Source organism: Saccharopolyspora sp. NPDC003752 (assembly GCF_053605825.1).
In genome coordinates this window covers 1-115,343 of the sequence record NZ_JBSGJZ010000011.1, presented here as the reverse complement: position 1 = coordinate 115,343, position 115,343 = coordinate 1, and the positions used below count along the sequence as shown (strand labels likewise).

Genomic DNA, 115,343 nt, shown 5'->3' with positions numbered 1-115,343 from the left:
GCCTCGGCACTAGCGCCCTGGCCGGCGAGGCCCGGCTGCTGGTACATCGGCTGCGGCGGCTGCATCGACGGCGGCACGACCTGGGTCGAGTCGGACGGTGGCTGCTGGCCCTGCGGCTGGACAGGCCTCACGACCTGCGTCGCGTCGCTGCCGGCCTGGTTGGGGTCCTGCGGGTCCATCCGGTTCGAGATGGGGTCCGAACCCTGCTGACCGCCGTCCGGCGGCTGCGGAGAGCTCATCGGGTTGTCCTACTCCCTCGGGGCGTAATGCGAAGTCTGGGGCATGCGATCACACACGCTAGCTGATCGACCTGCAGCGTAGTGCCGTTCCGTAACAAGTCGTCATCGGCCGGCGATGAATCCAAGCACATCCTGCCGGGTCACCACGCCCGCGGGCTTGCCGTCGATCAACACCATGGCCCCGTCGGCACCGGCCAGCGCGGACATCGCCGCGCTGATCTCCTCGCCCGCGCCGATCGTCGGCAGTGGCGGCGACATGTGCAGTTCCACCCGGTCCGCGAGGTTCGCGCGGCCGGCGAACAGCGCGTCGAGCAGGTCCCGCTCGTTGACCGCGCCGACCACCTCAGCGGCCATGATCGGCGGCTCCGCGCTGACCACGGGCATCTGCGACACGCCGAACTCGCGGAGGATCGCGACGGCGTCGGCCACGGTTTCGCTCGGGTGCACGTGCACCAGGTCCGGGATGGTGCCGTCCTTGCGGCGCAGCACGTCGCCGACCGAACCGCCGCCGTGGTCCGGCGAGAGGAACCCGTAGGACGCCATCCAGGAGTCGTTGAAGACCTTGGTCAGGTAGCCGCGGCCGCCGTCGGGCAGCAGCACGACGATCACGTCGTCCGGGCCGGTCGTCTCGGCGAGCTCCAGCGCCGCCGCGACCGCCATCCCGCAGGAACCGCCGACCAGCAGCGCCTCCTCGCGGGCCAGCCGGCGGGTCATCTCGAACGAGTCGGCGTCGGAGACCGCGATGATCCGGTCGCAGACGTCCCGGTCGTAGGTGGTGGGCCAGAAGTCCTCACCGACGCCTTCGACCAGGTAGGGCCGCCCGTTGCCGCCGGAGTAGACCGAGCCCTCCGGGTCGGCGCCGATGACCTGCACGCGACCGTCGGAGACCTTCTTCAGGTACGAGCCGGTGCCGGAGATGGTGCCGCCGGTGCCGATGCCCGCCACGAAGTGCGTCACCTTGCCGCCGGTCTGCTCCCAGATCTCCGGGCCGGTGGAGTGCACGTGCGACTCCGGGTTGGCCGGGTTGGCGTACTGGTTCGGCTTCCAGGCGCCGTCGATCTCCCGGACCAGGCGGTCGGAGACGTTGTAGTAGGAGTCCGGGTGCTCCGGCGGCACCGCCGTCGGGCACACCACGACCTCCGCGCCGTAGGCCTTGAGGACGTTGCGCTTGTCCTCGCTGACCTTGTCCGGGCAGACGAACACGCAGCGGTAGCCCTTGCGCTGGGCGACCATCGCCAGGCCCACGCCGGTGTTGCCGGAGGTGGGCTCCACGATCGTGCCGCCGGGGCGCAGTTCGCCGGATGCCTCGGCGGCCTCGATCATGCGCAGCGCGATGCGGTCCTTCACGCTGCCGCCGGGGTTCAGGTACTCGACCTTGGCCAGCACCGGGGTCTGCCCGCTGGCCACCGCGTTAAGCCGCACCAGGGGTGTGTTGCCCACCAGTTCGGTGACGTGCTCGACGTAGTCCACGTCCGGTCCTCGATCCTTCGTAACTGCTGCTCGCCGGGTGTGTGACGTCGAGCCTAATCGCCTGGTCACCGGCTAACTCAAGGGACCTGGAACGCGACACACCGTCAGGGAACGATTTCGGTCCGCGCCGCGTCTTGCCAGTGACGGGGGAATTCGCCGCGCGGACCAGCGGCGGTGTGGGTGACCATTTCCCACCCCCCGTTGGCGCGGCCGTGACCCGGCCGCAGGACTGGTGAGGGAGGGCCGAATGATCGCGGCGAAGGCATTCCGGCTCGCACTGCTGGCGGCGGGCACCGCCGGCGGACTTTCCGGCGCGGCGTACGGGCTGCTCAACGGGCAGGCCGGGTACGCGCGGCGGGTGATCGGCCCACCGGCCAACGATCCCCTGCGCGCCGACGGCATCCACCTGCCCAACGGCATCGGACCGGTGCCGCGCAGTGACCTCTCCGACGGCTCCGAGCCGCTGGAGTTCGCCGTGCTCGGCGACTCCGCCGCGGCGGGGCTCGGCGTCGACTTCCAGGCGGATCTGCCCGGGGTGCGGCTGGCCCGCGGCCTGGCCGAGGAGCTCGACCGGCCGGTCGCGCTGACCACGCGCGCGATCGTCGGCACCACGTCGCAGGAGCTGGCCGCGCAGGTGGACGCCGCGCTGCTGCGCCCGCCGAGGCTGGTCCTGATCATCATTGGTGCCAACGACGTCACCTCGAAGCTGCCGGTGTCGGCCTGCGCGGAGCTGCTCGGCGACGCGGTGCGGCGGCTGGTCGACGCGGAGGTCGCGGTCGTCGTCGGCACCTGCCCGGACCTGGGCGCGATCCGGCCGATCCCGCAGCCGCTGCGTTCCATCGCGCGGCGCTGGAGCCTCGCGCTCGGCCGCGCGCAGCGGCGCGTGGTGGAGGCGGCCGGTGGGCGCGCGGTGCCGCTGGCGGACCTGCTGTCGCCGGAGTTCCTGGCGCGGCCGGGCGAGTTCTTCAGCCCGGACCGGTTCCACCCCTCGGCGGCGGGCTACGAGGCGGCGGCGGCGATCCTGCTGCCCGCGATGTGCTCGGCGATCGGCGAGTGGCGGGGCGGCCCGCTGCCGCCCGCCCCGACCAGGTCGAAGGCGGCCGAGGCACGCCGCCCGACCAGCCGGATCGTGGCGCGGCTCAACCGCAGGCTGCACCGGCGCGGAACCTCCTGAGCTCACCCGAAGCGACGTACTGACCGGTCGGTTTGGGTCTTGCCCGGTGACCGTCATCACCGCGAAGATGGTCGTACCGGATCTAAAGTGACCGCTTGGTACGGCCATGTCGCCCCGAGGCGGTCGCACCGCGTTTCCGCGGCCGCGAACAAAGGAGTTCCCATGCCCGAAGCAGTCATCGTCGCCACCGCGCGCTCCCCCATCGGCCGAGCAGGCAAGGGCTCGCTGAAGGACCTCCGGCCCGACGACCTCACCGCGCAGATCATCCGCGCCGCGCTGGACAAGGTGCCCGAGCTGAACCCGGCCGACATCGACGACCTGATGCTGGGCTGCGGCCTGCCCGGCGGCGAGCAGGGCTACAACATGGCGCGCGTGGTCGCCGTGCTGCTCGGCCAGGACCAGCTGCCCGGCACCACCGTCACCCGCTACTGCTCGTCGAGCCTGCAGACGACCCGGATGGCGCTGCACGCGATCAAGGCCGGCGAAGGCGACGTGTTCATCAGCGCCGGCGTCGAGATGGTGTCCCGGTTCGCCAAGGGCAACTCCGACTCGCTGGAGGACACCAAGAACCCGCTGTTCGCCGAGGCCCAGGCGCGCACCCAGCAGACCGCCGAGCAGGGCGCGGACTCCTGGACCGACCCGCGCACCCTCGACGTGATCCCGGACGTCTACATCCCGATGGGGCAGACGGCCGAGAACCTCGCCCGGCTCAAGGGCATCAGCCGCGACGAGATGGACGACTTCGGCGTCCGCTCGCAGAACCTGGCCGAGAAGGCGATCGCCAACGGCTTCTGGAGCCGCGAGATCACCCCGGTCACCACCCCCGACGGCAAGGTCGTCGACGCCGACGACGGGCCGCGGGCCGGCGTGACCAAGGAAGGCGTCTCCGGGCTCAAGCCGGTGTTCCGCCCGGACGGCCGGATCACCGCGGCCAACTGCTGCCCGCTCAACGACGGCGCTGCCGCGCTGGTGATCATGAGCGACACGAAGGCCAAGCAGCTCGGCCTGACCCCGCTGGCGCGGGTCGTGTCGACCGGCGTCTCCGGCCTGTCGCCGGAGATCATGGGCCTCGGCCCGGTGGAGGCGTCCAAGCAGGCGCTCAAGCGCGCCGGGCTGGGCATCGGCGACATCGACCTGGTGGAGATCAACGAGGCGTTCGCCGCCCAGGTGATCCCGTCCTACCAGGACCTGGGCATCCCGCTGGAGAAGCTGAACGTCAACGGCGGCGCGATCGCGGTGGGCCACCCGTTCGGCATGACGGGCGCCCGGATCACGACGACGCTGATCAACTCCCTCCAGTGGCACGACAAGCAGTTCGGCCTGGAGACGATGTGCGTCGGCGGCGGCCAAGGCATGGCCATGGTCCTCGAACGCCTCAGCTGATTCCTTTTCGGTTCCAGGCTCGTTTTCCGTAGCGGTGCGAGTAGCGGAACCTCAGAGGCCTTCTCGACTCCGGGATCCCCGGCACACGTATGACCAATACGTCGTGGCGGGGCTGTCCTCGCGAGAAGGCCTCTGAGAACCCGCGGCGGTGCGAGTTGCGTAGGTGGGCTAAGCGGCTGCGCCGCTTGCGACAGCTTCGGCGGGCCTCGCCTTGAGCCTTGCGGTAGCGGTTCACCTCGGGAAGCGGCTTCGCCGCTTGCCTGACGCCAGCCAGGCCTCCTGCCAGGTCACCGCCGGTCTGCATCGTCGAAGCAGGCACCCGGATACGAAACGGGGCACCACCGTCCGTTGGACGATGGTGCCCCGTTTCAGGTCAGGGATCTGGGGGTCAGTCGCTGCTTTGGAAGTAGGAGAGCAGGCGGAGGATCTCCAGGTAGAGCCACACGAGGGTGGTCATCAGGCCGAAGGCGATGTACCAGGCGAACTTGGCGTCCACGCCGCCCTTGATCGCCTGGTCCGCGGCGTCGAAGTCGAGCAGGAAGCTGAACGCCGCGATGCCGATGCACAGCAGGCTGAACGCGATCGCGAGGCCGCCGCCGTCGCGCAGGCCCAGTCCGCCCGGGGTGAAGAAGCTGGCGATCATGTTGACCAGCATGAGCACCGCGACACCGGCGACAGCGCCGATGATCCACTTGGTCAGCTTCGGGGTGACGCGGATGGCGCCCGTCTTGTAGACCACCAGCATGGCCGCGAAGACACCGACGGTGCCCGCGATGGCCTGGATGATGATCCCCGGGTTGCCGACCGCCAGGGCGATCACGTAGCTGATGCCGCCGAGGAACACGCCCTCGACCGCCGAGTAGGCGATGACCAGCGCCGGGCTGACCTTCTTCTTGAAGATGATGACCAGCGAGATCACCAGGCCGATGATCGCGGCCGGCAGGGCCAGCGCGACGGCCGGCGGACCGACCAGGTAGGTCAGGGTGCCGGTGATCACCGCCAGGCCGAGCGTGATCGCGGTCTTGGTGACCACGTCGTCGATGGTCATCGGTCGCGCGGTCTGCGGCGGCGCAGCCGGCACCTGGCCGTAGGGCGCAGCAGGCTGCCCCTGGCCGTAGTTGAAGTTCGCGTAACCGCCGGTCGTCGGCAGGTTGCGGAACGCTGGGTTGCTCGATGTGCGCAACTCATCCTCCTGGGGCGTGCTTGCGCCGTCACTCGGAACAACGATCGGGGGCGTTGACCGGTTCCCGTTTCGGTAAAACCGACTTTACCGTTCGATCTCGCCGCTCCCCATCGAGGCGGGGCACTACTGGGTATCGATTTCGCGAACAGTAACGATCGCATCGAGTCGCCAACCGATCACCGGCGCTGCGACCGGTAGGCACCGAACGAGGCCGGGACACCTGCGGTACGGCCCAATGGGTGACCGAACCGAACGGTACGTGCGCGACCTTCGGCGGGCAGTAACCGGAAAGGTACACCTAATGACCTCTTGTGGACACGCTCCGTGATCGGAATCATCGCGTGAGGCGACCCGTGCTCCTGGTCGGGGTTCGCAGAACGAGCACGTGGCGCCTCTCACCTCCACCACCGGAACTGGAGCTGCATGCGCATGTTCAGGAAATGGCTCACGGCGGTGCTCGGCACCGCCGTGCTCGCGGGGGGCAGCTTGCTCGCCACCCCGGGCGCCGCTAGCGCCGACCCGCAGGAGGCGATCGGCCACGAGACCCGGCCCGGGCAGCCGTACCGGGGCAACCCGGAACCGGACCGCGACTGGCTGGGTTCCTACCTCGTCAACGGACAGCAGGTCTGGTGCGTGCAGTTCGCGCTGACCGCCCCGGACAGCGGCGAGGAGTACCAGCCGGGCGACGAGCTCAAGACCAAGTGGGGCACGAAGCTGCCGGACGACGTGGCGGCGAACATCTCGTACCTGCTGCTGCGCTACGGCAACACGCAGTCGCCGGACGAGGCCGCCGCGCTGGCGCACCTGCTGCACTCGTGGACCGCCGCGCCGCGCAGCCAGGCGGACCTCGACCCGGACAACGACTTCAAGCGCATCGGCTACGACGCCGACGCCCACTTCGCCAAGCTGCCGCAGGGCGCTCAGGCCGCGGTCGGGGAGCTCGAGGCGGAAGCCGCGGCGAACCGGGGCCCCTGGAAGGCCGAGCTCACCGCGCCCGAGGGTGAGCAGACCATCGGCCAGGCCGCGGACTGGACGCTCGTGGTGCGGCGCGCGGACGACAAGGGCGTCGGCGGCGTCCCGGTCGAGCTCGCGCTGACCGACGCGACGGTCGAGGGCCTGGCCGCCGACGGCACCGTCACCACGCCGGAGGACGGCAGCCCGCTGGCGCTGAAGGTCACGCCGACCGGCCCGAACCCGAAGATCACCGGCAAGCTGTCCGCCCCGGCCGAGCGGCCGTACGTGCGGCAGGCCGTCAACCAGCCCGACACGACCCAGCGCGTCGTGTCCACCGGCGGCGAGCAGGAGCTCTCCGTCGAGGCCACCGCGACCGCGGTGACCGCGCCCGGCGTGGTGCACGTCGGCAAGGTCGACGCGGAGAGCCAGGCGGGCATCGCGGGCGTCTCGCTGCGCGTGACCGCCGCGGACGGCTCGCCCGCGCTGCGCCAGGACGGCACCCCGCTGCTCGGCGAGGACGGGCAGCCCCTCGTGGTCGTCACCGGCGATGACGGCACCGTCACCGTGCCCGACCTGCGCACCCCGCAGGAGATCAAGCTCACCGAGGTCGCGCCCGCCAAGGGCTACGAGGAGGCGTTCGACGAGGCGAACCCGCCGTCGGTGTCCGGCACGGTCCAGCCCGGCGAGACGCTGGAGCTGAGCCTGGCCAACACGCCGAACACCCCGACCGTGCCGATCCACATCCCGGCCGGTGACCCGACCCCGGCGGACGGCGGGACCCCCGCCGGGCTGATCGGCGGTCTGGCGGGCCTGACCCTGGTCGCGGCCTTCGGCGCGATGGCGGTGCGCCGCCGGATCGGGGCGGGGCGGCAGCAGTGAGCAAGTCTCGACGTTCCCTGTTCGCGCTGGTGGCGGTCGGCGTCATCGGACTGGTCGCGGCGGTCGTCCTGATCGCCGGCGGCCTGTTCGGCGGCGATCAGCCGGCCGCCCTGACCGTCCCGGTCGCACCGGCCGAACCGACACCGCACGCCGCGGCGGTCGCCCCGCAGGCGCTGCCCGCCCAGCCGGTGCACGTGCCGGCCGGGCAGCCGCCGGGCACGATCCGGCTGCCGCAGGGCGGCACGGCGGAGCTCGTGCGCAAGGAGATCGACCGCTCGGGAACCCTGCCGGTGCCGGACGGCGTCGGCGAGGCGACCTGGTGGGGCGCCGGGCTGGACGCGCCGAAGGGCGCGACGGTGCTCGCCGGGCACGTCAACTGGAAGGGCACCGTCGGGCCGTTCGCCGAGCTGTGGGAATCGCGGACCGGCCAGCCGGTCACCGTCGTCGACGACGCCGGCCGGGAGTACCGGTACCGGGTGTCGGAGGTCGTCACGGTGGACAAGGACGAGCTGCCCGGCCGGGCCCGCGAGCTGTTCGGCCAGGGCGGCGCGCATCGCCTGGTGCTGGTGACCTGCGGCGGGCGCTACGTCGGCGGTGATCTCGGCTACGACGAGAACCGCATCGTCGTGGCCACCCCGGAGTAACCCGCCCGACCGCCTCCGGGCGGCCGGCGGACGTCCCGGAACAAGCGAAAGGGCCGGTGGATCTTCCTCCCCCGGCCCTTTCGCCACTTCCGAATCACGGAACCTTCGTTCCGTTCGCCGCAATTTCAATGGAAATCAGAGCTCTGATTTCCATTGAAATTGCGGACCTAACGCCTCTTCTTGCCCTTCTTGGCCGACGCGGCCTGCTTCCCCGGCCGGTTCTTCGGCTGGTTCTTCTTGCCGCCCGGCCGGTTGCCCGGCCGCTGGCCGTTGGCCCCGCCGGCCTGATTGCCGCCAGCAGGCTTCGCGCCTCCAGCGGTCGCGCCGCCCGTCGTCGCGGCGGCCGGCTCCGCGTCCGCTTCGCCGTTCTTGGCCTCGGCGCGCACCGGCTTCTGGCCCGGCTTCGGCCGCGGCGCCGCCTTCTTGGCCTCGATCTCCTTGGCCTTCTCGCGCTCCTGCTCGCGGTCGATCTTCTTGGTCAGGAAGTGCTGCTGACCCAGCGTCCAGACGTTGTTCGCCAGCCAGTACAGCAGCACCGCGATCGGCAGGAACCAACCGGAGATGATCGCGCCGATCGGCGCGATGTACATCATGAACTTGGCCATCATGGCCGACTGCGGGTTGGCCATCGCCGCGTCGGTCTGCTTCTTGACCGACAGCCGCATGGTGAAGAACGTGGCCACCGACGCGATGAGCATCAGCGGGATGCCGACGATCATCATGGACGTCCGGTCGGTGCCGAACAGCGCGAGTTCCGCTTCGGGCTGGGTGATCCAGTTGGACAGCTTGGCGCCGAAGATGTTGGCGTTGATGAACGACTCGACGCCCGCCCGGTCGAAGATGAAGTTGCTCTGCGCGGTCGGCGTGAAGTTCCGAAGCACGTGGAACAGGCTCAGGAACACCGGGATCTGCAGCAGCGCGGGCAGACAGCCGCCGAGCGGGTTCACCCCGTGCTCGGACTGCAGCTTCTGCATCTCCTGCGCCATGCGCTGGCGATCGCCCTTGTACTTCTCGCGCAACTTCTGGATCTGCGGCGCGAACTTCGCCATCTTGCGGCCCGCGCGCAACTGACTGATCGCCGGCTTCAGCAGCACCGTACGCAGCGAGAACACCAGGAAGAACACCGAAAGAGCCCAGGCGAACCCGTTGTCCGGCCCGAGCACGGCGCCGAAGATCTTGTGCCAGAACCACAAGATCGCCGACACCGGGTAGAGGATGAAGGAGAAAAAACTTTCCACTCAGCCACTCCTGGTCATGGCCCGGCTATCCGGCGCTACCGGGGCGTACGTGCGCAGCCGCACCCTTGCGAAATGCAGGAACAGCCAACCCAAGGGTGCCATGCCCGGGCATAACACGGCCGCCGCCCCCTGGAAATGTGGCGCGGCCCAAGTCGCCCGGCCCGCGGGACGGACCCCGTTTCAGCTGCTCACCCGGTCAGGTGACGAAGGCGACCGGCCGAGGATCCCGTCCGGTTCGAAGCGCCGCTTCAGCGCCGCCGGGAGTTCGCGCGCGCCCTCCGACACGTAGTGGCGGTACATATCCGCGTTCTTCGGCCCGATGCCGTGCTCGGCGCTGAAGGTGCCGCCGTGATCCCGCGCCGCCGTGTCGTAGGCGAGCCGGCGCACGTCACCGACCGGCACGGGCAGCGGCAGGATCAGGTGCAGCCCGCGGTCGCCGTAGTGGCCGAGCTCGATCGGCGTGATCTCCGGGTGCCTGGCGGCGAGCCGCGCGAGCACGTCGCGCCGGAACCCGGATGCGCTGGAGGAGATCCGCGCGGCGCTGCGGGAGGCCCAACTCGCGGCGTGACCGGCCTTGACGGGCCTGGCCACCCCTGCGCGCCTAGCGTGTTCGCCGGAGCGACGAGGACCGGGAGTCGACGATGGCGGACGCGGACAAGGGCGGCGAGAGCACGCTCACGGTGCTGGTGGCGCTGGGCATCAACCTGGCCATCGCGGCCATGAAGGCGTTCGCCGGCGTGATCACCGGGTCGGCGGCGATGCTCTCCGAGGCCGCGCACTCGGTGGCCGACACGTGCACCGAGGTGTTCCTGCTGACCGCGCTGCGGCGCTCCGGCAAGCCCGCCGACGCCCGCCATCCGTTCGGCTACGGCAAGGAGCGGTACTTCTGGTCGCTGATCGCCGCGATGAGCATCTTCGTCTCCGGCGCCGTCTTCGCCTTCATCGAGGGCTTCCGCACCGTGCTCGGCCCGCCGGAGGAGCAGACCCAGCCGCTGGTCGGGTACGTCGTGCTCGCGATCGCGTTCGTCCTGGAGGGCGTGTCCTGGCTGCGCGCGATGCGGCAGGTGCGGGCCGAGGCCGCCGAGAGCGGCGACAAGATCCTCCACCACCTGCGGATTTCCGACGACCCGACGGTCAAGACGGTGCTGTTGGAGGACAGCGCCGCGCTGGCCGGGCTGCTGCTCGCGTTCGCCGGGCTCGGGTTGCACCAGCTCACCGGGTCGAGCGCCTGGGACGGGCTCGCCTCGCTCGCGATCGGCGCGCTGCTGGCCGCGGTCGCCTACACCATGGCCCGCACCAACCTGGGGCTGCTGATCGGCCAGCAGGCCGACCGGCGGCTGCTGGCGGCCGTGCGGAACCGGCTCGCGGAGCAGCCCGAGGTGGACTTCGTCGTGGACGTGCTGTCCATGAACACCGGGACCGACCGGGTGCTGTTCTGCGCCCGCCTGGACTTCGCCGCGACGCTGGACTCCACCGAGCTGGAACGCGCGGTGGTGCGCATCGACTCGATGCTGCGCGCCGAATTCGCGGAACTGGACGAGGTGTTCCTGGAGCCGGTGCCGCGCAACGACCCGGAGCTGCGCGCCCGGGTCCTCGCCCGCTACGGCCACCCGCTCTAGAACCTGTTCCCAGACTCGCTCCGCGCGGCGGCGCGGGTGGCGGCCCCCCTGCGGGAATTGCGGTCGCCTTCTCGCTGTGGGATCCCCGACTCATGAATGCCGAGGCTCTCCAGCGTGGTCGTGAGCACTTTGGACTGCTATGGCACTCCAAAACACTCACGACCGGAGAACGCTCAGCGCTTCAGCGCGCGGGCGATGATCCGGCCCGCGAACAGGTAGATCAGCGCCGCGAGGCCGTAGTTCAGGATCAAGCCGATCGTCGCGTCATCCGGGGTGAACACGTCGCCGAGGCCGAACACGAAGAACTTCGCCGTGCCGTAGGTGAACGCGACGAAGTCGTTGTCCTGGTTGGCGCCGACGACCGAGAAGACGATGTGCAGCACGAACACCAGCGCGATCAGCGCCGTGAACACCTGGACCACGCGGCCGATCGCGTCGGCGCTGGGCCCCTGGAAGCGCGGCCCGCGGTCGCGGCGGTCGTCGTAGTCCCGGTCCCGGTCCCGGTGGCGGTCCGCGCGGGACTCCCGGTAGCGATCGCGCTCCGGCTCCCGGTACTGGTCGTCGCGGTAGTGATCCCGGTACGGGTCGTCGCGATAGCGATCGTCGTACTGGTCGTCCCGGTAGCGGTCCTGGTACGGGTCGCGGTAGCGGTCGTCGTACTGGTCGTCGCGATAGCGGTCCTGGTACGGCTCCGGGTCGCGGAGCGTGCCCTGGTCCCGGAACGGCTCGGGTTCCGGGGGCTCCATGCGCTGCTGGATGCGCGTCGCCGGGGGCTGGTTGGCGGGCGGCTGCTGGATGGGGTGCTGCCCGACCGGCGTCGACTGGCCCATCGGCACCGTCCCGGACGGCGCAGCACCCTGCGGACCGCCGGGCGGCGGCATCGGCGGGCCTCCCGGGGGCGGGCCCTGCGGCACCACCTGCGTCGGCTGGCCCCCTGGCGGTGGTCCCTGCGGCACCACCTGCGTCGGCTGGCCTGCCGGCGGCGGTCCGGGCGGCGGGCCTTGTTGCTGGCCGGGCGGCGGTCCGGGCTGACCTCCTGGCGGGCCTTGCACGCCACCCGGCTGACCGGGCGGTCCCGGCGGACCCTGGTGCGGTCCCGGCTGGGGCGGCATCGGCTGACCCGGCCCCTGCCGGGGCGGCCCGGGTTGGCCCGGCGGCATCTGGCCCGGCGGCATCTGACCCGGCGGCATCTGGCCTTGCGGCGGCTGGCCCGGTGGCTGCGGAGGCCGTGCCGGCGGCGGTCCGCCCTGCGGTGCTCCGGGTGGCGGCCCCGGCCGCTCGGAGGGTTGTCCGGGTCCCGGCCGCCCTGGATCACCGGCTCGGGGATCTGCGCGCTCATAGGCCATGGCCGCGCATTGTCCCGGTTGATCGCCCCGGTACGAAACCCCCCTCGCCGCGCGCGACCGATGAGACGCACCACAACACCCACCGGAAACGACCTCACCAGCGGGAATCACGCGCATCGCCCATGCTGCGGCTTTTCCTCGGGACGCGATAGGGGCTGCCGGGGACGTGGTCTTCGCGGTGCTTTCGCGCGAAAGCGGCGTTCCCACGCCTGGCGGATGACGGTTTCGCGCGAAAACGCCGACCTCGCCCGGAAGACTTCGCCACTTCCGGGGCAGCCTCCGCAGCCGCCCCGGCGGGCTCACCGACCCGTGCCTCCGGGTCCTGCGAGGTGGAACTCGAAGAGGCCGAGGATCTCGTGGTGGTTCAGGCCGTTTCCGCGGGCCGTCGCTTCGGACGCTGCTCGTTCGCCCAGCGCCGCGCCCAGTTCGCTCGCCAGGCGCGCGATGTCCGGGTTCAGCGCGTCCGGCGCTCCTCGCAGCGCTGCGGCCGCTCCGAGGAGTTCCGCTGCCGCCGCGAATTCCCCGGTTCGGGCCGGTAGTTCGGCGATCGCGCTGCCGATCGCCGCCACCAGGACCAGGTCCGATGTCTTCGACGCCGCCGCGAGCGCCGATCGCAGGTCGCGCCGGGCCTCGTCGCACGTGCCGCGGGCCAGGGCGAGGCGCGCCCGGGCCATTCCGTGCATCGAGCGGAAGACCGGGTCGACGTCTCGCCGCGGCCCGGCCGCCCACCACGCGAGGTCGTACTGCTCGTCCGCGGCCAGCAGGTCGCCGCCACCGCGCGCCAGGTCGCCGAGCTTCAGCCGAGCGAGGGCGAGGTGCTGGGCTGCCGGTTCGGACTCGACCACGCCGCGCAGTTCGGCTTCCGCGCGTTCGGCGTCCCCGGCGTGCGCGTACGCGGTCGCCAGCCAGATCCGCTGGTGGTGGTCGTTGCCGAGCTCGCGGGCCGGGGTCATCGAGCGCCGCAGGGCCGCGATCGCCGCGTCGGGATCGCCGAGCATCGTCCGCGTGATGCCGAGGTAGGTCAGCGAGCTGACCAACCCCCACCGCTCGCCCAGCTCCCGGAACCGCTCGGCGGCCGTGGCGAGGTCGTCGCAGGTCTTCGGCAGGGCACCGCGGTTGCCGTTCACCAGCGCCCGCACGAACGACAGCATCGCCCGCGCCAGCGGCGCCGGATGCGGCTGCCGCCGGTCGATCGCCGCCAGGGCCGCGTCGAAATCCCCGGTGAGCAGCGCGATGAGCGGCTCGACCACGGCTCCGGAAGGGTGCTCGCTGCCGGCGGCTTCGCGGCATCTGCCGATCGCCTCGGGGGCGACTTCGCCGGAGAGCACCGCGTTCAGCAGGTAGGCGGCCGTGGCGGGGACGCGGTTCGCCGCGGTGGCGTCGGCTGGGAGTTCCAGCGCCGTCCGCAGGAGCCGGGCCGCCTCGGCGTGATCGCCGTGCATGGTCAGGTAGTAGGCGAGCGCCGTCGCGAGCCGGATCGCCGTGTCCGCGTCGCCCGCGCCGCAGGCGAAGCGCAGCGCGACGCGGAAGTTGTCGCGGTCCGCGGCGAGCCGGGGCGCCCATTCCAGCTGTTCCGGTCCGCGCAGGTGCGGTGCGGCCTGCTCGGCGATCTCGCGGAAGTACCGCGCGTGGGCGGCCCGGACCTGGTCGGCGTCGGCCAGCTTCTCCAAGCCGTACTCGCGGATCGTGTCCGGCATCCGGTACCGGATCGACCGTCCATCGTGGACCGGATCGACGACCAGCAGCGACTTGTCCACCAGCGCGGACAGGACCACTGCGGCGGGCACGTCGGCGGGGCAGACGTGCCCGGCGGCTTCCGCGGTCATCGAACCGCCGAACACCGCCAGAGCTGCGACGACCGATCGTTCCGCCTCGTCGAGCAGGTCCCAGCTCCAGTCGACCACCGCGCGCAACGTGCGGTGCCGGGGCAGCGCGGCCCGGTTTCCCTGGGTGAGCAGCTGGAACCGGTCGTCGAGCAGCGCGAGGACGCGATCCGCCGGCAACGACCGGACCCGCGCGCCGGCGAGTTCGATGGCCAGCGGCAGGCCGTCCAAGCGCCGGCAGATCTCGGCGACCACGCCCGCGTTCCCGGCCGTCACCGCGAAATCCGGGTTCGCCGCCCTCGCCCGGTCCACGAACAGCCGTCCTGCGGGACTGGTCAGCACACCGGCGACGTCCGCGCCCGACGGCGCCAGGCCCAGCGGCGGCACCGGCACCAGCGCCTCGCCGAGCAGGCCCAGCGGCTCCCGGCTGGTGGCGAGCAACCGCAGGTCCGGGCAGCTGCCGAGCAGCCCGGCCGCGAGGGACGCGACCGCGTCCAGCTGGTGCTCGCAGTTGTCCAGCACCAGCACGGCCGGGGCCGGTGACAGCGCGTCGGCCAGCCGATCCAGCGCGTCCCGTCCGTGCGGCGCCGTCCTGGGCCCGAGAGCGTCGAGAACCGCCTGTGGAACGTCCGCCGGGTCGGAAACCGGTGCCAGTTCCGCGAACCAGACCGCCTGCTCACCAGAAAGGGCGGCGGCCGCGGTCGTCGCCAGCCGCGTCTTGCCCACGCCTCCCGGGCCGGTCAGCGTGACCAGCCGGTGCTCGGCCAGCCTCCGGTCGACCAGGGCCAGTTCGGCATCGCGCCCGACGAAGCTCGTCAGCGCGGCGCGCAGGTTGCCGCCGCGCGGCCGGGTGGTCGTTTCCTCGCGGAGCACGGCCAGATGCGCCTCGCGCAGCTCCGGCGATGGGTCGGCGCCGAGTTTTTCCGCCAGCGCCACGCGGAATTCCTCGTAGCTGCTCAGCGCTTCGGCCGTTCGCCCGGTCGATTGGAGCGCGCGCAGCAGCAGTGCCCGGGCACGCTCGCGGTCGGGATGCGCCGCGGTCAGGGCCTGCAATTCGGTCACCAGCTGCGGGGATTCGGCTCCGGTCTGCAGATCGACCTGCGCCCGGTCCTCGATCGCGGCGAGCCGCAGCTCGGCCAACCGCGCCCGCGCCGCCACGGCGAACGGCGCGTCCGGGACGTCCTCGAACGCGGCTCCGCGCCACAGCGCCAGCGCTTCGCGCAGCAACCGGCCCGCCTGCTCGATGTGCCCGTCGTGCAGAGCCCTGCGGCCATCGCGGGCGAGTTCCTCGAATTGCTCGCAGTCCACCGATTCCGCGTTCAGCCGGTATCCGCTGGACTCGCGCAGCACGGCGTCCGGCAGGAGCCGCCGCAGCCTCGACACCAGCGAGTGCAGCGCGTGCACGCGGTCGGCGGGCCCGTCGGCGCCTGGCCACAGGGCCTCGGTCAGCGTCTCCACCGAAACGGTGCGCCCGGAGTCCAGCGCGAGCCGACCGAGCAGCGTGCGCAGTCGAACGCCGCCCACGACGACCTTCTCGCCGCCGGCACCGATGTCCAGCGACCCGAGGACTCCTATCCGCATGCGCCCACCCTGCCAGGAAAGCGCGGAGCGGCGAATTCCGCCGCTCCGCGCGAATTCCGCTCAGCAGACCTTTCCGGTGGATCCGATGGTGGCCGAGTCGCCGCCGGTGGTGACGATCAGCCGGTATTCCGCGCGACTGCCGCACTCGAAGTTGAAGAGGGCGTTCTTCGAGCCGTCGGAGGTCTCCGCCTTCGTCCCCACACCGGTCCAGCCCGAACCGCTCTTGCGCTCCAGCTTCCCGGTGACCTTGCAGCCCGACTGGTTGGTCGTGGCGCTGGCGCGCAGGCCGAACCCGGTTTCGCCGAGGCTCTTCGAGTGGCCGGTGAGCTTGCAGGACGCGGCCGCCTCCGGACCGGCGGGCGCGGCCTGCGCGGGGACGCCGACGAGGGTCAGGGCCAACGCGGCGGCGCCGATCATCGACAGGGTTAAGCGCTTCATGGAACTACCACCTACACAACGATTCCCCTTGCCCGGTCAGCCGGAAACAGCGCGGCGAACCGGGCTGGGCGAAGAATTTCAACGGACTCCGGTCACGCTACGCGCGGCAGATCAACGACATCCGCAGAACGGCGCGGCCGGGAAATTCCCCACAGAACGAGCGGAAAAAGCAACCCCGCACCATTCCGGCGCGTCCCTGCATTCGCGTCCCGATCGCGGATCGGGAGGAAGCGGACAACCCGCCTGCTGCGAGCGGGCTGTGTGCGGTTTGCGAGCGCCGCACCGCAACCTCACCCCATGTCTGCGAAATCGATCAACGCGCGGCTCGCCACGGGCTTCGCGCTGCTGGCGACCGGAGTGCTCTCCGGGGCGTTCTTCTACGGCTGGGCCAACGTGACGCCGACGTTCTCGGCCGTGCCGCTGGACGTGCACCTCGCGTTCCGCACCGAGTTGATGAAGGTCAACGGCGTCGTCATGCAGCTCCTGATGGCGGCGGCGGTCGCGACCACCGGCTGGCTGGCCATCAGCGCCCGCGGCCGGGCGCGCACGCTGGCGATCGCCGCCACCGCCCTCGCGGTGGCCTCGTTCCTGGTGACCAGGTTCGGGAACGTGCCGATCAACCAGGAGATGAAGCGCTGGGCCGCCGGCGAGCTCGCCCCCGACCACCTGGACCGGCTCGCGGTCTGGGGCACGTTCAACGACATCCGGGTGACCACGGCGCTCACCGCCTTCGTCCTGGTGATCATCGCCGCGAACCTGGCCGGAGCCCGCCGGTGACGCGGGCCCAGGCGGTGGCGGCCTCACTGGACCCGGATGCACCGCTGGACGACCTGGAACCGCTGCGCGACGTGATCGGCGGCGCCCGCGTCGTGGGGATCGGCGAAAGCACCCACCACGCCGCGGAGTTCTACCGCATGCGGCACCGGCTGCTGCGCTTCCTCGTCGAGCGCTGCGGATTCACCGCCTACGTCTTCGAAGCCCCGTTCACCGAGGCGCACGTCATCGACGACTGGGTGCGGGGCGGTCCGGGCGACGTCGCGGCGGTCAGCACGGCGGGCACCGCGCTCGGCCTGGGCGACCACCCGGAGATGCACGCCCACCTGAGCTGGATGCGCCGGCACAACGAGCGCGCCGAGCAGCCGCTGCGCTTCGTCGGCGCCCTGCCGGTCTCCACCGGCTCGCCGCTCCCGGCGCTCACCGAGGTCGAACGGTTCCTGCGCCGAGCCGACCCGGACGCGTTGTCGCTGCTCACGCAGGCCATCGAGGTGGCGGAGCGGTTCGACGCCGACTCCCTGCGGGCTTTCCAGCGCTACGCCGAGCTCGACACCGCGGACCGCGACGCCGCGACTGCGGCGCTGAGCCGGCTGCTGGCGCGCATGGAGTGCATGGCCGCCCACCACCGCTCCGAGGGCCGCGGTCGCGAGCACGCCGCGGCGGTGCGGCACCTGCGCGGCGCCTGGCACCTGGACCACTTCCACCGGGATCTCAGCGGTACGGGCCTCGCCGTCGGCACGGCCGAACTCGACCGCTTCGCGGCCGAAACGGTCCTGGACGTGCTGGCCGCGGAACCCCGGATCCTCTTCGCCATGCACAACATGCACCTCCGGCGGACCCCGGTCGAGCACGAAGGCGCGTTCGGGCTGTTCCCGGCGGGCTACCACCTGGCCGAGGCGCTGGGCGACGACTACGTGGCGATCGCCGCGACGAGCATCGGCGGCCGAGCCGTGGACGGCGCGCTGACCCCGGATTGCCTGGAAACGCGGGAAGTTCCGCTGCCGCCGCTGGAACCGGACTGCATCGAAACGGCTTTCACCAGCGACGCACCGCTGACGATCGCGGCGCTCGACCCCGAGGACGACGCCTACCGGAGGATCCGGGCGGAGGGCGGCTTCATGACGGCCCCGATCTCCAGGGCCTTCAACGCGATCGCCTGCGTCCCCACCACGACCACTTAGGACGATTTCAGCGGTGTGCCGGTGGCTGCCCAGCTGGCGAGCAGTTGGAGCGCCTCCGCCGAAGGCGAGCCGGGTTCGGCGGTGTAGGCGCTGAGGGTGAGGCCCGCGTCGGCGGTGAACTGCATGGCTTCGAAGTTGAGGGTGAGGTCGCCGACGACGGGGTGGTGGAAGTGCTTGGTGCCGGTCCGGTGGAGGCGGACGTCGTGCGCGGCCCAGCGGGTGCGGAAGTCCTCGCTGCGGGTGCACAACTCGCCGATGAGGTCGGTGAGGCCGCGGTCGTGCGGGTTGTGGCCCGCTTCGGTGCGCAGGATGGCGACCGAGGTGTGGCAGGACTCGTCGTAGTCGGGGAAGAAGTCGCGGGCGGCGGGGTCGAGGAAGCCGAAGCGGGCGATGTTGGGCGGCGTGACCTCGCTGGTGCGGGTGGGGCTGTCGAAGACCGGCGAGTACAGCGCCCGCCCGAGCGCGTTGGCGCCGAGGATGTCCAGCCGGCCGTTGCGGACGAACGCGACGGTGTTGGTCATGCCGTCGATGATCTGCTGCACGACCGGGCGCACCCGCTGCGCAGGGCGCCGGCGCTGGCCGGTGTGGGGGCGGCCGGCGGCGTTCGCGGCGCGGGCGAGGTCGAACAGGTAGACGCGTTCGGCCTCGTCGAGCCGGAGGGCGCCGGCCACCGCGTCCAGGACGCTGTCGGAGACGCCGGCGAGCAGCGCGACCTCCTCGCGGCGCAGGCCGGGAACCCGGCGGTTGCCGCCGAAGTGGCTGAGCCCGGCCTGGTCCGGGGTGATCTTGGCCCGGCGGGTGACCAGGAAGTCGCGGGCCTCGGTGCTCTTGGCGCTCACGCCGTCCACGGTACGACGGGCCTCGGCGGCGAGGGGGGTTCTGCCGTGACCCGGAAAGACGCGCCCTCCCGCACGTGCGCAGACCGGGGTTTTCTCGTGATGTGACCGCCTCCGGCACGACGCGGCCGCCACGCTGCGCCACCGGAGTCGCGCCGGTCACCGAGGACAACGACCCGGATAGGACACGCATGACCGACCAGAACGCGCGGCGGGAGCCCTCCGCCGCGGAGAAGATGTTCGGCGACTTCGCGCCCGCGCTCGTGCACTTCACCGACGACGTGCTCTTCGGCGAGGTCTGGGAGCGCACCGAACTCACCCCGAAGGAACGCAGCCTGGTCACGGTCGCCGCCCTGGCGACCGCGGGTAACACCGACCAGCTCGTCTTCCACCTCGGCCTGGCCAGGGAGAACGGCAACACCGAAGCCGAGCTGATCGAGGCGCTCACCCACCTGGCCTTCTACGCGGGCTGGCCGCGCGCGATGGCGGCGATGGCCGTCGCCAAGAACGTCTTCGCGGCCTGATCCCCGCCGCCGATGGCGGGCCCGCACCGGGCCGCCGGCAATCCGGCACGACACGAGAAGGAGAGATCCGTGGAACTCATCCCCGTCAACGACACCGTCAAGGCCCCGGCGGCCGCGTTCACCGGCGACGTCCACGTGACGCCGCTCAAGAAGGCGGAGCCGCCGTCGCGGCTGGTCGCTGCCCTGGTCCGGTTCACCCCCGGCGCGCGCACCAACTGGCACTCCCACGCCGTCGGCCAGACCCTGCACGTCACCGAGGGCGTCGGCTTCGTCGTCAACCGCGACGGCAAGGTCATCCGCGTGCGGGCGGGCGACACCGTGTGGACCCCGCCCGGCGAGGAGCACTGGCACGGCGGCACCAACAGCACCTGCATGAGCCACATCGCGATGGTCGAGGGAACCGACGACGGAGACGGCACCACCTGGCTCGAACCGGTCACCGACGAGCAGTACACTGCCGCCCACAGGCCCTGACCAGGTCACAGGCAGGGAGAGTCACGTCAGGAAGGCTCTGTCTTCAGGGGGCTCAACGCACTCGCCCGCGTTCCCACCGCGACGGCAGGCGCAGGCTGGTGCACGCTGCACTAGGTGCGCAGTGCAGCAACCGATTCGACCAGGCCCAGGTCTTCGAGCCTGGCGAGGACGTCATGGACGGTGCGCGGTGGATTGGTGAGCGAGTCCGCGATGCGCTGGATGCAGCCGTACACGGTTGGCCGATCGAGGTAGATCTGGTCGAGGATGAAAGCGTCGGGGTGCCTCGTCTCGATGTCCCACTGGTCCAGAGCGTCTGCGGGAAAGTCCTTGAGATTGGCGGTGACGATCACCTGGGCACGGGCCTTGATGGCGGCGGCCAAGACGTGTCGATCATCGGGGTCGGGGAGTTTGACGGCGTCGATCAGCGGCTCGTAGCCCATGACCAGGCAGTCCCGAACGGCCCTGATCATCAGCTCGCGTGTGCGGTCCAGCTTGGCGGGGTCGAGATCGGGACGATTGGCTTTGATGTTCCCGAACGTCTCGTCGAGGATGCAGTGGGTCCACTTGGCCTGGACGAGGCCGACCTGCGCGACCCGGATCAGCAGGTCGCGCAGGACGTTGGGGTACAGGACGTTGGCGTCGTAGATGACGACGAAGGTCATCAAAGCCCCAGTTCTTGGGTGAGGTCGGTGAGCTCGTCGGCGGCTTCGCGGCGGCGCTGGTCGTCGCGCCGCATGTACTCCAGCAGGGATTCGACCTTGACCCGGCGATGGGTGCCGACCTTGCGGTGCTCGATCTCGCCCGCTTCCAGCAGGCCGATCAGGTACGGCCGGGAGACGTTGAGCAGGTCCGCGGCCTGTTGGGTAGTCAGGTCCGCGCCGGCAGGCACGACGGAGACCCCCTTGCCTGCCGCCATGTGCGCCAGGATCCGCGCGAGTAGTTCCACGGCACCACGGGGCACGACGAGCTGATCGCCGTCCTCGTCGTCGACCGCGAGTTGGACGCTCTGCTCGTGGTGGCGGCTGAGGTAGTCACGGATGTGTTGCAGCGCTTTGTCGGCCGTGGCCGCATCGGTCCGGCTGGGCTGGATCGGATCTAAAGCGAGCTGAGACATGGCGATCATCCTTCCGCTGCACTATCCGCAGTATCCGCAATAAACGAAGCAAACGCAACGGGACATGCGGCACGGGGCTTCAGCGGGTTTCGGTGACCTTGCGCAGCCCGGCCGGGCGGTCCGGGTCGTAGCCGCGCGCCGTGGCCAGCGCCCACGCGAGCCGCTGGAGCGGCAGCACCTCCAGGACCGGCGACAACTCCTCCGGCAGCTCCGGGATCCGCAGCTGCGCATCGTCGCCAGGGCCGATCCGCAGGACGTCCGCGCCCTGCCCGGTGAGCCTGGCCAGCGGTTCCGCCATCGCCGCGCCGCCCGGCCCGGTTCCGGTCACCGCCAGCACCGCCGTTTCCTGGCCCACCGCCGCGATCGGCCCGTGCAGCAGGTCCGCACCGCTGTAGGCGCGGGTGACCAGGTAGCTGGTCTCCGCCAGCTTCAACGCCGCTTCGTGCGCGGTGGCCAGCGAGTACCCGCGCGCGGTGGTGATCACCTGGTCCGCGAAGCGCAACCGGTGCGCGGCAGCGGCGACCCGCTCCTCATTGCCGTCCAAACAGGACTGTGCGAGCTCGCCGATGCGCTCGGCGGTCGCCCCGCCGCGGACCCCGGAGAACAGCAGGTGCAGTGCGAGGAGCGTCGCGGTGTAGGTCTTGGTCGCCGCGACCGCACGCTCCACCCCCGCCCCGATGTCCAGGGTGTGCTGCGCCGCAGCGCCGAGGGGCGAGTCCGGCGTGTTCGTCACCGCGACCGTGAACGCCCCGCGCTTGGCCGCCTGCTCGGTCACCTCCACGAGGTCCGGTGAACCGCCGCTCTGGCTGACCGCGACGAGCGCGACGTCCGTCAGGTCCGGCTCCGCCCCGTACAGCGTGGTCGTGGAGGGCGACACCAATCCAGCAGGCAGCCCGAGCAGCACCTCCGCGAGGTACTTGCCGTACAGCGCCGCGTTGTCACTGGAGCCGCGCGCGGCGAACAGCACGAACCGCGGGCGGCGGCGTTCGAGCCGCTCCGCCACCTCCCGGAACTCCCCCGCGCGCCCGGCCAGGTCGGCCAGCACCCGCGGTTGTTCGGCGATCTCCGCGGCCATCCAGGTGCCCGCTTCCGTCGTCATTCCGTTCCCTTCCCGAGGCCGGGGATCCCCAGCAGTCGTGCGGCGTTGCCGCCGAAGATCGCGTGCAGGTCCGCCTCCGGCATGCCCATCTCGTGGCACACCCGCAGCTGGTCGGCCAGGTACCGGTGGCAGTAGCCGCGCGGGAACCAGGAGGAGTCGCTGCCGAAGACGATGCGCTCCGGGCCGATCGTTTCGTAGCAGCGCCGGAACAGGTCCTCCAGCGTCAGCTTGTAGGGCATCCAGCGCACCCACTGGTTCGAGCCCGAGGTGTCCACCAGCACGTTCGGGCAGGCCCAGCACAGGAACAGGACCTGCTGCACGTGCTGCACGCCGAAGTGCGGGACCACGAACGGGATGCCCGGGAACCGCTTGGCGACCGGCTCCAGCCACGCGGGTTCGATGTGCGCGTTGTGCGCCACTCCCCCGCTGGAGCCGCAGTGTCCGAAGTGGATCAGCACGGGGATGCCGCGGTCGGCGGCCACCCGCCACACCGGGTCGGCGGCCGGGTCGTCGATGCGGTGCGGCAGCAGCGGGGCGAACAGCTTCAGCCCGCGCAGGCCGAACTCGTCGATCGCCCGCGCCAGGCGCTCGGCGGCGTCCGGGGCGGTGAGGTCGCGCAGGTTCGCCATCCCGGAGAACCGCTCCGGTGCGCGGGCGACGAGCTCGGCCACCCGCTCGTCGCCGCAGCCGGTGACGAACGCCGCGTGGGCGATCTCGTAGCGGTCGAGCTCGGCCAGCCACATGTCCGCCTCGGCCTGCCAGGTCCGCTCGGGATCCGGCTGCGGATCGGGGAAGTCCCAGGCCCGCCGCCAGCGCCGGGACTGCTCCGCCACCTGCTCGGCGCGGCGGCGCTGGGCCGCCTCGTCGTGGTCGGCGCAGCTAAACTGGCCGCCGGAGAGATCCCTGGTCGCCTCGTCGTGCTCGATCCGGAAGTGCAGGTGGAAGTCGACGATCGGGATCCCGCGCACTGTTCCGCCTCTCCGCGAATCACAGTGGTGGTCCCGTCCGGGAGTGATCTCGCGTTTCGCGGTTTCTTGTGGCTGGGTTGCGTCACGGTCCCCTGAGGTGCCGTTGAGCAGAACTGGGGCTGGCACAAGGCCGCTCATGTGATCACGTCCTCCAGTGCGAAGGCCCGGTCGTGCGAGGGCCTGCTGATCACGGTCGCGGCGACCCGGACGGCGTAGTCGGCGGCGTCGCCCGTGGACGCGCCGTCGGCGAGCCGGTGCAGCAGTCCGGCGTTGAACGCGTCGCCGGCGCCGGTGGAGTCCCGGACCTGCACCTCGGGCGCCGGATGAGTGCTGTGCGGAAGACCGGGCTGAGCGACGAGGGCGCCGCGTGCGCCGCGCTTGACCACGACGGTCGCCCCTGTCTCGTCGGCGATGCTGCGGGCCGCGACCTCGTCGTCGCACCGATCGCCGTGCAGGGCGTGCAGCTCGTCGTCGTTGGGCAGGAACACGTCGACCTCGCGCAGCAGCCGCAGCACCTCCGCGCGGGTTCCAGCGTCCCAGCCGGCCGGATCCCAACCGGTGTCCAGCGCGGTGCGCGCCCCGGCCTGCCGCGCCTGCGCCAGCAGGTCACGAGCGGGCTCGCCCTGCAGCGCCGGTAGCAGGAAATAGCCGGACAGCAACACGAACCGGGCCGCCAGCGCCGCTTCGGGCACGGCGGTCGCGTCCAGGTCGGCCATCGCCCCGAGCGCCGAGAGGAACGCGCGATCCCGGCCCGGTGCCTCGGCGGCGACGGTCACGCCGGTGTGCTCGCCGGGCACCTGGGCCAGCTCCAACCGCAGGCCGGGGATGTCCAGCTGGTCGGCGAGCAGCCGTGCGGTCCCGTCGTCGCCGACCCGCCCGGCCAGCACCGTCGGCCTGCCCAGCCGGGCCAGCACGATCGCGGTGTTCGCGGCCGAACCGCCTGGCCGCAGCACGATCGACGGCACGATCTGCTCGGTGCCCGGCGGCGGGAGCTCCGCCGCCCCGGCGACCAGGACGTCGAGGTTCACGTTGCCAACAACGGTGATTCGGTTGTCGGGAGCTGGATGGCTCACCCGCGGCCTCCGGCCAGCACGGCGTCCACGGCCGCGTCGAGCTTGCTCCCGGCCTCGCCCAGGGCAGCCCTGCGGTCGGCGAACGCGCTGGCCAGCACCCGGGCGCGGGCCAGGGCGAGCTCCGCCGTGCGGCGCACCGCCGCGGCGCCGGGGCCGCCGTCCTGGGGACGGTCGAGCACCTGCTGCGGGCGAAGCCCCGCGGCCAGCGCCGCCTCCACCACCGAATCGTCCACGGTGCCCAGTCCGGCTTCGGCGATCGCGGCGGCGACCACGGCGGCGGTCCACTCCGCCGGCGGCGCCTGCCGGACGAGCGCGCCGACCACGGAATGCGCGCCCCGCCAGGGGATTCCCGCGCCCGCCAGCGCTTCGGCGATCGCCGTGGTGGTCGCGCCGGTGGCCACGACGTCCTCCGGCGAAGGCGGGTTCTGCGGGCTCAGCTCCTCCAGCAGGCCGCGCATCAGCGTCAGGAACCGCACCGCGCGGTCACCGGCCCGCCAGAGGTGCTCCTGGACGTCCGTGGTGGCGTTGTTGGAGTCCTCGTACCAGGCTGCGCCGACGTTGTTCATCGTCGCGGCCAGGTCGGCCGCCGCCGCTCCGGCCATCGAGCACATGTGCTCCAGCACCACCGGGTTCTTCTTCTGCGGCATGATGCTGGAGCCCTGGCAGTACGAGTCCGGGGTGGCGATCCAGCCGTACGTCATCCAGTCCAGCATCGTGCGGGCCATCCGGGCGCCGGTGGCCAGGATGCGGGCCTGCACCGCCGCGGTGCGCATCAGGTGCTCGGCCCCGGCCACCGCCTCGTAGCTGGAGGTGAAGGTCTCCCGGAAGCCGAGCAGTTCGGCGAGCCGCGGCGGGGCGATGGGCAGGTCGGTGCCGGCGAACGCGCACGAACCGAGCGGGTTGACGTCGAGCTCGTCGTAGACCGACAGCAGCTCCTCGGCCTGGCTGAGCAGCGCCTCGGCGTAGCCGGCCAGCACGTGCCCGAGCGTGGTCGGCTGGGCGGGCCTGCGGTGGGTGAACCCGGTGATCAGGACGTCGGCATGGCGGTCCGCCTGGGCCGCGGCGGCCTCGGCGGCGGCGCATGCCTGGCGGGCCTGGTCCAGCACGTTCTCCCGCAGCACCATGCGGAACACGCCGGCGTCGAGGTCGTTGCGGGAGCGGGCCAGCTGCACGTCCAGCTCGGACGGCCGGATGCCGGCGGCCGCGGCGAGCCGCTGCTCGACGAGGTAGTAGACGTCCTCGACGCTGCCGTCGAAGGCGAACCGGTCGTCGTCGGCCGCGAGCAGCTCGCGCAGCCCGCCGAGCAGCTGCCGGGCCCGGGCGGCGGGCAGCAGGCCCTGCTCGGCGAGCATCACCACGTGCGCGAGGCTGGCGTGCAGCATCGGCCGGTACAGCTGCGGCGCGGACTTCTCGAAGGCCACCCGGAGGTGGTTCTGCCAGTAGTTGGACAGTTCCGGAGGCTTGGTCATGTGAACAGCTCTTTCCACCGTGGATTGTCGTGGACGTGGCGCTACGCGGCGGGGATCACCGTCGGCGAGCGCTTCTGGCGCGGGCCCTGGCCGAGGCGGTTCGACACCGCGAGGACGACCAGGATCAGCACGATCTGCAGCGCGCCGTAGGCGGCCGCCGTGCCGAACTCCGAGGAGTAGATGCGGTTGTAGATCTCCACCGACATCGGTGGCAGGCCGGGCGGGTAGATCACCACCGAGGCGACGTACTCGCCGACGCCGTCCACGAAGGCCAGCAGCGCGCCGGCGAGCACCCCGCGCAGCACCAGCGGCAGCGTGACCGTGCGCAGGACCCGCAGCGGACCGGCGCCGAGGTTGCGCGCCGCCTCCTCCAGCGACGGGTCGAGCTGCTCCAGGGAGGCGCTGGTCGAGCGGAACACCAGCGGCACGAACCGGACGAAGTAGGCGACCGGCAGGATCCACAGCGTCCCGACCAGCGTCAGGCCGAGGTTGCCGACGCCGGGTTCGTTGAACGCCGTCACCAGGTTCACGCCGATGACCGTGCCGGGCAGCGCCCACGGCAGCATGATGATCACGTCCAGCGCGCCGCGGCCCGGGCCCTTCCAGCGGGCGACGACCCACGAGGCCGCCGCGCCGATGACGATCGCGGCCAGGGTGGCCAGCAGCGCGGTCTGCACGCTCACCGAGATCGGCAGCAGGCTCTGCGGCTCGGCGAAGATCCGCAGGTAGTTGTCCAATGTGTACTCGGGCGGCAGCACCTGCGTCGTCCAGGCGCCGTCCACCGAGAACGACACGAGCACGATCACCAGCACCGGCGCCAGCAGCACCACCGTGAGCAGCAGGCTGCCCAGCGCGGCGGCGAACTTCGCGGCGGCGGAGCCCGGCGCGCGGCGCGCGCTCGGCGTGCCCTTCGACAGGCTGCGGTGCACGCGGCGGCCCTGGTACCAGCGCATGCTCAGCAGGAAGGCGATGGACACCATTGAGAGCGCCGTCGACTGGGTGGCCGCGAGCGCGGCGTTGCCCGAGGTGCGCGCAGACACGATCTCCATGGTCAGCGTCTGCACGTTGTAGAGCTGCGGCGCGGTGAACGACGCCATCGACATCATGAACGTCAGCAGCGCGCCGGAGACCAGCGCCGGGGTGAGCATCGGCAGCAGCACCGTCCGCCACACCCTCGCGCGACCGGCCCCGAGGTTGGTGGCGGCCTCCTCCAGCGAGCCGTCCAGCCCCGCCAGCGCGGCCGAAACCGACAGGTAGAAGTACGGGTACATGGTGAACGCGTGGACCAGGACGACGCCCGCCAGCCCGCTCACCGACGTGCTCGCGGGCGAGATGCCGAGCAGTGCGTACAGCGTCCGGGGCACGATCCCGGTCTCGCTGTAGAGGAGCACGAACGACACGGCGCCGATCAGCGGCGGCAAGGCCATCGGCAGCACTGCGAACACCGAAAGCGCCCGGCGGCCGGGGAAGTCGAAGCGGTGCAGCAGCACGGCCAGCAGCGTGCCGAGCACGCCGCAGAAGAAGACGGAGACGAGCGAACTCACCAGCGACAGCAGCAGCGCCTGGCCCGAAGACCCGCCGAACAGGCTGCCGTAGTTGTCCGCGAGGCCGTTCCCGCCCGCCGAGGTGAGCGCGGTCGTCGCCATCGGGATGACGACGAGGAACAGCAGGACCAGCACGACCGGGATGGCCAGCACGTAGACGAAGCGGTCGCCGTCGGAGGCCGGCAACCTGCGGCGCCGCGCCGCCGGGGCGCTCATGGCCGCACCAGCCAGGCGTGCTGGGCCTCGGGGCGAAGCCCGACGACGTCGCCGGGCTTCGGCAGGCCGGGCCGGTCCGGCACCGCGACCGACAGCTCCAGCTCGCCCGCGGTGACCTCGTACTCGCAGGTGGCGCCGGTGAACTCCACCGCGCGCACGACGGCGTCGAAGCTGCCCTCGCCGGCCTCGGTGATCGCCAGGTGCTCCGGCCGGACCGACACCGCGACGCGGTCGCCCACGCCGGCCGCGAACTCCGCCGAACGACCGGCGGCGAACTTCGCCCCGGAGCCCGCCAGCTCCACCACGGCCTGCTCGCCGGAGCTCTCGACGACCTCGGCGTCGAGGACGTTGCTGCCGCCGATGAACTTGGCCACGAAGGCGGTGGCGGGCTGGTGGTAGACCTCGCGCGGGGTGCCGACCTGGTGCAGCTTGCCGGATTCGAGCACGGCGATCCGGTCGCTCATCGCCATCGCCTCGGCCTGGTCGTGCGTGACGTAGACGCTGGTGATCCCGGCTTCCCGCTGCGCGCGGCGGATCTCGACGCGGGTCTCCTCGCGCAGCTTGGCGTCCAAATTGGACAGCGGCTCGTCGAGGAGCAGCACCGAGGGCGAGATGACCAGCGCCCGGGCCAGCGCGACGCGCTGCTGCTGGCCGCCGGAGAGCTGGTCGATCCGCCGGTCGGCGTAGCCGTCGAGCCCCACGGAGGCGAGCGCGGCGGCCACCCGCTCGTTGCGCTCGCCCTTGGCCACCTTGCGCGTTACCAGCCCGTAGGCGACGTTCTGCGCGACGTCGTAGTGCGGGAACAGGGCGTAGTTCTGGAACACCATGCCGGTGCCCCGCTTGTTCGGCGGCGTGGCGGTGATGTCGCGGTCGCCGAACAGGATTCGGCCGCTGGTGGGCGTGACGAACCCGGCGATCATGCGCAGCGTGGTCGACTTGCCGCACCCGGAAGGGCCGAGGAGCGTGAAGAACTCGCCGGATTCGATCGTCACGTCGATGTCGTGCACGACCGGCGAGGCAGAGCCGTAGCTCTTGCTGACGCGGTCGAGGCGAACGGGGATCATGCTGAACTCTCCGTGCTGGGCGAGGAAGGGCTTTCCGTGCAAGCGATGGCCGAGGCGGCCCGTGAGCGCTTTGGATTGCCATGGAGGCTGTTCGGGAAGTGGCACAGCGGGCTTTGTTCTTTGAAGCGGCGCCAGCCGCTTAGCCCACCTACGCAACTCGCACCGCCGCGGGTTCTCAGAGGCCTTCTCGCGAGGACAGCCCCGACGCCGCGTATTGGACATACACAAGTCGGGGATCCCACAGCCGAGAAGGCCTCTGAGGTTCCGCTACCCGCACCGCTACGCAAAACGAGCCTGGAAAAAGGTATTCGTCAGTTCTTGTTCTTGATGTGCTCGCTCCAGTAGGAGATCCACTCGGTCTCCTTCTCGGCGGCCAGGCTCCAGTCGACCGGCATCTCGTGCAGGTTCAGCGGCGCCAGCCAGCTCGGCTGCCCGGCCTGCTCGACGGTCGGGATCTGGAAGTACTCCTCGGCCAGCTGCTTCTGCTTCTCGACGCCGAGCAGGAAGTCGAGGAACTTGTCCGCGGCGGCGCCGTTCGGGCCGCCCTTGACCTTGGCGATGCCGTCGATCAGCTGCGGGACGCCGGAGGTGGTCGCCACCGGCTTGAACGGCGCGCCGGTCTTCTTCTGCTGCAGCATGACGTCCTGCAGGTTCCACACGCTGATCGGCGCTTCCTGCCGCTGGATGCGCAGGTACAGGTCGGTCGGGTTGGCCGCGTAGACCTTCGTGTTGGCGTCGAGCTTGCGCAGCCACTCGTAGCCCGGCTCGGGGTTCGCGCCGCCGTTGCGGGTGATCATCGCCGAGTAGATGCTGCGCATCGTGCCGGACGCGGCCACGTCGCGGACGACGATCTTGTCCCGGTACTCCGGCTTGATCAGGTCGTCCCAGTCCTTCGGGGCCTGCTCGGGGGTGAGCATCTGGTCGTTGTAGAAGACGACCTCGGCGAGCACCATCTCGCCGACCCAGCGGCCCTGCGCATCGCGGTAGCGCTCCGGAACCCGGTCGCGCACCTGGTCCGGCACGGGGGCGAGCAGGTCGGCGTTCGCGGCCTGGGTGAACTGCTGCTGCGAGCCGCCCCACCAGATGTCGGCCTGCGGGCGGCCCTTCTCGGCGGACACCCGCTCGGACGCCTCCTGCGCGCCGAGCGTCAGGATCCGGACCTTGCCCTGGTATTCGGGGTAGGCGGCCTCGAAGTCCTTGACCACGCTCTCGGCGAGCGCCTTGTCGCGGGCGGTGTAGATGGTGAGGCCGGAGTCGCCGCCGGCGGGGGTCAGGCCGCAGCCTGCGGTCACACCGGCGAGCATCAGCACGCCGGCGACGATGGAGAGGATTCTGCGCATGGCTACCCTTCGCGCGAGGGCTGCGTGGTGTTCGCAGCGGGGGACATCAGGGACGGGGAAACGGCGCCGATGTGCAGCGCCTGCGCGCCCAGTTCGGCGAACACGACCTCGGGCGCGGACGGCGCCGCCGAGCCGACCAGCTCGGCGAGTTCGGCGAGCCCGGCCGGACCGAGTTCGGTCGCGGCACCGGCGAAGACCACGCGCGCCGGGTTGACCACGCACGCGCAGACGATGGCGGCGTAGGCCCAGGCCTCGATGACCTGCCTGCGCAGCGCGGCGACGGCGGGCTCACCGGCCCGGTCGGCCAGCTCGGCGACCGGCGCACCGGTGGCGCCACCGTCTATTTCGGACAGCGCCTGCCGGATTCCCGGCACGCTCCAGCGCCGCTCGAACTCGCCGCGCCCGCCGGTGTGCGGCGTGGGCGGCAGCCCGGCGGGCAGGAAGCCGATCTCACCGGCGAACCCGGCGGCGCCCCGGCAGAGCGTGCCGCCGGAGACCACGGCGGCGCCGATGCCGTAACCGACGTAGATCAGCACCAGGTCGTCGACGTCGGCGGCGGCACCCCGCTCGCGCTCCCCCAGCGCGATGAGGTTGACGTCGTTGGAAACCTGCACGGGCAGCCCGACCCGCTCGGTCAGCGCGTCGGTGAGCGACCGCCCGCCGAGCGCCTCCAGCACGGGCGAGAGCGTCACGGCGCCCTCCGCGGTGGCGACGCCGGGGAGCGAGAACACCACGCGCCCGGGGCGAGGCCGCGGATGTTCCTTCAGCGCCTGGTCGATGATGGCGACCAATCCGTCCAGCGGCTCGTGCGGATCAACGGCGCGGCTGTGCGCGCCGAGCAGCTCGCCGGCCAGGTCGACCACGGAAACGCGCGCCTGCTCCCCCTCCAGGGAAACGGCGATCAGCGATTCGGCGGCCGGGTTGAACTCCAGCATCCGCGGCCGACGGCCGCCGGAGGAGTCGCCGGCACCGGCCTCGACGACGTGCCCGGAGGCCATCAGCTCGCGCACGATCTCGGTCAGCGAAGAGGGCCGGTACCCGGTCAGCCCGGCGAGCTCGGTGCGGGAAACCGGGCCGTGCTCGCGAAGCGCGGCCAGCACCGCATCGGTGCGGATGCGGCGCAGGGCCTCGTTCCCGGTGGGCGCCGAACGCTCGTTGACCTCGGACATGCGTAACTTTATACGTCATCCGAAGTAAGTTTCCAATACTTCGCCGCCACCAAAATCCCCAAGTCCCACAACACCTTTCGCCGACTCCCGAACGCCACGACCCGATCACGAACAGTGACATCCGCCTTTCTTGAAACCGCGCCGACTTCGCACCACCCACCTGATCCGGCAGACGGACGGGCCATGGAACAACCTGAGCGGTTGAGCCCCTCCCTTTACCGCATCGGCTGATCGAGACCAACGCGCCAGCATCCAACAGCGAGCTGTTACGAACCGCACTACCGACCACATCCGTTCAGGTAGTGGCGTTGGTCCGTCAAGGGCATGCGTGTCTGGATCCATACCGAGTACCTCGAACGGCATCGCAAGCTCGAGAGATGACCACCTACAAGCGAACCGGACATGACCGCCCCTACGCGCTACCCATCAGCTTGATCGAGCACTTGCGCACGCTAGGGCGAAAAGTCCATTTCGCCAGTGGTGAAACGCTCATTCAACAGCACGGGGACGAAGACTCGGTGATGCTCATTGAGCGCGGGCTCGCTGTGGTCGACCATGTTGACGAATCCGGAAAACGAACACTCTTGGCCCTACGGGGACAAGGGGAACTCGTCGGAGAACTCGCCGCCCTCAACTGCAGTCCGCGGTCAGCCACAGTGAGGGCATCCACTGCCGTGGAGGTCACTGCGCTCCCCGCTGGACGCTTTCGAGCACTGATGAAATCAGAGCCCGGACTGGCATTCCACGTGCTTCAACACGTCGCTATGCGGGTCAACGAATCAGATCGTCGGAGGATCGATGCCGACACCGCACCGGTCGCCGCAAGGCTCGCACGGCTACTACTGGAGCTAGCAGACCTTTATGGGCACCGGAAGGGGAACGGATCCATCGAGATCCGTCGCCTCTTCACGCAGCAGGAGCTTGGTAACGCTATCGGAGCAACTCGAGAGTCGGTTGGACGTGCACTGGCCACTCTACGCGCCCAAAACGTCGTCAAAACCGGCAGGCACACGGTCACCGTACTTCGGATGGACCAGCTAACCCACCACGCTCGGCAGCAATCTTGAAGTTGTGTGCGAAATGTCGCAGACCGGCGCCATCACGCCGTGTAGACACGTCGTCGACGTCTCCACCTTTCGGCGATCGGAGTGACTGCATGGGACATCTACAGACCAGGTTGGCGCTCGCCGTTGACGTAGTCGACTTCAGCAAGCAGGACAACCGGTTTCAGCAAAACATGCGTGCGGGCGTTTACGACGTGCTCAGCAGCACGCTGACGGAGAGCATCGGGATGTCACTTGACGATCTCGATCACGAGGACCGCGGCGATGGCGTTTTCGTCCTCATACCACCCGAATCAGACAAGACGCGGCTTATCGACCCACTGCTCGATCGCTTGCACACGGAACTCCGTCAGCACAACGACTTGGCCAGCTTCCGTAGCCAGCTTCGATTGCGTGCTGCTTTGCACAGCGTGGACGTTCACCGGGACAATAAGGGGTGGGTCGGCAGCGACTTGAACGATGCGTTCCGGATGCTCAACTGTGATGCAATACGCTCAGCGTTGAGGGACCGGCCAGCCTGCGTGCTCGGGGTGATCGTCTCTCCAGCATTCCAATCAGTCATTAAGCACGGCTACGGCGCGATCAACCCTGCGGACTATGCAGAAGTCCCAGTCGAGCGGACCCATACGCCGATGTCAGGATGGCTCCGTCTCGTTGGCGAAGCCGGAGCAACTCAGAACTCGCCTATTCACCAGCAGCCCCAGTCGAGGGCGCCGGCGGCGCACGATCCCACGACCTCGAGAGCAGGCACTCACTTCCACGCGGGAGTGAGCGTTCGTGGCGACCTGGTCAGCGGTGACAAGACCGTGCACCACTGGGGGCAACGATGACCGCTGAACGTCAGGAGGCGAGAGAACCTGGACGCAGCGAGCAGCACGAAGTTAAGCCAACCAGGGACGACGGAGGCCTTGAGCGAGATCGAGCTGAGTCCGACAGGACAAATGATTCAGCTTTCGAAAAGAAATCCTCTGTGGACGAAATCAGCATCGCCAAGCAGCTGGAGTACAAGGAGCGCCCTCGCGCCGGCGAAACCGAAAGGAACATCGAAGACATCCGCGCCAGCCTCACAGAGGGCGGCTGGTCGGCCGCGGACTACGAGTTCTACGGCGATTTGGTTCAAGGACACAAGTTCGTCCAGATCAGGAACATCGATTACAACGTCGACACCGAACCTGTCCTGCACACCTTGACAGATGACGAGCTCGCCGAGTACGACGACCACGTTCCAGCCCCAGAGCAAGCCTCTCTTCGGAAGCGCGTCAGTGGATCCGTCCTCACTGTTCTGAGCGGGCCAGCAGGTTGGGGCCGTGCGGCGACAGCAACCGACTTGCTGCGATGCGCCGGAGCTGAGCATGTAGTCATCATCGATCCATTGTCAGACCTGTCGAAACTGGGCAAGCGCCTGTTCCGCCCCGGGGCTGGCTTGCTCGTACCAGATTGTCCTGCGAAAGTCCTACGAAGACTGTCCGAAGCACAGTTACGCCACCTGCTCCAAACCTTGCGCGAAGGACAAGGACGGATGGTGATCACTAGCGACGTGATCGCCGATGACCTCCGAACTAGCTTGCACAATCATGTCGTCAAACTCGGTAAAGCAACACCTCGCCGGGATATCCTGGTTTGCCACCTGCGCCGAATCACGACTGACGCCCGCGCAGCCGAATTGATCGACAGTGCTGCAGCGCAAGCCTGGCTGGCGGAGAACGCGGAAGCGTCAGCAACTATGACAGTGCGTTTCGTCGAGGAACTCGCTGTTTCGCCGGACCTAAGCCAGCTGTCGAGACAAGAACGGCAGCGACGCCGCGCTGCTGTAGCTGATAAGATCGCATATTCGTCGTGCTGGCAATGGCCATGGCTGCTCACCGCCGCTGTCCACAACAATCAGCGTTGGCGAGATGCGATCGACTCCGCAAGTAGGCTTTTCGATTTCTTCGAAATGGACGATCGCCGTAAGCAGCAGCTTGCCCTAGCAAACACAAAAGGGTACATAAATCGCTCGTCCACTATCGAAAGAATACAACTCGGCGCCGTACCGATCGAAACTATTCAACTCCAACAACCAGAGTCTCGTGCATGGATAGTTGAGCGAGTGTGGACAGTTGCCGGCACGTACCGAGAACCGCTCCTTAAGTGGCTCTGCTGGTTGGGGGAAGACCACCACGAGACCGTTGTGCGACACTCCGCCGCAGCGACAGTCGGTCAGTTGATGAACCTCGATTTCGTGGACGTCGCATACAACACTGTGGAGAAATGGGTAGGACGACTTTCGCTGGAAAGCACCGAGTCCGCCGCAATCGCACTCTCCTTCGCTGCCGACAACCGGAATCTACGCTCCGCCGTCGTCCGATTGGCGCAGTCGTGGGCGCGCGCTGACGAGACGAGAAAACTCGGAGCTGCAGCTGCATTTGGCGTTCCCCTGGGCACACGAGCCCCCGAGCAGGCAATAGCTGTGCTCGACGATCTGATGCACAATTCCTCGACGCGATTACGTTACCGGATCGGGCGTTCACTCGCCGATCTAGCGTACCACCAGCCAGATGTTCTGTTGCCGAGCGTGCTTTCACTGGTCAACTCGTGGGCTACTTCTCACAACAAGAACCTCACGCGAGGCAGCGTGACTGCCTTCTTAATGCTCGCGAATGACCTCGCCGTTTCAGACACCAAGGTCAGCCACCCGAGGCTTCTCGCACTCTGGATGGAGAGAAACGCGCTGAGAAATCACCTGGACGACATGGCTCTGCTCTGGCGAATGGCTCTCACCGACCAGGACTTGTACAAGATCGCGAGGAACTACTTCAGCGAGTGGGCCGAAATGTGCGACCTCAGTCCGCAGTATCGTGACGCTTTCGCAGAACTCACCCGAGAAATCACTAATGGTGATCGACGAATCCTCGACATCGTTACTCGAATCGCACAAGGCTGGGATAGCGGCGAACGGAAAGTCTACGCACCAGCCACCTCGGCGGCCGTGCTCTCCCGCCTGAGTTCAACCTCCCGAGCACAGTAAGGAGTTCATAATGCACGAGCTTGTCGAACAGATCAAACAGTACGAAGATCTCGCCGGCACTCGCCGCCGCAATGCCCAATCTCCGATTACCAACACTCGAACCATCGGACCATGGCGAGTACTCGGACGGCGGCCGACAGTAAAACACGATACATCTCTGGTATTACTCACGTCCCGGGGTGAACTGAAATACGTGCCTGATCGACTTCCCGCTACCACATGGGCATTCGGGCATATCAGGAGGTACTTCGAGATCGACATGAAACAGCACAGGCAGGTTATCCCTCTGACACTGCCGTGCAAGAACGACATTCTGAGATTCCGCGCGAACATGGAGGTTCGGTGGAGAGTTGTCGATCCAAAGGAAGTAGTTCGGTCCAGTGTCTCGGACGGGGCGGCAGCCTTCACCGCAAGCGTCGCGGTATCTCTGCGACGGATATCGAGAAGTTTCGATCTCGAGAATTTGGGCAAAGTCGAGGACGTCCTCAACGAGGAGTTGAGCTCCCAAACTCCAGCTGTCTCACAGGGCATTGAGGTTCTCGGTGCAACACTGGAGATGGACCAGGACAACATGCTACGCGCTCACGAGCTGATGAAGCGCCGAGAAGAGCAATCAGCTGAGATCGTGAACATCCGATCGGGACACGTCGAGCAGTACGTGCAGCGCGGCACAGGCGGGATGCTCGCATATCACTTGGCCCAGAACCCAAAGTCCGTCCTGGAGATACTCGACTATATGTCCCAGCAAGAGGACAAGAATTTGGCAACGACAATCAGCGTCGTCGGAGAACTCATAGGGTCTGGGGCGATCCAAGACATCGAAGCGGAGCACGAAGTCAAGGATGCGTTGCAGAACATCTTGGAACGCTTTCGCTCAGTCAGGCCTCGCATCACAATGGAACCTATTTCGACCGAGCCTCGCAGGAGAGAGAAAAAGAAGTCAGAAGTCCAGGAGGGTGCCGAAGTGCTGCCGCTGGCGAACCGCAAGAAGAGCGAGGGTTACGACTCCCCTGCTGACGCCGAAGACAACCCACGAGAAAGCCCGAGTACCACTCACAACGGGCAAACCAAGGTACCGCACACGACGAATGACATCTAGATGTTCAGCCTCACAGATGGACTTGTCGCGAACTTGCTCGATGGGCACCCGTCCTTCGTGATCGGGCTTGCACGCCTTCCGATTCGTTTTATGTTCATCCTTGGCACAGCGTGGCTGGCATCCAGATATCTTCTCCCATCCTTTCTCAAGACCGCGCCGAATTTGTCGTACATCTTGCTCCACGCTACATGGTATCTCTTACTTCTCGCCGCACTCCCATTTAGTCACTACAGACGCCCCGCACGGTACATCACACACAGCTACTGCGATTCGACAGAAGATCTACTTCTGACTGTGCAGCGGAAAATCCGCCTAGCCAGGCGACTAGCTCGCCGCGTTCGAAATGTTCACATCTCATCACTTCTCTGGCTGAGTGTAGGAACCGTATTGGTGACCGCCTTCTTCATCTGAAGCAGAGATTAACCATCAGCACGTCACCAGCCATAGAGTTCTATCCCACAAGCACGAACCAACACAACAGGAAGATCGCCGAAACGAGCCACGAAGATATGGCCACACGAAGATATTTATACTTAACGGCAAGTATTCGGGACATATCATGAGCCGTCCGCCATGCCTCATTACGCTTACCTCCAAAACTAGTCTCTACGAGTACCTCAGAGGAGGCCTTCGCCACCGCTGGCCACGAATAACGACTGTATCCTGAAACCAATAGCCGTGGCCACAGAGCTCGCGCGACGGCGCCGACAGCGACGGCACCACCAAGTAGCACGAGCACAAAAGAGCCAAGCGGCATCCACTCTAGATCTTCAGCCCGCTGCACTAGACGAGCTACATCTCGACGTTGAGAAAAGGCAATTCCTAGCAAAACCGTGGTCGCGGTTGCCACTAGGCCCGCTTTGGTATCCGCATTGTTAGTCAACGAAGCAAGGTGACTTATCATAAACCGCGCATCATCGACAGATTCTGCTTCCTCCGAATCGACACTGTCATATACCTCCCGGGTTGCCTCTGACTCTGACACCAGACCCCCTCTACAGTATTTCCGCAACCTTATTATCCGCCCCACGCGTTCATTTTTCGAGATCCAGTCGGGTGACAGTATCGCCACTAATGGAACATAAGAAACCCACGAGCGCAACCATCGGGAGCCAGAGCCGAAATCGGCCTTATACGGAGGCATCACACTACTGGGACGAGTATCGACGAAAGAACGAACAGAAACAGAACCGCCGCCGATGTGACACATTCCGGAATTCCCAGAAACACGCTTTATCGATACCATCGCAAGCCAACAGGCGATACGGGCTCCACGAAAGACGTACTGCGATCATAGCCAGCAGCGATCCTTCCCCAAAACGTGCGGCAGGCAATCATCACGAGGAATCAGGCCGTCGTCATGCCGGCGCCGCTTTCGGTCTGCGTGACCGACAGCAGATAGGCGGCTCGTCGGAACTACAGGCCCGACGCATCCGGCTTGACGAGCAACGCCTTTCGTCGACTCCAGAAAGCCACGAGCCGATCCCGAGCAGTGGCATCCGTCTTTCTTGAGCGACCGCTCCTGCTGACCCAGACCGTCGCCGGGGCGCAGGCTGGTGGCCGACTCGCGGAGGCCACCCGCGCGGCGCTGGACAAGTGGATCGTCGAGGTGCGCACAGCGCTGGAGCGAGTGCTGGCGGGGTCGCCGCTGGCCGAGGTGGCCTACCCGAGCGCGCTGGCGCACACCGTGTCGGAGAGCTTCCTCGGCCTCACGATGTTCGAGTCGGTCGACCTCGAAGGCGGCGAGCAGGCGCTCGAAGCTCTCGGCAGGCTCGCCGAGCTGGTGGACGCCCTGGAAGGGCTCGGCCCGATCGCCACCCGAGCGGTCCGCGAAGCTCCGCAAGAACGCCAAGGCGTAGCGCGCAAGCTTCGGCACCTGTCTGTCCGAAGTGGATGTTCCTCGACCGTCGATCATCCGTCCGCTTCGGCTGCCGAGGTGGGTTGGCCCGGCGGGTTGTTCGGCATGACGACGAGGCTGATCACGTGGCGGGCGCGGTCATCGCTCGGCTCGTTGCCCGTTCGCGCGATGATCGCTGCCTGGACTTCGTCGATCAGCGCGGCGAATTCTTCCTCCGTCAGCCACATCGCGGCCTGCCGGTAGACCACTCCGTCGGTCACGGGATCGGCACCTTCCTGCGCCAGGTAGCGCTCGAAGTCCGCCATCAACGACGCCGAGAACGTGGTGAAGGCCCGCCGGTGGTCCTCCAGCGTCATCGTCGCCTGCGCTGTGGACGGTGGCGGACCGCGGTTCGCCAGCCGGCGGCGCGCTGCGGGAACGATCGTGGTCGACGGCACGTCGGAGGGAAACGACATGTCGTTCGCCCGGAAGGAATCCCGCTGTGAAAGACGATTGGCCCCAGAAGGTGCGCGGCTGGGAGCTCGCCCGGCACGGCCACATCGAGAACTACCGGAAACGACTGGCCAACAACGTCACGGTCACCGCGATCTGGGAGAACGCGACCGGCACCGGCACGGTGGATGCGCGCGTCGAGACGCTGGGATTCGGCCGGACGCTGACCAGCAGCCGCAAGGAATTCCGGGACAAGGAGGCGTTCTGGACCGCCGCGCGCTGCGTGGTGGAGATGGCCGCGAACCTCCCCTCGCTGGGCGCGGGCAACGAGAGCCCCGCCGATTCCGAGCTTTTCGGGGAAGTCGCCGGGAACGTCGACGCCGAACCCGGCACCAACGGCACCCCGGAAGCGGAGCTGACGTTCACCCTGCTCAACGGCCGCACGGTGACGCTGATCCTCTCCGATGACCAGGCGTTCGACCTGTGCACGCGCATCTACAAGCTCGACAAGTACGTGTGGGACGAGCAGCGCGACGAGGACGACGAACACGAGGCCGAAGAAGACGAGGACATCACCGACGACGAAACCGGGGAAGACGACGAAGACGACGAGGTGCCCGACATCAGCGATGTCAGGTCGGGCCCGGACACCGGCCACGACGTGGTCACGCTCCTGGAAGCCCAGTTCGGCGTCACCGAGGACTACCTCATGGCGCACGTCGACTGGTCGGCCCTGATCGTCGTGGGCGAACCCGCGGTGAGCTCGCTGATCAGCCGGGGCGAGGAGTTGCACACGGCGCTGCAGCCGCGCTGGTACCCGGTCGTCGTGGACCGGCCCGGCGAACAGTGGGTCGTGCTGCGCCGGACCGGCCTCCGCTACGTGGGCGAGTGAACTTCACGAGGCGGCCTCACTTCCTGGCGTAGGTGTGGATCGCCGCGCCGCTGCCGAGGACGTGCGCGTCGGCGAGGGCGAGGTGCGTGGGCGCGATGTCGCCGTCGAACACGCCGATGCCCTTGCCGAGGACGAACGGGTAGATCTTCAGAACCAGTTCGTCGATCTCCGGCAGCAGCGAGGCGGCGAGGCTACCGCCGCCGGCCAGCCAGATCCCGCCGCCCGGCTCGCGCTTGAGCGCCCGCACCGCCTCGACGGGGTCGCCGGAGAGGACGGTGACCGCGGGGTCCGGGCTGGTGAGGCTGCCCGACACCACGTACTGGTCCAGGTGGGAGTACGGGCTGGTGACGCCCTCCCGCACGCCCGGCTCGTACGTGCCGCGCCCCATCACCACCGCGTCGAAGCGGTTGCCCAGGTCGGTGACCCCCAACATGCCGTGCAGGTGCGTCGGCAGCGTCTGCGGGTACTCCGCGACGAGGTGCTCGACGAGCCCGTCGGGCAGCGGGAAGAACGCGTCGAGCGAGCCATCGGCGCCGGCGATGTAGCCGTCGACGCTGCAGCCGACGAAGTAGGTGAGCTTTCGCAAGGGGTTTCTCCTCTTCGAAGTGGTCGATCAGCGACGGATGCCGGGCTTGGGCAGCGGGCGCCGAGCCGGCACCGACCGGGGCATGCGCGGGTGCGGCTGAACCCGCTTGCCGCCCTTGGCCGACGGGAACGAGAACTGAGCAGCGACGGGCTTTCGCATCGGTTGACCACCTCGATATTAGTACTTCGTCTGTCGTACTCAAAACGTAGTACTCCACTTGAAGTGGTGTCAAGCACGAACTTCGAAGAGGCGCGAGACCGGTCCCGGCTTCAGCGTCGAACGCCTGCTGACCTCGGATTCGCCGTCCCCGTTCGACATTGCGCGTCCAGGAATCCGGGATCGTCGGGACGGCGTTCTGAGCGGTCGGTAGCCCGAGCGGCGGGCTACCGACCGCGAGGCCGGATCGATCAGTCGTTGCGGGGCCTGGCGAACTCTTCGATCAGCACGGGGTACTGCTCGCCACCGTGCCCGGCGGCGATCGAGCGGTCGGCCATCGCCTTGATCAACCTCGGCAGTTCGGCGTTGACGCCCACCGCCTCGCTCTCCTCGATCAGGTGCGCCATCGCCCGCGCATCGGTCTCCAGGGCCGACACCTCCGCCGGGTAGGAGCCGCTGTCGATCTGCTCGGCGTACCCGGGAAGCCATCCGGCCACGCCCGCCGCGATCTGCTGCGCGAACGGCGCATACGTCGCGGCGTCGACACCGGCCGTCCGGAGCAGGGCGGTGCCCTGGAGCCAGGCGTTCAGGACGCTCCACATCATCGCCAGCCCGGCCACGTCGTACAGGGACGCCAGCCCGTGGTCGGCGCCGAGGTAGGTGACGGTGCCGAGCGCGCCGAGCGTCGACTCGTGCGCCGCGAAGTCCGACTGCGGCCCGCTGTGCAGGATCACCGCCTCGTCGGTTCCGATCACCGACGGGATGGCCATGATGGCGCCGTCCAGGTAGCGCGCGCCGCGCTGCTCGGCCCACCGGGCGGTTTCCCTGGCCTGGGTCGAGTCGCCCGAGGTCAGGTTGATCAACGTCGTGCCGTCCAGCTCGGCATCGGCGGCGGCGAGCAGTTCGCGCACGGCCTGGTAGTCGGTGAGGCAGATGATCGTCACGGAGCCAGCCCTGAGCGCGTCGCCGACCGTCGGCGCCAGCCGTGCCCCTGCCGCCACCAACCGGTTGGCCTTGGCAGTCGTGCGGTTCCACACGGTCGTGGGGTGCCCGGCCTTCAGGAACGCCCCGGCGAGGGCCTGGCCCATGAGCCCGAGCCCGATGATTGCGACCGGTGCGTGGTTTTCGTCGTTCATGGCAGCATCGTCAACGTTGATACCGGTGTGAATGTCAAGCGAGGTTGTCGATGCGGATCGGGGAACTGAGTCGCCGGACGGGCGTCAACACCCACCAGCTGCGCTACTACGAGGCCCAGGGCCTGCTGGAGGCGGACCGCAGCGCGAACGGCTACCGCGAGTACGACGAGGACGCCGTGCTGCGGGTGAAGCAGATCCGGCACCTGCTCGGCGCCGGTCTGTCCTCAGAGGACATCGCATACCTGCTGCCCTGCGCGATCGGCGAGGCCCCGGAACTGGTCGGCTGCCCCGAGCTGCTGGCCGCGATGCGAACGCGGCTGCAACGGCTGAACGACCAGCTGGAGAAGCTCGCCCGATCCCGGGACGCGCTCATCGACTACATCGACGCGGCGGAAAGAGTGGCCGGCGAGAACTACCCGCCCTTCGACGGCTCCGACCGGCACCCCGTCCCCGCCTGAACTCCCGGCGGGGAACACTGGCGCAGACCGGCCGGCGAACGTCAGACCGGGCATTGCCGCACCACATCGGCGTCGTGCCGCGCAATGCGTTCGGCCGAATGCTTCCAGGATTTCCCTTGCCGCGGACGTACGCTCTCAGCGAACCGGTCGTGCCGAAAGCACGTGTTCCGGCGATCAGGACTACAGTGATCTTCGCACGCGAAACCGCGACGAGGGAAGCGAGCAGCGCGAGATGCCCATACACAGTTGGGCGATGAACAAGTTGATGAACGATATGTTCGATGATCGGACGATCATCATCAGCGGCGAGCTGAGCAGAAATTCCTCGACCGCCGCGATATCGCAATTGCTGCTGCTGAACGCCACGGATCCGGATTCGGAAATCAAGCTCTACATCGACAGCGCCGCCGGGTCTTTACCGGCCGGATTCGCGATTTGCGATGCGATCAACTGCATCAAGCCGGAGGTTTCGACCTGGGCGATCGGCACAGTGGGATCAGCGGCGACTCTCGTGCTGTGCTCCGGAGCGATCGGCAAGAGGTACATCCTTCCGGGATCGTACGTGGTCCTGCGGCAACCCGACCACGACGAGGGTCTCGACGGGGAGCCCGTGACGCCGACGACGGCGGACCACCAGAAATGGTCCGATGAAATGGTGCGGCTCCTCGCCGCGAAGACCGGGCAGGATTCGGACACCATCGCTCGCGACCTTCGCAACCACCTTCGCCTCTCGACCATCGATGCGGCCCCCTACGGCATCGTCGATCAGGTCATGGCCGGCGGCAAGTACGCCCCGCAGGGAAACTGACGCGCCAGGCGCCGCAATCCCGTATCCGATCGAAGGCGGTCGGCGTGACCGCCACCACGATCGGCGAACGCACTCCACGCCCGGAACGGGGCCAGCCAACCCCAGGCTCCATCCAACGCGCTGACCAGCGCGTTGTCCCGCACTTCGCTTACTTCCGAATCCGGGCACACCGGCCAGGCATGTGGTCGGCATGCGAAACCGACCACTTGGCGGGTGGGGTTACGCCCGATATCGGACACCGCCCCACGACGCTGCGTCTTCCGGCGGCCCCGACTGCACCATTTGACGATTTCCACCTAGTGCTCTGCTACTGCATTGAGCGTATCTTCCGGGATCACAGTGACATACTCGTGATGCACTCGATATTTTCGACTTGTCACCCGACGCCGGCGGCACCCGGCGTCCGGTTTCCCAACGGGAGCAGACGGAGGGGCAGGGCACGGTGCGATGAGTAACGAACGGCGGCGCCCGCCCCGATAAGGCCGCTGGGACCGGCAGAGCCGGTACGGCGCGGTTGGGACGTACGAACCGGGAAAACTGGGGATGCAGCACGAACACGGCCAGCGATAGCACGACGCCACGCCGACAAAGGTGTCCGCATCGAAGAAGTACGGAGCAATTCCAACGACACGAGCAGTCCGCCCCGCACGAAAGGAAGTTGCGTCATCAACGGGGATATAATTCCATTAGGAAACAAATGGGAACCCGCCGCAGGTCGACATGACGCGGATGGCATCGCCCGATTCCGCAACGCGGAACTGGCCGTCCTGGTGTCCCTTCCCAACGAGGTCTCGAGATGGGGCCTCACGTACATGCTGCGCAGTCTTTCCCTGGTGAACTTCGTGCACGGCTGTGCCGATTTCCGAGAGGCCGTGACCCTCCTGGAAAACCGTCCTTTCGACGTTGCCCTCATTTCCGCCGACGAATTGGCGGAGTTCGAGCAGATCTCCTCGGTCGCGGCGAAGCGCGGCGTGAAGACGGTCGCGCTGCTGCGCGACGCCAGCGATGACGTGGTCGCCCAGGCCGCGACGCTGTCGGCGGACGGATTCCTCCTGGAGTCCGCGGTCGATCCGCAGAACCTCGAAGACGCCCTGATACGACTGCAGCGCGGTGATATGGCGCTGCCGTCCTCGCTCGCCAGGAAGCTGATCACGGAGCTTCGCCGCCGAGGCCAGCCGCGAACGAGCACCGTCCGCCTCACGCCGCGCGAACGACAGGTCCTCGGCTTGCTCGCCGAGGGGATGAGCAACAAGCAGGTCGGCCGCCGGCTCGGCATCTCCGCGCACGGAGCCAAGCGGCATGTCGCCAACCTGCTGGCCAAGCTGAACTGTCCCAATCGGACTCTCGCGGTCGCCTACGCCATCCGCGATGGCTTGTTGACCAGTTGACCTGAAGGGGTCGAGGTGGGCGCTGCAACGGAGCACACGCCCACCCGGCAAGCCCCGGCCGCGACGAGCGCGGAAGACCGTCACAGCTGGGACCGGACCTCCCAGAGTTCCGGGAATAGGCGGGAAGTTATGCGAGAGCGCAGGTACTCCACTCCGGTTGATCCACCGGTGCCCGGTTTGTACCCGATCTGGCGCTCGACGCTCAGCGCGTGGTGCGTTCGCCACCGGCCGTACGCCTGATCGACGTCGAGCAGGGCCTCGGCCACCCGCAGCAGTTCCCAGTGCGCGGCGGGCAGGTCTTGGTAGCCCTGCTGCCAGACCTTGGCGAGCGAATCGACCCCCCGCTTCTCGACCAGGGCGATGAACGCCTCCCGCAGACTGGGTTCTTCCAGCCTGCGGACCAGGCGTTCGCGCTCGTCGTCGGTGAGCTGAACCTGGTCCAGGTAGCCGGCGTCCTTCCGCCCGGCCAGGAACTCGATCTCGCGATGCTGCACGGACTCGAAGCCGCTGCCGCCCCGGAGGGTGTCCCGGAAGGCGAGGAAGTCCATCGGCAGCATGGTGTCGAGCACGGCCCACTGCGAGATCAGCACGTTCTGGATCGCGACGAGCCGGCGCAGCAGGTGTTCGGCCGCGTCGAGCCGGTCGGCCACCAGGAGGTCGCGCGCCTCCTCCAGCTCGAACAGCATCAGCTTGAACCACAGCTCGTGCACCTGGTGGACGATGACGAACATCAATTCGTCGTGCGTGCCCTTTTCCGGTTGGCAGCTCAGGAGTTGATCGAGCCGCAGTACGTCGCGGTAGCGGGACCCCACAGCGTGCTCAGCGCAGTTTCGCTGGTCCGGCTGGACCACGGAAACCTCCTCGGTCGGCAACATCTCGGAAACCGTTCGGCTCGGCACTGCCGGCGGGGGCGCGGTCGAGGACCGTGCCTGCCGCACCGCAGCGGAGTGTCGCCGGACACCGACTCGGCCACGACGAAATGCGGGGCAGTCCCCGCGGTACGGCGTCGCGTCCGATGGACTTCACCACGGCGACTCCACCGGGAAACCGCTCATCGGCTCCTCGAACGCGGCCGCGCCCGTCGTTCGCGCGCCGGTTCGGCGGAGGGACTGCTCTGGGCGGTCACGAAGCCAAGGTTAGGAACGGGGCCGTTCGGTAACCAGTGCCCAAACGGACGCCCCAACGAGCCCCACCAATGGTCCACGCCCAGTGCCCGAACGAGCAGTCGCGCCCGGACGTCCGGCCGTGCTGCACTGCGGCTGGAAAACCGGTGAAGATCCGCGAAGAGGTGGGACATGCTCCGCAACGTCGTCATAGTCGGTGGAGGTACTGCCGGTTGGATGACCGCGACTTACCTGAAGGAAGCGCTGGGCGACCAGATTTCGGTGACCCTGGTCGAGTCCGCCCGCGTGCCCACCATCGGCGTGGGAGAGGCGACCTTCAGCACCGTTCGGCACTTCTTCGACTACCTGGGGTTGGCCGAACGGGACTGGATGCCGGCCTGCCACGCGTCCTACAAGCTGGCCATCAGATTCGAGAACTGGCGCGAACCGGGCCACGTCTTCTACCACCCGTTCGAACGGATGGCCAAGGTGCACGGGTTCACCATGGCCGACTGGTGGCTCAAGCTCGGCGGCGAGCGGTTCGACAAGGACTGCATGGTGATCCCCGAGCTGGTCGACGCCAAGCGGGCGCCCAAGTACTCGGACGGCGAACTGTTCGAGCGGTCCCTGCACGACGGCGGTGACCGGAAGCGCCAGAGCACGATGTCCGATCAGGACACCCAGTTCCCGTACGCCTACCACTTCGACGCATCCCTGCTGGCCGAGTTCCTCGCCGACTTCGGCACCCGCCGGGGAATCCGCCGAGTGCGCGACGACGTGCTGGAGGTGCGCCAGGACGAGCGGGGCTGGATCAGCCACCTGGTCACCCGCGAACACGGCGACATCACCGGTGACCTGTTCATCGACTGCACCGGATTCCGCGGCCTGCTGATCAACCAGGTGCTGGAGGAGCCGTTCGAGTCGTACCAGGAGTACCTGCCGAACAACCGCGCCGTGGCGCTGCGCGTGCCGGCCGACATGGAGCACACCGGGATGCGCCCGTGCACGACGGCCACCGCGCAGGATTCCGGCTGGATCTGGACGATCCCGCTGTCCAACCGCATCGGCACCGGCTACGTCTACGCCGACGAGTTCTGCTCGCCGGAGGAGGCCGAGAAGACCCTGCGCGAGTTCGTCGGCCCGGAGGCCGCCGACGCCGAAGCCAACCACATCCGGATGCGCATCGGCCGCAACCGGAACTCCTGGGTGCGCAACTGCGTGGCGATCGGGCTTTCCAGCGGGTTCGTCGAGCCGCTGGAGTCCACCGGGATCTTCTTCATCCAGCACGGCGTCGAGCAGCTGGTGAAGCACTTCCCGGACGCCAACTGGGAACCGGAGCTGATCGCCAGCTACAACCGGGCGGTCGCGCGCTGCCTGGACGGCGTCCGCGACTTCCTGGTGGTGCACTACCGGTGCGCCGCGCGGGCCGACACGCCGTACTGGAAGGCCACCAAGGAGCGGCCGCTGCCGCCCGGACTGGACGAGCGGCTGGAGGCGTGGTCCGTCCGGCTACCCGACCACACGTCGGTTTACCCCTACTACCACGGTTTCGAGCCGTACTCCTACAACGTCATGCTGCTCGGCCTCGGCGGTCATCTGCCCAAGCGGTCGCTGCCCGCGCTCGACTTCCTCGACGACACCGCGGCGCGTGCGGAAATGGCCCGGGTGCGGGAGGAGAGCGCCCGGCTCGTCGGTTCCCTGCCGAGCCAGTACGAATACCTGACGTCGTGAACGCCGGGTTCCCGTCCTGATCCCAGTGGCGGATAGCAGGAGGGCCTCTGCTGGTCGACCAGCAGAGGCCCGATTGCTTTGCGCGGGATCAGCGAGAAGGCCGGCTCACACGCTCACTTCCTCCCGCTCTGCCATGGTCTTTTCCGGGAACCGCGGTGCGGTCAGCAGCAGAACGCTCGCGACGGCGAGAAGCCCCACGGACGCGATGAGGGCGACGTCGTAACCACCGGTCGCGCTGCGCAGCCACGAGATCAGCAACGGGCTTGCGCCGATCCCGACGACGAAGATCGCGTACAGCACGCCGAACAGGCGGCCGTAGCAGGTCAGGTCGTAGTAGCGGGCGGTGAGGTACCCCATGACGTCCACCTCGCCGCCCAGCGACAGGCCGAGGCCGATCGCGGCCACGACGGCGAGGTCGGGACCGCCGAGCAGCAGGGCGAGGAACCCGGCCGCGGCGACGGCGAGCACGATGGCGGCGACCTTCGGCGCGAAGAAGCGGTCGACGAGCAGGCCCACCACCAGCCGCCCGACGATCAGCGCCACGCCGACGAGGCTGGCCGTTCCCGCCGCGGAGGCGGCCGGCACACCGGCGTCGCGCAACAGCGGGACCAAGTGCACCGACATGCCGCCGAGCGCGAGCGCGAGGAGGAGGAAAGTCACCGCGAGGCGGCCGAAAAGCGCGGTGCGCAGCAGCGGCGCGAGCCGCGGGGCGGCGGACACCTCCTTGCGGGCTGCCGCGCGAGCGAGCCCGCGCGAGCGCGGCATCAGCACGCCGACGACCACCGCGCCCACCAGCACCACGATCCCCAGGATGCGATAGACACCGCGCCAGTCCTCCGCGATCTGCGCGCCGAGGATCTGCGGTGCGAGGAAGGCGACGAGCCCCGCACCGGCCAAGGCGATGCCGAGCGCGATCCCGCGAGCCCGGTCGAACCGCTCGTTGACCGCGCGGGTGAACGAGACCGGCGAAGAGGCCGCCGCCACCACGTACATCAGGGCCGACAGCAGCAGGAAGCTCGTGAAGGGCTGCCCGACCGCCGAGAGCGCCATGAAGATCCCGCCGAGCGCGGCCAGGGACAGCGCCGACGGGATCCGCACGCCGTAGCGGTCGACGACCAGACCGATCAGGGGCGACAGGATGATGTTGATGATGGAGCCGATGAACAGCACCGACGAGATCTGGCTGCGGCTCCAGCCGAACTCCGCTTCGAGCTCCGGAATGAACAACCCGAAGGTGTAGAACGGCAGCGACGCGATCCCGAGACCGATGCCGACCGTGGCGGCGGTCAACGGCCGCCAGCCGCGCAGGATCTCGGCACCGGGCCCGGCCACCTGATCGCGGCCGAGCGTGCCCCCCGCTGTTTCACTCATTGATTCCTCCTGGCGACGTACTTCGACTTCCACCGCCAGGCCGGGCGGAAGTCCGCCGCCGGCGGGTCTTGAGCACTGCCGCCATCACACCTTCCGCGCCTGGGCGTCCCAGTACTCGTCGCGCAGCTCGCGCTTGAGCACCTTGCCGGCGGGCGACCGGGGCAGGCCGCGGACCAGGATCGACTTGGGCGCCTTCACCGGGCCGAGCCGCTCCTCGCAGGTCCGGATGATCGCCTCGGCATCGATGTCCCGCCCCGGCTTCGGCTCGACGACCGCCGTGACGGCCTCGCCCCACTCCTCGTCCGGCAGGCCGATCACCGCGCAGTCGTGGACCTCGGGGAAGGTGTGGATCACCGCCTCCACCTCCGAGGAGAACACGTTGAGCCCGCCGCGGGTGACGATCAGGTCCTTCTTGCGGTCGACGATGTAGATGTAGCCGTTCGCGTCGCGCAGGCCGATGTCGCCGGTGCCGTGCCAGCCGCCTGGCCGCCGGGTTTCGGCGGTCGCCTCCGGGTTCTCCCAGTAGCCGGGGAAAACCAGGTCGGAGCGGACCGCGATCTCGCCGGTCCGCTCGGGCGGCAGGACGTTGCCGTCGTCGTCGATGATCTCGACGCGGGCGACGACCGTCGGCTTGCCGCAGGAGGCCAGCAGCCTGCGGTCGCCGTCCGGGGCCACGGCCCGTGCGGCGTCCTCGGCGGTGAGCACCGTGAGGGCCAGCGGCGCCTCGGACTGCGAGTAGAACTGGGTCATGACCGGCCCGAACACGTCCACGGCCTCGGCCATTCGCTCGGGGGCGACGGGCGATGCCGTCAGGAAGAAGTGGCGCAGCGAGGAGTAGTCGTGGTCGCGGACCGACGGATGTGCCAGGAGCTCGTACAGGTTCGAGGGCGGCAGGAAGATGCGGGTCACCCGGTTGCGCTCGATCGAGGTCAGGATCTCCTCGGGCACCGCATCCCGGTGGATGATGACCGATCCCCCTGCACCGATCGCCGGGAAGGCGAACGAACCGCCGGCGTGGGCCAGCGGCGTCGCGCAGATGTAGCGGGGCGGCTCGGGTTCGGCGGCGTGCGCGCTCACGGCGACGTACATCAGGTGCGCCTGCCGGTTGTTGATCGGCACGATCTTCGGTTTGCCGGTGGTGCCACCGGTTCTGATGAACAGCATGTTCTGGCTGGTGTCCACCGGGAGCAGCGGCGCCGTCGCGCCTTCCGGTGCCATCCAGGTGGTCAGCTCCGGGTCGCCCTCGCGGCCGGGGCCGATCGAAACCGTCGTCCGCAGGGTGGGGACGCGCTCGATGAGCGTCGCGGCGAGATCGGCCTGAGAACCGTGGTAGATCAGCCGGGTGCACTTCGCGAGGTTGAGGAAGTCGACGAGGTCGTCCGCCGCGCTGGCCGCGTGCCCCGCCATCCAGATGCCGCCGGCGCGGATCACGCCGACCGCGCAGGCGAACGCGTACGCGTCGGGCGGGCTCAGTATGGACACGCGTTCGCCCTGCTCTAAGCCCTCGTCCAACAGCCCCACCGCGACCCGGTGGCTGACCGAGGTGAACTCCTCGTGCGTCATCAGCACGGTGCCGTCGGGATCGACCATGCACGGCGCCTGGGGGTTGATGCTGGAACCTCGGTCGAGGTAATCGATGAACATCATGACTGGAAGAACTCCATTGCTGCGAGATGTGCGCTGAGCGACGGTGTCGAGCCGGGCGGGCTCGGTCGCTCACCGATGAGACGTTCCGCCGGCGCGGATCGTTGCAATGACTTCGCCGACGCCGAGGTTTCCGTTCGCGCAATCGCGAAGCAGTGCCAGTACGCGTTCGTCGCGGTATTCGCGCCAGGGCCCGGCGTCTTCCGGCTCCTCCGCCGGGATCTGGTCGACGAGGGACGTCAGGACCTTGCTCCCGCCCAGCTCCTCGAAGGTCGACACGCCGGCTTTTCGCATGTACCGCACGCACTCCACCCATCGGACCGCGTGGGTTATCTGATCTGCCAGCGTTTCCCGGATGGCTTTCGCGCCCGATCCGAAGGGCAGGCCGGTCACGTTGGAGACGACGGGCGTCCGGAGCTCACCGAAGTCGACCGCGTCCAGGAACGCCCGGAACTCCTCGGCGGCCGTCGCCATCCACGGCGAGTGGAAGGCCCCGCTGACCCGGAGCGGAACGAATCCCCGGACGCCGTCCAGCTTTTCGAAGACCGGCTTGATCCGCTCCAGCCCTTCCTTGCTCCCGGACAGCACGTGCTGCTCGGGAGCGTTGTAGTTGGCGATGACGACGTCCGCGACGCCATGCGCTTCCAGGGTCTCCGCGATGGTTTCCCCAGAAACGCCGACCACCGCCACCATCCCGCCGCCGTCGGCCTGGCCCATCAGCTCCGCGCGACGCTTCACCAGCCGCAAGCCGGTTTCGAAGTCGAAGGCGCCTGCCGCGAAAAGCGCGTTGTACTCGCCGAGGCTGTGGCCTGCCAGGTAATCCGCGGGCGCCGCGCCCTGCCGGCGCGCCGTCAGGTAGTGCAGCGCGTTCACGACGTAGATCGCGGGCTGCGCGTACGTGGTTCCGCTCAGCTGCCGGTCGGGATTCTCCAAGCACAGCGCCTCGATCGAATACCCGAGCACCTCGTCGGCTTGCCGGCACAGCTCCGGGAAGTGCTCGAACAGGCCCTTGCCCATTCCCTTCTTCTGCACTCCCTGACCCGGGAACACGTAGGAACGCATCAGCTGACCTCGCATCGTGAAGTCTCGGCGGATAAAGCGGATTCCATCAGGCGGCACCGTCTTCGACGTAGGTCTCCACGCACGCCTGCTCGATCGCGGCGAGCGGCCCGTCGTCGTGCAGGATGGTCATGTGGTTGGCCGCGTCGATGTCCACCACTCGCAGCGCCGGGAGCTCGCGCTCCCAGTCCTGCCGGTAGTTGACGTGGTCCAGGGAGAAGGTCTCGCCGGTCACTTGGAAATACGGTTCGAGATCGCCGAGGAAGAGGCCCCTGCGGTTGCGGAAGTACGTGCAGTTCACGGCCGTCGGGTCCACCAGCGGCCGGACCTCGTACTCGGCGAGCCCGTAGGCGAGCTGCACCCCGATGTTGCGGAGGGTGAAGTCCGCGATCTGCTCGCGGCTCATGGACAGGCCCCGCTCGACGGCGAGATCGGCGAGCTGCCGCACGAGTTCCGCCTCGTCCACCGTGGCGTCGACCTCGTCCTGGTGGATCAGCAGTCGCGTCACCTCGGCGAGGTCCTTCACCCCGGCCGGCCAGAGCAGCGAGTTCACCACCTGGATGGCCGCGCTCCGGGCCGTCGCGGACCCGCCGGCGTTCGACTTCGCCAGGCCGGTGCCGTCCGGCGAGTCCACCATGATCAGCGAGTTCACCGCCTGCCCCTGCTGCTGAAGCAGGCGGGTGATCTCGTAGGAGACGATTCCGCCCAGGCAGAACCCGCCGACGTCGTAGGGCCCCTCGGGCTGCACCGCGCGGATGATCTCGGTGTAGTACTCGGCCATCTTCGGAATGCCTTCGACGGGCGCGTGCTCCGTCATGAAGCCGCGGGCCTGGATTCCGTAGAACGGGCGGTCGATCTTCGCGGCGATCGTGCGGTACGTCTCGACGCTGGCCAACGCACCGTGGATCCAGAACACCGGCCTGCCCTCGGTCACGCCGTTGAGGTGCACGAGCTCCGGGAACTGCGGGCCCTCGGGCAGGCTGCCGTCCGCGGCCACCGTCGACAACCGCGCGACCACGTCGTCCAGGGTGTCGTTCGGCTGGAGCCAATCCGGCTGGAACGCCGGGAACGCGCCGCGGAGGCGGCTCAGCACCGCCACCAGGAGCAGCGAGTTGAGACCGTAGTCGGCCAGCGCCTTCGAGCCGTCGACCTCGTGCTTTTCCAGGCCCAGCACCGAGGCCACGAGGCCGGTGACGAATTCCTCCGGCCCGACCGCGCCGGCGTGTTCACCGACGGGCGACGGTGCGGGGACCGACCGGCCCGGGGGCTGCATGTCGAAGCACATCCGCCGTTCGAACGGGTAGCCCGGCAGCGGAACCCTCCGGCGTCGCGCCCCCTGGTGCAGCAGGCTCCAATCCACGGACGCGCCCGTCACCCAGCGGTCGGCCAGGAGATCCATGCGCCGCTGCGCCACGAGGGAGCGGAGGAACTCGTCGGTGTCGGCGGACGAGTCGACGATGCCGCGGTCGCGCTGCGCACCATCGGCGACGGCCACCCGCGCGCGCATCTCCGGGTCGTCGTCGAGCCATCCGCGGAGCACCTCGGCCGCCTCGTCGGCGGTGGCCGCGATCAGCGCCAGCCTGCAGTCCATCGCCTCGCGCCCGACCTGCAGGGTGTATGCGACGTCCGCCCAATTCTCCGGGCCCGCGTTCGTCGACCAGTCGACGAACTGCTTCGCCCGTTCACGAAGTGCGTTCCCGGTCTTGGCCGAGAGCACGAGGATCTGCGGCGAAAGGTCGCTCTCCTGCGCGTCATCGCCGTGGGCGGGCAGGTGCTGTTCGAGCACCGCGTGCGCGTTCACGCCCCCGATCCCGAAGCTGTTGATGCTCGCACGACGCGGGAGCGCACGGCCGTCGCCGCCGGTGCGGACGGGCCACGGGACGGTCTCTGCGGCCACCCGGAGCCGAGATCCCGCCAGGGAGATGTTCTCGTGCAGATCCCCGAAGCCGGGAATCGCCGGGACCACGCCGCGCCGCACGGCCTGGACCGTTTTCACCAGCGCTGCCAGACCCGAGAACACCTCGGTGTGCCCGATGGACGGCTTCACGCTGCCGAGGTAGACGGCGGAGTCTTCGCCGTCCGGCGCAGCGGTGTCGCCTCCCAGGCTCGCGCGCAGCGCCGCGATCTCCGCGCTGTCCGCCAGCATCGAGCTCATGCCGTGGGCTTCGACGTAGGAGACGGTGCCGGGGTCGATACCCGCGTCGGCGTAGGCGCGTGCGATGGCGGACTTCATGCCGCGGACGTTCGGCGCCGTGAACGACACGCCCTTGCCGCCGTGGGCGACGCCGGTGCCGCGCACAACGCCGTAGATGGTGTCGCCGTCGTCGATCGCCCTGCTGAGCGGCTTGATCAGGACGGCGCCGGCACCCTCGCTGCGCACGGTGCCGTCGGCGTCCTGCTGGAACGGGCGCACGTCCCCGCTGGGGCTGAGCATCCCCGCCGCCCGCATTCCGGCGAAGCGGGCCGGCGACATGATCAGGTTCACGCCGCCGACGAGGGCCTGGTCGCACTCCCCGTCGCGGATGGACCGGATGGCGCGGTGCAGGGCCACGAGCGATGACGAGCACGTCGTGTCGCACTGCTCGCTCGGACCGTGCAGGTCGAACGCGTAGGAAATGCGATTGGGGATCAGCGCGGGCGCCGGAGAGCTCATCAGGCTCGGCCCGCCGTCGGCGTCCGGCGATCCGGGCTCGTACTCGCTGGCGGTGGCGGCGACGAAGACCCCGGTGGGCCGCGCCCGCAGCTCCGCGGGCTGATAGCCCGCGTCCTCGATGGCGTTCCACGCCGCCATCAACATCAAGCGGAGCTCGGGGGTCACCTGCCGCGCCTCGGTCATCGACATGCCGAAGAAGAGCGGGTCGAATTCGTGGATCTCGGCCATGAACCCGCCCCGGATCGCGGCCACCTCCACGCCGTCGCCCTGGAGCGCCCAGTCCGCACGCCGCATCGGCGGGCCGGTGATGCAGCGTTCGCCCTGTTCGACGACTCGCCAGAACTCCTCGATGTCGTCGGCCCGGGGGAACCGCGCGGACATCCCCACGATGGCCATCCCCTCGGGCTCGGTCTCCTCCCCGATCGGCACCGCGCCGGCAGGTGCGCTCACTTCCGGGGGAGCGCCCCCGCTGGGGCCGGGGGTTTCGGGCTGGAGCGGGGCTTGGATCTCGGAGGCGAATTCGGTGACGATGAACTCGCTGAGATCCGCTACGGTGCCGTGCTCGAAGAGCACCGTGATGTCCAGGTCGATGTCGAGCTGCTCGCCGACGGCACGGGCGACGTTCACGGCGAAGATGGAATCGAGGCCGTAGTTCGAGAACGGCTCGTCACGCGCGATGCGGGAGCGGTCGATGCGCAGCGATTCCGCGAGCACGTCGAGCACTGTTCCCGCAACGTGGTCGAGCAGCCGATCCGCGGGCGCGGACCCACCGCTCGGGCTGACCGCGGCCGGGTTTTCGCGCACCGGCGCTCTCTCAACCGGCTCCGGCGCTCGATCCGGCGCGGACTCGCGCGCCGCCGTGCTCGCCTGCCGCACGACCCCGTCGCTCTCGGCCACGATGATCTGCTGACCGAGATCCGCGGCTTCCCGCAACGGCAGGGTGACCGGCCCGTACCCCTCCTCGGCGAGGACGCGCTGCCAGCCTTCGACCGACAGGAGGGGGCTGCCCGGGATGCGCGACTCCGCGTCGTCGTAGAGCCACCACCCTTCGAGCAGACCGAAGGTGAACGCGTTGAGGAAGTTGTTCGCCGTCACTTCGTTGAGCAGCAGGATTCCGCCCCTCTTCAGGGGCGCCTTGGCGTTTCGCAACGTGTTCCGGATGTTCCGGGTCGCGTGCAGCACGTTGGCGGCGATGACCACGTCGTACTCGCCGACGGGGATTCCCTGCTCTGCCACCGCGTTCTCGATGTCCAGGATGCCGTAGGCCAGGAACGGGCTGGTCGGCCCGTAGGACCGCTCGGCGTGTTCCAGGAACGCCCGGGAGAGATCCGTGTAGCGGTACTCCCGCACCGCCAGGCCCTCGGCCCGGATGGCGTCCAGGACGATGGCGCTCGTCGCACCGGTGCCCGCGCCGATCTCCAGGATCCGCGGCTCGAAACCGGGCTCGGCATCGGCCCGGCGCCGCAGGTGGGCGACCAGCTTGGCGGCGAGTGCCGTGCTGAAGTAGATCGATGCCGGGTTGGACTTGTACGCGTTCTCGACCAGTTCCACCGACCCGCCCGGGAACATGACCTCCGTGGCGCGCCGCTTCCCGGTGACGATGTCGGGCAGGACCCGGAGCGTCGTCTCCACCAGCAGATGGGTGGCGGCCAGGTCGGGATTCCCCTGCCAGTGCGGCTTTTCCGCCTCCCACTCGCGCCACAGCTCATCGAGCGGCCGGTGCCCCCGGGCTTCGCCGACCAGGATGCTGTCGTCCCGGCGTTCGAGGTAGCCCTCGACGTCGAGGACGCGAACGCACTCGGCGAACCACAAGTCGTACACCGGCAGCAGACCGGCCGCTTCCCGCGCCGCACCCAACGTCTGCTCGGATCGGCTGAACGCCCCGAGAACACGCAGGTGAGACCACAGGAAGTCGCACAGCAGCCGTTTCATGATCGGTCCCTCCGAAATTGCGCGATCAGATCACGAGCGCGTTCAGTTCCTTGGTTCGTGCACGCAGCCGCTCTAGATCGGCGAACGCATCTCGCAGCTCCCGGTGGTCGGAGTGGACCGCGGCCAACGACGGCGAAGGCTCGTCCCAGCGGAGGACGACTTCGTCGTCTCCCACGGTGATTCCCCGGGTGTTCAAGGCCGGGCTGAACTTCATCAGGGTCAGCTGGTCCACCGGTCCAGCGCACAGCAGCTCGATCGCCGCCATGAGCTCGCTCGCCTGGATGAGCGGAACGCCGGCGCCCACCACCGCCGCGCGGTCGTTCTCCGCCACCGCGTTGTTGAAGCAGTAGCCGAGGTTGATCACCTTGGCGGCGCATCCGTGGCGGCGTTCCACCGCGTGCGCGAAGGAATCCACGAACGTGCAGGCGGCGGCGTAGTTCGCCTGCTTGATGGCTTTGAGGTACGAGTTGATGGACGAGAGGAAGAGCGCGACCTCCAGCGAGTCGCCGCCGAAAACGTCCAGCAGCCGCACGCTCGCGTCGACCTTGCCCCGGAGCACGTCGTGGAATTCCGCCTCGGTCATCTTGGCCAGGCTCGCACCCGAGAAGACCAGTCCGGAGTGGATGACGCCGTGCACGCTCCCGAAACGCCGTTCGATCTCGTCCCGCGCCTGCCGGAGGGACTCGGTGCTGGTGGCATCGGCCTGCAGGTAAAGCGGTGCGGGTCCGCCGGAGCCCGCTGCTGCGGCGATGGCGGCCTCGATGCGCGCGTCCTGCGCGCTTCGCCCGAGCCACACCACCTGCGCGCCGTACTGGCGGATCAAGTATTCGCTGATGGCCGTTCCCAATCCACCAGCCCCGCCGACGATGACGTAGGTCCCGCCTGCCCGCAGCCGGGATGACGTCGGCGAACTCGGGCGAACGGGCGTCAGGTGCTGCCGGAACCACGTGCTGCTCCGGCGAATCCGCATGTTGCCGTCCGGATCGGCGGGCAGGCTCAGCACGGCGGACAACGACGCGGTGTCGTACGCGTCCACGTCCACCATCCGCATCTTCCAGTTCGGGTACTCCTTCGCCACCGAGCCGGCCAGGCCCGCGACGCCGGCGTTGGTCGGATCGACCGGCTCGGCCTCGTGCACCTGGTGCGCGCGGTTCGTGATCACGGTCCACCCCAGGGAGCGGTTGCCGTAGCCGGCGGCGAGCAGCGCTTTCACCGTGCGGAAGACCTGCAGCGTGCCGGCGGATTGGCCATCGACGATGCCCTCGCCGGATGCCGCCTCCGAGTACTCGGGTGCCACCCAGATCAGGTGGTCGAGCGCGGGTGCGGACCGAATGGCGGTTTCGATGTCGTGCTGCGAACCGTTCTGTGGAACTGCCAGCACGTGCGCCGACGGGTACCTCGCGACCAGGACGTCGCGCGCGTCCTGCGTCGCCGCGATGATGCCGATCGATTCGGCGGTCCGCGGCCAGGTCTCGGTCTCGACCTCGCGGGCCGGGGCCCACGTGGGCAGCAGTGCGACAGCCTCCGACTCGCCCGCCTCGTCAGGGGCGGCCGTGCGCGCGGTGCGGCGGCCCGTGATCCCCCGGAGGGCGAGGCACACCTTGCCGCGGTCGTCGGCCAGGTCGATGTCGATTCGTCCGGCGTCCCGGGCGTCGTCGCTCCAGCGGACCCAGGCCCACATCTTCTCGGAGCACGGTGCGAAGATCTCCGCCTTCTTGATGGAGAAGACCAACCCGACGTCGCGCTGCTCGTCGCCGGATCCGACGAGCAGCCTCATGCACTGCATCGCCGAATCCACCAGCGACGGGTGCAGCGCGAAGCTGCGCGCGGTGTCCAGCACCACGTCCGGCAGGTTCAGCTCCGCGAGCACCGCCCCTTCGGCCTCGTACACCGCGCCGCGGCCCTGGAACGCCGGACCGTACTCGATCCCGAGCTCCCGGTACTCCTCGTAGAAGCGCTCGGGTCCAGTCGCGGTACGCCGGAAGTCCCGGAGCATCGCGGACAGGTCGATCACCGGCTGCGCCGACCGATCGGGGTGCGAAATCCCGCCCTGGCAATGGATCACCGACTCACCGCCGGCGTTCGCGGCCGCGGAATGCACCTCGAAGCGGGTTCCGCTGCCCTCCGGGCGAAGCTCCACCTTCAGGGCGCGTGGCCCCTCCGGCACGCCGAGGGGGCGCAGGAAGGCGATGTCGTGCAAGCAAACGGCGTCCCCGTCCGAGGCACCGGCGTTTTGCCGGGCGGCCGCGTAGGCCCACTGCAGGTACATCGCTCCCGGCACGATGGCGGTTCCCTGCACCCGGTGATCGCGCAGGTAGAACTCGTCACCGGTGAGCGTCGTGCTGTCCTGCTGGCGATCGCGGCTCGGCGAAATACCGCTCAGCAGCACGCCGTTGGGCGATACATCGCTCGGCAATTCGTACTGGTTCCGGTCGAAGGGGTAGACCGGCAACGGCACGCGCCCGTAGCGCCCGTCCCGGAACAACTCGCCGAAATCGGGTGTCCGTCCGTCGAGGTACTCCGCGGCGAGGACGTGCGGCCGCCCGGCCTCGGTTCCGGGGGAATCGCCTTCGCCGGAAAGCCAAGCGGTGAGCGCGCGTTCCAGCTCGGCCACATCGTCGACCACGCGGGCCCACCGGTGCTGGAAGTGCGTCCGCCCGAGCAGGAGCGTGTAGCTCACATCGCCGAGATCCAGATCCCGGCGCTCCCGGCATGCACGCGCGAGATCGGCCACCTGCTGGCGCAGGGCCTCCCCCGTTCGCGCCGACAGCGCGATCAGCCGGGGGCCTCCCGGCCTTGCCGCAATTTCCATTGAAATCGGACCTTCGATTTCAATGGAAATTGCGGGCCTGCTCCGCCGGGGCGATGCCGGCGCCTCCTCGATGACGACGTGGGCGTTCGTCCCGCTGGCACCGAGCGACGTGATCGCGGCGCGCCGCTTGCCGCCTTGCGGGACGACCCACGCCCTCGGCTCCGCGTGCACGTAGAACGGGCTGCCCTCCAGCGCGATGCCGGGATTGGTCGTCCGGTAGTGCAGGAGCCCGGGCATCGTCTCGTGCTTCATGGCCAGGAGCGTCTTGATGATCCCGATCACGCCGGCCGCGGCTTGGGCGTGGCCGATGTTGGCCTTGCTCGACCCCAGCGAGCAGAAGTGCTCCTCGCTCGTGTGGGCCCGGAACGCCCGTACGAGCGCGTTGAACTCCACCGGGTCGCCGAGCTTCGTCCCGGTGCCGTGCGCCTCGACCAGTTGTATCCCCTCGGGGTCGATCTCGAAGTCCCGGTAGATCTGCCCGATCAACTTCTCCTGGGAATTCCCGTTCGGCGCGGTGATCCCGTTGGTCGTGCCGTCCTGGTTGATGCCGATCCCGCGGACCACGCCGTAGATGTGGTCCCCGTCGGCCTCGGCATCCGAAAGCCGCTTCAGGACCAGCGCTCCGACGCCTTCGGCGGGGACGAATCCGTCGGCGGCCTGGTCGAACGTGTGGCACCTTCCGGTCGGGGACAGCATCCCGGCGCGCGATCCCGCGATGTAGAGCCGGGGCGAGCACTGGACGAAGACGCCGCCGGCGATCGCCAGATCGGCCTCACCCGCCCACAACCCCTGGCACGCCAGGTACATGGACACCAGCGAGCTGGAGCACGCGGTGTCGACGGCCATCGCCGGTCCGTGCAGGTCCAGGTAGTACGCCATCCTGGAGGGCACCAGCGAGCTCATGTTGCCCCAGAACGCCTGCGCCGGGTAATCGGACGACGTCGTCAGGTCGAAGTAGTCACCGGCGCCGCAACCGACGTAGATCCCGCAACGCTCGCGGTCGAGCGACTCGCCCGCGTGGCCCGCGTCCTCCAGCGCCTTCCACGCCTCCTGGAGGAACAACCGCTGCTGCGGCTCCATGTAGGAGGCTTCCACCCCGGAAATCCCGAAGAACAGCGGATCGAACTCGTAGATGCCGTCCATGAATCCGCCGTCCGCGCACCGGCTCCGGAGGGACGACAGGTCCCAGCGGGACGCAGGGGTCACCGGGTCGCGGCCCTCGACCAGCTGGCGCCAGAACTCATCGACGTTCCGCGCACCCGGGAACCGGCCGCTCATGCCGACGATGGCAATGGGGTCGCCGCCCCGAGGCGCCCCGGCGGAGCGTGGCGCTTCGGTGGTGCGCGGCGCCTCGGTGGTGCGTGGCGCTTCGGTGACGCGCGGCGCCTCGATGGTCCGTGGCACCTCGACGCGCGCAGGTTCGACCGGAGCGGGGATCGGGCTCGTCTCCGGTTCCTCGTCGGCTGTGATCGCGTCGCCGTGCTCCGCCAGGACGAATCTCACCAGCCGCCGGATGGAGGGATTGTCGAACAGGACGCTGGGATCCAGGTCGGTGCCCAGCGACTCGTTGAGCTGCTGCACCAGGTTGACGCCCGTGAGCGAGTCCAGCCCGTAGTCGGCGAAGGGCTTGTCGTCCTCCAGTTCTTCCCTGCGGAGCTTCAACGAGGCCATCAGGCCCCGGACGAGGGCCTCTTCGACGTGCGTTTCGAGCGAGACTGCCCGATCGGCCTTCCCCGGGGCGGGAAGCGACGCCGGCGCACCAACCCGCGCCACCACGGTCTGCAGCCCCAACGACCGGGCCCGCTCCGCCGGGAAGTGCACCGCGTCGAATCCCTTGCCGCGGAGCACGTCTCGCCACGAATCCGACGACAGCGCAGGGCCACCATCGATGCGCCATCCGTCCGTGTAGCGCCACCAGCCGTCGAGGAACCCGAAGGTCAGGTGCGACCACAGCTCGTTCTCGGCGAGCTCGTTGAGCAGGAGAACACCGCCAGGGCGGAGCAGCGCCCGGGCGTGCTCGACGGATTCCACGACGTCCCTGGTCGCGTGCAGCACGTTGTTGGCGATGACGATGTCGTAGTGCCCCGCCGCGAATCCCTGCTCGCCGGGAGGCAGTTCCACGTTGAACGTCCTGCACGTCAGGTACGGAACGCGCGGCGAGAACCGCTTTTCCGCTTCGATCAGGAACGCCTTGGAAATGTCGGTGTAGCAGTACTCCGCGATATCGCGCTCGAAGCTCTCCAGCTGCTCGAACACGCGATCACTGGCGCTCCCGGTGCCGGCGCCGATCTCCAGCACCCGGATCTCGGATCGGGCTCCGCGAACGAGCTCCGCCACCTCGGAGCGCACCGCGCCGGCTGTCATCGCGTTGAAGTAGTCGGCGGTCGCATTCCGCCGGTAGACCGCCTCGACGAGTTCCAGCGTCCCGCCGGGGAACATGATGCTCGTGGCCGGCAGCTCTCCCGTCAGGATCGCCGGCATGGCCTCGACCATGCGCTCGACCAGCGCGGTCTTGGCCGCCAGCTCCGGATCGCTGCCGCGCCCGTTCTTCCACGCACGCCAGGTCCGCCACGCCTGCTCGGCGTCCGGCGCGCCGTCCTGCGTCCGCAGGAAGTCGCCCTCGCGGACGAGCTCGCCGCCGTCCACCAGCACGTTCACGCTGTGGTCGAGCCATTTCGCGAAGCCGGGCGCGATCACGCCCGCCCCGACCTGCTCGTACCGCGCGGGCTCGCGGAAGAGCCCGATCGTCGACAGCTGCGCGAGCATCAGCTGCCGCAGGATCCTGTTCATCTCGGCCGTGCTCTGCTGGTGCCGCGCCAGGAACCGTTCGACCCCATCGGTTCCGGCCCCGAGCACGGCATCAGCGTCGACCGGCGCGCTCTCGTGAGACGCAGTCGGCGCTTGCACGGGCTGCCTCGGCCTCACCGGTTCCGCTGCCGCGGTCGGCCAGAACGGCTTCGTGTCGAACGGGTACGTCGGCAGGCTCACCCGTCCTGGCACCTGCGCGCCGTAGTACGAGTTCCAGGCGATGTCGATGCCGCTGACCCACAGGGGTGCGACCTTCTCCCACTCACCGCGCTCGAACCATTCCGCAGCGAGCGCCTGGAGCTGCTCGGTTCGGGCGAACAGCGATACCAGTTCGTCGTCCTGGCGCCGGACGGTGCCGGCGAAAGCCGCTTCCGGCACATTCCCTTCGACGTAGGCGCCGAGCTGCGCGGCCAACGTCTCGAAGTCGTCCGCGATGAACGCGATCCGGCTGGCCATCTCCCGCCGCCCGGTCTGCAGCGTGTACGCCAGCGACGCCAGGTCCCCGCGGTACTCCGGCAAGAACGCCAGGAGATCCCGGGCGAGGGCTTCGAGGCGTTCGCCGTCCCGAGCCGAGAGGACGACCAGATGCGCCCCCGAACTCCTCTCAGCGGAAGGCACCACGCGCGAACGCGGGGCCACCTGCTCAAGCACCACGTGCACATTGGTGCCGCCCACGCCGAACGAGCTCAGCCCCGCCCGCGGGGGCTCGGAGCCCGTCCTGCTCAGCGGCAGGTTCTGGTCGACCACGAAGAACGGGGAGTTCTCCCAATCGATCTGCGTGTTCGGCACGTCGCAGTTCAGGGATCTCGGGACCTCGCCGTGGTGGAGGCTCAGGGCCAGCTTGATCAGGCCGGCGATCCCGGCGGCGGCGTCGAGGTGGCCGATGTTGCTCTTGACCGAGCCGATCCCGCAGTACCGGCTCCGGTCCGTGAAGTGCCGGTACGCCTCGGTCAGCGCCGCGACCTCGATGGGATCGCCCAGCTTGGTGCCCGTGCCGTGCGCCTCGACGTAGCGGATCGACTCGGGGTCCACGCCCGACTTGTCCAGCGCCTTGCGGATGACGTCGACCTGGCCTCGTACGCTCGGGGCGTAGAACCCGGCCTTGTCACCGCCGTCGTTGTTGACCGCCACCCCACGGATCAGGCAGTAGACGTGGTCGCCGTCGGCGAAAGCATCGCGGGCGCGCTTGAGAACGACGACGCCCACCCCTTCACCGCCGGTCATGCCGTCGGCCGTGTCGTCGAACGGTTTGCAACGCCCGTCGCTCGAGAAGTTCAGGCCCGGCTGGTGCACGTAGCCCAGCTCCATCGTGGAGAAGAGGCTGGCCGCGCCGACCAGTGCCTGATCGACCTCGCCGGAGAGCAATCCCTGGCACGCGAGGTGGAGTCCGCTCAACGCCGAGGAGCAGTTGGTGCTCACGGCCATGCTGGGGCCGCTCAGCCCCAACTTGCTCGAAATCATCGTGGGCACGCTGCCGCCCTGCGAGAGCAGCCAGGCCACGTAACCCTCATTGCTGGCCAGAACTCGCGCGCCCGCCGCGTTCTCCATCAGGCTCGGCAACAGCGCCTGGTAGAAGTTGTTGCTCGTCGACGTGAAGACGCTGGTGTTGGGAACGTCCTCCGGGCGGTATCCGGCGTCTTCCAACGCCTTCCACGCGTGCAGCAGCAGGAGACGTCCCTGCGGGTCCATGAGCTCGGCGTCGCGCGGCGAGATCCCGAAGAACGCCGGATCGAATTCCGCTTTGCCCTCGATGACCGCCCGCTGCGGCACGTACCCGGGCCGACCGATCAGTTCGTCCGGCACCCCGAGCGCGCGCAGCTCCTCGGGCGACCAGAACGTGCTGCCGCCATTGCCTTCCTGAAGATTGCGCCAGAACTCCCGGGGGTTCTCGGCCCCGGGGAAGTGGCACGACATGCCGACCACTGCGATCGAGTCGTCGAGATATCCGTCATCGATGGCAGGCTCCTCCGCACGCCCGTCGGGAAGCGGATCGAGCTGCCGGGGCGCGCTCTGCACTGCTGCGTGCGCCGGGGATGCCGCTTCCGATGGCAGCAGCCCGGCCACATGCCGAGCCATGGCCGCGATCGACGGGTTCGAGAACAGCGCCACCGGCCGCAGCCGGCACCCGAAGGTCCGGTTGATCTCCTCCACCACTTCGATGGCGGAGAAGGAGTCGCCGCCCGCCTCGAAGAACGCTTCGTCGCGGTCGACGTCCTCGCGGCCGAGCACCTCGCCGAAGATCTTGCGCACACTCCGCTCGACGCGGACCGCGCCCGCGGCGGCATCGGAGGTGGACCGCGCGACCGGCGCCTGCTCACCGGAGTCGCTCAGCCGCGCCCGATCGATCTTGCCGTTGGCCGTGAGCGGGAAGGATTCCAGCGCCACGAACGCACTCGGCACCATGTAGGCCGGGAGGGTCTTCTCCAGATGCGCGCGCAGCGCCTTGGGGTCGATGGCGCTGTCGCCGTGCACCGTGAAATACGCGGCGAGCCGTTCCGATCGGCCTTTGCGCTCCACCACGACAACGCTGTTCGCGACGTCCGGATGGCCGTTGAGGACGGCCTCGATCTCACCGAGCTCGATGCGGTAACCGCGGAGCTTGATCTGGTTGTCCATCCGCCCGAGCAGGACGATTTCGCCATTGGGCAGCCGGCGCGCGACGTCACCGGTCCGGTAGAGGCGCTCGCCGCGGACGAACGGGTTCTCCACGAAGCGCTGCGCCGTCAGGTCCTGCTTCCGGTGGTATCCCAGCGCGACACCACGGCCCGAAATGCACAGTTCGCCCGGAACCCCGACGGGCACCGGCTGCATGTTCTCGTCGAGGACGTACAACCGCGTGTTCGCGATCGGCGTTCCGATGGTCACCGGCTCGTCGCGGCGCAACCGCCGCGCCGTCGACCAGATCGTGGTTTCCGTCGGCCCGTACAGGTTCCAAGCCTCGCCACGGGAAACGAGCTGGTCCTTGAGGTTCTCCGGCAACGCCTCCCCACCGCAGAGGATCTTGACCCCGCAGGGGTTCTGCCACCCCACGCGCAGCAGCATGGCCCAGGTAGCGGGGGTGGCCTGCATGAGAGTGGGCCGCCACTCGTCCACCTCCGCGGCGAGCAACGTGGCGTCCTTGACCGTCGTCGAATCGCAGATGCGGCAATGCCCGCCGGTGATCAGCGGCAGGTAGAGCTCCAAACCGGCGATGTCGAAGCTGTACGTGGTGACGGCCAGCAGCCGGTCGCGCGCGGTCACCTCGAAGGTCCCGGCCATGGCCAGCAGGAAATTGGTCAGCGCCCGATGCGGAACCACCACTCCCTTGGGCGCTCCGGTGCTGCCCGAGGTGTAGATGGTGTACGCGACACCAGGCGTCGACGCGGGACGCGCGGCCCGCGGTTCCCGCACCTCGTCACCGCCGTCGTCCGGGCGGTCCGTCACGTGGAGACTCGCCCCGTGGGTGTCCACTGCGGACAACGCGCCCATCACGGCCTCGTGGCAGACGACGAGCTCGGCCCCGCTGTCCCGGATCATGTACGAGAGGCGCTCGGCCGGGAAGTCGGGATCCAACGGCACGTACGCCGCGCCTCGCTTCATGATCGCGAGCAGGCCCACGATCAGATCGAGCGAACGCTCGAAGCAAACCCCCACGTTGTCCCCGGCCCCGACGCCTCGGCGCAGCAGCGCATCGGCCAGCGCCGAGCTGCGATCGGCGAGTTCGCGGTAGGTCAGGGTCTGTTCCCCGCAGGTCACCGCGGGCGCGTCCGGATCCGATTCCGCCCGCTCCGCGAAGAGGTCCCAGACCGTCCGGTCCTCGGGATGGTCGACGTCCGTGCGGTTCCACTCGTCCAGGAGGAGCCGCCGCTCGGCGGCGCCCAGGAGGTTCAGCCGGCCGAGTTCGGCATGGCCGCCCGAGGCCACGACGTCATCGATCAGGTTGACGAAGTGGTCGGCCATCCGCGCGATGGTGGCGGCCGAAAAAGCGGCGGGGTGGTATTTCCAGACGAGTTCGAATCCGTCACCGGGAACCACGTCCAGCGTCAGGTCGTACTCACCGAGTTGGTGCAGACCTTCCACCACCCGGAACGGCCAGGCGTCGCGGAGCTCGTCCGCCAGGTTCTGCAAAGTTCCGGCGAGGGAGAAGTTCTGGTAGTTGTAGGCGACCTGGAATACCGGCGACCGGAGATCCGCATCGCGATCATCGAGATCTCGCACGATGCGGGGGAATGGATAGGCCGCGTGGTCGATCGCCTCGAAGACCGTTGATTGCAGCCGCTGGGCGAACAGCGAGAATTCGTCCGATGCGACCGGTTTGCTTCGAATGGGCAGTGTGTTGATGAAATAGCCGACCGACGATTCGAAGCGTTCCGACGGGCGCCCGGACACCGGCATTCCGATGACGATGTCCTCCTGCCCCGTGTACCGGTGGAGCAATGTCTTGAAAATGGCGAGCAGGAAAACGCCGGGAATGATCCCGTTCGCCGCGGCGAACGAGGCGATGACATCGGCCTGCTCCTTCGGCAACCGCCGAATGCACACCTCGCCTTCGTGCGGCGCGTCAGGAGCCAGCGTCGCCTCGGTGGGCAAACCGGTGAGCGGAATTCTGCCGGCGAGCTCCCGCTTCCAGAAATCCCGGTCGCGCTCGGCGCGAGCATCACCGAGGTACTCGTCCTCCCACGCGACGAACTCGCCGAACTCCGCGGCGCCGGGCCGGGGCGATGGTTCACGGCCACCGACCCGGGCCTGGTAGGCGCGCAGGAAGGTGTCGAGCACGAGGCACAGCGACGGCCCGTCGAGGATGATGTGGTGGACGACCACGAGGACGTACACCTCGGACTCGCCACGACGCAGCACGGACAGCCGGATCAGGGGCTCGCCGGCCAGGTCGAACGGCCGCTGCGCTCTCCGCTTCAGGTGCGCGAGCACATCATCGGCGGGAACATCCGAGATGTCCGCGTATTCGATCTGGAAACGATCGGCGCCACCAGGCGACAAAGATGGCCCGCCGTCCCCTTCCCGGACGGCCGCCGAAAGAATCGGGTACCGCGATACCGCATCGCGAAATGCGTCCTCAAGAGCGGCTTGGTCGACGTGCTCGCACAATAGGCATACCGGCACGTTGTACGAATACGTGTCCGGCTCCATCTTGTGCAGCGCCCACAAACCGCGCTGCCCTTCCGACAGGGGACGCTTCGCGTGCTCCACCAATTCGGCGAGCAAATCCGTCGTCGAAAGCGCACCCGCGTCGTAACGCTGAACGATTTCATCAAGTCGCATGCCGACTCGCCCATCAGACGAGGTAGGCAGATCCTCCGCCCGCACGGCCGGGTTGCCGCCGGCACCTCCGGACCTGTTCTCAGGTAGGCGACTGGAAGGCATGAGTGCCCTTTCTGGAAGAAACCGCGCTGGGCTGGCTGCCGTACCCACCGATGCTGTCAGATTCCAGGGAGGGCGACACCGCCTCGGTGGCGTGTCCTTCAGGGGTGCCCGTATGGCCACCCACGCACAAGGGTCGTGAGTGCCTATGGTCGCCACAGCAGCCACAAGCACTCACGACCCAGAGATACAGGCATTCCGCAGAGGATGAAAAGCTGATCGATTTCGATACCGGTTTTCAGCACGGCCGCTCAACGCGTTCGGCACCGAATGCGGAGTTCGCCATGCGATCGGCGAGGCCGGAGACGAATGATTTCCGCCCGGATCAGATATGCGGCGCCGTCATCCGGCCACCGGGAGCACCGCGATCGCGGGCAGGACGTTGCCGACGACGTCTTGAGCCCGGCCGGTGCTGGTCCCTCGCCCCGCACGGCGAGGTCGACCGCGCATCGAGCGGGATCATCGCTCGCCGACCGGGCCGTGCAGTCCACATAGGATGGAGGAAGTCGGCCGGATTTCGGGACCCGGGAGAACCGAGCCGCGAGCAGCCCGCCGCGAGCGCGGGGGCACGTGGGGCCCTGAGCCGGATGAGATCATCTCTGGGCCGGATTCCCGCCACCGGCTAGAACCCGCCCCACCCGACCCCGCACGCCGACCCCGGCGACCACCCGGAAGCGGTCTCAGCTCGCCCAATGCAGCGTGGTCGTGCCGACGCCGGCCTGCGGGGGAAGGCGCAGTTACATGCTGAACGATCGCGGCTCAGCTGTCCGAGTTCGCCGCCCCGGACATCGACACGCGGCTCACCACGTGGTCGACGAGGCCGTACTCCTGGGCCTCGGTCGCGGTGAACCAGCGGTCCCGGTCGGCGTCCGCGAGGATCTTCTCGATGGGCTGGCCGGTCTGCTCCGCGGTGAGCCGGGCCAGTTCGTGCTTCTGCTTGACGAACAGGTCGGCCTGGATGGCGATGTCGGACGCGGTACCACCGACGCCGGCCAACGGCTGGTGCATGAGGATGCGCGCGTGCGGCAACGAGTACCGCTTGCCCGGCGTCCCCGAGGAGAGCAGGAACTGGCCCGCGGAAGCCGCCATCCCCAGCGCGAAGGTCGCCACGTCCGGCTCGATGAGCTGCATCGTGTCGTACATGGCGAACGCGGCCGACACCGCACCGCCCGGCGAGTTGATGTAGAACCGGATGTCGGACTTCGGGTCCTCGGCCGCCAGCAGCAGCAACTGTGCGGTGATCCGGCCCGCCGCGTCGTCGTCAACCTGGGAATTGAGCACGACGATGCGTTCCTGGAGCAGTCGCTCGTACACCGAGTCGGTCAGGTTGAGACCACCGGTCCGCATGCTCAGTTTGTGGTCGTGCGTCACGTCTACCTACCTTCTCGTCGCCCGTACCGCATGCCGCCCGGTCAGGACTGACTGATCTTGCGACATTACGTGACCAACCCTAACCAACATGCGCGGCCCGGAACGCCGAACCCCGCCCACTTTCGCTCAGAGCGTGACCCGGCCGGGGCTCCCCCGCCTGCTCGGCGGCCGATGAGGTCAGCGGAGGTGGTCGGCCCTGATCACGCACTCCCTCAGAGGGCTGTTTTGAATGTTGTGGCGTGAGGTGTTCCTCGTCGAGGTTCCGCTACCCGCACCGCCACACAAAACGAGTTTGGAAACAGGCTCTCACACCGCCGTTGGCCAGGTGGCGTACTGCCGCAGGCCGTACAGCAGCGGCGGCTCCTGGCGGTACGTCACCGCCGCGACCTCGCCCACCACGATCACGTGATCGCTGGCGACCGTGGTCGTGGTGACCTCGCACTCGGCGATGGCATGGGCGTGCTCCACGAGATGGGGCAGCCCCAAGCGCTGGGTCGGCGCCCAGGGCAGCGAGGAGAACCGGTCGGGGGCGCCCGAGGAGAAGACCTCTGCGGCGCGGCGTCCCTGGCTGTGGAGCAGGTTGACCGCGAATCGACCCCGGTCCCGGATGATGGCGAGAGTTCCACTGCGGTTGGAGACGCAGATCAGCAGCGTCGGTGGCGCCAGGCCGACGCTGCAAAGCGATGAGCAGGTGAATCCGTGGGGTTCGCCGGTGTGGTCCGTGACGGTGACCACGGCGACGCCGCTGGGGAACGCGCTCATCAGTTCCTTGAACGCCGCCGCGCCCTGCTGTACCGGGTTGTCGAGGGAACTGGCCGGCACGCTGTCTGGCATCAGGTGGGTCCCTTCGGTCGTCGGTCCACTCGCCGTGACGGACTGCCGATCAAGACGATATAGAGCCGCGCCGAGTCCGCGAGTGCCTGAACGGCGCCCCCGAGATAGGCATCGGAACGTCGCGCGATGGGCACGAAGTGCTGGTGCGGCGGCACCGCAGGGGAGTCCCCGACCGGTGTATTCCAATGGAGCGTCACCGAACGGCTACCCCACCCGTAGTCGTTCGGCGGCTCCTTCCGGGGTTGGTCAGATCCTCCCGCGCTGGTGATCCTCGGCATGCCACGTGGCACGCAACCGATGGACAGGAGCCTGGGCATGACCGATCTCGCCGCGCGCCGCCCGGACGCCCGGATCGATTCGCTGTTCGAGGTGCTCCAGGACAACGCCGAGCGCGCGCCGGGTGCCACGGCTCTCCGATTCCTGCCTCCCGGTCACGAGCCAGGCGAGCGCGGCGTGGTCCTCACCCGCGAGGAGCTGGACCTGCGGGCGCGCTCCGTCGCGGCGGCGCTGCAGCAGGAGGGCATCGCAGGCGCGCGGGCATTGCTGCTGCTGCCGCCCGGCCCGCATTTCCTCGCTGGATTCCTCGGATGCCTGTACGCGGGCGTGGCGGCCGTGCCGTGCTCGCCGGACATCGGCGATGCCACGCAAGACGCAGCCGACCGGTTGATCGCCATGGCTGCGGACGCCGCCGTGGCAGCGGTGCTCACCACCGAAGATCTCGCGCCGGCATTGCGCGACAGGTGGGGGGACCTCGCGCCGCCCGGGGTGTGGTTCAACGTCGATGCACTGGGCGAGGACCACGCACGGCTCTGGGTTCCGCCCCGGGCCGTCGCGGATGACCTGGCACTGCTGCAGTACACCTCGGGATCGACCGGCCGGCCGAAGGGCGTGGCGGTGTCGGTCGGCAACCTCGCTGCCCAGATCGCCAACTTCCGGGCGCTCACCGAACTCCCGGCGGGCGGCAACGTCGTGTGCTGGATGTCGTCGCTCCACGCGCTCGGGCTCGGACAGGTGCTGCTCGCGCAGCTGGCGGGCGGCGAGGCCGTGCTGATGACGCCGGAGGACTTCGTCGCCGATCCCTTCCGGTGGCTGGCGGCGATCTCGGCGACCGAGGGACCGGTGTTCAGCGGTGGCCCGAACTTCGCGTACGAGCGGTGCTGCAGCTTGATCGGCGAGGACCAGCGGGCAGAGCTCGACTTGTCCGGCTGGGAGGTCGCGCTCATCGGCGGCGAGCGGGTTCAGCAAGCCTCCCTCGAACGGTTCGTCGACTCATTCGGGCCGGCCGGTTTCCGGCGCACTTCGCTGTTCCCGGCGTACGGCCTCACCGAGACCATGCAGATCGTCGTGGGCAAGCGCAAACCCGACGCGCTCAGCGTTGCGGTCGATGCCGCCGAGCTGGAGCGGGGCCGCGCCGAGCTGGTGCCGGCGGAGGGCTCCGCGCGGGCGCAAGAACTCGTGGGCTGCGGGGGCGCCGGGCCGTTCGGGCGCGTGCTCGTCGTGGACACCGAGTCCCGCACCGAGTGCGCCGCCGGCCAGGTGGGCGAGGTCTGGGTGAGCGGCCCGGTCGTCTGCCAGGAGTACTGGAACCGGCCGGCGGAGACGGCAGAGACCTTCGGCGGCACCCTGGCCGACGGGGACGGCCCGTTCGTCCGGACCGGCGATCTCGCGTTCTTCCACGACGGCGACCTCGTGCCCTGCGGCCGGCTCAAGGAACTGATCATCATCAACGGCCGCAACCTCTACCCGCAGGACATCGAGGGCGCGGCCCAGCAGGTCTCCCCCTCGCTCGCGAGCCTCCCGGTCGCGGCCTTCTCGGTCGATTCGGAGGACGGGGAGCGGCTCGTCGTCGTGCAGGCGGTGGAGTCGAGCGCCAACGCCGACTTGGCCGACCTCGCCGAGCGAATCCGCTTGGGGGTCACGAGCGCGCACCAGGTCGAGGTGCACGAGGTCGTCCTCGTCGAGCCGGCGGCGGTCCCGCGCACGCAGAGCGGAAAGGTCCGGCGGCGCGGCTGCCGGGAGTCCTACCTCAACGGCGAGCTCGTACCGCTGGCGACGAGCACGCGGGTGGCGCCTGCCGCCGAACCCACCACCGCCAGATCGGCCATGGGCGACCTGCTGCTCGCGATGCCGGCCGAGGTCCGGGCTTCCGCCGTCACCACGGAGCTGCGCAGGCGGATCGCATCCGCGCTGGGCGTGAGCTGGCAATCGCTGCCCGAGGACAAGCCGCTGATCGGTCTGGGCATGGAGTCGGTGCGCATGATCCGGCTGCGCCACGACGTCGAACGGGACTACGGGGTCTCCCTCCCCATGTCCGAATTCATGAACGGAACCGTCCAGGACCTGTCCCTGGTGGTGCTGCGCGAAGCCGGCGACCAGGAAGGCGACTGAGCCGACCGGACCGGCGTCCTGCCCCTGGCCGCGAACAACCAGCCGAGCAGCATCCCGCAGTGAAGGACCCACCGCGTGAGCAACGAAGAAACTCCCCTGCCGCCCCGGCTGCCGGTCGGCACCCGCTACCTGCCCGGCTACTTGTTCCTGGTGGTGCTGCCCCTCGTCGCGGTCGTCGCGCTGGTCCAGTCGTTGGGGAGCAACGGTGTCGCCGCCCTGCCGGGAGCGGATTCGATCGTGTCCAGCGGGCACCGGCTGCTGCTGGCCATCGCGGTCATCCTCGCCGTGACCAGGCTGTTCGGCGCGCTGCTGCGGCTGGTCGGCCAGCCGAGCGTGGTCGGCGAGATCACGGCGGGGATCATCCTCGGCCCCTCCGTCCTCGGGCTGCTGCTCCCGGAGGCAACGGCGTGGCTGTTCCCCGCGGACGTGGTGCCCTCGCTGGAAACGCTGTCGCAGTTCGGCGTCATCCTGTTCATGTTCCTGGTCGGCAGGGAGATGCCGCTCGACCTGCTCCGCCGCAGCGGTGGCACCGCGCTGGCGCTGGCGCAGGTGAGCACCGTCATCCCCTTCCTGTTCGGCGCGCTGCTCGCGGCCTGGGCGCTGGGCGACTACCGGACGAACGGCACGCCTCTGCTGGCGCTGGTCCTCTTCGTCGGCGTGGCCTTCGCGATCACGGCTTTCCCGGTGCTGGCGCGGATCCTGCACGAGCAGAAGCTGGCGGACACGCCGGTCGGCACGCTCGGTCTGGCCACGGCAGGAGCGGGAGACGCCATCGCGTGGTGCCTGCTCATGGTCGTCAGCGCGGTGATCGGCAATGGAACGCTCCTGTCGGCGTTCATCGCCTGCGCGCTGGTGATCGGTTACGGCGGCGCTCTGATCGCATTCGTGCGTCCCGCGATGCCCCGGCTGGTGGCGGCGTTCGAGCGGTCCGGTCACACCGCGGTGGCCGCGTTCCTGTTGTGCTGCGTGTTCGCCTCCGCGTGGATCACCGATTCGATCGGTGCCCATGCGATCTTCGGAGCGGTCCTGGCCGGTCTGGTCCTGCCGCGCGACTCGGCCACGGTCCGCGAGGTGCTCGGCAAGATCGAGGGCTTGACGATGTGGCTGCTGCTCCCCCTGTTCTTCGCCGTGGTCGGGCTCAAGCTGGATCTCGCGAGCATCGGCGGGCCCGCGGACTGGGGGCTCCTCGCGCTGATCATCGTCGTCGCGGCGGTGGGCAAGATCGCAGGTGTCGCGGTCTTCGCCCGGCTGCTCGGCCACGACTGGCGGTCGTCGACCGGCCTGGGGCTGATGATGAACTGCCGGGGCGTCACCGAGTTGATCGTGTTGCAGATCGGGCTGTCCCTCGGGGTCCTGTCGCCTCGCCTGTTCACCATGCTGACCTGCATGGCGCTGGTGACCACGGCGGTCACGGGACCGCTGTTGCGGCGGCTCCGGCTGCACACCGCTCCCGCGAGAAGCGCGGCGTGACGCAAGCCGACCTGCTTCGGGAATAGGGCTGGAGAACATGGACATCGCAGAAGAATGGCTGTTGGCCGACGCCGCCTGGTGGGGCGCCCGCCGCTGGTTCGGCCGGTGCGCCCTGCGCCTCCGCAACGGTGAACCTGCCGGTTCCACGCCTGTCGCCGCCGAAGATGTTCCGCCCGGCGCCCGGACGAGACGACTCGGCGGCACCGTCCTTCCTGGACTGCGCGACGCGCACGTGCACTCCGGGCTGGTGGACCTCCGTTCGGTTCGCTCCGGGGGGATCGCCGAAGTGCACGATCTCGGCAGCGCCCCCGAAGTGCTGGAGGCCCTGCGCGTCGAGGACCCGACCTTGCCGAGGGCTCGGGTGGTCGGTGCTTTCCTGACCGCTCCGCGCGGCTATCCCAGCGACAGGTCCTGGGCCGCTGCCAGGAGTTTCCGCGAAGTGCTTTCCCCGCTCGACGCCGAGGCCGCTGTGGGCGAGCAGCAGCAGGTCGGCGCACATGCCATCAAGGTCGCGCTGAACTCCGACGCGGGCCCCGTGCTTCAGGACTCCGCGCTCGCGGCGATCGTCGCCGCCGCACATGACGCCGGTCTCCCCGTGATCGCGCACGTCGAAGGCGAAGGCACCATGCGGCAGGCCTACGACAACGGCATCGACCGGCTGGCGCACACCCCGTGGACCGAACGCGTCGATGAAGGGCTCCTCGCCGATGCGGCACAGCGGATGAGCTGGATCAGCACCCTGGACATCCACGGCTTCGGCACCGACACCCCGCAGTTGCGCACGGCGACGGACAACCTGCGGCGCTTCGTCGAGCACGGCGGAACCATCCACTACGGAACGGACCTGGGCAACGGACCGCTGCCGCAGGGCGTCAACCCCCGCGAGGTCACCGCGCTGCTGGCCGCCGGGCTCGCGCCCGACGACGTGCTCACCGCCATGACCGATCTGCGCAGCCCGGTCCCACCGTGCTGGGTTCCCGGCGGGCTCGACCGGACCCCCTCGCGCTTCGCCGACTCGCTCAGCTCCGCACAGGTAGTGGGTCCGGTCGCACCGGACCTCCCCGCCTGATCCGTCATCGGAAGGTGAGGAACACATGCTCAGGCACGCCGATCTCCTGGAGAAGGCACGCGTTCTGGACGAAGCCGATCCGCTGCGCGGCTTCCGGGACCGGTTCCTGATCCCGGAGGACAGCGATGTCGTCGCCTACTTCGACGGCAACTCCCTGGGACGCCCCGCCCTGGCCACCGCCGAGCGGATGGACCGCTTCATCCGCGAGCAGTGGGGGCGGCAGCTGATCCGCGGCTGGACCGACGGCTGGTTCGACTGGCCCGAGGAGATCGGGAACCGCCTCGGCCGGGTGGCCCTCGGCGCGGCGCCCGGTCAGGTCCTGGTCGCCGACTCGACCACCGTGCTGCTCTACAAGCTCGCCCGCGCCGCCGTGGAGGCCCGGCCAGGCCGCGACGAGATCGTCATCGACACCGACAACTTCCCCACCGATCGCTACGTCCTCGAAGGCATCGCCGCCGAACGAGGCCTGAACCTCAGGTGGATCGACACCGACCCCGCCGAGGGCATCACCGCCGACCAGGTCGCGGGCGCGGTCGGCCCGAACACCGCACTCGTGGTGTTCAGCCACGTCGCTTACCGATCCGGGTACGTGGCCGACGCCGAAGCGATCACCCGCACCGCCCAGGACGCGGGCGCGCTGGTGCTCTGGGACCTCAGCCACTCCGTCGGCGCCGTCCCCGTCCACCTCGACTCCTGGAACGCCGACTTCGCCGTCGGCTGCACCTACAAGTACCTCAACGGCGGCCCCGGATCCCCCGCGTTCGGCTACCTCAACCGGCGTCACCACGGTCACGTGCGACAACCCATCTGGGGCTGGATCGGACACCGCGACCCGCTCGCGATGGATCCCGGGTACCAACCCGTCGACGGTGTGCGCGGCATGCTCAGCGGCACCCCCCCGATCCTGGGCATGCTGCCGCTGCTGACCGGCCTCGACATGCTCGAAGAGGCCGGCATCGAAGCGGTCCGCGCCAAATCGCTCCGGCTGACCGACTACGCCCTCGAACTGGTCGACGCCTGGCTGCTCGACCACGGCGTGGCACTGGCCTCGCCGCGCGACCCCGAACGCCGAGGTGGCCACATCACGCTGCGCCGAGAGGACTTCCGCGAGATCAACGACCGGCTCTGGCGACGCGGCGTCATCCCGGACTTCCGCGCTCCCGACGGCATCCGCATCGGCCTGGCGCCGCTGGGCACCAGCTTCACCGAAGTCCACCGTGGACTGTCGATGCTCGCCGAACTCGTCGGCTCCCGCAGCGACCCGCTCGACGGAATGGATCCGGCTTCAACCGTTTCCTGACGTCGTCACCGAAGCCTGGAGGTGACGACGTCCCGGACTGGGTGACCCGCGTTTGGAGTGCACGAAAAGGCAGTTCTCGCTGCCTTGCGGGCAATCCTCCGCTGCTTCGCTTTGATCGAGCGGCCCGGTCGGCAATGCTTGACATTGGGAGACCAGGGAGAGTCGCGGACATGAACAGCGAGGCAAGGATCCAGTCGCGTCGCGTTGATCTCGCCGTGAGTGCTGCTGCGGAGGGACGGTCGACCCGACTCCCTTGCCACGGGCCGAAGCGGTGGACACCTCCACCGCCATGCTGGCCCCGAACCATCCACAAGGCTCTGACCTGGGATGATGAGTGCCCCCGGTCGGGTTCGAACCGACACTTGGACGATTTTAAGTCGTCTGCCTCTGCCAGTTGGGCTACGGGGGCGGTCAGCAACTCGTCGCGGCGGGTGCCGCACACGTTACGACGCAGTGGCGCTTCGCTCGGTTCCCTCGAACCACCGAAGGAGACCTCGGTGTTCCGGCGGGCGCTGGGTCACCAGCTCCCCCAGCCGTTCTTCGCGGTCGAGAGCTCGGTGAAGCGGCTCCGCACCCAGTCGTGCACGGCGGTCGAGACGTCCGCGCAGTCGGCCCGGTGCTCGAACCAGCGCCAGTCGCAGTTGACGTTGACCTCGAGGAACACCCATTCGCCGCCGACTCCGAGTAAGTCGAAGCCGGCCACGTCCAGCCGCCACTGCCGGCACAGCGCCAACAGCCGCTGGACCAGGTCCTCGGGCACCTCCACGCGTTCCACCACGACGGAATCAGGATCGACCCACAGCTGCGCCGGGTCCAGCTTCTGCACCCGGAAGCCGATCGCCCGATCGCCGATGACGAACACGCGCAGCTCGTGATCCGCGTCGAGGTACTGCTGGACCAGCACCGGCGCCGGCTCGCGAGCCTCGCCGGTGAGCCGGATGTCCAGCGGGCGCGGGAAGAGGCCGCGCAGCGCGCCCGGCTCGGGTTCGAGCAGGTGGTGCCCGGCCGTCTTGACGATGCACCGGCCGCCGCCCGGGCGGCTCCGCCCGGGCATGGTGGTCACCGCGGTCCGGGGCACCCGCAGGCCGACCGCCGAAGCGCCCTGCAGCTGCGTCAGCCGGTCGAGGTGTTCGGTGGAGCGCACCGAGTTCACCTGATCCCAGTCACTCCGGCAGGCGAGCCAGTTCGCGACCGCGCTCCACTGCTCGCGGACGTAGGCGCCGTGCACCGTGGTCGGGTCGACCGGGATCGCGCTGATGTCGAAGTGCCGCCGCCAGACCAGGACCGGCCGCAGCAGCCAGCGCTGGAACTCGATCAGCGGCGTGTCCGTGTAGATGGTGAGGGCGAGGTCCAGGCTGCGGTCGGCATCGATGCGCACCATGCGGATGTCGTGCTCGGCCAGCGCCAGCGACAGCTCGTTCATCTCCATGTCGGCGGCGCGCGCCAGCACCAGCACGCACGGCACCGGGTCGCCGGGCTCATCGGCGACGAGGTCCGCGCCGAACATCCGCTCCTGGAAGTCCAGCGGCGTGTCCGGCGAGCGGAAGAAGTAGTCCTGCCCCTGCAGCAGCATCGGGGTCGGACGGAGGAACGGCTGGGCGGCCGCCCCGGGCGGGTTTCCGAGGTCGGCGGGCCGTCCCTCGGCCTCGTCCATGCTCAGTCGTCCTTCTTCCGGAAGACCCGAGATGCTTCCTGGTAGTCCTCCGCGAAGTCCGCGAGCGGACCTTCCTCAACTGCGCCGCTCCGCAATAGGGCGGCAAGTTCTTTCAGCGTCAAGGGATTCACCCCTTCCCCCGTGTGACGCATCCTTTCAGGTGACGAACTCGGTATAGTCTTCGATTTCCCGCTACGGATTGTCAAGTTAGTCGCCCTCCAGATAGCCCGCACGGAGCACGGCGTCGGGGACGAGAAGGCCGCGTGCCCATTCCGGCACGCGGCCCCGTAGCTGCGAGTGCCCGGTCCTTCGGCGCCGGTCAGCTCTCGGCGGCCCGCTCGAACGCGGCCCGCGGGTTCTGGATCTGACCCATCGACACGACTTCGCGTTTGAACAGGAACGCCAGCGTCCAGTCGATGATGATGCGCAGCTTGCGGTTGAACGTGGGCATCCGGCTCACGTGGTACGAGCGGTGCATGAACCACGCGATGAAGCCCTTGGCCTTGAAGCCGTAGACGTCGGCGACGCCCTTGTACAGCCCCATGCCGGCGACCGAGCCGGCGTAGGCGTGGCGGTACTCCTTGGTCGACTTGCCGCGCAGCGAGGCCAGCATGTTCTTGGCCAGCTGGTTGGCCTGCCGCACCGCGTGCTGCGCGGAAGGCGCGCAGGTGGCGCCGGGGTTCTCCTCGGTCTTGGACAGGTCCGGGACCGCGGCGCAGTCACCGGCCGCCCACACGCCGGGCAGACCCTCGACCTGCAGGTGCGCGGTGGCCTTGACCCGGCCGCGCTCGTCCAGCGGCAGGTCGCTGTTCTTCAGCACCGGGTTGGCCTTCACACCCGCGTTCCACACCAGGGTGTCGGTGTCGAACTCCGTGCCGTCGGAGAGCACCGCGTGGCCGCCCTCGACGGACTTCAGGAAGGTGTTCAGGTAGACCTTGATGCCGCGCTCTTCGAGGGCCTTGACGACGTAGACGCCCATCTTCTCGCTGACCTCGGGCATCACCCGGCCGGCGGCCTCGACGAGCGCCCAGGACATGTCGTCGGGCTTGATGTTGTCGTAGTAGCGCGTGGCGTAGCGGGCCATGTCCTCCAGCTCCGCCAGCGCCTCGACGCCTGCGAAGCCGCCGCCGACGAAGGTGAACGTCAGCAGCCGGTTGCGCAGCTCGGGGTCGTCGGTGTTGGCCGCGGCGTCCATCTTGCCCAGCACGTGGTTGCGCAGGTAGGTGGCTTCGCCAACGGTCTTCAGCGAGATGCCCTCCTCGGCGAGGCCGGGGATCGGCAGCAGCCGCGAAACCGAACCGAGCGCCACGACCAGCACGTCGTAGGCGATGTCCTCGGAACCGGTCTGCGGGTTCTCGACCGTCACGACCTTCTCGTCGTGCTTGATCTCGGTGACAGCGGCGGTGACCACATGGCACCGCTTCAACACTCGTCGCAGTGGCGCTACCACGTGGCGGGGTTCGACCGAACCCGCGGCCGCTTCCGGGAGGAAGGGCTGGTAGGTCATGTGCGGCTGAGGATCGACGACCGTCACGGAGGCCTCGCGGCGACCCAGCTTCTTCTGCAGCTGAAGTGCCGTGTACATGCCGACGTAACCGCCGCCGAGGATGAGAATCCGCGTGGGATCGGATTTACCAGCCATGCCTTCATGGTCGCACCACTGACCGCATTCGCGCTGCGCCGACCCCCCTTAATGTGACGCCAGTCGCGGGTGGCATCGATCACGGTCAACGCGTTGTGCACGAACAAACGCGCTGCGTACGCGCACCGCAGGGGCGGCGGCGGGTGACGTCAGAGCGACATCACCGAGGTGTCATGGAGGCTGGTTCAGGCCACCTTACCGAATCTTGAGCGCCGATGCCCGCGCCCGCGAAAATTCTTCCGGGAAGATCGCCCCCACCGGGCCGGAACGCGCGGGCCCCGACCACGCCCCGAGCTCACACGTGCACCACGACCACCCGCTCAGCCTTCGGGCGCGCAGGCTCTTCGACGAGCTTGCTCAGATCGTCGGGGTCGCTCGTCAGCAGCACCACCGGCCGCGCGAGCTCCAGCGCCGTAGCGGCCACCACCGCGTCGATCGCACAGCGATGCCCCGACAATCCAGTCGCACCAAGGAGTTCTCCGGCGGCGCGGGCGAGTTCGGGCGTCACGGGAACGACCGAGACCCGGGACAGCACGCGGTACACCAGGGCATCTCGCGCGCATCCGCGAAGCACCTCGGTCAGCGTGATCGCACTGACCACAACCCTGGAGCGCCGAAGCCGCGCAGTCTCGAGGTACGCACGGGCACGCCCATCCCCGGCGGCGAGCTTCGACAGGCCCTCGCTGTCGAGAACGAGCGCCCCGCCTGCGGCTACTCGGCGTCCGGCCATGCCGCCCCCGCCTCCGCCAAGTACTCCTCCGACACCGGCCCGTGCTCCGCCTCGAGCAGCTCGGCGAGTTCTGCCACGAGATCGAGCTCGAGCTGCTTGGCCACCGCATCGGTGACGTACTGGCTGAACGCTCCCCGCCCCACCCGATGCTGGACGGCCGAGGTCAGGTCTTCGGGCATGGACACGCTGACCTTGCGAGCCCGCCCGAGCGACCGCACGTTGCGCGCGGAGTCGAGATCCGGAGCGCCTTCGGGCGCAGCCGTTCTCGAGTCGAGTTCGCGGTACTGGCTCAACAGCCAGGCCAACCGCTCGGCGAAGTCGGCATCTCTACCCGGAAGCCCGCCTGCAGGCTCATGCGGCACGGCACTCATACGGCAATGCTACCGCCAGTGGTAACTGCATATCTACCTGCGTCGATGACCGAATGGAGGTCCACCCGTTCGGGTCCGCGGAACGCCTCCGGAAGCCGGTCAGCGGGTGTTTTGGGTCGTCAGGTCGAGTTGCATCAGGGTCGTGTCGATCCACTTCCCCTTCTTGTGGCCGACCTCGTTCAGCTTCCCGACGACCTCGAACCCCGCTTTGCGGTGCAGCGCCTCCGATGCCGGGTTGCCGGTATCCGCGATCACGGCGATCACCTGGCGCGCACCCGCCGCTGCCGCGCGCCGCAGGAGTTCGCCGAGCAGGTGGCGGCCGATGCCGCGCCCGACGTGGTCCGGGTGCAGGTAGATCGTGTTCTCGACGGTGTGGCGGTAGGCGGGTTTGGGACGCCACGGCGCCACGTAGGCGTAGCCGACCAGATCGCCTTCCAGCGTTGCCACCAGGAACGGCCAGCCGTCTCGCGCTACCGCGCCGATCTTGCCCCGCCAGTCCTGCGCCGTCGGCGGCACTTCCTCGAACGTCGTCACCGTTGTCTCGACGTACCCCCGGAACAGCTCGCCGATCGCTTCCGCATCACCGGCCTCGGCGTCCCGGACCACCAATTCCGCGGCCATCCCGACATGCTGCCAGGAACCGGCCGGCCGGCCTCGACGCGTAACGAGGTGTTCACAGAACCGTTCGCCAGGGCACGGTCAGTTCCGGAGCGCAGAGACCGCGTCGAACAGGAGCCAGCCGTCGATCTGCTCGGTCGACGGATCGCTCGGGTCCCACCCGCCGGCCAGGGCCTCGTCGAGCAGGGCTCGCACGGTGCCCGGCTCGTGCAGGTTGAGCCAACTTCCCCCGGTGCCAACGCCTCCGGAGTGCAGCAGGCCATCGGGGACCAGCCGCCCGGCGCCTCCCTGGAAGACGATCCGGACTCGCCCACGCGCTCCGGCACGGCCGATCGCGAGGACCTCGCGGCAGACCTGGCCCCGGTCCTGCTCGACGTGGTGCTGGTGACGCACGGACCACAAGAAGGTCACGTCATCGATCACGAGGCGTCGAGCCTTCTTCCTGCTGCGGACCATCGTCAGATGGTAGCGACGCGGGGACCGGAGACCGCCGGTCGCGGCGAACCCGCGGCCAGCGACGGGCTCATCTTCACGTCAGGCAGACAGTGGCTGAATGCGAGCCAGCGTGTCGGCGAGCGCATCCTTCTCCCGCTCCAGGTCGTAACGCGACTGGAGGTTGAGCCAAAATCGCTCGGACGTACCGAAGAAGCGCGCCAGCCGCAATGCGGTGTCAGCCGAGATTCCACGCTTGCCGTGCACGATCTCGTTGATACGACGGGGCGGAACCCCAATCGCGACGGCCAGTCGATGTTGAGTGACACCAAGTGGCTCGAGATACTCCTCAGCTAGGACCTCCCCCGGGTGAACCGGAGGCATGACGAACTCGTCAGACATCCTCGTTCCCTTCAGTGGTAGTCCACGATCTCAACGTTCTCCGGACCAGCCGACGTCCACTCGAAGCAAATGCGCCACTGCTGGTTGACCCGAATGCTGTACTTACCGGCTCGATCTCCATTCAACTTCTCCAGCCGGTTCCCCGGAGGGACCCGCAGGTCCTCCACGGTCTCCGCCGCATCAAGGATGACGAGCTTGCGCAGAGCCGCCCGCTGGACATTTGGGTCGAGGACCCGCGAACGACGCCGTTGCCATACACGCTCGGTCTCCTTGTCAGCGAAAGATCGCAGCATCAGCTTAACGTAGCACGTTAATAACGGCAAGCGTTATGCCCTGGGAGATGCTGGACCTCACCCCACCCCCGCGAGTTCCTTCGCGTGCTCCAGCACGCCGCGCAGCATCGCCGGGGTCAGCTTTCCCGTGAAGGTGTTCTGCTGGCTGACGTGGTAGCAGCCGAGGAGGTGGAGGGGTGCTCCGCCGTCCGTGGCCGGGAGTTCCGCGTGGGCGTCGTGGCCGAACTTCGGGCGGGGCTTGGGGACCTGCCAGGCCGCGTCCGCCAGCACCGGCAGCAGGGCCTGCCAGCCGAACGCGCCCAGCACCACGACCGCCCGCAGCGTCGGGCGCAGCAGGTCGAGCTCGCGGACCAGCCACGGGCGGCAGGTGTCGCGCTCCGCCGGCGTCGGCTTGTTCGCGGGCGGGGCGCAGTGCACCGGCGCCGTGATCCTGGTGCTGTGCAACGTCAAACCGTCGTCGATGTGCCACGCCTCGGGCTGGGACGCCAGGCCGACGTCGTAGAGCGCCCGGAAGAGGACGTCGCCGGAGCGGTCGCCGGTGAAGATCCGGCCCGTCCGGTTGCCGCCGTGCGCTGCCGGCGCCAGCCCGACGATCGCGATCGACGCGTCCGGCGGGCCGAAGCCGGGCACCGGCCGGCCCCAGTACTCCTGGTCGCGGAACGCCGCGCGCTTGACCCGCGCGACCTCCTCCCGCCACTCGACCAGCCGCGGGCAGGCCGTGCAGCGGGTGACCAGCTCGTCCAGGCCGGCCAGGCCGGCGGCCCCCGGGGCCGCGGCGGAGGGGTCGTCGATCGGGTCGTCGATCAGCCGGGAGGTCGTTTCTGGCACCTCCCAAAAGTGGCAGAAAACCCGTTCGACGGCACGTAATGTGGGCGGCATGGCAGCCAGCGAGGACAAGGCCGACGAGGCGAAGCAGGAATCCACCACCCCGGCCGAGCCGGTCGACGATCTGGTCAGCACCCACCACACGATCACCGCCGACGGCGCGGAACTGGCCTACACCGCGACGACGGGCCGCATCGTGCTGCGCGAGGAGGTCCACACCGACGGCAAGTTCGAGGGTTTCAAGCCGAAGGCCGAGGTCTTCCTGACCTCGTACGTGGCCGACGGCGAACCCGGCAGCCGCCCGGTGACGTTCGCGTTCAACGGAGGCCCTGGCTCCTCCAGCGTGTGGCTGCACGTCGGACTGCTCGGCCCGCGGCGGGTCGTCTCCGGTGACGCCGGCGACCTCGCGCCGCCGCCGTACGGGCTGGCCGACAACCCGGAAACCCTGCTGCGGCACAGCGATCTGGTGTTCATCGACCCGGTGTCCACCGGGTACTCGCGGGCGGTCGAGGGCGGCGCGCCCGGCGATTTCCACGGATACCAGAAGGACATCGAGTCCATCGCCGAGGTGATCCGGCTGTGGACCACCCGCAACGGCCGCTGGATGTCGCCGAAGTACCTCGCCGGCGAGTCCTACGGCACGCTGCGCGCGGCCGCGCTCGCCGAGCACCTCCAGTCGCGGCACGGCCTCTACCCGAACGGCCTGCTGCTGATCTCGTCGGTGCTGGACATGGGGACGATCCGGTTCACCGAGGGCAACGACCTGCCGTACTCGCTGTTCCTGCCGACGTACGCGGCGATCGCGCACTACCACGGCAAGCACGGCGACCGGCCGCTGCGCGAGGTGCTGGACGAGGCGGAGAAGTTCGCCGCCGAGGACTACCCGTGGGCGCTGGCGCGCGGCGCGCGGCTGAGCGCGTCCGAGCGCGAGGACATCGTGCGGCGGGTCGCCTCGCTGTCCGGGCTGTCCGAGGACTACGTGGACCGCGCGAACCTGCGCATCGAGCACATCCGGTTCTTCACCGAGCTGCTGCGCGACCGGCGGGAGACGGTGGGCCGGATGGACGGCCGGTTCACCGGCTGGGAGCGGGATGCCGCCGGGGAGCACTTCACCGACGACCCGAGCATCTCCGGCATCCGCGGCGCCTACTCGGCGGCGATCAACCACTACCTGCGCGAAGAGCTCGACTACGCCAGCGATCTGCCGTACGAGACGCTGTCCAGCCGGGTGCATCCCTGGTCGTACAAGGAGTTCGAGGGCGCGAGCGTGTCCGTTGTGGACAAGCTCGGCGCGGCGTTCCAGGCCAACCCGCACCTGCGGGTCCACGTCGGCTGCGGCTACACCGACGGCGCGACCCCGTACTTCGCCGCCGAGCACGTGCTGGCGCAGGTGCCGATCCCGGAACGGCTGCGGGAGAACATCGACGTCCGCTACTACCCGGCGGGCCACATGATGTACGTGCACGAGGAGTCCCGGATCCAGCAGTCGGCGGACCTCGCGGAGTTCGTGAACACCCGCCCGTAGCGCCGGCGCGAATCGCGGCCCCCGCTCGGGATCGGAGCGGGGGTCGCGGTTCGCTCAGCCGAGGCGTTCGGCCAGCCCCGGAGCGGCTCGTAGTCGTGCGCGGGGAAGACGTCGAGCATGATCTCCACGAACTGACGGGTACCTCGAACTCGTCCAGCGAGACGCCCGTGAACAGGTCCTGCCGGCCGAAGGTTCCCCCGCCGCGCGGACGCCCGGTTCCGCAGCCCGGCTGATCACGGGGCCTTGCGGGCCGCCCGGAGGATCGCGCGGGCGCCCCCGTGCACTGCGGCCAACGAGGCGGGCACCAGCGCCACGGCGCCCACCCAGGAGCGGAGATCGTTCCGCCGGACGCCGGCCCGGCCGAGTTCGCGCCAGGCCCACAGCGAGTACGGGATGACCACGGTCGGTGCGGTGGCGACGCCCGGGGTGTAGCCGCGATGCGCGGCGCTCAACGCCAGGTGCCCCACCCCGTGCACACCGAATCCCACCAGCGCGGACTGGAAGAACGGCGACCTGCCGCCGGTCCGGGCGCCGCGGGCCGACGCAGCGAGCACGATCAGCCCCATCAGCGAGATGGCCACCCGGGCATGTCCGGGCGATATCCCTTCCCGCAGCCAGACCGGCCCGGGCAGCTGCTTGCCGTGCTTCGCCGCGTTGGCCTGCGACCACGGCGACATCGTGAACCACTCCTCGACGTCGTTGGCCAGCCAAGCCAGGAACAGGCCCCAGGACACCGCCTTGCGCACCGCCGCCTCCTCATTTTCGTTACATGACGTATCGTAAATATAATCGGGCGCATGACCGGTGAGCGCAAGGACGAATCGGGTCGCGGCCGGGGCCGGCCGCGGCGCGCCGAGGTGGATCGCGCCGTCCTGAACGCGGCAGCCGAACTGCTGGCCGAGCGCGGGTACGCCGAACTCACCATCGAGGCGGTCGCGGCACGAGCCGGAGTGGGCCGGCCGACGGTGTACCGGCGGTGGCCGACCAAGGATGACCTCGCGGTCCACGCGCTCGCCCACGCGGTGCAACCGCTCGACGTGCCGGACACCGGCGACGCCTTGGGCGACCTCTGCGAACTGGCGATCTCGTTCGTGATCCAGCTCTCCGAGTCACCGCTGGGCCGCGTCGTGCTCGGCGTGCACGCCGAAAGCGGCCGTCGCGCGCAGCTCGCGGAGCCGCTGCGCGACCGCTACCTGAAGCCGCGCGACGCGGCGATCACCGACGCGATCGAGCGCGCCCGGCAGCAAGGAGCGCTCCACCCGGACCTCGCCGCGGAGACCATCCGGGACCTGCTGTTCGGGCCGCTGGTCTACCACTGGCTGATCACCGGCGAACCGCTGGACCGGGCCACCGCCGAGTCGCTGATCGCCGCCGTTCGCCGGGCGATCTCCCCCTGAACCGGGACCGGACCGAACCCACCAGAAGGCCCCGCTCCGAGCAGGAGCGGGGCCTTCCGGGCGGTCTTCGCGGGAGGTCAGTGGTGGCCGACCACCTGGGCCTGGGTGTTGTCCTCCCAGTCCCCGACCTGGTTCTGGTTCGCGTTGTTGGTCTGCGTCGAGCCGGTGTTGGCGACCTGCTCCTTGCCGCCGATCTGGATCACGTTCGCGGGCGAAACGTTCGTGTTCGTCGGCTTGCTCACCTGGATCTCGTCCTGGTTCTGCACCTGCGTCGGCGAGCCGTCGTCCTTGACCAGCTGGGCCTGGGCGTTGCCGTCCCAGTCGCCTTCCTGGTCCTGGTCGGCGTTGTTGGTCTGCGTCGAGCCGGTGTTGGCGACCTGCTTGTGGCCGCCGATCTGGATCACGTTCGCGGGCGAAACGTTCGTGTTCGTCGGCTTGCTCACCTGGACTTCGTCCTGGTTCTGCTGCTGCGTGGGAGATCCATCGTGGTGACCGTCGGCCATCGCCACGGCCGTCGCTCCGAGCAGCATCGGGAAGCTCACCGCGGCAACAGCCAGCACGCGCTTCGCAGTACGCATCAAGGCACTTCCTTCCATGAGAACCGGGACGTGCGGCGACGAGTTTCGCGCCGATCGATTCGGACGAGGCGAACCGGATCCAGCCCAATGCTCTCCCGGAGGCCTCGCACGAATACCGTATCCGCCACTCCACAAAGGACGACAACTCGAAATCCAAGCGCTCACCTCATTCGGTGATACCACTTTCAGGAAAACGGATACACGAATCGGTGAGCGCAACGATCATGGTCATTTTCCCAGCTCAACGAGACTTCGACAGCAGACCGAAGGAGCACTGCACTCTTTTTCGTGACACGGAGATCGCAAAGTCTGATCCACTCCCCCGAGATCATTTCCGACGAGAAATTCGATCACGCCGAAATAGCACGATGGTGAATCCAGAAGCAATTTCACGTCGAGACTTCGACGAGCGAATTCGCCAATGATCGCAATCGCACGACCGGGCAATCGCGACAGCCTTCCCGATTCGTCCGACTCGCCCACCGTTCGCCGCGACCTCCGCGGCGACCGGAGCAGTGATCCTTTGATGTGTAGTATGTGTGCTACATGCAGAGCTACCACTGCTACGAGAGGCACTGGGGTTATGACAGTCGCGAATGAATCGGAGGCGCCACCGCCGCCGGTGCGGTTACCGGACGAGGACACCGTGCTGGACGTCCGCGACCTGCGGATGCGCTACGGCACGACCGATGTCCTCAAGGGCGTCGACCTCACCGCGCGCCGCGGCGAGGTGGTCGCGCTGCTGGGGCCGAACGGGGCGGGCAAGACCACGACGATCGAGATCCTGGAGGGCTTCCGGATGCGCTCCGGCGGCGACGTCCAGGTGCTCGGCGCCGACCCGGCGCACGGCGACGAGCGCTGGCGGGCCCGGCTCGGCGTCGTGCTGCAGTCCTGGCGCGACCACAGCAAGTGGCGGGTCCGGGAACTGCTGGCGCACCTGGGGACCTACTACGCGCCGTACTCCACGGACCGGATCACCCGGCCTTGGGACGTCGACGAACTCGTCGCGGCGGTCGGCCTGTCCGAGCACGCGAACAAGCGGGCCGGGCAGCTCTCCGGCGGCCAGCGCCGCCGGCTCGACGTGGCGATCGGCATCGTCGGGCGCCCGGAGCTGCTGTTCCTGGACGAGCCCACGGTCGGCTTCGACCCGCAGGCCCGCCGCGAGTTCCACGACCTCGTGCACCGGCTCGCCGACGACGACAACACCGGCATCCTGCTCACCACCCACGACCTGGACGAGGCCGAGAAGCTGGCCGACCGCATCCTGATCCTGGCCGGCGGCCGGATCGTCGCCGACGGCTCCGCCGACGAGCTGTCCCGGCAGGTGGCCGCCGAGTCCGAGGTGAAGTGGACCCGGAACGGCCAGCGCTTCGTGCACCCGACCGCCGACGCCACCCAGTTCGTCCGGGGCCTGTTCGCCCAGCACGGCGACGAGATCACCGAACTGGAGGTGCGCCGGGCGACCCTGGAGGACACCTACATGGCGATGGTGCGCGCCCACGAATCCGGTCGGGGCGAGAACGTCGCGCTGACCTTCTCCGCGGAGAACAACGGCGGCACCGAGGAGGCGAACCGGTGAAGGCGACCGCAGCACGAGCCGGCCTGCAGCGCGGCTGGATCGAATTCCGCCAGACCCTGACCACCGCGCAGGACCTGTGGGGCTACCTGTTCCCCACCGTGATCCTGCTGGTCGTGATGTCGTTCCAGAGCGGGTCCACTGTGGCCGGTTTCTCGCTGGGCGCGATGACCCTGCCCGGGGCGCTCGGCATGGGCATCGGGTTCTCCGGGCTGATCACCATCGCCCAGCAGCTGACCGTCGAGCGCGAGGACGGCACCCTGCTGCGCGCCAAGGCGACCCCTGACGGGATGCTCGGCTACCTGATCGGCAAGATCACGCTGGTCGGCTGCATGTCGCTGGTCAGCCTGCTGATCCTGCTGGTGCCCGGCCTGGTGATGTTCGACGGCCTCGCCACCGGCGTCGACACCTGGCTGACCCTCGCGTGGGTGCTGGTGCTGGGGCTGATCGCGACGATGCCGATCGGGGCGATCATCGGCTCGCTGTTCTCCAGCCCGCGGAGCCTGGGCATGGTCATGGTGCCGTTGATGGGGCTGATCGCGATCTCCGGGATCTTCTACCCCATCACCGAGTACCCGGAGTGGCTGCAGTGGATCGCGCAGGCGTTCCCGATGTACTGGCTGGGGCTGGGCATGCGCTCGGCGCTGCTGCCGGACGCGATGGCGGCGGCCGAGATCGGCGAGTCCTGGCGGCACCTGGAGACTGTCGGGGTGCTCGGCCTGTGGGCCGTGATCGGGCTGGTGGTGGCTCCTGTCCTGCTGCGCCGGATGGCGCGGCGCGAGTCGGGGTCGAGCGTGGCCGCACGTCGCGAGAAGGCCATGCAGCGCGTGCGGTGACGCGGGCGGAGGAGACATGAGTAGCCCTTGTCAACCTCAGTCCTCCTCAACCGCACCCCAGGGGACCGTGACGCAAACCAGCCACAAGAAACCGCGAAACGGGAGATTCGTGCTGGACGCAACCACCACTGTGAATCGCGTAGAGGCGGACCAGTCATGAGCGAGACGATCTACAACCGCATCGCGATGTTGCGGGCCGAACGCGGGATCAGCCGCCGGCAGCTCTCCGAAGCGCTCGGCGTGCACTACCAGACGATCGGCTACCTGGAGCGCGGCGAGTACAGCCCGAGCCTGCACCTGGCGTTGCGCATCGCGGAGCACTTCGAGGTGCCGGTCGAAGTGGTGTTCTCCATCCACCCCTTCCCCCGCATCGGCACGGGAGAACGCTCCGCCTGAGCCGGCTCGTGAGTGCTGAGTCCGGTTCTTGCCGGACCCAGCACTCACGACTCATTCAGGCGCCGAGCAGGGCCCGGCCCCGGGTCGCCAGCCAGGTTTCGAAGGTCATCAGGCCCGGGTGGCGGCGGCGCAGGGCCGGGATGTCCACCGTCGTGTCGAGCTCGTTGATCGCCGTGTAGGCGCGGTGGAGGTCGGGGTTCTGCTCGCGCAGCGGCTCCAGCGGCAGCTCGACGTGGCGGAGCCGCCGACCGGTCGCGCGGGACAGCGCGTCCGCGATCTCGGGCGGTGTCAACGAATCCCCGGCGATCTCCACCGCCCGGCCGGTGTAGTCGCCGGGATTCTCGAAGGCCAGCGCGGCGAACTCGCCGATGTCGTCGAGCGCGATCAGCGGCTGCGACACGTCGGCCCGGACCGCGCTCACCAGCTCGTCGCCCGCGGCGGCCTGGCCGGGCATCATCGCCACGTAGTTCTCCATGAACGACACCGGCCGCAGCATCGTGGCCGGAATTCCCAGCTCTCGTATGTGCTCCTCGATCTCCCTCTTGTTCTCCAGAGTGACGACGCCGGTGCGCCGATCCGCGTGGACCGCCGAGGCGTAGACGAGATGCTGCACGCCGGCGCCCTTCGCGGCGTCCGCGACGTTCTTGCCCCAGCGGCGTTCGTCCTCGTGGCTGATGCCCGGGGACAGCTCGGGCGTGATGAAGGTCGGCTGGACGCTGAAAACACCGTGCACGCCCCGCATCGCGGCATCGAGCACTTCCTGGTCGTCCATGTCGCCTTGGACCAGTTCCGCGCCGGCCTCGGCCAGCCGCCGCGCGGCGGCTCCGGTGGCGTTGCGAGTGAGTGCTCGAACGCGCCAGCCGCGGGCGAGCAGCTTCGCGGCCGTGGCCCCGCCCTGCTGCCCGGTGGCTCCGACGACGAGCACGATTCCTTCTGGTTCGGACACTTCGGCCTCCGCATCGATGGGCGCAACCGGAACGTGCGCCCCGCTTCGTACGATACGGAACGCACGCCCCGGTTGTCCACGAAAGCGGTAGGCTCGACCCGTGACGACCGAGAACGCCCCCGGAAAACGGCTGCGCGCGGACGCCCAGCGCAACCGCGAACGGGTCCTCGCCGCGGCCCAGGAGCTGTTCGCCGCCGAGGGCCTGGCCGTCCCGCTGGACGACATCGCCCGCCGCGCCGGAGTCGGCCCCGGCACCGTCTACCGCCACTTCCCCACCAAGGAAGCGCTTTTCGAAGCCGTCGTGGCGGAGCGGATCCGGGCGATGGTCGACGAAGCCCGCGACCAGGCGGAGTCCGGCGATCCCGGCAGCGCGTTCTTCGACTACTTCCAGCGCGTCATCGAGCACGCCGCGCTGAACAAGGACATCTGCGACGCGCTGGAATCGACCGGGCAGCCACCGAAGACGGCCTGCCTGGAAACCGACTTCAACGACGCCATCGGCACCCTCCTGGAACGCGCGCAGCAGGCGAGCGCGGTACGCGCGGACCTGACGACGGCGGAGCTGCGATCGCTGATCGTGGGAGGCCTGAACATGTACCGCCGAGCGGTCGCCGAACAACGCCCGGCCAGCGAACTGGCGGTCCTCTACGCAGGCCTCCGCCCGCTCGGCTGACCCCCGGGCTCGTGAGCGCTTTGGAGCGCCACAGCGATCCGAACCGCTCACGACCCCGGCCGAACCTGGCCATCGGACAAGCGCAGGGCGCCTCCGAGCCAGCGGCTCGAAGGCGCCCTGCGCCTCGAAACTCTCCCGTCAGGACACCACGCGGGGGCGTTCCTCCGCGAAGTGGCAGGCCGACGGGTGGCTGCCCAGGCGGACCTCCAGCTCCGGCACCTTCTCCGCGCAGATGTCCTGCGCCTTCCAGCAGCGGGTGCGGAAGCGGCAGCCCGAGGGCGGGTTCGCCGGGCTCGGCACGTCGCCGGTCAGGCGGATCACCTCGCGCTTGCCGCGCAGCGTCGGGTCCGGCACCGGCACCGACGACAGCAGCGCCTGCGTGTACGGGTGCTGCGGGTGCTCGTAGATCTGCTCGTCGGAGCCGATCTCCACGACCTTGCCCAGGTACATCACCGCCACGCGATCCGACAGGTGGCGGACCACGCCGAGGTCGTGGGCGATGAACACGTACGACAGCCCGAACTCCTGCTGCAGGTCGCCGAGCAGGTTCATCACCTGCGCCTGGATCGACACGTCCAGCGCCGACACCGGCTCGTCGCAGATGATCACCTTCGGCTTCAGCGCCAGCGCCCGCGCGATGCCGATGCGCTGCCGCTGACCGCCGGAGAACTGGTGCGGGTAGCGCTGGATGTGCTCCGGGTTGAGCCCGACCACCTCCAGCAGTTCCTGCACCTTCCGCCGCCGCTCGCCCTTCGGCGCCACCTCGGGGTGGATCTCGAACGGCTCCCCGATGATGTCGCCGACGGTGCGCCGCGGGTTCAGCGAGGTGTACGGGTCCTGCAGCACGATCTGCAGATCGCGCCGCAGCTTGCGCAGCTCGGCGCCGTGCATCTTGAACATGTCGCGACCCTCGAACAGCGCGCTGCCGCTGGTCGGCTTCTCCAGCCGCATCAGCACCTGCGCCAGGGTCGACTTGCCGCAGCCGGACTCGCCCACCACGCCGAGGGTTTCGCCGCGGTTGAGGTCGAACGACACGCCGTCGACGGCACGCACGTGGCCGATCGTGCGCTTGAACAGCACGCCCTGGGTCACCGGGAAGTGCTTGACCAGGTCCCGCACCTGGAGGATCGGCTCAGCCACGGGTAATCAACTCCTCGGCGAAGTGGCAGGCACTGGCCCGCCCCAGGCCCAGCTGGTGGTAGGTCGGGACCTCCTGGCTGCAGCGTTCCACGGCGCGCGCGCAGCGCGGGTGGAACGGGCAGCCCGGGGGCACCGCGAGCAGGTTCGGCGGCAGCCCCTTGATGGTCTCCAGTTCCTGCCCCTTGAGGTCCAGGCGCGGGATCGACCGCATCAGGCCCTCGGTGTACGGGTGGCCCGGCTGCTTGTAGAGCGAGTACGCGTCCGCGCTCTCCACGATCCGGCCCGCGTACATCACCACGATCCGGTCCGCGACCTCGGCGACCACGCCCAGGTCGTGGGTGATCAGGATGAGGCCCATGCCGCGGTCCCGGCGCAGCTCGTCGAGCAGGTCCATGATCTGGGCCTGCACCGTGACGTCCAGCGCCGTGGTCGGCTCGTCGGCGATGAGCAGCTCCGGGTCCAGCGCCAGCGACATCGCGATCATCGCGCGCTGCCGCATGCCGCCGGAGAACTGGTGCGGGTACTCCTTCACGCGCTGCTTCGCGTTCGGGATCTTCACCTGGTCCAGCAGCTCGACGGCCCTGACCATGGCGTCCTTGCGGGACATGCCGCGGCGGGTCCGCAGCTGCTCGGCGATCTGGAACCCGACGGTGTAGACCGGGTTCAGCGCGGACAGCGCGTCCTGGAAGATCATCGCCATCGACTCGCCGCGCAGCTCCCGCCGGCGGCGGTCCGACGCGGCGAGCAGGTCCTCGCCCTGGTACTTGATCGAGCCGCCGGTGATCGCGCCCGGCGGGATGTCCAGGATGCCCATGATGGTCTGCGCGGTGACGCTCTTGCCCGAGCCGGATTCGCCCAGCACCGCGAGGGTTTCACCGGCGTCGACGTGGTAGCTGACGCCGTTGAGGACCTTGGCGACGCCGTCCCGGGTGCGGAACTCCACGTGCAGGTCCTCGACCTCCAGCAGCCGCTCCGCCGGGGCCTTGTTGTCCACAGTAGACAAAGCGGTTTCTCCTACTTCTGCTTCGGGTCGAGCGCGTCGCGCACGGCGTCACCGAGCATCACGAACGCCAGCACCGTGACGACCAGGAACCCGGCCGGGAAGAACAGCAGGTGCGGCGCCGCCTGGATGTAGTTCCGCGACTCGGCGATCATCACGCCCCACGACACGACCGGGTCGCGCAAGCCGATGCCCAGGAACGACAGCGTCGCCTCGGCACCGATGAAGCCGCCCAGCGCGATCGTGGAGTACACCAGGACCGGCGCGAGGCAGTTCGGCAGCATGTGCCGGATGATGATCCGCGGCGCGCTGGCACCGAGCGCCCGAGCCGCCTTCACGTAGTCCTGCTGCTTCGCCGAGATCGCCGCCGACCGCATGATGCGCATCGAGATCGGCCACGACAGCACGGCGATCGTCAGCACCACCTGGGCGATGATCCGCGTCGAGCTGGGGATGGCCACCTCGGCGTTGAAGGTGGTCAGGATGACGATCGCACCCAGCACGAACGGCAGGCCCAGGAAGATCTCGGAGAACCGGGACAGCAGGTTGTCCACCCAGCCGCCGAAGTAGCCGGCGATGATGCCGACGGCGCCGCCGAGCACCACGGTCAGCAGCGTGGCCAGCAGGCCCACCGCGATCGACGCACGGGTGCCGTAGACGGCCCGGGCGAAGATGTCCCGGCCGAGGTTGTCGTAGCCGAACCAGGCGTCCGCGGACGGGGTCTGCCGCACCTTGGAGAGGTCCTGGAAGGCCGGGTCGGCCGAGGTGAACAAGCTCGGGAACGCGGCGATGAACAGCAGCGCCAGGATGATCAGCGACGCCGCGATGAACAGCGGGCGGCGCCGCAGGTCCAGCCACGCGTCGCCCCAGAGGCCGCGGGGCTTCCTGTTCTTGCCGCCGTTGGTGGCGGACACCGGTTCGTCCGGCCCGACGGCCGGGCCGGTGACCAGACTGGAAGCGCTTTGGTCAGTCATATCGGATCCTCGGGTCGAGAACCGCGTAGAGGATGTCCACGAGCAGGTTCATCAGCAGGTAAACCAGCACCAGCAGGGTGACGATCCCGGTCACCGTGGCGCCTTCCTTGGTCAGGATCGACTTGAAGACCAGGCCGCCGATACCGCGGATGTTGAACACGCCCTCGGTGACGATCGCGCCACCCATCAGCGTGCCGAGGTCGGTCCCCAGGAAGGTGATCACCGGGATCAGCGAGTTCCGCAGCAGGTGCACGCCGACCACGCGCTTGGGCTCCAGGCCCTTGGCGACCGCGGTCCGGACGAAGTCCGCGTGGCGGTTCTCCATCATGCTGGTCCTGGTCAACCGCGCCACGTAGGCCATGGACAGCGAGCCGAGCACGAAGCCGGGCACGATCAGCTCACCGATGGACGGATTGGCGCTGACCGTCGGCTTGATGATGCCGAGTTCGCTGCCCAGGGTGATCTGCAGCACGAAACCGGTGACGAACACCGGCAGCGAGATCAGGAACAGGGTGGACACCAGGACCAGGTTGTCCAGGAAGCCGCGGCCGCGCAGGCCGGTCAGGATGCCGGCCGCCAGGCCGATGACACCCTCGATGATCAGCGCGACGACGGCGAGCTTGATGGTGGTCGGGTAGGCGTTCTGAATCAGCGTGCTGATCTCCACACCCGCGTAGGTTTCCCCGAAATCACCGGTGAGGAGCTTCCCCAGGTATTTGAAGTACTGGATGACCAGCGGATCGTCGAGGTTGTACTTGGCGTGCATCTCGGCGATGTAGGCGGGCGGGCAACCGCGGTCGCCGCACTTTCCCGCGAACGGGTCACCCGGAATCGCCCAGACGAGCAAGTAGATGATCAGAGTTGTCCCGATGAACACCGGGATCAGTTGCAGCAGCCGCCGCAACACGTAGCGACCCATTCGGGCCTCCTAATCACAGCCAATGCAGGGCCCGGCCCGCCGGATCACGGCGGGCCGGGCTCCGGCTCGGTTCTTACTTCAGGCGCACCGTGGTCAGGTCAAGCTCACGGTAAGCCTTGACCTCACCTTCAGCGATCCGCTCCGAGAAGCCGTACTGCACCGGCTGGGACCACAGCGGGACCAGCGGCAGGTCGTCGGCCAGCAGCTTCTCCGCATCGGCGTAGGCGGCGGTGGCCGCCTCGACGGTGGGGGCCGCGTTCGCCCTGTCGAGCGCCGCGTCGAACGCCGGGTTGCTGTACTTGTAGTCGTTGGACGACGCGTTCGTGCGGTACAGCTGGGTCAGGAAGGTCTCGATGTTCGGGTAGTCGGCCTTCCAGCCGGTCCGGAACATGCCGGAGAACTTGAACGAGTTGGCCTTCTGCCGGAACTCGCCGAACGTCGGGACCGGGACGAACTGGGTCTCGATGCCGAGGTTCTGCTTGATGCTCGCGGCCACGGCCTGCGCCCACTCGTTGTGGCCGCCGTCGCCGTTGGTCTCGACGGTCAGCACGCCCTGGAAGCCACCCGCCTGCTGCAGGTACTGCTTGGCCTTCTCCGGGTTGAACTCGCAGGCCTCACCGCACTGGTTCGGGCGGTAGCCCTCGACGGCCGGGGTGGCGAAGCCGTCCATCGGGTCACGACCGCCGGCGAACACCTGCTGGGTGATCGTCTTGCGGTCGACCGACATCGAGATCGCCTTGCGCAGCAAGGGGTTCTTGAACTTCTCGTCGTAGATCGGGAAGCCCATCGTCTGGGTCAGCAGGCCCGGCTTCTGCTTCGCGCGCTCGCCGAGGTCCTGCTTCCACTTGTCGCCGACCAGCGCGGAGACCGGGATGGCCCGCAGGAAGTCCAGGTTGCCCGAGACCAGGTCCTGGTAGGCGCCGTCGAGCTGCTCGTAGACCTTGAACTTGGCGCCCTTGATGGTCGGCTTGTTCGTGCCCGCGTAGTTCTCGTACGCGGCGAGGTTGAGCTCCTGGTTCGGAACGCGGGACTCGAACTTGAACGGCCCGTTGCCGATCGGGTGGGCCTCGAAGGCCTTCGGGTCCTTGAAGAACGAGTCCGGGAGCGGCATGTAGGCGGAGTAGCCCAGCACCACCGGGAAGATCGTGAACGGCTGCTTCAGCTTGACCGTGAAGGTGTTGTCGTCGACGACCTTGAGGCCGGCCAGCTCCTTGGCCGCCGGCGCCGGGGCCTGCTGCGGGCCGTCCTCGCCGTCCGGGTCCTCGGACTGCATCTGGTCGTAGCCGTCGATCAGCTCGAAGAAGCTGGCACCCTGGAGGCCGTTCGGACCGTATGCGTTGTAGTTCCAGGCGTCCACGAAGTTCTTGGCCTTGACCGGGGTCCCGTCGTGGAACGTCCAGCCCGGCTTCAGCTTGATCGTGTAGTTCTGGTGGTCGGTGCTCTCGATCGAGTCCGCGACCTGGTTCTCCACCTTCAGATCACTGGCCCGGTACTCGACCAGACCGGTGAACATGGCGTTGACGATGAAGCCACCGTTTTCCTCGGTGGTGTTCGCCGGGACCAGAGGATTCTCCGGCTCACCCCAGTCGAGGGTGATGATGCCGTCCTCTCCGGAGCCGCTGCCGCCACCACCGCAAGCAGTGGCGAGCATCGCCACCGCCAGCGGGGCCGCGACCATTGCGGCCAAACGTCCCTTTCGCATGTAGGTCCTCCCGCTTCCACGCGTGCCCCAGCAGTGATTTCCGGGGTCATCACGCGCGGCGGATCATTCACCGCCGCGTCAGACGAGCGTAAACATAAGTGAGAACCCGTTCACGGCAATGCCCTGTCACAAAGCCGTCACTTTCTGAATCGGTACAGTCGATTCTTCACCCAAAAGGTGGAATGTAGTGTCCACATCCCGGGAACTAGCTGATAGACAGGGCTATACCGTCGAGAATGTCATGCTCACTGACAGTCATGGCGGAAATGCCCGCGCGCTCCGCCAATTCCTCCGCCAACACCTTCACGACCAGCGCACCTCCGCCGATCACGTCCACCCGTCCCGGATGCATGGCGCCGATCGCGGCGCGCTCGTCGTGCGACATCCCGAGCAGGTCCTCGGTGATTTGTTCGACTCTTTTCTGGGAAACATGGGAAAGATGAATTGCCGCCGGATCGTATTCGGGCAGTTCCTGCGCGATGGCGGACAAAGTGGTGACCGTGCCGGCCACCCCGACCCAGGTTCGCGCCCCCGAGCAGTCCACGGCGGCGAACGCGTCGTCGAGGATCTGCCGGGTCACCTTCTCGGCCTCCCGCACCTCCTCGTCGGTGGGCGGATCGCTGTGCAGGCAGCGCTCGGTCAGCCGCACGCAGCCGACGTCGGCGGAATGCGCCGCGGTGATGTCCGCGCGCACGCCGTCCCAGGTGCCCACGACCAGCTCGGTGGAGCCACCGCCGATGTCGGTCACCACGAACGGCCCGTCCTCCGGGTCGAGGTCGCCGACCGCGCCGGTGAACGACAGCCGCGCCTCCTCGTCGCCGGTGATCACCTCGGCGTCGACGCCGAGCGTTTCCCGCACCATGGCGAAGAAGTCCTCGCGGTTGGACGCGTCCCGGGTGGCCGAGGTGGCGACCATGCGGATCCGCTCGACGCCCTTGCGGACGGCGATCGCGGCGTAGTCGACCAGCGCCGCCCGGGTGCGCTCCAGCGCCTCGTCGGCCAGCCGCCCGGTGGCGTCCACGCCCTGCCCCAGCCGGACGATCTTCATCGCGCGGTAGATGTCACGCAGGTCGCGCCGATCATCGTCGTGCACGGCCACGTCCGCCACCAGCAGGCGGATCGAATTGGTCCCGCAGTCGATAGCCGCCACCCGTGACATCCGCGTCCTCCTCGCTAGCCGGGGCCGCCCACCGCGCACCCACCGCTAACGCTACCGGCCGCGAAGCACGGCCCAGACAGACAGCGGCCACGAGTCATCCGGGCGCCACGGAGCCTGTTCGAGGTGGTGGCGCGGGGCGGCTCGTGCCGTCGGGTGGGACAAGTGAACGGCCTGTTCACCTCGCCTACCGAGACGAACGGGCCGTTCACCCCACACCGGTCCGCGAGGATGCGCCGCTGCTCGAAGGAACTCTCGAGCTGCCTCGATCTCGTCCGAAAGACTCACAAGTCCCAGGTCCGCGGAGCGCTACTGCGGCGGAGCGAAGCCGTCCGGAACGGTGCAGGGTTCGAGCTGACCCGCCGTTCCCTGATCGACGTAGACGGTCTGGCCCGGCACCGCGCTGTGCGGATCACTCGCGCTGGGGGCCGCGCCCGGCGACGTGGCGAACTCGCCGTTGGCGAGAACCGTCGGATCGCAAGCCTTCGGCGCCTCGTCCGGCGGCGACGAGGGCGGGCTCGTCGGTTCCGGCGGCGGAGCCGCGGGCTGCTCCGCCGGAGGCGGCGGGCCCTGCGGGGCGCCGGGCGGCGTAGCTGGGTCGGCCGGAGGCGGTGGGCCGGGCTGGGACGAGGCGGGCGGCGGGCCCGGCTGAGTCCCGCTCGGCGGCGGGCCCGGCTGAGTCCCATTCGGCGGCGGGCCCGGCTGAGTCCCATTCGGCGGCGGGCCCGGCTGAGTCCCATTCGGCGGCAGGCCCGGCTGAGTCCCGCTCGGGGGCGGACTGGGCGGCGTCGAGCTCGGCGGCGGGCCGGGCTGGGGCGGGACGGGCTGCGTCGCGCTCGGCGGTGCCGGTTGGGGCACGGGCAGGTGGCCCGGTTGCGTCGAGTTCGGCGGGGTCGCGACCGGCGGGTCGAGGTCCGGCGCGGACGGCCGCGCGACCTCCGGCGGCGTGATGCTGATCTGCGGCTCCGCGGGACGGGGTTCCGGCGCGGGCGGCGGCGGGCCGGTCGGCGCGGGCGCGGCAGGCGGCGCAGGCGCCGGGGCCGGTGCTTGCGCGGGCGCCGGGGCCGCCGGTCCCATCGCCAGCACCTGCGGGCCGTCCGGCAGGCGCTCGCCGTCGAGCACGTCGCCGACCTCCGGTGCCAGCTCCGACGGCGTCGGCGTCACGCCCTTCGCGTACGCCGCCGCCCAGATCAGCACCGTCCGCACGTAGCTGTCGGAGTGGTTGTAGCGGAACACCGCCGCCGCGAGGCTCTGCGGTTCGCGCAGGTCACCGCCGCCGCTGCAGAGGTAGCGCGCCGCCGCGAGGCTCGCGTCGTGGATGTTGTGCGGGCTGGCGACGCCGTCGTCGTTGCCGTCGACGGCGAACTTGTTCCACGTCGACGGGATGAACTGCATCGGGCCGACCGCCCGGTCCCACACCGGGTCGCCGTCGTAGCGGCCCGCGTCGGTGTCCGGGATCGCCGCGATGCCCGGCCCGCCGGACAGTCGCGGGCCGAGGACCGCCCGGACCGTCGTGCCGAGCACGTCGACGCTGCCGGAGCGCGCGTGGGCCGACTCGATCCGGCCGATCGACGCGAGCACGGACCAGTGCAGGCCACAGCTTCGCTCCACCTGGCGCGCGGCCTTGACGTACGCGGCCAGCATCGGCTCCGGAATGCCCAGCGACCCGGTCGGCAGCTCCACCTGCTGTTCCGCCTCAGCGGCGAGCCGCTGCGGATCGGCCGCCCGCTCCAGCACCTCGGGGCTGAGCAGCGGGGCTTGCGGGAGGTTCCCGCTGACGCCCAGTTCGCTCGGGTCCGGATCCCCCAGGACCGGATGTCGCGGCTCCGCCAGGAACGAACTCGACGCCGCCATCAACGTGGTCGGCACCAGCAGCACCGGAGCCAGGGCCGTCAGCGCGACCCACCTCCGCGCCCTCCGCCGCGCTGCGGCGCCGAGCCGCGGCACCGACTTCCACTCATGCTTGCCGTGGCGCTTGTTGCGAGCCGTCACTAGCTCCATCCCCAGACCGAACATCACCGGAAAAACCGAGACGGGTCCCTGGATACACCACCGGTTCGAGGAACGCCGGATGGCGGGCGGGCACATCACCCGTACGACTGGCGACGGCCCCGGCCAACCGGCCCCATTGCTCCGTGCGGGCGGAAATGATCACCCGAACCCGTGCTGTCCGGAGGGGGTTTGCGCCTACTCTCCGAGCATGACGCTCATCGACGAGCCGACCGCGTTCACCACCCACCGCGTGGCCAACCAGCCGCCGCCGCTGGCCGGTTTCGACCCGCTCGCCTGCGACCCTGCCCTGGGCTCAGCGCTCACCCGCTACGCCGTCGGCGATCTCACCGCGCTGGCGCTGGAGGCGGGCTCGGCCGACGCGCGCGAGCACGGTCGGCTGGCCAACGAGCACCCGCCGGTGCTGCGCACCCACGACCGCTACGGCAACCGGGTCGACGAGGTCGACTTCCACCCGTCCTGGCACTGGCTGATGTCGCGCGCGATCGACCACGGCCTGCACGCGGCTCCGTGGTCGCTGGGACCCGGCGCGCACCTGCGCCGCGCGGCGGGTTTCTACCTCTGGTCGCAGGTCGAGGCCGGGCACGGCTGCCCGATCTCCATGACGTACTCCGCCGTGCCCGCGCTGCGGTATGCGCCGGAGCTGGCCGGCGAGTACGAGCCGAAGCTGGCTGCTTCCGCCTACGAGTTCGGACTGCGCCCGCCGCAGGAGAAGTCGGCGCTGCTGGCGGGCATGTCGATGACGGAGAAGCAGGGCGGCTCGGACGTGCGGGCCAACACCACCACCGCCGAGCCCCTCGCGGACGGCACCTACCGGCTCGTCGGGCACAAGTGGTTCACCTCGGCGCCGATGAACGACCTGTTCCTGACCCTGGCGCAGGCGCCCGGCGGGCTGAGCTGCTTCCTGGTGCCGCGGGTGCTGCCGGACGGCACCCGCAACGAGATCCGCCTGCAGCGGCTGAAGGACAAGCTGGGCAACAAGTCCAACGCATCGGCCGAGATCGAGTACGCGGGCGCGCTGGGCCACCTGATCGGCGAGGAAGGGCGCGGGGTCCGCTGCATCATCGAGATGGTGTCGATGACCAGGCTCGACTGCGTGCTCGGCTCGGCGGCGAACGTCCGGATCGCCCTGTCGGAGGCGGCCCACCACGTGCGGCACCGGAGCGCGTTCGGCCACCGGCTCGCGGACCAGCCGCTGATGCAGAACGTGGTGGCGGACCTGGCGCTGGAATCGGAAGCGGCGACGACGCTGGCGATGCGCCTGGCGGCGGCGGTCGAGCAGGGCGAGAACGACCTGCTGCGCCTGGCGCTACCGGCGGCGAAGTACTACGTCTGCAAGCGAGCCCCGGCGGTGGTCGCGGAAGCGCTGGAATGCCTGGGCGGCAACGGCTACGTCGAAGAATCGGGAATGCCGCGCCTGTACCGGGAAGCCCCGCTGAGCTCGATCTGGGAAGGCTCGGGCAACGTGACGGCCCTGGACCTCCTACGAGCCCTGGAAAAACAGCCGTCCACACTGGACGCCGTCCTCGCGGAGCTCGAAGCCGCCTCCGGCGGCCACGCCGACTACGACGCTGCGCTGCGCACGCTCCGCGGCGAGCTCGCCGCGCCGGCGCCCGAACGGGCGCGCGGCCTCGCGGAGCTCCTGTCGCTGACGCTCCAGGCGTCGCTGCTCCTGCGCTACGCGCCGTCGCACGTCGCGGAGGCGTTCGCCGCTACGCGGCTCGGCGCCGCGGGGCGCACCTTCGGTGCGACGTCGATCCCGGGCGCCCGCGCCCTCCTCGACCGGATCGCTCCGATGCGGTGACACTCCAAGTTCCATTGAAATCGAAGGTTCGATTTCAATGGAACTTGCGGATCATCGGCGTGTCGCACCCCGACACGCCGATGCCTGTGGACAACTCCCCGCAATTTCAATGGAAATCGAACCTCTGATTTCCATTGAAATTGCGGACCTCCGAGCCGCCGGACCTCCGAGCCGCCGGACCTCCGGGCCGGTGCGCCGAGCCTCCGGGCCGGGCCTCCGAGCCGGGCCTTCGGGCCGTCCGCCCTCCGGGCCGAGCCGCTGGGCCGGACCTCCGGGCGGGTCAGCGGTTGAGCAGGTAGCGGTGTTCGGGCCAGCGTTCGGCGATCAGGTCGACCGCCTCGTCGCCGAACGGGTTCACCCCGGGGCCCTTCGCCAGGGCGTGGGCGATGTGCACGTGGAGGCACTTGACCCGGTCCGGCATGCCGCCCGCGCTGACCTCGGTGCCCAGCGATTCGAGCGCGTTGCGCTCCGCGAGGTAGGACTCGTGCGCCCAGCGGTAGCGCTCCGCCAGGTCCGGGTCGGCGGTGAGCCGGTCGGCCATCTCCCGCATGAGGCCTTCGGCCTCGAAGGTGGAGGCGTGCGACACCAGCTGCGGCGCGGTCAGGTAGTACAGCGTCGGGAACGGGGTGCCGTCCTCCAGCCGGGGCCAGGTCTGCACCACCGTGGGATCTCCGGCCGTGTCCCGCGCCGCGATCGCGTGCAGCCCGCGCGGCGGCCGACCGAGCTGCCGCCGGATGCACTCCCGATCCGCATCGCTGATCGCCGGCACGCCCGAGTTCACCGTCAAGATCCCTTTCCCATCACCGAATTCCAGAGTTCTTCGTACCACGGCAGGCCGTCGTCGGAGGACGTGACCGGGGGCGGCGGTGGCGGCGCGGCCGGCACCTCCACGATGTACGGCGTCTCGCCCGGCCGGACGTAGCCCAGCCGGGCCCGCGCTTCCGCTTCCAACTGCGCCGGGTCGGAGAGCTCCTGCTTGCGCTGCTCCAGCTCCTGGACCTGCCGGGACAACTCGATCTGCTGCTGTTCCTGCGCCGCCAGCTCGTTGCGCTGGCTCAGGTAGGTGCGCAGCGGCACCGACACGCTCAGCGCCATCACGCAGACCAGCATCGCCAGGCCGGCGGCCCGCCTGGTCGAGGAGAGCTTGAACGCTCCCCCGGTGCTGGACTTCGGGCGGGACCGGGTCGGCGTCGGCCGCCCCGGTCTCCGGCCCGAGGTCTTGGTCCCGTCCCGGCGGGCGCGCTCACTGCGGCGCTCCGCCGGGGAGTCCCCCCGGCGGTTTCGCCGCTGTGGATCGGATGCGCGCCCGACCGGCATGGCTCAGCTCTCCGGGGTGAACCGGGGGAAGGCCAGCTCACCCGCGTAGCGGGCCGCGTCACCGAGGGCTTCCTCGATGCGCAGCAGCTGGTTGTACTTGGCGACGCGCTCGCTGCGGGCCGGGGCACCGGTCTTGATCTGGCCGCAGCCGGTGGCCACCGCCAGGTCTGCGATGGTGGTGTCCTCGGTCTCGCCGGAGCGGTGGCTCATCATGCTCTTGTAGCCGCACGAGGTGGCCAGGCTGACCGCGTCCAGGGTCTCCGACAGCGTGCCGATCTGGTTGACCTTGACCAGCAGCGCGTTCGCCGCGCCCCGGCTGATGCCGTCCTCCAGGCGCTCCGGGTTGGTGACGAACAGGTCGTCGCCGACCAGCTGCACCTTGTCGCCGACCTGCTCGGTCAGGCTCACCCAGCCGTCCCAGTCGTCCTCGGCCAGCGGGTCCTCGATGGACACCAGCGGGTAGGCGCCGAGCAGTTCCTGGTAGTACGCCGCCATCTGCTCGGCGGTGCGCTTGGAGCCCTCGAAGTTGTAGGTGCCCTCGGCGAAGAACTCGGTCGCGGCGACGTCGAGGGCCAGCACGATGTCGCGGCCCAGCTTGTAGCCGGCCTTCTCCACCGCCGAGGCGATCAGGTCCAGCGCCTCGCGGTTGTTCGGCAGGTCCGGGGCGAAGCCGCCCTCGTCGCCCAGGCCGGTGGCCAGGCCCTTGGTCTTCAGCACCGACTTCAGCGCGTGGTAGGTCTCGGCACCCCAGCGCAGCGCCTCGGAGAAGGTGTCCGCACCGATCGGCGCGATCATGAACTCCTGGATGTCGACGCCGGTGTCGGCGTGTGCACCACCGTTGAGGATGTTCATCATCGGCACCGGCAGCACGTGCGCGTTCGGGCCGCCGACGTAGCGGAACAGCTCCAGACCGGAGGTCTCCGCGGCGGCCTTGGCCACCGCCAGCGAGACGCCGAGGATCGCGTTGGCGCCCAGCCGGGACTTGTCCGGCGTGCCGTCCAGGTCGACCAGCTTCTGGTCGACGACGCGCTGCTCGGTGGCGTCCAGCCCGGCCAGCTCCGGGCCGATCTCGTCCAGCACCGCCGCGACTGCGTTCTCAACGCCCTTGCCGCCGTAGCGGCCGGCGTCGCCGTCGCGCAGCTCGACGGCCTCGTGCTCGCCGGTCGAGGCACCCGAGGGGACCGCAGCGCGGGTCAGCGTGCCGTCCTCCAATGCCACTTCGACCTCGACGGTGGGATTCCCGCGGGAGTCCAGGATCTCGCGGGCGCCTACCTGCTCGATGATCGCCACGTGTGCTCCTAACCAGCCTTTGAACTATGGACGAAGCGGGCCGCCCCGGCGTTCCCGCACGCAGCGAACCGGCCGAACGCCCGACGACCGCCTACGAGCCTAACCGGGCCGGTAGAGCCGCCGCCGCAGGCTCGCTCGCCTTCGTCCCCGGCCGGACATTTCGCCCCCGATCGGCAAGCCGGCGTTCGGCCCGCGTTCGCATCGAAGACACCGGAAGACCATCCGGACGGACGTCTCGGAACAGCCGATCGACACGTAACGTTGTCCCCGCCATGACGACCGAAGGCACCGTCGAAGCGTTCCGCCGAGCAGAGGAACTGCTCGCGCAACGCCGTCCATTGGAAGCCATCCGCGTCCTAGAACCCGTGCTCGACGTCGCCGCCGACAAGCCGAGCGTGCAGCTGCTGCTCGGGCGGGCTTACTACTTCTCGGCCCAGCTGCGCCGTGCAGAACGGGCGTTCCTGCGCGTGCTGGAGTTCGACCCGTCGGACCACTACGCGCGCCTGGTGCTGGGCCGAACGCTGCAGCGCCTGGGCCGCCTGAACGAGGCGCGCGCCCAGATCAGGCTGGCCGCCACGATGCACCCGGTGCCCGCCTACCAGGAAGCGTTGGGCGAGATCAACGCCCACATCGCCACCCGCGACATCTGACCAGGCCCGTCAGCGGCGGCGGTTGCCCGCTTCGGCGTAGGACTCCGCCAGCGCGAACACCTTCTGGCCGTACTCCACCGAGTTGTTGTACGAGAAGACCCCGGCCCACCAGCCCGAGCCGGTGGTCATGTCCCGACCGCCCGCGCACAGGTAGCGGGCCGCGGCCATCGCGGCGTCGTCGAGGCTCTGCGGATCGCCGAGGCCGTCGCCGTTGCCATCGGTCGCCCACCTCCGCCACGTGGACGGGATGAACTGCATCGGGCCGACCGCGCGGTCGTGCACGGTGTCGCCGTCGAACGCGCCGCCGTCGGTGTCCGGGATCAGCCGGATGCCCGGCCCGCCGTCGAGCGGCACCCCGATGATCGGGTTCGACGGGCGACCGTCCTCGCGCAGCTGCCGGCCGGCGAAGCGGCCGTGGTTGGACTCGATGCGCCCGATGCCCGCGAGGGTCGCCCAGGAGATCCGGCAGCCGGGCTGGTACCGGCGCATCGCCAGGTCGGCGTTGACGTAGGAGACGATCGCGCGGGCCGGGATGTCCACCACCGCCGACACCTCGTCGGCCCACTCCCGCACCGGGTCGGCGCGCACCGGGTCGAGGTCGGGACCGGGCTGCGGGAGGGGTTCCTCGATCGGGGGCGCGACCGAGCCGGGCGCCACCTGCGCGGGCTCGACCTCCTGCTGCTCGGGCGGCGGCGCGGCCACCGGGGCGGCCTGCGGTTCGGCGAACGCGCTGACCAGCCCGACCCCGCCGACCATCGCGGCCAGCAGCCCAACCGCGACCGCGAGCCGCCCGGAGGCGGCCGACAGCGGCGAGGTGGTCTTGATCACGCCGCCCAGGCTACTTGCTAGTAGCCCCGAACCTCCAGCGTCCGATCAGTCGTTCCACACCCCGAACCGCGCGCACCACGCCGCTCTGGAAGGCCCGAAGCACGGGACCTCCTCGCAAACCGCACCGGAGGTGTTCAGTTCCGGAGGTGCGCAGTTTCAATTGAAACTGTGAAATGCCCAGGCGGGCGTTGCCCGGAGGGGCACGGTGCTCAGCCTTCGGTCGGGATGCGGCGGCTCGCCTTGCCGTAGTAGTCGGCGTAGTCCAGCACTTCCTGGCCGTAACTGCGGCTCTCGTTGTAGGTCAGCAGCGCCTTCCAGAACCGCTCCGGATCGCGCAGGTCGCCGCCCACGCTGCACAGGTAGTTGCCGGCCGCGACGGCCGCGTCGTCGATGTCCTGCGGATCCGCGACTCCGTCGCCGTCCGCGTCGTACGCCCAGTCGCGCCAGGTGCTCGGGATGAACTGCAGCGGCCCCACCGCGCGATCCCACACCCGGTCGCCGTCGAACTCGCCGTCGTCGGTGTCCGGGATGCGCTTGACCCCGGTGCTGCCGTCCAGCGGCAGCCCGATGATCGGGATGCTCGGCCGCCCGGTCTCGTCCAGCCGCGCCCCGCCGAAGCGGCCGTGGCTGGATTCCACCGCACCGATCCCGGCGAGCACCGACCAGCTCAGGCCGCAGTTCGGCGAGTTCGCCGCGATGAGCTGCTGCGCGTAGCCGTAGGCCTGGAGCGCGGCGCGCGGGATGTTGAGCTCGTCGGACATCGACTCGGCCCAGCCGGCCAGCTGCCCCTGCGGCCGGGCGCTCACCGGCAGCGGCGGCCCGCCCGGTGCGAGCAGCCGCACCGACGGCGGATCAACGCCCGAATCGGGCGGCGCGACCGCGGACGGCAGCGCGAACTCGCCGCTGCTCCGCGTCGACGACGCCGGAACCTGCGGCGCGCAAGACGCCAACAACGTGATCACGGGAGCCAGCAGCAGCCATAACCGACGCGGCAAGAGCAACCTCCTCAACGCACCCAGATGCACGGGGCGCCGATCCAGCAGGCATGCCCCCTCGAGAGATATCGCCGCGAGTCGCCGTTTCGTCAGCCGACGCGCCCGCGATCAGTGTGCGTCACTACTCCGAGCGCACACCCGCAGGGTCCGGCAAATCGGACATGAGCTCCCGCCAGTCGGCCGCCGAGAGCGCCGCAGGCTCCCGGCCGGACTCGCGGGCCCGCCGCTCGGCCGCCCGGATGCGCTCGGCGAAGGCCAGCGCGACCGCGCGCAGCTCGTCCTCCGGATCGCGACCGGCAAGCTTCGCCTGCACGGCGATGCCGAACAGCGCCTCACCGGGCGCTTCGCCGCGCGGCATCGCGTCCGCCGGGATCCCGGCGCGGTCCGCGCGCTGCACCAGCTTGGCGGCCAGGGCCACCGCGGGCTGCCCCAGCGCAACACCGTCCACAATGGATTCGCGCTGCTTCTCCCGCTGCTTCAGCTCTTCCCAGCGGGCGTGCTGCGACTCGGCGTCCAGCAGCTCCGGGTCGCCCGCGAAGACGTGCGGGTGCCGGGACACGAGCTTGCTGACCAGGCCCGCGGCAACGGCGTCGATGTCGAACGGATCGGCCGCATCCTCGGTCGCCACCCGCGCGTGGAACAGGACCTGCAGCAGCACGTCGCCCAGCTCCTCGCGCAGCGCCTCCCGATCGCGGAGGTCGATCGCGTCGAGCAGCTCGTAGGTCTCCTCGACGAGGTATTTGCGCAGCGTGTCGTGGTCCTGCTCGGCGTCCCACGGGCAGCCGCCGGGCGAGCGCAGCCGGTCCATCACCGTCACCGCGTCCAGCAGCTCGATCCCGGCCGGCGGCGGGGCGGCGATCACCCGCGCACCAGCGGCGCGCAAGCCGTCGGCCTCGGCGGAGCCGAGCTCGCCGGCGACCAGCACGACCGGTTCCCGGGCGGCCTGCGCCAGCAGGTCCGCGACCGGAGGCGGGGCGGGAGCGTCGAGCGCCGCGCGCGTAGCGGGCGCGAGACCGGGCTCGGCGTAGACGGCGGCCGCGCTGCGCAGCAGCGGCAACGCCGCGGCCGGTAGGACTTCGCCAAGCCGGTCGTCGACCAGAACGACCGCAGAACCTTCCGCCACTCGGACCTCCCTCATGCTGCGATTGTCCCAGCCGCAACCCGTGCCGTGGGCGCAGGTGCAGAGGCGTTGGTCACCACCCGCAGTTTCAATTGAAACCGCGGACCACGGAGGTCAGCCGGCCGCGGGTCGGCCGGTGAGGCGGAATCCGGTGGTTTCGCCCTCGCTCGGGACCGCGGTCAGACCCACCTGGTCCCACGTGCCGTAGCGCGGGCTGAGCTGCACCCCGACGCGGTCCGCGGTGATGCCGAGCAGGTACGCGCCGACGCCTTGCAGCGTCTGGTCGTCCGCGCCGCCGGCGGCCGGCATCGGCGGCACGTCGGTGCGGCGCTCCTTGATCCGCGCGATCAGCCACTGGCCGGAGTTCTGCTCCGGCTCGAAGGCGAGAACCGTGCCGGGCTGCGCGCCGAACAGCGGCGTCGAGGCCGCGAGCTGCGGGCTGTCGGTGGCGCGCAACTTCTGGTCGAGCGCCGCCGGGACGCCCGCCCTGGCCGCCTCGTTGACGACCGCGGCGGCCTCCGCCGGGCCCTGCGCCATGCGGCGCGCCTTCTCCTCCGCCTCGCCGCGCGTGGTCGCCTGGGTGTAGTCGAAGGTGATCTCCAGCCGATCGAAGTACTTGCGGCCGAGTTCCGTCGTCAGCAGCTGGGTCCGGACCACGTCGCGGAGGTTCTGCGGGGTGTAGATCTTGCCCTCGGTCGCCGCCTGCGGGCCGCCCATCCGGTTGATCCGGTCGGCGATCTGCTGATCGGTGACGGTCAGCCGCTCGTCGCGGGCCGCCTGGTCGACCAGCTCCTGCCGGACGAGCTGCGCGGCCAGCTGCCTGCCGAGCTCGTCGAGGTTCCCCTGCTGCTGGAGCTGCGGTTTGAGGTCCGGCTCCTTCGCGAGCACCTCGCCGAACCAGGACTGGACGTCGGAGACCGGGATTCGGGTTTCGCCGACGATGGCGGCGGCACCGACCTGGCTGGGGCCGGAGCCGCAACCGGCGAGCAGCAGGCCGGCTGCGGCGATCGATGCGAGAAGGCGCCCGTGGCGCGGCATACGGAACCTCACAGCGGGCACCCTCTCACGAAGTCACGTTCCGGTGAAGCCTCGACACAGTCCGAAGTCGACGCTCGTGACACCGGTTGGACTCAACGGCCCAACGGCCCCTCGGCCATGTTGACGATCACCTTCTCGCCCTCGACCAGCACCTCGTAGTCGACGCCCTGGGAAAGCCCGATGGTCAGCTCGCCGGTGCCGTGCGAGTTGTCGTTGACGACCGCGCTCTTCGCCAGCTTCTGGCCGAACTGCTCGGGCCCGGCGGTGCTGCGGTCCTGGTCGGCGATCTCCACGTAGATGTGCAGGAACTCCTTGCCGGTCATGCCTTCGACCGGCTCGCCCGAGCCGCCCCAGGCCGGCGACTGCGAGTTGATCTCGTGCTTCATCACCTTCAGGCCCGAAGCGTTCGGGAGCTTGCTGAAGTCGAACACGACCCGCTCCTCGCTGCCGTGCACACCGGCGCGGATCTCCGGCTTGGTGGCCGACGACGTCAGGTTGGACACGCCACCGATCGGCGCGGAACCACCGGCCGCGGGCGCGGGGGCAGGCGTCTCAGCGCCCGCGGCGCATCCGGTCAACGCCAGCGCGGACAGCGCGATCGAACCGGTCGCCATAACCAGCTTGCTGCGCAACGACATCGTCAGAACCTCTCGCCGGGGAAGCCTTTCTCCCATAGACGCACACCGGCGCGCGAGGTTCCGCATCGCACCGAACTGATCTTCCGGACATCTGGCGCGCGATCCACCGCACCGGGGACCAGAATCCTCAGTGGACCATCCCCAATGGACGGTCAGGACCTCTTCGAACCGTCTTCGGCCGGGCCCACTTCCAGCTGGAAGTCCCCGCCGTGGCGCTCCGTTCCGTGGATGACCGCCTGCTCCAGCACCTGCGCGCCCTTCATGCCGCGCTGCATCATCGGGTCCTCGCGCAGGTCCTTCATCAGCGCGACGCACAGCAGCACCATCACCACCGCGAACGGCGCCGACGCCAGGAAGGTCAGGTTCTGGATGCCGCTGAGCGCGTTCTCGCCGCCGACGATGAGCATGATCGCGGCCACCGCGCCCGTCGCCGCGCCCCAGAAGACCACCATCCACCGCTTCGGCTCGATCGAACCGCGCTGCGACAGCGTGCCCATCACCACCGACGCCGCGTCGGCGCCGGAGACGAAGAAGATCGCCACCAGGATCATCACCAGCACCGTGGTGATCGCCGACAGCGGCAGCGTGTCCAGCACGGCGAACGTCTGCGCCTCCTCGCCGCCGCTGCGGTACACGTCGACCCCGCTCTGCTGCACCCGGATCGCGCTGCCGCCGAAGATCGCGAACCACACCAGGCTCACCGCGCTGGGCACCAGGATCACGCCGGTGACGAACTGGCGGATGGTGCGGCCGCGGCTGATGCGGGCGATGAACATGCCCACGAACGGCGTCCACGAGATCCACCACGCCCAGTAGAAGATCGTCCAGCTGGACAGCCAGTCGTTCATCGCCGCGCCGCCGGTGGCGCCGGACCGGGAGGCCATCTCGCCGAAGTCGCGCAGGTAGACGCCGATCGTGGTGGGCAGCAGGTCGAGGACGAACACCGTCGGGCCGACCACGAACACGAAGACCGCGAGCAGCGCGGCCAGCACCATGTTGATGTTGGACAGCCACTGGATGCCCTTGGCCACGCCCGACACCGCCGAGAAGATGAAGCAGATCGTCAGCACCACGATGATCAGCACCAGGATCGTGGTGCCGACGCCGGCGATCCAGCCGGCCGACTGCATGCCGCTCTGGATCTGCAGCGTCCCCAGCCCCAGCGATGCGGCGGAGCCGAACAGCGTCGCGAACAGCGCGAGGATGTCGATCAGCTTGCCGACCCACCCCTCCGCGTTGCGCCTGCCGAGCAGCGGCGTGAACGCCGCGCTGATCAGCTGCTTGCGGCCGCGCCGGAAGCTGCCGTAGGCGATGGCCAGCCCGACGACCGCGTAGATCGACCACGGGTGCAGCGTCCAGTGGAACAGCGACGTCGCCATCGCGGTCTCCACCGCCGCCTCGCTCAGCGGCGGCACCGTGCCCGGCGGCGGCTTGACGAAGTGCGCCAGCGGCTCGGCGACGCCGAAGAACATCAGGCCGATGCCCATGCCGGCGCTGAACATCATCGCGATCCACGACACGGTGCGGAATTCCGGCTGCTCGTCGTCCTGCCCGAGCGGGATCGCGCCGTAGCGGCTGATCGCCAGCCACAGCGCGAACACCACGAACCCGGTGGCGGCGAGCACGAAGCCCCAGCCGATGTTGTTGACCAGCCAGGACAGCGCCGCGGACGACATCCGCGCCAGCGATTCGGTGGAGAACACGCCCCAGCAGACGAAGAAGACGGTGATCGCGGCGGTGACCCCGAAGACGACGAAGTCGGTGCGGGGCGCGTGCTCGACGGCGAACGCGGCGGGGGACTGCGGGATGCCGCTGCCCGCCTCCTGCGGTTCCGAGGACTTCCTGGTCATGATGCCGCGCCTCCTCGTGACGCCCTGCGAAGCCGGATCAACCGTCACGCCAGGGCGGGATCCCGGCAACTCAGAAGCGCGGCCGCGCCCACCTGGGAGATCGCAGCTTCGCGAGGCCGCGGCCGGGCGCGCAACGCCCGTGAGCGCTTTGGGGCGCCATAGCACCCCAAAGCGCTCACGGGCGCTTCACCAGGCGAAACCTCGCGCTCTCGGCGCTCAGGCGACCGGGGCCGGGGCGGTGGTGAGGTCCTCCAGGAACTTGGTGCACCAGTCCAGCAGCGCCTCGTCGCGCAGCTGCGGCGCGCCGATCCGGCCGCCCGCCGCGCCTTCCGTCGGCCTCGGCACCGACACCGTGCGGACCGTCGGCTTGTACACCGCCTTCGGGTAGAGGCGCTTGAGCCGCACCTGCTTCGAGTCCGGCAGCTCCAGCGGCGCCAGCCGCAGCGACGCGCCCTGCAGGGTCACCTCGCGGACCCCGTGCTCGCGGCAGATCTGCCGGAACCGCGCCACCTTCAGCAGCCGCTCCACCGGCTCGGGCAGCTGCCCGTACCGGTCGACGAGCTCCGCTCGCACCGCCTCCAGCGCCTCGACGTCGACCGCGGCCGCGAGCTTGCGGTACGCCTCCAGCCGCAGCCGCTCCCCCGGCACGTAGTCGTGCGGGATGTGCGCGTCGATGGGCAGATCGACCCGGACCTCGGTGAGCTCCTCCTCCGCCTCGCCCGGCTCCGCTCCCGCGTGCCGCCGAAATGCGTCTACGGCCTCGCCGACCAGCCGCACGTACAGGTCGAAGCCGACGCCCGCGATGTGCCCGGACTGCTCGGCGCCGAGGATGTTGCCCGCGCCGCGGATCTCCAGGTCCTTCATCGCGACCGCCATGCCCGCGCCGAGCTCGGAGTTCTGCGCGATGGTCGCCAGCCGGTCGTGCGCCGTGTCGGTCAGCGGCTTCTCCGGCGGGTACAGGAAGTACGCGTAGCCGCGCTCCCGCGCCCGCCCGACGCGGCCGCGCAGCTGGTGCAGCTGGGCGAGGCCGAGCAGGTCGGAGCGGTCCACGATCAGCGTGTTCGCGTTGGAGATGTCCAGGCCGGTTTCGACGATCGTGGTGCACACCAGCACGTCGTGCTCGCGCTCCCAGAACCCCTGGATGATCTTCTCCAGCCGGTCCTCGTTCATCTGCCCGTGCGCCGTGACGATCCGCGCCTCCGGCACCAGTTCCCGCAGCTGGCGCGCGACCTTCTCGATGTCGTGCACCCGGTTGTGCACGAAGAACACCTGGCCGTCGCGCAGCAGCTCGCGCCGGATCGCGGCGGCGACCTGCTTCTGGTCGTACGCGCCGACGTAGGTCAGGATCGGGTGCCGCTCCTCCGGCGGGGTGAGGATGGTCGACATCTCCCGGATGCCCGCCATGCTCATCTCCAGCGTCCGCGGGATCGGCGTCGCCGACATGGTCAGCACGTCCACGTGCGTGCGCAGGGCCTTGATGTGCTCCTTGTGCTCGACGCCGAAGCGCTGCTCCTCGTCGACGATCACCAGGCCCAGGTCCTTGTAGCGGATCCCGGTCTGCAGCAGCCGGTGCGTGCCGATCACGATGTCGACCGCGCCGTCGGCCAGGCCCTTGATGGTCTCCTCGGACTCCATCGGGTCGGTGAACCGGGACAGGCCCTTGACCGCCACCGGGAACGACCGCATCCGGTCGGTGAAGGTGTTCAGGTGCTGCTGGGCGAGCAGCGTCGTCGGCACCAGGACGGCGACCTGCTTGCCGTCCTGCACCGCCTTGAACGCCGCGCGCACCGCGATCTCGGTCTTGCCGTAACCGACGTCGCCGCAGATCACCCGGTCCATCGGCACCGGGCGCTGCATGTCGGCCTTCACCTCGTCGATGGCGGCCAGCTGGTCGCCGGTCTCGGTGTAGGGGAAGGCGTCCTCCAGCTCCCGCTGCCACGGCGTGTCCCCGCCGAAGGCGTGCCCGGGCGAGGACTGCCGGGCCGCGTACAGCTGCACCAGCTCGGCGGCGATCTCCTTGACCGCCTTGCGCGCCTTGGCCTTGGTGTTCTTCCAGTCCGAGCCGCCGAGCTTGCTCAGCGACGGCGCCTCGCCGCCGACGTAGCGGCTGACCTCGTCGAGCTGGTCGGTCGGCACGAACAGCCGGTCGCCGGGCTGGCCGCGCTTGCTCGCCGCGTACTCCAGCACCAGGTACTCGCGGGTCGCACCGGCGACGGTGCGCTGCACCATCTCCACGTACTTGCCGATGCCGTGCTGATCGTGCACGACGAAGTCGCCGTTCTTGAGCGCCAGCGGATCGACCGCGTTGCGCCGCCGCGACGGCATCCGGCGCATGTCCTTCGTGGAGGTGCCGCCCCGGCCGCCGGTCAGGTCCGCCTCGGTGAGCACCACCAGCGCGATCCCGGGCGCGGCGAAGCCGTCCTCCAGCCCGCCGCGCACCACCGTCACCACGCCGGCTTCCGGCTCCGCCGCCAGGCCGTCCTCGGCCAGCCGCGCGGGCAGCTCCGCTTCGCGCAGCTGCTGCACCGCGCGCTGGGCGGTGCCCGCACCGGCCAGCACCAGCACCGCCGCGCCGCCGGCGGCCGTGTGCGCTCGCAGGTCGGTGAAGGCGCGCTCGATCTCGCCGCGGTAGGCGTCCACCTGCTTGAGGACGAGCCGGATGACCTCGTCGTCGTCCTCGCCCTCCTCGCTGGTCAGCTGGGTCAGCGGCCACCACGGCAGGTCGATCGAGCGGGTGTGCTCGGCGACCTCCGCGAGGCTGCGGTAGGCCGAGGCGCCCAGGTCGATCGGCGCCTTGCCGCCGTCGGCGGCGACCATCCAGGAGGCCTCCAGGAATTCCTGGCCGGTGCGCACCAGGTCGGCGGCGCGGGCGTGGATCTTCTCCGGATCGGCGAGCAGCACGTGCGTGCCCGCCGGGACCAGGTCGGTCAGAAGCCGCATCTCGCCTTCGCACAGCGCCGGGATCAGCGCCTCCATGCCCTCCACCGGGGCACCGCCGGCGATCTTCTCCAGCATCTCGGCGAGGTGCGTGTCGGTCTGGTGCTGCTCGGCGAGCTTCGCGGCGCGCTCGGCGACCGGCTCGGTGATCAGCAGCTCCCGGCAGGCCGGGGCGAACAGCTCGGTGCTCGGCGAGTCCGCGAGCGAGCGCTGGTCGGCGACGGCGAACGGGCGGATCTCGGTGACCTCGTCGCCCCAGAACTCCACCCGCAGCGGGTGTTCCTCGGTCGGCGGGAACACGTCGACGATGCCGCCGCGCACCGCGAACTCGCCGCGCTTCTCGACCATGTCGACCCGGTCGTAGGCCAACGACGCGAGCCGCTCGACGAGTTCCTCGAAGTCGTGCTCGACGCCGACCGCGAGCCGCACCGGCGCCAGCTCGCCGAGCCCGGGCGCGATCGGCTGGATCAGGCTGCGCACCGTGGTCACCAGCACCTGGACGGCGCCGTGCGCGTGCTCCTCGGGATGTGCGAGGCGGCGCAGCACCGACAGCCGCCGGCCCACGGTGTCAGCGCGGGGCGAAAGTCGTTCGTGCGGCAGGGTTTCCCAGGACGGGAACACCTCGATGCCGGCCGGGCCGAGCAGGTCCGACAGCGCCGCCGCGGCCTCCTCCGCCTCCCGGCCGGTGGCGGTGACCAGCAGCACCGGCCGCCCGGCACCACCCTCGGCGGCCAGCGCGCCGGCGGTCAGCGACCGGGCCGCGACAGGGCCTTCCAGCACCAGGCGCGGACGCCCGGCCGCCGCCACGACCTGCCGGATGGCGGGATCGCGCAGCACGATTTCGAGCAGTCCGCGCAGGGGACCGGCCTGGCTCATGGAGCTACCTCGCAGCAAGACATGGCGAATGCGGGCACACCCCTGCCCGGGACGAACGCCGAGACCGCAGGGGCGACGGGTTCCAGACTACGACTCCGGTCCGACACGAACGCGACGACCCGAACGCACCGCATGGCCGGTGTCACACTGTGCGCATGCCCATGCGCCGGTTCGCCGCGATCGCCTTGCTGCTCCCGCTGATCGGCGCCTTGGCCGGCTGCGCCATCGCGAGCAGCGACGATCGGCCCGCACCGGTCAGCACGGCCGCCCCGGGGTCGTCGGCGCTGCGCGTCGAGGTCGTCGCAGCCGGGCTGGAACATCCTTGGGACATCGGGTTCCTGCCGGACGGCACCGCGCTGGTCGGCCAGCGCCCCGGCCGGCTCGCGCTGCTCGCCGATCACCGGCCGGGAGCGCTGGTGCGGCCGGTGCAGGCGGACCTCGGGGACGTGCTCGCGGAGGGCGAAGGCGGGCTGATGGGCCTGCTGGTGCACCCGTCGTTCGCCGAGAACCGGCGGTTCATCACCTGCCAGACGCACCAGGAGAACGGCGCGGCGGTCGACATCCGGCTGATCACCTGGCGGCTGGCCGAAGACGGCTCGCGCGCGGACCGGGTCGGCGACCTGCTCACCGGGCTGCCGGTGAACCCCAGCGGGCGGCACTCCGGCTGCCGGCTGGCGGTGGCCGAGGACGGCGCGCTGCTGGTGAGCACCGGGGACACGGCGCGGCCCGCGATCGCGCAGGACCGCGGCTCGCTCGGCGGGAAGGTCCTGCGGATGAACATCGACACCGGCGCTCCCCTGCAGGACAACCCGTTCATCGCTTCGCCGAACCCGCGCGAGCGGCTGCTGTACACCTACGGGCACCGCAACCCGCAGGGCGTCGCGCCGCGGCCGGGCGGTCAGGTGTTCGTCGCGGAGCACGGGCCGGACGTCGACGACGAGATCAACTTGCTGCGGCCGGGCGGGAACTACGGCTGGGACCCGTCGCGCGGCGGGACCGAACGCAGCTACGAGGAGTCGGTGCCGATGACCGACCTGCACCGCTTCCCGGACGCGGTGAAGGCGGTCTGGTCGTCCGGCGATCGCACCGAAGCGATCAGCGCGGCGGCGTTCCTGACCGGCTCGCAGTGGGGCCGCTTCGACGGGATGCTCGCGGTCACCGCGCTCAAGGGCAGCAAGCTGCTGCTCTTCGAGGTGCGACCGGACGGCGCGATCAACGAGGTGTCGATCCCTCCGGAGCTGAACGACACCCACGGCCGGCTCCGAGCGGCCCGCCAAGGACCGGACGGGGCCCTCTACGTGACGACGTCCAACGGAACCGACGACAAGGTCCTCCGCATCACCACGACCTGACCCACCCAAAGATCGGAGATCCGCAATTTCAATGGAAATCAGAGGTCCGATTTCCATTGAAATCGAAGAAGTTGTCCACACCCTCCGGCATGTCGGACGACGACTCGCCGGGAGGATGTGGACAACCCGCAAGTTCCATTGAAATCGAACCTTCGATTTCAATGAGCGTTTTTCATCCTGCGTGTTCGAGGGTGAGGATGGCTTTGGCGAGGGTGCCGACGCGGTGGGGGCAGGCGCGGACGCGGTCGAG

92 protein-coding genes and 1 tRNA gene (1 of these 93 running past the window's edge) are annotated in these 115,343 nt (G+C 69.3%); 31 read left to right on the top strand and 62 right to left on the bottom strand.

The window, feature by feature from the left end:
• Window positions 1-239, bottom strand: the 5' portion of a protein-coding gene (locus ACWEV3_RS16730) for a hypothetical protein (RefSeq protein ID WP_452614726.1). 817 nt of this gene lie to the left of the window's left edge; only the first 239 of its 1,056 coding nucleotides appear in the window; it begins with the start codon at window positions 237-239; the stop codon falls past the left edge of the window.
• 102 nt (window positions 240-341) lie between these two features.
• A complete protein-coding gene (locus ACWEV3_RS16725) occupies window positions 342-1,709 on the bottom strand; it encodes a cystathionine beta-synthase (protein WP_358575174.1) in 1,368 nt (455 codons plus the stop codon).
• Between the two features lie 247 nt (window positions 1,710-1,956).
• Between ACWEV3_RS16725 and ACWEV3_RS16720 the strand changes: the two genes are divergently transcribed.
• Both ACWEV3_RS16720 and ACWEV3_RS16715 read left to right on the top strand, forming a co-directional pair.
• Window positions 1,957-2,883 carry an SGNH/GDSL hydrolase family protein gene (locus tag ACWEV3_RS16720; protein ID WP_452614725.1) on the top strand — a complete coding sequence of 309 codons (927 nt, stop codon included), beginning with the start codon at window positions 1,957-1,959 and terminating at the stop codon, window positions 2,881-2,883.
• Window positions 2,884-3,045: 162 nt separating this feature from the next.
• Window positions 3,046-4,266: an acetyl-CoA C-acetyltransferase gene (locus ACWEV3_RS16715; protein WP_397526128.1), complete on the top strand. Its 1,221-nt coding sequence runs from the start codon at window positions 3,046-3,048 to the stop codon at window positions 4,264-4,266.
• A 388-nt stretch (window positions 4,267-4,654) separates the two neighbouring features.
• Here ACWEV3_RS16715 and ACWEV3_RS16710 read toward each other — a convergent pair whose 3' ends face one another.
• Window positions 4,655-5,449 carry a Bax inhibitor-1/YccA family protein gene (locus ACWEV3_RS16710; protein ID WP_452614724.1) on the bottom strand — a complete coding sequence of 265 codons (795 nt, stop codon included), beginning with the start codon at window positions 5,447-5,449 and terminating at the stop codon, window positions 4,655-4,657.
• Window positions 5,450-5,878: 429 nt separating this feature from the next.
• Between ACWEV3_RS16710 and ACWEV3_RS16705 the strand changes: the two genes are divergently transcribed.
• Together ACWEV3_RS16705 and ACWEV3_RS16700 are read left to right on the top strand one after the other, a co-directional pair.
• On the top strand, window positions 5,879-7,282 hold the full coding sequence (locus ACWEV3_RS16705) for an MSCRAMM family protein (RefSeq protein ID WP_452614836.1): 1,404 nt from the start codon (window positions 5,879-5,881) through the stop codon (window positions 7,280-7,282).
• Complete coding sequence (locus ACWEV3_RS16700; RefSeq protein WP_452614723.1) at window positions 7,279-7,926, top strand: class F sortase; 648 nt, start codon at window positions 7,279-7,281, stop codon at window positions 7,924-7,926. The genes ACWEV3_RS16705 and ACWEV3_RS16700 overlap by 4 nt, the downstream gene beginning before the upstream one ends.
• A gap of 167 nt (window positions 7,927-8,093) precedes the next feature.
• On the opposite strand, the gene yidC is transcribed toward ACWEV3_RS16700, so the two are convergent.
• Window positions 8,094-9,164, bottom strand: a complete 1,071-nt coding sequence (gene yidC / locus ACWEV3_RS16695) for a membrane protein insertase YidC (RefSeq protein WP_452614722.1) — start codon at window positions 9,162-9,164, stop codon at window positions 8,094-8,096.
• A 180-nt stretch (window positions 9,165-9,344) separates the two neighbouring features.
• Window positions 9,345-9,755: an FAD-linked oxidase C-terminal domain-containing protein gene (locus ACWEV3_RS16690; RefSeq protein ID WP_452614721.1), complete on the bottom strand. Its 411-nt coding sequence runs from the start codon at window positions 9,753-9,755 to the stop codon at window positions 9,345-9,347.
• A 50-nt stretch (window positions 9,756-9,805) separates the two neighbouring features.
• On the opposite strand from ACWEV3_RS16690, the gene ACWEV3_RS16685 reads away from it, so the two are divergent.
• Complete coding sequence (locus ACWEV3_RS16685) at window positions 9,806-10,783, top strand: cation diffusion facilitator family transporter (RefSeq protein ID WP_452614720.1); 978 nt, start codon at window positions 9,806-9,808, stop codon at window positions 10,781-10,783.
• A gap of 173 nt (window positions 10,784-10,956) precedes the next feature.
• Here the strand turns inward: ACWEV3_RS16685 and ACWEV3_RS16680 are convergent, their stop codons facing one another.
• From ACWEV3_RS16680 to ACWEV3_RS16670, 3 genes are all read right to left on the bottom strand, one after another.
• Window positions 10,957-11,664: a hypothetical protein gene (locus ACWEV3_RS16680; protein WP_452614719.1), complete on the bottom strand. Its 708-nt coding sequence runs from the start codon at window positions 11,662-11,664 to the stop codon at window positions 10,957-10,959.
• Window positions 11,665-12,428: 764 nt separating this feature from the next.
• Window positions 12,429-15,533, bottom strand: a complete 3,105-nt coding sequence (locus ACWEV3_RS16675; protein WP_452614718.1) for a BTAD domain-containing putative transcriptional regulator — start codon at window positions 15,531-15,533, stop codon at window positions 12,429-12,431.
• Window positions 15,534-15,593: 60 nt separating this feature from the next.
• Window positions 15,594-15,971, bottom strand: coding sequence for a hypothetical protein (locus ACWEV3_RS16670; protein ID WP_452614717.1), 378 nt, complete (start codon window positions 15,969-15,971; stop codon window positions 15,594-15,596).
• A gap of 297 nt (window positions 15,972-16,268) precedes the next feature.
• Here ACWEV3_RS16670 and ACWEV3_RS16665 point away from each other — a divergent pair, with 297 nt between their 5' ends.
• Both ACWEV3_RS16665 and ACWEV3_RS16660 read left to right on the top strand, forming a co-directional pair.
• Entirely contained in the window at window positions 16,269-16,748 is a 480-nt protein-coding gene (locus ACWEV3_RS16665) for an anthrone oxygenase family protein (RefSeq protein ID WP_452614716.1), read from the top strand.
• Window positions 16,745-17,926 carry an erythromycin esterase family protein gene (locus tag ACWEV3_RS16660; protein WP_452614715.1) on the top strand — a complete coding sequence of 394 codons (1,182 nt, stop codon included), beginning with the start codon at window positions 16,745-16,747 and terminating at the stop codon, window positions 17,924-17,926. The genes ACWEV3_RS16665 and ACWEV3_RS16660 overlap by 4 nt, the downstream gene beginning before the upstream one ends.
• Here ACWEV3_RS16660 and ACWEV3_RS16655 read toward each other — a convergent pair.
• Window positions 17,923-18,765, bottom strand: coding sequence for an MmyB family transcriptional regulator (locus tag ACWEV3_RS16655; protein WP_452614714.1), 843 nt, complete (start codon window positions 18,763-18,765; stop codon window positions 17,923-17,925). The two genes, ACWEV3_RS16660 and ACWEV3_RS16655, sit on opposite strands and share 4 nt — an antisense overlap.
• A gap of 188 nt (window positions 18,766-18,953) precedes the next feature.
• Between ACWEV3_RS16655 and ACWEV3_RS16650 the strand changes: the two genes are divergently transcribed.
• Both ACWEV3_RS16650 and ACWEV3_RS16645 read left to right on the top strand, forming a co-directional pair.
• Entirely contained in the window at window positions 18,954-19,286 is a 333-nt protein-coding gene (locus ACWEV3_RS16650) for a carboxymuconolactone decarboxylase family protein (RefSeq protein WP_452614713.1), read from the top strand.
• Window positions 19,287-19,355: 69 nt separating this feature from the next.
• Window positions 19,356-19,760, top strand: a complete 405-nt coding sequence (locus ACWEV3_RS16645) for a (R)-mandelonitrile lyase (RefSeq protein WP_358490753.1) — start codon at window positions 19,356-19,358, stop codon at window positions 19,758-19,760.
• A gap of 110 nt (window positions 19,761-19,870) precedes the next feature.
• Here ACWEV3_RS16645 and ACWEV3_RS16640 read toward each other — a convergent pair whose 3' ends face one another.
• The 10 genes from ACWEV3_RS16640 to ACWEV3_RS16595 form a co-directional block, all read right to left on the bottom strand.
• Window positions 19,871-20,422: a PIN domain-containing protein gene (locus ACWEV3_RS16640; RefSeq protein ID WP_452614712.1), complete on the bottom strand. Its 552-nt coding sequence runs from the start codon at window positions 20,420-20,422 to the stop codon at window positions 19,871-19,873.
• Window positions 20,422-20,874 carry a helix-turn-helix domain-containing protein gene (locus tag ACWEV3_RS16635; protein ID WP_452614711.1) on the bottom strand — a complete coding sequence of 151 codons (453 nt, stop codon included), beginning with the start codon at window positions 20,872-20,874 and terminating at the stop codon, window positions 20,422-20,424. Before ACWEV3_RS16635 ends, ACWEV3_RS16640 begins: the two co-directional genes overlap by 1 nt.
• A gap of 79 nt (window positions 20,875-20,953) precedes the next feature.
• A complete protein-coding gene (locus ACWEV3_RS16630; RefSeq protein WP_452614710.1) occupies window positions 20,954-21,973 on the bottom strand; it encodes an SIS domain-containing protein in 1,020 nt (339 codons plus the stop codon).
• Complete coding sequence (locus ACWEV3_RS16625; RefSeq protein ID WP_452614709.1) at window positions 21,970-22,941, bottom strand: amidohydrolase family protein; 972 nt, start codon at window positions 22,939-22,941, stop codon at window positions 21,970-21,972. Before ACWEV3_RS16625 ends, ACWEV3_RS16630 begins: the two co-directional genes overlap by 4 nt.
• 134 nt (window positions 22,942-23,075) lie before the next feature.
• On the bottom strand, window positions 23,076-24,014 hold the full coding sequence (locus ACWEV3_RS16620; RefSeq protein ID WP_452614708.1) for a carbohydrate kinase family protein: 939 nt from the start codon (window positions 24,012-24,014) through the stop codon (window positions 23,076-23,078).
• Window positions 24,011-25,483, bottom strand: coding sequence for a lyase family protein (locus ACWEV3_RS16615; RefSeq protein WP_452614707.1), 1,473 nt, complete (start codon window positions 25,481-25,483; stop codon window positions 24,011-24,013). Before ACWEV3_RS16615 ends, ACWEV3_RS16620 begins: the two co-directional genes overlap by 4 nt.
• Window positions 25,484-25,524: 41 nt before the next feature.
• Window positions 25,525-27,243, bottom strand: a complete 1,719-nt coding sequence (locus tag ACWEV3_RS16610) for an ABC transporter permease (protein WP_452614706.1) — start codon at window positions 27,241-27,243, stop codon at window positions 25,525-25,527.
• Window positions 27,240-28,307 (bottom strand): ABC transporter ATP-binding protein, encoded by a 1,068-nt coding sequence (locus ACWEV3_RS16605; RefSeq protein WP_452614705.1) that lies wholly within the window; start codon window positions 28,305-28,307, stop codon window positions 27,240-27,242. The genes ACWEV3_RS16610 and ACWEV3_RS16605 overlap by 4 nt, the downstream gene beginning before the upstream one ends.
• Window positions 28,308-28,618: 311 nt before the next feature.
• Complete coding sequence (locus tag ACWEV3_RS16600) at window positions 28,619-29,647, bottom strand: extracellular solute-binding protein (protein ID WP_397526110.1); 1,029 nt, start codon at window positions 29,645-29,647, stop codon at window positions 28,619-28,621.
• 2 nt (window positions 29,648-29,649) lie between these two features.
• Entirely contained in the window at window positions 29,650-30,816 is a 1,167-nt protein-coding gene (locus ACWEV3_RS16595; protein ID WP_452614704.1) for an ROK family protein, read from the bottom strand.
• A 377-nt stretch (window positions 30,817-31,193) separates the two neighbouring features.
• On the opposite strand from ACWEV3_RS16595, the gene ACWEV3_RS16590 reads away from it, so the two are divergent.
• From ACWEV3_RS16590 to ACWEV3_RS16575, 4 genes are all read left to right on the top strand, one after another.
• Window positions 31,194-31,883 carry a Crp/Fnr family transcriptional regulator gene (locus tag ACWEV3_RS16590; protein WP_452614703.1) on the top strand — a complete coding sequence of 230 codons (690 nt, stop codon included), beginning with the start codon at window positions 31,194-31,196 and terminating at the stop codon, window positions 31,881-31,883.
• 89 nt (window positions 31,884-31,972) lie between these two features.
• Window positions 31,973-32,710 (top strand): hypothetical protein, encoded by a 738-nt coding sequence (locus tag ACWEV3_RS16585; RefSeq protein WP_452614702.1) that lies wholly within the window; start codon window positions 31,973-31,975, stop codon window positions 32,708-32,710.
• Window positions 32,711-32,850: 140 nt separating this feature from the next.
• A complete protein-coding gene (locus ACWEV3_RS16580; RefSeq protein ID WP_452614701.1) occupies window positions 32,851-34,887 on the top strand; it encodes a hypothetical protein in 2,037 nt (678 codons plus the stop codon).
• Window positions 34,888-34,897: 10 nt separating this feature from the next.
• Window positions 34,898-35,986, top strand: coding sequence for a hypothetical protein (locus tag ACWEV3_RS16575; RefSeq protein WP_452614700.1), 1,089 nt, complete (start codon window positions 34,898-34,900; stop codon window positions 35,984-35,986).
• Window positions 35,987-37,277: 1,291 nt separating this feature from the next.
• Here ACWEV3_RS16575 and ACWEV3_RS16570 read toward each other — a convergent pair.
• Window positions 37,278-37,901: a hypothetical protein gene (locus ACWEV3_RS16570; RefSeq protein ID WP_452614699.1), complete on the bottom strand. Its 624-nt coding sequence runs from the start codon at window positions 37,899-37,901 to the stop codon at window positions 37,278-37,280.
• Window positions 37,898-38,299 (bottom strand): hypothetical protein, encoded by a 402-nt coding sequence (locus ACWEV3_RS16565; protein ID WP_452614698.1) that lies wholly within the window; start codon window positions 38,297-38,299, stop codon window positions 37,898-37,900. Before ACWEV3_RS16565 ends, ACWEV3_RS16570 begins: the two co-directional genes overlap by 4 nt.
• A 26-nt stretch (window positions 38,300-38,325) precedes the next feature.
• On the opposite strand from ACWEV3_RS16565, the gene ACWEV3_RS16560 reads away from it, so the two are divergent.
• Window positions 38,326-39,168 (top strand): hypothetical protein, encoded by an 843-nt coding sequence (locus ACWEV3_RS16560; protein ID WP_452614697.1) that lies wholly within the window; start codon window positions 38,326-38,328, stop codon window positions 39,166-39,168.
• 16 nt (window positions 39,169-39,184) lie between these two features.
• Here ACWEV3_RS16560 and ACWEV3_RS16555 read toward each other — a convergent pair whose 3' ends face one another.
• The 3 genes from ACWEV3_RS16555 to ACWEV3_RS16545 form a co-directional block, all read right to left on the bottom strand.
• A complete protein-coding gene (locus ACWEV3_RS16555) occupies window positions 39,185-39,754 on the bottom strand; it encodes a dihydrofolate reductase family protein (RefSeq protein WP_452614696.1) in 570 nt (189 codons plus the stop codon).
• Between the two features lie 27 nt (window positions 39,755-39,781).
• A complete protein-coding gene (locus ACWEV3_RS16550; RefSeq protein WP_452614695.1) occupies window positions 39,782-39,913 on the bottom strand; it encodes a hypothetical protein in 132 nt (43 codons plus the stop codon).
• 248 nt (window positions 39,914-40,161) lie between these two features.
• Window positions 40,162-41,046: an NAD(P)-dependent oxidoreductase gene (locus ACWEV3_RS16545; protein ID WP_452614694.1), complete on the bottom strand. Its 885-nt coding sequence runs from the start codon at window positions 41,044-41,046 to the stop codon at window positions 40,162-40,164.
• 50 nt (window positions 41,047-41,096) lie between these two features.
• Here ACWEV3_RS16545 and ACWEV3_RS16540 point away from each other — a divergent pair, with 50 nt between their 5' ends.
• The 3 genes from ACWEV3_RS16540 to ACWEV3_RS16530 all read left to right on the top strand — a co-directional run bounded on the left by ACWEV3_RS16540 (window position 41,097) and on the right by ACWEV3_RS16530 (window position 43,700).
• Entirely contained in the window at window positions 41,097-41,504 is a 408-nt protein-coding gene (locus ACWEV3_RS16540; protein WP_452614693.1) for a MerR family transcriptional regulator, read from the top strand.
• A gap of 253 nt (window positions 41,505-41,757) precedes the next feature.
• A complete protein-coding gene (locus tag ACWEV3_RS16535) occupies window positions 41,758-42,312 on the top strand; it encodes an ATP-dependent Clp protease proteolytic subunit (RefSeq protein WP_452614692.1) in 555 nt (184 codons plus the stop codon).
• A gap of 833 nt (window positions 42,313-43,145) precedes the next feature.
• Complete coding sequence (locus ACWEV3_RS16530; protein ID WP_452614691.1) at window positions 43,146-43,700, top strand: LuxR C-terminal-related transcriptional regulator; 555 nt, start codon at window positions 43,146-43,148, stop codon at window positions 43,698-43,700.
• Between the two features lie 80 nt (window positions 43,701-43,780).
• Here the strand turns inward: ACWEV3_RS16530 and ACWEV3_RS16525 are convergent, their stop codons facing one another.
• Window positions 43,781-44,575, bottom strand: a complete 795-nt coding sequence (locus tag ACWEV3_RS16525; RefSeq protein ID WP_452614690.1) for a tryptophan 2,3-dioxygenase — start codon at window positions 44,573-44,575, stop codon at window positions 43,781-43,783.
• 420 nt (window positions 44,576-44,995) lie between these two features.
• On the opposite strand from ACWEV3_RS16525, the gene ACWEV3_RS16520 reads away from it, so the two are divergent.
• Window positions 44,996-46,534: a tryptophan halogenase family protein gene (locus ACWEV3_RS16520; protein WP_452614689.1), complete on the top strand. Its 1,539-nt coding sequence runs from the start codon at window positions 44,996-44,998 to the stop codon at window positions 46,532-46,534.
• Window positions 46,535-46,639: 105 nt separating this feature from the next.
• On the opposite strand, the gene ACWEV3_RS16515 is transcribed toward ACWEV3_RS16520, so the two are convergent.
• The 7 genes from ACWEV3_RS16515 to ACWEV3_RS16485 all read right to left on the bottom strand — a co-directional run bounded on the left by ACWEV3_RS16515 (window position 46,640) and on the right by ACWEV3_RS16485 (window position 68,376).
• Window positions 46,640-47,905 (bottom strand): MFS transporter, encoded by a 1,266-nt coding sequence (locus tag ACWEV3_RS16515; protein ID WP_452614688.1) that lies wholly within the window; start codon window positions 47,903-47,905, stop codon window positions 46,640-46,642.
• A gap of 84 nt (window positions 47,906-47,989) precedes the next feature.
• Entirely contained in the window at window positions 47,990-49,552 is a 1,563-nt protein-coding gene (locus ACWEV3_RS16510; RefSeq protein ID WP_452614687.1) for an AMP-binding protein, read from the bottom strand.
• A gap of 69 nt (window positions 49,553-49,621) precedes the next feature.
• Window positions 49,622-50,611: an ACP S-malonyltransferase gene (gene fabD / locus ACWEV3_RS16505; RefSeq protein ID WP_452614686.1), complete on the bottom strand. Its 990-nt coding sequence runs from the start codon at window positions 50,609-50,611 to the stop codon at window positions 49,622-49,624.
• A gap of 46 nt (window positions 50,612-50,657) precedes the next feature.
• Complete coding sequence (locus ACWEV3_RS16500; RefSeq protein ID WP_452614685.1) at window positions 50,658-55,193, bottom strand: beta-ketoacyl synthase N-terminal-like domain-containing protein; 4,536 nt, start codon at window positions 55,191-55,193, stop codon at window positions 50,658-50,660.
• A gap of 25 nt (window positions 55,194-55,218) precedes the next feature.
• Complete coding sequence (locus ACWEV3_RS16495; RefSeq protein ID WP_452614684.1) at window positions 55,219-66,072, bottom strand: amino acid adenylation domain-containing protein; 10,854 nt, start codon at window positions 66,070-66,072, stop codon at window positions 55,219-55,221.
• An 858-nt stretch (window positions 66,073-66,930) separates the two neighbouring features.
• Window positions 66,931-67,518 (bottom strand): ClpP family protease, encoded by a 588-nt coding sequence (locus ACWEV3_RS16490; protein WP_358575257.1) that lies wholly within the window; start codon window positions 67,516-67,518, stop codon window positions 66,931-66,933.
• Window positions 67,519-67,848: 330 nt separating this feature from the next.
• A complete protein-coding gene (locus ACWEV3_RS16485) occupies window positions 67,849-68,376 on the bottom strand; it encodes a flavin reductase family protein (RefSeq protein WP_452614683.1) in 528 nt (175 codons plus the stop codon).
• 315 nt (window positions 68,377-68,691) lie between these two features.
• On the opposite strand from ACWEV3_RS16485, the gene ACWEV3_RS16480 reads away from it, so the two are divergent.
• From ACWEV3_RS16480 to kynU, 4 genes are all read left to right on the top strand, one after another.
• Entirely contained in the window at window positions 68,692-70,764 is a 2,073-nt protein-coding gene (locus ACWEV3_RS16480; protein WP_452614682.1) for an AMP-binding protein, read from the top strand.
• 75 nt (window positions 70,765-70,839) lie between these two features.
• Window positions 70,840-72,234, top strand: coding sequence for a cation:proton antiporter domain-containing protein (locus tag ACWEV3_RS16475; protein ID WP_452614681.1), 1,395 nt, complete (start codon window positions 70,840-70,842; stop codon window positions 72,232-72,234).
• Window positions 72,235-72,271: 37 nt separating this feature from the next.
• Window positions 72,272-73,303 (top strand): amidohydrolase family protein, encoded by a 1,032-nt coding sequence (locus tag ACWEV3_RS16470; protein WP_452614680.1) that lies wholly within the window; start codon window positions 72,272-72,274, stop codon window positions 73,301-73,303.
• A gap of 25 nt (window positions 73,304-73,328) precedes the next feature.
• Window positions 73,329-74,603 carry a kynureninase gene (gene kynU / locus ACWEV3_RS16465; protein ID WP_452614679.1) on the top strand — a complete coding sequence of 425 codons (1,275 nt, stop codon included), beginning with the start codon at window positions 73,329-73,331 and terminating at the stop codon, window positions 74,601-74,603.
• Window positions 74,604-74,938: 335 nt separating this feature from the next.
• Here the strand turns inward: kynU and ACWEV3_RS16460 are convergent.
• From ACWEV3_RS16460 to ACWEV3_RS16415, 10 genes are all read right to left on the bottom strand, one after another.
• Window positions 74,939-75,012: transfer RNA gene (locus ACWEV3_RS16460), tRNA-Leu, on the bottom strand.
• 108 nt (window positions 75,013-75,120) lie between these two features.
• A complete protein-coding gene (locus ACWEV3_RS16455) occupies window positions 75,121-76,257 on the bottom strand; it encodes an ATP-grasp domain-containing protein (RefSeq protein WP_452614678.1) in 1,137 nt (378 codons plus the stop codon).
• Window positions 76,258-76,576: 319 nt separating this feature from the next.
• A complete protein-coding gene (locus ACWEV3_RS16450) occupies window positions 76,577-77,899 on the bottom strand; it encodes an NAD(P)/FAD-dependent oxidoreductase (RefSeq protein ID WP_358581414.1) in 1,323 nt (440 codons plus the stop codon).
• Window positions 77,900-78,194: 295 nt separating this feature from the next.
• Entirely contained in the window at window positions 78,195-78,629 is a 435-nt protein-coding gene (locus ACWEV3_RS16445) for a type II toxin-antitoxin system VapC family toxin (protein ID WP_452614677.1), read from the bottom strand.
• Entirely contained in the window at window positions 78,611-79,000 is a 390-nt protein-coding gene (locus ACWEV3_RS16440; protein ID WP_452614676.1) for a hypothetical protein, read from the bottom strand. Before ACWEV3_RS16440 ends, ACWEV3_RS16445 begins: the two co-directional genes overlap by 19 nt.
• Before the next feature lie 99 nt (window positions 79,001-79,099).
• Window positions 79,100-79,621, bottom strand: a complete 522-nt coding sequence (locus tag ACWEV3_RS16435) for an N-acetyltransferase family protein (RefSeq protein ID WP_452614675.1) — start codon at window positions 79,619-79,621, stop codon at window positions 79,100-79,102.
• 78 nt (window positions 79,622-79,699) lie between these two features.
• Window positions 79,700-80,074, bottom strand: a complete 375-nt coding sequence (locus tag ACWEV3_RS16430; RefSeq protein WP_452614674.1) for a hypothetical protein — start codon at window positions 80,072-80,074, stop codon at window positions 79,700-79,702.
• Window positions 80,075-80,152: 78 nt separating this feature from the next.
• Window positions 80,153-80,452 (bottom strand): HigA family addiction module antitoxin, encoded by a 300-nt coding sequence (locus tag ACWEV3_RS16425; protein WP_397526077.1) that lies wholly within the window; start codon window positions 80,450-80,452, stop codon window positions 80,153-80,155.
• Window positions 80,453-80,463: 11 nt separating this feature from the next.
• Complete coding sequence (locus ACWEV3_RS16420) at window positions 80,464-80,745, bottom strand: type II toxin-antitoxin system RelE/ParE family toxin (protein WP_452614673.1); 282 nt, start codon at window positions 80,743-80,745, stop codon at window positions 80,464-80,466.
• A gap of 57 nt (window positions 80,746-80,802) precedes the next feature.
• Window positions 80,803-81,498 (bottom strand): uracil-DNA glycosylase, encoded by a 696-nt coding sequence (locus ACWEV3_RS16415; protein ID WP_452614835.1) that lies wholly within the window; start codon window positions 81,496-81,498, stop codon window positions 80,803-80,805.
• Between the two features lie 124 nt (window positions 81,499-81,622).
• Between ACWEV3_RS16415 and ACWEV3_RS16410 the strand changes: the two genes are divergently transcribed.
• On the top strand, window positions 81,623-83,095 hold the full coding sequence (locus tag ACWEV3_RS16410) for a S10 family peptidase (protein ID WP_452614672.1): 1,473 nt from the start codon (window positions 81,623-81,625) through the stop codon (window positions 83,093-83,095).
• A 233-nt stretch (window positions 83,096-83,328) separates the two neighbouring features.
• Here the strand turns inward: ACWEV3_RS16410 and ACWEV3_RS16405 are convergent, their stop codons facing one another.
• On the bottom strand, window positions 83,329-83,841 hold the full coding sequence (locus ACWEV3_RS16405) for an HXXEE domain-containing protein (protein ID WP_452614671.1): 513 nt from the start codon (window positions 83,839-83,841) through the stop codon (window positions 83,329-83,331).
• Window positions 83,842-83,892: 51 nt separating this feature from the next.
• Between ACWEV3_RS16405 and ACWEV3_RS16400 the strand changes: the two genes are divergently transcribed.
• Complete coding sequence (locus tag ACWEV3_RS16400; RefSeq protein WP_452614670.1) at window positions 83,893-84,492, top strand: TetR/AcrR family transcriptional regulator; 600 nt, start codon at window positions 83,893-83,895, stop codon at window positions 84,490-84,492.
• A 77-nt stretch (window positions 84,493-84,569) separates the two neighbouring features.
• On the opposite strand, the gene ACWEV3_RS16395 is transcribed toward ACWEV3_RS16400, so the two are convergent.
• Window positions 84,570-85,070 carry a hypothetical protein gene (locus ACWEV3_RS16395; protein WP_452614669.1) on the bottom strand — a complete coding sequence of 167 codons (501 nt, stop codon included), beginning with the start codon at window positions 85,068-85,070 and terminating at the stop codon, window positions 84,570-84,572.
• A gap of 670 nt (window positions 85,071-85,740) precedes the next feature.
• On the opposite strand from ACWEV3_RS16395, the gene ACWEV3_RS16390 reads away from it, so the two are divergent.
• From ACWEV3_RS16390 to ACWEV3_RS16380, 3 genes are all read left to right on the top strand, one after another.
• A complete protein-coding gene (locus tag ACWEV3_RS16390) occupies window positions 85,741-86,649 on the top strand; it encodes an ABC transporter ATP-binding protein (RefSeq protein ID WP_452614834.1) in 909 nt (302 codons plus the stop codon).
• Window positions 86,646-87,482 carry an ABC transporter permease gene (locus ACWEV3_RS16385; protein ID WP_452614668.1) on the top strand — a complete coding sequence of 279 codons (837 nt, stop codon included), beginning with the start codon at window positions 86,646-86,648 and terminating at the stop codon, window positions 87,480-87,482. The genes ACWEV3_RS16390 and ACWEV3_RS16385 overlap by 4 nt, the downstream gene beginning before the upstream one ends.
• 156 nt (window positions 87,483-87,638) lie before the next feature.
• Window positions 87,639-87,878, top strand: a complete 240-nt coding sequence (locus tag ACWEV3_RS16380) for a helix-turn-helix transcriptional regulator (protein WP_132488644.1) — start codon at window positions 87,639-87,641, stop codon at window positions 87,876-87,878.
• Between the two features lie 55 nt (window positions 87,879-87,933).
• On the opposite strand, the gene ACWEV3_RS16375 is transcribed toward ACWEV3_RS16380, so the two are convergent.
• The gene (locus ACWEV3_RS16375) at window positions 87,934-88,824 is read right to left on the bottom strand and encodes an NmrA/HSCARG family protein (RefSeq protein WP_452614667.1); all 891 of its coding nucleotides are present in this window, start codon (window positions 88,822-88,824) and stop codon (window positions 87,934-87,936) included.
• Window positions 88,825-88,924: 100 nt separating this feature from the next.
• Here ACWEV3_RS16375 and ACWEV3_RS16370 point away from each other — a divergent pair, with 100 nt between their 5' ends.
• Complete coding sequence (locus ACWEV3_RS16370) at window positions 88,925-89,497, top strand: TetR/AcrR family transcriptional regulator (protein ID WP_452614666.1); 573 nt, start codon at window positions 88,925-88,927, stop codon at window positions 89,495-89,497.
• Between the two features lie 138 nt (window positions 89,498-89,635).
• Here ACWEV3_RS16370 and ACWEV3_RS16365 read toward each other — a convergent pair whose 3' ends face one another.
• The 7 genes from ACWEV3_RS16365 to ACWEV3_RS16335 all read right to left on the bottom strand — a co-directional run bounded on the left by ACWEV3_RS16365 (window position 89,636) and on the right by ACWEV3_RS16335 (window position 98,389).
• Entirely contained in the window at window positions 89,636-90,637 is a 1,002-nt protein-coding gene (locus ACWEV3_RS16365) for an ABC transporter ATP-binding protein (protein WP_452614665.1), read from the bottom strand.
• Window positions 90,630-91,640, bottom strand: coding sequence for an ABC transporter ATP-binding protein (locus tag ACWEV3_RS16360; protein WP_452614664.1), 1,011 nt, complete (start codon window positions 91,638-91,640; stop codon window positions 90,630-90,632). Before ACWEV3_RS16360 ends, ACWEV3_RS16365 begins: the two co-directional genes overlap by 8 nt.
• A gap of 11 nt (window positions 91,641-91,651) precedes the next feature.
• Window positions 91,652-92,611 carry an ABC transporter permease gene (locus ACWEV3_RS16355; RefSeq protein WP_452614663.1) on the bottom strand — a complete coding sequence of 320 codons (960 nt, stop codon included), beginning with the start codon at window positions 92,609-92,611 and terminating at the stop codon, window positions 91,652-91,654.
• Window positions 92,604-93,530, bottom strand: coding sequence for an ABC transporter permease (locus ACWEV3_RS16350; protein ID WP_452614662.1), 927 nt, complete (start codon window positions 93,528-93,530; stop codon window positions 92,604-92,606). The genes ACWEV3_RS16355 and ACWEV3_RS16350 overlap by 8 nt, the downstream gene beginning before the upstream one ends.
• A gap of 73 nt (window positions 93,531-93,603) precedes the next feature.
• Window positions 93,604-95,232, bottom strand: coding sequence for a peptide ABC transporter substrate-binding protein (locus ACWEV3_RS16345; RefSeq protein WP_452614661.1), 1,629 nt, complete (start codon window positions 95,230-95,232; stop codon window positions 93,604-93,606).
• Window positions 95,233-95,437: 205 nt separating this feature from the next.
• Complete coding sequence (locus tag ACWEV3_RS16340) at window positions 95,438-96,391, bottom strand: Ppx/GppA phosphatase family protein (RefSeq protein ID WP_452614660.1); 954 nt, start codon at window positions 96,389-96,391, stop codon at window positions 95,438-95,440.
• Between the two features lie 306 nt (window positions 96,392-96,697).
• Window positions 96,698-98,389: a lytic murein transglycosylase gene (locus ACWEV3_RS16335; protein WP_452614659.1), complete on the bottom strand. Its 1,692-nt coding sequence runs from the start codon at window positions 98,387-98,389 to the stop codon at window positions 96,698-96,700.
• A 199-nt stretch (window positions 98,390-98,588) separates the two neighbouring features.
• Between ACWEV3_RS16335 and ACWEV3_RS16330 the strand changes: the two genes are divergently transcribed.
• Window positions 98,589-100,202: an acyl-CoA dehydrogenase family protein gene (locus ACWEV3_RS16330; protein ID WP_452614658.1), complete on the top strand. Its 1,614-nt coding sequence runs from the start codon at window positions 98,589-98,591 to the stop codon at window positions 100,200-100,202.
• A gap of 280 nt (window positions 100,203-100,482) precedes the next feature.
• Here ACWEV3_RS16330 and ACWEV3_RS16325 read toward each other — a convergent pair whose 3' ends face one another.
• From ACWEV3_RS16325 to eno, 3 genes are read right to left on the bottom strand one after another with little or no spacing between them, the layout of a single operon-like run.
• Complete coding sequence (locus ACWEV3_RS16325) at window positions 100,483-100,983, bottom strand: DUF501 domain-containing protein (protein ID WP_452614833.1); 501 nt, start codon at window positions 100,981-100,983, stop codon at window positions 100,483-100,485.
• A 2-nt stretch (window positions 100,984-100,985) separates the two neighbouring features.
• Window positions 100,986-101,519, bottom strand: a complete 534-nt coding sequence (locus ACWEV3_RS16320) for an FtsB family cell division protein (protein ID WP_452614657.1) — start codon at window positions 101,517-101,519, stop codon at window positions 100,986-100,988.
• Between the two features lie 3 nt (window positions 101,520-101,522).
• Window positions 101,523-102,809 (bottom strand): phosphopyruvate hydratase, encoded by a 1,287-nt coding sequence (gene eno, locus ACWEV3_RS16315; RefSeq protein WP_452614656.1) that lies wholly within the window; start codon window positions 102,807-102,809, stop codon window positions 101,523-101,525.
• A 272-nt stretch (window positions 102,810-103,081) separates the two neighbouring features.
• Here eno and ACWEV3_RS16310 point away from each other — a divergent pair, with 272 nt between their 5' ends.
• Window positions 103,082-103,459, top strand: coding sequence for a tetratricopeptide repeat protein (locus ACWEV3_RS16310; RefSeq protein WP_132488620.1), 378 nt, complete (start codon window positions 103,082-103,084; stop codon window positions 103,457-103,459).
• Between the two features lie 9 nt (window positions 103,460-103,468).
• Here the strand turns inward: ACWEV3_RS16310 and ACWEV3_RS16305 are convergent, their stop codons facing one another.
• The 7 genes from ACWEV3_RS16305 to mfd form a co-directional block, all read right to left on the bottom strand.
• Window positions 103,469-104,287, bottom strand: coding sequence for a lytic transglycosylase domain-containing protein (locus ACWEV3_RS16305; RefSeq protein ID WP_235883765.1), 819 nt, complete (start codon window positions 104,285-104,287; stop codon window positions 103,469-103,471).
• Window positions 104,288-104,496: 209 nt separating this feature from the next.
• On the bottom strand, window positions 104,497-105,282 hold the full coding sequence (locus tag ACWEV3_RS16300) for a lytic transglycosylase domain-containing protein (protein WP_452614655.1): 786 nt from the start codon (window positions 105,280-105,282) through the stop codon (window positions 104,497-104,499).
• A gap of 121 nt (window positions 105,283-105,403) precedes the next feature.
• Complete coding sequence (locus ACWEV3_RS16295) at window positions 105,404-106,420, bottom strand: MazG family protein (RefSeq protein WP_452614654.1); 1,017 nt, start codon at window positions 106,418-106,420, stop codon at window positions 105,404-105,406.
• A 96-nt stretch (window positions 106,421-106,516) separates the two neighbouring features.
• Entirely contained in the window at window positions 106,517-107,440 is a 924-nt protein-coding gene (locus ACWEV3_RS16290) for a SurA N-terminal domain-containing protein (RefSeq protein ID WP_452614653.1), read from the bottom strand.
• 92 nt (window positions 107,441-107,532) lie between these two features.
• The gene (locus tag ACWEV3_RS16285; RefSeq protein ID WP_452614652.1) at window positions 107,533-108,078 is read right to left on the bottom strand and encodes an AMIN-like domain-containing (lipo)protein; all 546 of its coding nucleotides are present in this window, start codon (window positions 108,076-108,078) and stop codon (window positions 107,533-107,535) included.
• Between the two features lie 152 nt (window positions 108,079-108,230).
• Complete coding sequence (locus ACWEV3_RS16280) at window positions 108,231-109,928, bottom strand: BCCT family transporter (RefSeq protein ID WP_452614651.1); 1,698 nt, start codon at window positions 109,926-109,928, stop codon at window positions 108,231-108,233.
• A gap of 216 nt (window positions 109,929-110,144) precedes the next feature.
• Complete coding sequence (mfd, locus tag ACWEV3_RS16275) at window positions 110,145-113,741, bottom strand: transcription-repair coupling factor (RefSeq protein WP_452614650.1); 3,597 nt, start codon at window positions 113,739-113,741, stop codon at window positions 110,145-110,147.
• A 161-nt stretch (window positions 113,742-113,902) separates the two neighbouring features.
• On the opposite strand from mfd, the gene ACWEV3_RS16270 reads away from it, so the two are divergent.
• Complete coding sequence (locus tag ACWEV3_RS16270; RefSeq protein WP_452614832.1) at window positions 113,903-115,093, top strand: PQQ-dependent sugar dehydrogenase; 1,191 nt, start codon at window positions 113,903-113,905, stop codon at window positions 115,091-115,093.
• The last annotated feature ends 250 nt before the right edge of the window (window positions 115,094-115,343 follow it).

Coding starts and splice junctions, on each gene's coding strand:
- ACWEV3_RS16270 (WP_452614832.1), top strand. CDS start 113,903: ATGCGCCGGTTCGCCGCGATCGCCTTGCTGCTCCCGCTGATCGGCGCC.
- ACWEV3_RS16570 (WP_452614699.1), bottom strand. CDS start 37,901: ATGATCGACGGTCGAGGAACATCCACTTCGGACAGACAGGTGCCGAAG.
- ACWEV3_RS16285 (WP_452614652.1), bottom strand. CDS start 108,078: ATGTCGTTGCGCAGCAAGCTGGTTATGGCGACCGGTTCGATCGCGCTG.
- ACWEV3_RS16395 (WP_452614669.1), bottom strand. CDS start 85,070: ATGCGTACTGCGAAGCGCGTGCTGGCTGTTGCCGCGGTGAGCTTCCCG.
- ACWEV3_RS16480 (WP_452614682.1), top strand. CDS start 68,692: ATGACCGATCTCGCCGCGCGCCGCCCGGACGCCCGGATCGATTCGCTG.
- ACWEV3_RS16280 (WP_452614651.1), bottom strand. CDS start 109,928: ATGACCAGGAAGTCCTCGGAACCGCAGGAGGCGGGCAGCGGCATCCCG.
- ACWEV3_RS16330 (WP_452614658.1), top strand. CDS start 98,589: ATGACGCTCATCGACGAGCCGACCGCGTTCACCACCCACCGCGTGGCC.
- ACWEV3_RS16650 (WP_452614713.1), top strand. CDS start 18,954: ATGACCGACCAGAACGCGCGGCGGGAGCCCTCCGCCGCGGAGAAGATG.
- ACWEV3_RS16590 (WP_452614703.1), top strand. CDS start 31,194: ATGACCACCTACAAGCGAACCGGACATGACCGCCCCTACGCGCTACCC.
- ACWEV3_RS16535 (WP_452614692.1), top strand. CDS start 41,758: ATGAACAAGTTGATGAACGATATGTTCGATGATCGGACGATCATCATC.
- ACWEV3_RS16540 (WP_452614693.1), top strand. CDS start 41,097: ATGCGGATCGGGGAACTGAGTCGCCGGACGGGCGTCAACACCCACCAG.
- ACWEV3_RS16680 (WP_452614719.1), bottom strand. CDS start 11,664: ATGCCGCCGCCCGGCGGTCCGCAGGGTGCTGCGCCGTCCGGGACGGTG.
- ACWEV3_RS16390 (WP_452614834.1), top strand. CDS start 85,741: ATGCGCTACGGCACGACCGATGTCCTCAAGGGCGTCGACCTCACCGCG.
- ACWEV3_RS16670 (WP_452614717.1), bottom strand. CDS start 15,971: ATGAAGCGCTTAACCCTGTCGATGATCGGCGCCGCCGCGTTGGCCCTG.
- ACWEV3_RS16720 (WP_452614725.1), top strand. CDS start 1,957: ATGATCGCGGCGAAGGCATTCCGGCTCGCACTGCTGGCGGCGGGCACC.
- ACWEV3_RS16425 (WP_397526077.1), bottom strand. CDS start 80,452: ATGTCTGACGAGTTCGTCATGCCTCCGGTTCACCCGGGGGAGGTCCTA.
- ACWEV3_RS16640 (WP_452614712.1), bottom strand. CDS start 20,422: ATGACCTTCGTCGTCATCTACGACGCCAACGTCCTGTACCCCAACGTC.
- ACWEV3_RS16380 (WP_132488644.1), top strand. CDS start 87,639: ATGAGCGAGACGATCTACAACCGCATCGCGATGTTGCGGGCCGAACGC.
- ACWEV3_RS16615 (WP_452614707.1), bottom strand. CDS start 25,483: ATGACCAAGCCTCCGGAACTGTCCAACTACTGGCAGAACCACCTCCGG.
- ACWEV3_RS16610 (WP_452614706.1), bottom strand. CDS start 27,243: ATGAGCGCCCCGGCGGCGCGGCGCCGCAGGTTGCCGGCCTCCGACGGC.
- ACWEV3_RS16345 (WP_452614661.1), bottom strand. CDS start 95,232: ATGCGAAAGGGACGTTTGGCCGCAATGGTCGCGGCCCCGCTGGCGGTG.
- ACWEV3_RS16705 (WP_452614836.1), top strand. CDS start 5,879: ATGTTCAGGAAATGGCTCACGGCGGTGCTCGGCACCGCCGTGCTCGCG.
- ACWEV3_RS16510 (WP_452614687.1), bottom strand. CDS start 49,552: ATGATGTTCATCGATTACCTCGACCGAGGTTCCAGCATCAACCCCCAG.
- ACWEV3_RS16470 (WP_452614680.1), top strand. CDS start 72,272: ATGGACATCGCAGAAGAATGGCTGTTGGCCGACGCCGCCTGGTGGGGC.
- ACWEV3_RS16575 (WP_452614700.1), top strand. CDS start 34,898: ATGCACGAGCTTGTCGAACAGATCAAACAGTACGAAGATCTCGCCGGC.
- ACWEV3_RS16685 (WP_452614720.1), top strand. CDS start 9,806: ATGGCGGACGCGGACAAGGGCGGCGAGAGCACGCTCACGGTGCTGGTG.
- ACWEV3_RS16635 (WP_452614711.1), bottom strand. CDS start 20,874: ATGTCTCAGCTCGCTTTAGATCCGATCCAGCCCAGCCGGACCGATGCG.
- fabD (WP_452614686.1), bottom strand. CDS start 50,611: ATGCGTTCCTACGTGTTCCCGGGTCAGGGAGTGCAGAAGAAGGGAATG.
- ACWEV3_RS16675 (WP_452614718.1), bottom strand. CDS start 15,533: ATGCGGATAGGAGTCCTCGGGTCGCTGGACATCGGTGCCGGCGGCGAG.
- ACWEV3_RS16440 (WP_452614676.1), bottom strand. CDS start 79,000: ATGAGTGCCGTGCCGCATGAGCCTGCAGGCGGGCTTCCGGGTAGAGAT.
- ACWEV3_RS16435 (WP_452614675.1), bottom strand. CDS start 79,621: ATGGCCGCGGAATTGGTGGTCCGGGACGCCGAGGCCGGTGATGCGGAA.
- ACWEV3_RS16400 (WP_452614670.1), top strand. CDS start 83,893: ATGACCGGTGAGCGCAAGGACGAATCGGGTCGCGGCCGGGGCCGGCCG.
- kynU (WP_452614679.1), top strand. CDS start 73,329: ATGCTCAGGCACGCCGATCTCCTGGAGAAGGCACGCGTTCTGGACGAA.
- ACWEV3_RS16295 (WP_452614654.1), bottom strand. CDS start 106,420: ATGAGGGAGGTCCGAGTGGCGGAAGGTTCTGCGGTCGTTCTGGTCGAC.
- ACWEV3_RS16490 (WP_358575257.1), bottom strand. CDS start 67,518: ATGCGGACCGGTGGTCTCAACCTGACCGACTCGGTGTACGAGCGACTG.
- ACWEV3_RS16595 (WP_452614704.1), bottom strand. CDS start 30,816: ATGTCCGAGGTCAACGAGCGTTCGGCGCCCACCGGGAACGAGGCCCTG.
- ACWEV3_RS16585 (WP_452614702.1), top strand. CDS start 31,973: ATGGGACATCTACAGACCAGGTTGGCGCTCGCCGTTGACGTAGTCGAC.
- ACWEV3_RS16450 (WP_358581414.1), bottom strand. CDS start 77,899: ATGGCTGGTAAATCCGATCCCACGCGGATTCTCATCCTCGGCGGCGGT.
- ACWEV3_RS16665 (WP_452614716.1), top strand. CDS start 16,269: ATGTCTGCGAAATCGATCAACGCGCGGCTCGCCACGGGCTTCGCGCTG.
- ACWEV3_RS16410 (WP_452614672.1), top strand. CDS start 81,623: ATGGCAGCCAGCGAGGACAAGGCCGACGAGGCGAAGCAGGAATCCACC.
- ACWEV3_RS16340 (WP_452614660.1), bottom strand. CDS start 96,391: ATGTCACGGGTGGCGGCTATCGACTGCGGGACCAATTCGATCCGCCTG.
- ACWEV3_RS16355 (WP_452614663.1), bottom strand. CDS start 92,611: ATGACTGACCAAAGCGCTTCCAGTCTGGTCACCGGCCCGGCCGTCGGG.
- ACWEV3_RS16485 (WP_452614683.1), bottom strand. CDS start 68,376: ATGCCAGACAGCGTGCCGGCCAGTTCCCTCGACAACCCGGTACAGCAG.
- ACWEV3_RS16320 (WP_452614657.1), bottom strand. CDS start 101,519: ATGCCGGTCGGGCGCGCATCCGATCCACAGCGGCGAAACCGCCGGGGG.
- ACWEV3_RS16605 (WP_452614705.1), bottom strand. CDS start 28,307: ATGATCCCCGTTCGCCTCGACCGCGTCAGCAAGAGCTACGGCTCTGCC.
- ACWEV3_RS16290 (WP_452614653.1), bottom strand. CDS start 107,440: ATGCCGCGCCACGGGCGCCTTCTCGCATCGATCGCCGCAGCCGGCCTG.
- ACWEV3_RS16600 (WP_397526110.1), bottom strand. CDS start 29,647: ATGCGCAGAATCCTCTCCATCGTCGCCGGCGTGCTGATGCTCGCCGGT.
- ACWEV3_RS16715 (WP_397526128.1), top strand. CDS start 3,046: ATGCCCGAAGCAGTCATCGTCGCCACCGCGCGCTCCCCCATCGGCCGA.
- ACWEV3_RS16335 (WP_452614659.1), bottom strand. CDS start 98,389: ATGGAGCTAGTGACGGCTCGCAACAAGCGCCACGGCAAGCATGAGTGG.
- ACWEV3_RS16520 (WP_452614689.1), top strand. CDS start 44,996: ATGCTCCGCAACGTCGTCATAGTCGGTGGAGGTACTGCCGGTTGGATG.
- ACWEV3_RS16430 (WP_452614674.1), bottom strand. CDS start 80,074: ATGGTCCGCAGCAGGAAGAAGGCTCGACGCCTCGTGATCGATGACGTG.
- ACWEV3_RS16455 (WP_452614678.1), bottom strand. CDS start 76,257: ATGGACGAGGCCGAGGGACGGCCCGCCGACCTCGGAAACCCGCCCGGG.
- ACWEV3_RS16350 (WP_452614662.1), bottom strand. CDS start 93,530: ATGGGTCGCTACGTGTTGCGGCGGCTGCTGCAACTGATCCCGGTGTTC.
- ACWEV3_RS16630 (WP_452614710.1), bottom strand. CDS start 21,973: ATGACGACGGAAGCGGGCACCTGGATGGCCGCGGAGATCGCCGAACAA.
- ACWEV3_RS16525 (WP_452614690.1), bottom strand. CDS start 44,575: ATGTTGCCGACCGAGGAGGTTTCCGTGGTCCAGCCGGACCAGCGAAAC.
- ACWEV3_RS16550 (WP_452614695.1), bottom strand. CDS start 39,913: ATGCGAAAGCCCGTCGCTGCTCAGTTCTCGTTCCCGTCGGCCAAGGGC.
- ACWEV3_RS16545 (WP_452614694.1), bottom strand. CDS start 41,046: ATGAACGACGAAAACCACGCACCGGTCGCAATCATCGGGCTCGGGCTC.
- ACWEV3_RS16500 (WP_452614685.1), bottom strand. CDS start 55,193: ATGAAACGGCTGCTGTGCGACTTCCTGTGGTCTCACCTGCGTGTTCTC.
- ACWEV3_RS16515 (WP_452614688.1), bottom strand. CDS start 47,905: ATGAGTGAAACAGCGGGGGGCACGCTCGGCCGCGATCAGGTGGCCGGG.
- ACWEV3_RS16495 (WP_452614684.1), bottom strand. CDS start 66,072: ATGCGACTTGATGAAATCGTTCAGCGTTACGACGCGGGTGCGCTTTCG.
- ACWEV3_RS16565 (WP_452614698.1), bottom strand. CDS start 38,299: ATGTCGTTTCCCTCCGACGTGCCGTCGACCACGATCGTTCCCGCAGCG.
- ACWEV3_RS16420 (WP_452614673.1), bottom strand. CDS start 80,745: ATGCTGCGATCTTTCGCTGACAAGGAGACCGAGCGTGTATGGCAACGG.
- ACWEV3_RS16310 (WP_132488620.1), top strand. CDS start 103,082: ATGACGACCGAAGGCACCGTCGAAGCGTTCCGCCGAGCAGAGGAACTG.
- mfd (WP_452614650.1), bottom strand. CDS start 113,741: ATGAGCCAGGCCGGTCCCCTGCGCGGACTGCTCGAAATCGTGCTGCGC.
- ACWEV3_RS16445 (WP_452614677.1), bottom strand. CDS start 78,629: ATGGCCGGACGCCGAGTAGCCGCAGGCGGGGCGCTCGTTCTCGACAGC.